Here is a 115343-nt window from a genome sequence, read left to right as displayed (position 1 = left end):
GCTGCTCCAGCCTTCCAGATCCCCATAATACCAACAATCATCTCAACTGAACGCTCAAAGCAAAGTCCAACTAATGATTCAGTCCCAATCCCACATTGCTGAAGATAGTGGGCCAATTGATTAGCTTTTTCATTAAGCTCTCGATATGTTAACTGCTGTTTTTCATCTACCACTGCTACCGCATCAGGTGTACGATTTACTTGCTCTTCAAACAGCTGATGAATCGTACTTTCCCGTAGATATGCTACAGCATTATTATTCCACTCTTCCAACTGTTTTTGCTGTAATCCTGATAATATAGGCAACTTAGCTAATGATTTATCAGGATTCTCCACGATTACATTCAACCAGTTCCCAAAATGTTCAGCCATGGATTCAATAGTTAAGCTGTCAAATAAATCAGTTCTATAAACAAAAGTAAGTAATAAACCCTCTTCCACTTCTGCAGCTGTTAAACTTAAATCAAACTTAGCGATTGGAGCATTACTTTCCATTACTTCTATATTTCTTCCATGTAGTTCTGGTAGCTTCTGTCCCGTATTTTGCAAAGTAAACATGGTTTGGAAAATCGGAGAATGGCTTGTATTTCGTTCAGGTTGGATAACCTCTACAATTTTCTCAAACGGAACATCTTGATACTCATATGCCTTCAATGCTTTTATCCGCACTTGAGACAACAACTCTTGAAATGCCGGTGCATTACTTAAATCAGCTCGATAAACCAATGTATTGACAAAGAAACCAATCAGTCCTTCAATTTCTCGATAATTTCGATTTGCAATTGGGCTGCCAACAATAATATCCGTTTGTCCCGTATAACGAGCAAGGAAACTTTGATACGATGCCAATAAGGTCATGAAAAGTGTGGCCCCTTCTTGACGACTTAGTTCGTTTAATTTATCCAGTAATGGGCGCGATAACAAAACATTATGAGTTAATCCATGGTGGGTTTGCACTGGCGGACGCGGACGATCCACTGGCAACATTAAGACTGGTAACTCACCAGATAATTCTTCCTTCCAATATGCAAGTTGTTGATATAGTACTTCATCTTTCAACCATTCTCTTTGCCACTGAGCAAAATCGGCATATTGAACTGGTAGTGGTTCCAGATCTGCTTGTTTTTCACCAATCGCATTCTCATAAAATGCCATCCATTCTTGAAGTAAGATTTCCATCGACCATCCATCTGAGATAATATGATGCATATTACACAGAAGAACCCATTCTTCTTCTGAAATTCTTATGAGTTTCCCACGGAACAATGGCCCTTGTTCTAAATCAAATGGAGATTCGACTTCAGTTTGAATCCATTGCTCCAACTTTCTTTCTCGCTCCTCTAATGAAAGCTTAGTTAAGTCCATTTGGAGAAGCGGACGGAAAACGTACGGTTGAATCTGCTGCACAGGATGGCCATCCTCTTCATAAAATACAGTCCGCAAAGATTCATGACGCTCTATCAACTGATTCCATCCCAACTCCAATCCCTCAGGTAACCAATTCCCTGTAAGGCGGCATGCCATTGGCATATTATAAAGTGCACTATTAGGTGCAAATTGATCAATAAACCATAAGCGCTGTTGGGCATAAGATAGTGGAATATTATTTCCGCGTTCCATCGGCACCAATGGTGGAATTTCTCGTTTTTCACTCCCCTTACGTAACTGATCTATTCGTTTCGATAATGCCTCGACCGTTGAATATTCGAACAGTTCACGTACCGGTAATTTGATTTGAAAGACTTCCTGTAAGCGTGAGACCACTTGTGTAGCAAGTAGAGAGTGACCACCAAGCTCAAAGAAAGAATCCTGAACACCAATTTCTTTTATTCCTAGCACTTGACTCCACACTGAAGCGATAAGTTCTTCCAGCGGAGTTCGTGGGTATACAGTATTTTCGGCGGATTGTTCACTAAGTATAGGCAATGCCTTCAAATCAAGTTTTCCATTCGGTGTAAGTGGTAAAAATTCCATCTCAATAAAGTTTGTTGGAACCATGTAATTTGGTAAATGTGTTTGTAGATGTTCTCGCCATTCATGTACACTTCCTTCACCAACTACATAAGCTACTAATCTCTTGTCACCTTGATTATCCTCTCGTACCAATACAACTGCTTCTTTCACAGAAGAATGTGCCTGCAAAACAGCTTCTATTTCTCCCAATTCAATCCGGAAACCACGAATTTTCACTTGGTCATCTATACGTCCATGGAACTGGAGATTACCATCAGAAAGATAACTTGCTTTGTCTCCTGTATAATAGAGACGTTCTCCTGACTTGAAAGGATGTGGAATAAATTTTTCCTTTGTAAGATCCGGACGATTAGCATATCCACGTGCAAGACTCTTCCCTCCAATATAGAGATCTCCAATTACACCAATTGGTACTAGCTGAAGATGAGAATCTAACACATAAACTTCTGTATTCGCAATCGGTCGACCAATCGATGGCGTACCTGTTGTCACTCCTACAGGTACATAACAATCTGTGGTAACAACGGTATTTTCCGATGGACCATACTGATTAATTACCGCAAAAGGAATATCGTTAGATGGGTACTGCGTTAATTGATCCCCACCAGTAATGATAAAACGAAGATCCGTTTTATCTGGCCAAGATAATTTCAAGAGCCTTTCCAGAATAGGCGTAGGTGCAAAGCTAGCTGTTATTCGTGAATCAATGAGCCAGTCCCTTAGTGCTTCTGGATTAATTCTCAGTTCCTCTGTTGACAAGTAGAGTGTTGCGCCAGCAGTTAGATACGGCCAAATCTCCTGGACAGCCGAATCAAAAGCAACCCCTGCAATCTGAGTCGCACGATCCTCTGCTGAAATATGATAAACTTCCTGATGCCAAGAAACCATATTCATTAATGAGCGATATTCAACCATGACACCCTTCGGTTTTCCTGTAGAACCAGAGGTATAGACAATATAGGCTAAGTTCTCTGGATTTATTTGACGTGTAGGTGCGATTACGCTTTCCACCGTTAATTCTTCTAACCTCACCATTTCGACGTGTGCGAAATGTCCTTCTTGTCCTTCCGCCGTCACTACAAATTGAATTCCTGCATCTTCAATCATGTATTCTAACCTTGATTTTGGATACAACGGATCTAAAACGACATAAGCTCCACCAGCTTTTAAAATGCCTAGTAAACTTGCCATCAGCTCAGCTGACCTCGGAAGATAAACTCCTACCACTGACTCTGGGGCTACTCCCTTTCGCTGTAAAACATTTGCCAACTGATTTGCTTGTGTATCCAGTTCACCATAAGTCCACTGTTTTGTTTGATCAACTACCGCAATCGCATCAGGACGCCTTGTTACTTGCTCCTCAAATCTGTCGCAAACAAGACCCTGATGAGACATTTCCATTACAGTGTCATTCCATGTTTCTAATAACAAAGTACGCTCGGGTTCTGATAGCATGCTCAGGTCATGCAACGGATTTTGTGGGCGATGAGAAACTTCATGTAACCATTTCTCAAAGTGTCCTGCCATCCGTTCAATAGTAGTAGCATTGAATAAATCCTTATTGTACTCAAAAGTAAAAAGTAAACCCTCTTCCGTCTCAGCTGCCATTACACTTAAATCAAACTTTGCAATTGGACTATGGCTTTCTATCATTTCAATACTTCTACTAGATAACACCGGAAACTCTTGTTTCATATTTTGCAAAATGAACATAGTCTGGAAGATTGGCGAATGACTTGTACTTCGCTCCGGTTGCACAACTTCTACAATTTTTTCAAATGGAATATCTTGATATTCATACGCCTTCAATGCCTTTTGACGAACCTGATACAGTACATCTTGAAATGTCGGTCTACCACTCAAATTAGCTCGATAAACCAGCGTGTTAACGAAGAAACCAATTAGTCCTTCAATTTCTCTATAATTCCGATTCGCAATTGGGCTTCCGACCAGAATATCTTCTTGTCCCGTATAACGAGATAGAAAACTTTGATATGCAGCTAAAAGCGTCATGAAGAGTGTAGCCCCTTCTTTTCGACTAAGTTCATTCAATTTATCATGTAGCGTGCTTGGCAGAACCAGAGTGTATATCGACCCGTGATGAGTTTGTATTGCGGGACGCGGGCGATCGATAGGAAGTTGGAGTACAGGAAGCTCCCCAGACAATTCTTCCCTCCAATATTGGAGTTGTTGATCCAGCACCTCCTCCTTTAGCCATCCTTTTTGCCACTGAGCAAAGTCGGCATATTGAACCGGTAATGGTTCAAGTTCCGCTACCTTTCCATCCGTTGCTTTCTCATAAAATGCCATCCATTCTTCAAGTAGGATTCCCATTGACCATCCATCTGAAATGATATGATGTAGAGTACAAAGGAGTATCCATTCTTCCTCTCCCACGTGCAAAATACTTGTCCTGATTAATGGACCCTCTGTTAAATCAAATGGCACTTCTGTTTCTTGTTGAATTAAACGTTTAACTTCTTCTTCTTGATCTTCAGAAGAAAGCATAGTTAAATCCGTTTTCGGAATTGATTGAAAAGCATACGGTTCAATTTGCTGTACGGGTTGACCGTTCACTTCGTGAAAGACCGTCCGCAGTGATTCATGACGTTCTATTAGTTGATTCCATCCCGTTTCCAATGCTTCAAGTAGCCAATTCCCTGTAAGGCGGCATACCATTGGCATATTGTAAAGGGCACTATTAGGTGTAAATTGATCAATAAACCATAAGCGTTGTTGGGCATAAGATAGTGGAATAGCTTCTCCTCGTTTCATTGGTATTAGCGGCGGAATCTCTCGTTTTTTATTTCCTTTACGTAACTGATCTAATCGCTTTGCCAGTGACTCCACCGTTGTATATTCAAATAGTTCACGTACTGGTAAGTCGATTTGAAAAATTCCCTGTAAACGTGACATTACTTGAGTAGCTAGTAGTGAATGACCACCGATTTCAAAAAAGGAATCCTGAACACTAATGTTTTTTATTCCTAACACTTGGCTCCAAACGGAAACGATAAGCTCCTCCACTGGTGTTCTTGATGAAGTAATATCTTCACTTATGAACTGTTCTTCTAATTCCAGTAAGGCTTTCCGATTCACCTTACCATTTGGAGTGAGTGGCATACCTTCAATTTTGAAAAAGTATGCCGGAACCATATAATGTGGCAGTTGCTTCTTGAGATATTCACGCCACTCCCCAGTATCCCCTTCACCCACTACATAAGCTACTAACTGCTTATCTCCTGGTCGATCTTCCTTCACCAACACGACTGCCTCTTTTACAGATGAGTAATCATATAAAGCTGCTTCAATTTCTCCCAATTCAATTCGGAATCCTCTAATTTTAACTTGGTTATCTATCCTTCCAATATATTCCAAGTTACGATCATTCATATATCTCACCAAGTCACCCGTTCGATATAATCGTTCTCCGTCCTTAAAGGGATGCGGAATAAAACGTTCAGTAGTTAAATCTGGTCGATTGAAGTAGCCACGTGCCAATCCTACTCCTCCAAGGTAAAGTTCCCCTGCCACACCAATCGGGACCACTTGTTGATATTGATCTAACACATACAACTCTGTATTATCAATCGGACGACCAATCGGAATAAGCATTGCTTCTTTTTCTAAATCACAATCATAATAAGTCACATCCACAGTCGCTTCAGTAGGACCATACAAGTTAATTAACTTTGTTTGCTGAACATTGTAAAAGATCCCCTTAAACCGGCGAACCTGCTCAGTGTTTAACGCTTCTCCACTAGTAAAAACTTGAATTAAAGACGAGACATCCCTTTTCGAATTATATAGTTCCATATAATCTAAGAAAGTAGATAACATCGACGGAACAAAATGCATGGTGGACACACGATATCGCTCAATATACTCCTCAATCACCGCAGGATCTTTCTCTCCTCCAGGTGGAAGTAAACAAACACGTGCTCCTACAAATGACCACCAAAATAATTCCCAGACAGAAACATCGAACGAAAACGGTGTCTTTTGTAGGATTGTATCCTCCTCGGCCAATGGATATTTTTTCTGCATCCACTGTAGGCGATTGATAACGGAATGATGTTCAATCATTACCCCCTTTGGATTTCCCGTCGAACCCGAAGTGTATATAATATAGGCTAAGTTATTTGCTGTTACTCCACTTACCGGGGCTAAATTACTCTCTTTAGAAATCATCGCTTGATCCCGGTCTAAACAAATTGCTTGGATATCTTTAGGTAACCAGTCCTGTAGTGTTTCTTTTGTTAACAGCACTTGAATTTGTGAATTCTCCAAAATATATCTCAGGCGGTTTTCGGGATAACTTGGGTCCAGTGGGACATAAGCCCCACCTGCCTTCAAAATCCCAAAGAGACCGATAATCATATCAGGAGAACGTTCAATACATATACCGACCAATGATTCAGGTCCGATACCTCGTTTTTGTAAAAAATGCGCCAATTGATTCGATTTTTCATTAAGTTCTTGATACGTTAGCTTTCCACCCTCATAAACTACCGCCACTGCATCAGGTGTCCGTGCAACTTGCTGCTCAAATAGCTCATGAATCATACAATCATGACCATAAACTACGTCCGTATCATTCCATTCTTCTAGGAGTTGTTTTTGCTCAGTATCCGATAACATTGACAGCTTTGTATATGATTCATCTGGATGATACGTGATTTCATTTAGCCAGTTCTCAAAATGTCCTGCCATACGTGCAATGGTACTACTATCAAATAAATCCGTGTTGTATTCAAATGAGACAAATAGACCTTCTTCCACTTCATAGGCAGTTAAGCTCAAATCAAATTTAGCAATAGACATATTACTTTCTACCATTTCAATACTTCTATCAGTCAAATCTAGTCGTTCTTGTTTTATATTCTGTAGCGTAAACATGGTCTGAAATATAGGGGAATGACTCATGCTTCGTTCAGGTTGCACAGCTTCTACCACTTTTTCAAATGGTATATCTTGATATTCGTAAGCTTTTAACGCCTTTTTCTTTGTTTTGTTCAAAATCTCTCGAAAAGTAGGGGTGCCACTCAAATCTGATCGATAAACCAACGTATTAACAAAGAAACCAATTAATCCTTCTACTCCCTTATGGTTCCGATTTGCAATCGGACTACCAACTAGAATATCTTTTTGTCCCGTATAACGAGCAAGAAAGCTCTGGTATGCGGCCATTAAAGTCATAAATAAAGTAGATCCTTCTTGTCGACTTATATCCTTCAATTGACTGAGCAATTTATAAGGAAAAATCACATGATACGCAGCCCCAGAGTAAGTCTGCTTAACCGGTCGAGGTCGATCCACTGGCAGTTGTAAGATAGGAAGCTCACCAGACAATTCTTCCTGCCAATACGTAAGCTGACGATTTAGCACATCACCTTGCAACCACTCCTTTTGCCACTTCGCAAAGTCTGCATATTGAATGGATAATGAACTTAATTTAGCAGGATTTCCGCCCGTTTCTTCTTCATAGAAAGCAAGGAATTCATTCATGAATATACCAATGGACCAAGCATCAGAAATAATATGATGCATCGTACACAGTAATAACCATTCATCCTTCTCTAATTGAACAAGCTGATTACGAATTAAAGGACCATTCATTAAATCAAATGGTTCTTGCGCTTCTCTCGCAATTAAACTATCTACCTCTTTTTCTTTTACTTCTAGAGGAAGTTGAGAGTAATCTCTTACAGGTAATGCTCTAGGAAGGAATTCGACAATTTGTTGCACAGGCTGTTCTCCTATTTCTTTAAAAACAGTTCGTAATGATTCATGACGTTCAATGAGTCGATTGAATCCCTTCTCTAATGCTTCAGGTATCCAATTTCCTTTTAGATGCCATACTGTTGGAATATTATATAAAGAACTGTTTGGGTTAAATCTGTCCATAAACCACAAACGTTTTTGTGCATAAGACAACGGGAGTGCTTCTTTATTCTCCTTTTTTTGCATTTGCTTCTGAAGCCATGCTCTCTTCTCAGGAGAAAGTGAACTCAGCTTTGCAAGTAAATCACTTTTCATTTTTTTACCCCTTCCTGAATCAAATTACTCTCGAATATCCCTTGTGCTTCTTCCTCTGATAGCTCTTCTAATTGCTTAAGCAGTTCTAGTAATTCTTCATCATTACTGACTTCTGCTTCTTTTTGAATATAGTCTTGAAGACTTACATTCTCCTTACTATCATTCTGAATTTCTTGATTTTTGTTATAGAGCAATTGATCAATCTGTTCTGCCAATTGCTGCACCGTATGAAACATAAATAAATCATGCAATGGTATCTCAATTCCAAAAGCCTCTTTAAGACTGGAAACAGCTTGCGTAGCAAGTAATGAGTGACCACCTATTTCAAAAAACGAATCCTGAATTCCGATGTTTTCCATACCTAAAACTTCATTCCATATTGAAACGATTGTTTTTTCCGTAGGCGTACGAGGAGCAATATAACCACTTGCTATCTCCTGTTTCTCTGGTGCTGGTAAGGCCTTCCTATCAATTTTTCCATTTGGAGTGAGTGGAAATGCATTCAATCCGACAAAATAGGCTGGAATCATATAATTTGGTAGCTGGTCCTTGAGATAATCACGCCACTTTTGAGCATCCCCATCTCCTACAACATAAGCAATCAAACGTAGATCACCAGGATAATCTTCCCTCACCGTCACAATAGCTTCGTTAACTAATGTATGCTTTTGTAATGTCGCTTCAATTTCTCCTAGTTCAATCCGGAACCCACGAATTTTTACCTGATGATCGATTCGGCCAAGATACTCCAAATTTCCATCCGGCAAATACCTTACTAGATCTCCAGTCCGGTATACTCGCTCCCCTTCTTTAAATGGATGTGGTATAAAACGATCTTCCGTTAAGTCAGGGCGGTTTAAGTATCCACGTGCTAATCCCGATCCACCAATGTACAGCTCACCAACTACACCAATTGGAACCATTTTTTGTTCAATACTTAGTACATATACTTCTGTATTGAAGATTGGTTTACCAATTGGAGGTACCCTATGGACGACACCTTTTTCTAATTCCATATAAGTGGAATAAGTAGTATCTTCGGACGGTCCATATAGGTTGTACACCTTCTCAACCGTACTTCTCTCATATAAATCTTGAACAAGTGAATATGACAATGGTTCTCCAGCCAAATTCACCACCTTTACCGAAGAAGGAAGTGTTTTTGCTCGAACCAGTTCCTTCGCTGCCGATGGCACAGTATTGACTAAAGTCACATCCTTGGTAGACAACTTGTCTAGATGTAGAGCATTTTCAGCGACAATCACCTTACCACCCATCGTTAGGGGAACAAACACTTCAAAAACAGATAGATCAAAGGATAGCGAAGTGGAGGCCAACACTCCCGCTAAATCCTTTCGGGAATATGTGTGATGCGCCCAACGAATCATTGTTACTGTACTCCTATGCTCAATCATTACTCCCTTTGGATTTCCAGTGGAACCTGAAGTATAGATAATATAGGCTAAGTTATCGCCCGTCACTTCACTCGTACACACCGTAGTTACTTCTTGTTCTATTTCTACTCGATCACGATCAATACAAATCACGTCAACGGATCTAGGTATAACCATTTTTTGTTGTAATTTTTCCTGTGTTACTAGTACCTTTATTTGAGCATCCTCTAAAATGTATTGCAGCCGACTTTCCGGATACGCTGGATCTATTGGGACATATGCTCCTCCTGCCTTCATAATTCCTAAGAGGCCTACAATCATCTCAGATGAACGTGTAACACAAATCCCAACCAATGATTCGCAACCTACACCATTTTTCTGTAAATAATGTGCCAGCTGATTCGAGCGTTCGTCCAACTCTCGATATGTTAGTTCTTCATCTTCGCATACCACTGCAATTGCTTCTGGTGTTTTTTCTACTTGTTCTTCAAACAATGTATGAATCGCGCATTCTTCTATATCTATAACAGCTGATTCATTCCATTCTTCTAGTAATTGCTTATATTCTACTTTCGATAACATATTCAATTCTGATAATAAACATTTTGGATGAGAGACAATTTGATTTAACCAATGCTCAAAATGACTTGCCAGACGTTCAATGGTTGTATCATCAAACAAATCAGTATTGTATTCAAAGGTTAGTGATAATCCTTCTTCCGTCTCAGTAACAAATAAACTCAAATCAAATTTCGCTACAGAAGCATGGCTTTCCATGAGTTCCATTTGCCTTTCAGATAGCTGAGGAAATTCTTGCTTCGTATTCTGTAAAGTAAACATGGTTTGAAATATTGGTGAATGACTTGTATTCCGTTCCGGCTTTACGGATTCTACCACTTTCTCAAATGGGATGTCCTGATACTCGTATGCTTTTAGTGCTTTTTTTCTTACCTGCGACAAAAGTTCTTGGAACGTCGGATTTTCACTGAAATCAGCTCGATAAACCAACGTATTTGCAAAGAAACCTATTAATCCCTCAATCTCTTTAACATTTCGATTAGCGATTGGGCTTCCAACCAAGATGTCATCCTGTCCTGTATAACGAGAAAGGAAGCTTTGATACGCTGCCATCAATGTCATAAATAAAGTGCATCCTTCTTGCAGACTTAAATCTTTGAGTTTTTCCTGTAGGGAATTCGCCACCATTAAGGACTGACTTGCACCACGATGGGTTTGAACCGCAGGTCGAGGACGATCCATCGGTAATTGTAAAACCGGTAACTCCCCAGCCAATTCTTCCTTCCAATATCGAAGGTGCTGATCCAAATTCTCTTCTTTTTGCCATTCCTTCTGCCACATAACAAAGTCTGCATATTGGATAGATAACTCCTTCAATTCCGCCGGTTTTCCGCTTAGTGCTCCTTCATAAAAAGCCATCCATTCTTCAAGTAAAATCCCCATTGACCATCCATCTGAAATAATATGATGCATCGTACAAATGAGAACCCATTCTTCCCTGTCCACTTTCAATATTCGTGTTCGAATCAGAGGACCTTGTCCAAAATGAAATGGTTCCTCCGCTTCGTTTTGAATGAGCCGTTTCATTTCTCTTTCCCTATCTTCAAAAGAGAGATCTGTTAGATTCGATTGAGGGATATGTCTGAATACATGAGATTGAACCTGTTGGAAAGGTTCACCCTCTTGTTCTAGAATTATCGTCCGTAATGATTCATGACGCTCCAACAACTGATTCCATCCGACCTCCAACGCTTCAATTGACCATTTACCTGTTAAGCGACACGCTGCATGAATATTGTACATAGCACTATTTGACATTAATTGATCAATAAACCATAGACGTTTCTGCGCATAGGAAAGCGGAATAGCTTCTTCTCGTTTCATAGGTACAAGGGGGGCAGCCTCTCGTTTTTTATCTTCTTTTCGTAACTGATCTACTCGTTTCGCCAATGCCTCCACTGTATCGTGCTTGAAAAGTTCACGTAATGGGATTTTGATTTGGAACAATTCTTGTAATCGAGAAACAATTTGAGTAGCGAGTAGTGAGTGCCCACCCCGTTCAAAGAAGGAATCCTGAATACCGATATTTTCAGTTCCTAACACTTGACTCCAAACCGAGGCAATAAGCTCCTCCGATGGCGTCCGAGGTAGAACATTTAAACCTCCAATAGTTTGCTCATCAGGTACTGGCAAGGCCTTTCGGTCAATTTTCCCATTCGGAGTAAGCGGGAAGTGTTCTAACTCTACAAGGTGCGCTGGAATCATATGATTCGGTAATTGGTTTTGTAAATACTCTCTCCACTCTTGGGTATTTCCATCGCTCATTACATATGCAACCAATCGTTGATCACCTGGACGATCTTCTCTAACTAATACGACAGCCTCTTTAATAAACGAACATTTTTCTAAAGTCGCTTCAATTTCTCCTAATTCAATCCTAAAACCACGCATTTTGACTTGATGGTCCATTCTACCTATAAATTCTAAATTTCCATCAGTTAGATATCTTACTGAATCTCCTGTTCGATATAGTCGTTCCCCGAATCGATATGGATGCGAAACGAATTTTTCAGCAGTAAGATTCGGACGATTTAAGTATCCACGTGCTAAACCAGCACCACCAATATATAACTCACCCTCAATTCCTATTGATTGCAAGCGTTGATTTTGGTCTAATACATATAATTGCGTGTTCTGTATCGGCTGCCCAATAGAAACAAATTCTTGATTTGGCTGAATATCAAATGCATTCACATAAATAGTGGCTTCAGTTGGTCCATAAAAGTTGGTTAATTTCACTTGTCCACTATGATTCCATTTCTGTTGAAATCGTCTAACCAACCCTGAACTTAGTTCTTCCCCACCAGAAAATACATGGCGTACGGACGAACAATTCATGTTCAATTCAATATGATTGAAGTGATCTAAGAAAACAGATAACATCGAAGGTACAAATTGAACTATAGTAACCTGATGTTTTTTAATCACTTCAGCTATAATAGAAGGATCTTTTTCTCCACCTGGAGGCAGGAAAGATACACTTGCACCAACGTGAATACCCCAAAACAACTCCCAAACAGAGACATCAAATGAGAATGGCGTTTTCTGCAAGACCACATCCTTTTCAGAAAGTGGATATTTATGTTGCATCCATTCTAGATAATTGATTACTGAATGATGCTCAATCATTACTCCCTTTGGATTCCCTGTAGATCCTGAAGTATACATAACATACGCTAAACTTCTTCCTGTTACACCACTTATACATGGGGTTGTTTCTTCTTTTTCAATTGCAGTATAATCTTTATTCATACAAATCGTTTCAACATTTTCAGATACAAACAAATTTTTAGAATTCTCTTCCGTCACTAGTACTTCGATTCCAGCATCCTCTAATATATATCGAAGCCGACTCTCTGGATAAGTAGGATCAAGTGGAACATACGCTGCTCCTGATTTTAGAATACCTAATAACGCTATCATCATTTGTAATGAACGTTCTATATATACCCCAACCAGAGACTCTGAGCCTACACCACGCTTTTGTAAATAATGAGCTAGCTGATTCGCACGCTCCTCCAACTCTTTATAGGTAATTTGTTCATTTTCGTAAATAGCCGCGATTGCTTCCGGCGTTTTTTTAACTTGCTCCTCAAACATCGTATGAATCATGCCTTCAGCCGAATAATTTACTTGAGTATGATTCCATTCCTCTAATAACTGTATCTGTTCTTCCGCTGTTAAATGAGTAATTTCAAAGAGTTTTGAATCTAGGCTCTTCGTCATCTGAATTAATATTTGCAATAAGTGATTCTGAATCCAATTTATTGTTTCTTCATTAAAATAGCTTCGATCATACATCAACTTTAAAGTAATTTTCTTACCAGGCATTACAATGAGTGTTAAAGGATAATTTGTTTGTTCCGCGCTTTTAACATCTAGTAATCTTAAATCATCATTTCTCTCACCTTGAATTGGATAATTTTCAAACACATACAAGGTATGAAATAAGGAGCTATTTCGCGGAACCTCACTCCACCCTTGAATATCTATCAATGAATTATACTCATATTGTCTTCGTTCCATTTCTTTCATCTGTATTTTATGAAGCCAATCTACTACAGATGTATTATCCGTTAATCGAATTCTAGTAGGTAATGTGTTAATAAATAGGCCTACCATATTCTCTGCTCCTATCAAATCAGTAGGACGTCCAGAGCTAGTCACGCCAAATACGATGTCACTTTCACCGCTATACCTACCCATCAAATAGGCCCATGCTCCTTGGACTAATGTATTCAATGTTAATCGACTATTTCGTACCCACTCTTGTAAATTCTCAGTGAATTCCTCAGATACCTGATAAACACACTCTCCATAGCCCTTCTCCTGCCCTTGATCCTTTCTTTCCATCGCTAATGGCGTAGGTGCATAGAACCCTTTTAATTCTTCTTTCCAAAATTCCTCTGCTTGACTTTGATCTTGTTTATTTATCCACTGGATATATTTTTTATAAGGAAGAGATTTAGGAAGATTCAACAATTCTCCCTTTATCATCTTGAGATAAACTTCCATCACTTCACTAAAGACCAATGAAACACTCCAACCATCTAGCAAAATATGATGATGTGTCCAAATAATTCTCGTCTCCCCTTCTGCTTCTTTAATCGCAGTGACTCTCATCAATGGTGCTTCATCCAATAAAAATCCTTTCCTACGATCTGCAGTCAAAAACTGGTGTAATTTCTTCTCCTTCTCCTCATGTGAATGGGTACTCCAATCCTCTTGATGAATAGTAAAAGGAAGACGTTCATAAACTGCTTGTAGAGGTTTTTCTACTTCCTCCCAAACAAATACTGAGCGCAGTACCTCATGTCGTTGAATAACATATTCCCAAGCTTTTTCAAAAGTATCAACATCCAATTGCCCCCCGAGCAAGAAACCTACTTGTACAATATAGGAAAAAGAATATTCATCATCTTGATCGTATAAAGTATGAAACAGTATTCCTTTTTGCAAAGGTGATAAACCATATATATCAATAACGTCTCCCATTTTTACACCCTCTTCTTTGTTAATTTAAGTAATACTTTGCTCAAGCTTTCTTCCGTAAGATTCTCTGCATCAGCAAAATCTGATACCGTAAAAGCAGACTCTGTTGTTGGTTTATTTATAAGTTGGCGAAGATGCCTCAACATACCATCTGCTATCACTTGAATTTTTAATTTAGAAAACTGTTCTCTACTATACATCCAAATAAAATGTAACTTTTCATCTTTCACCATTCCGATAACATCAATTAGATGAGATGGCTTGGAATCTGGAGCATGATCTAAAAATGTAAACCCTGCCTCTTGCATAAACAAAGATTCCTTTGAAAACACCTGATCAAATTGACCCAAATAGTTAAAGCTTATTGAAGGCTTTTGCTCATAAAACGGAAGTATTTCTTTATTCAAGTAACGTAAAATACCATAGTCTACTCCGTGATTCGGAATTCGACGCGATTGTTCTTTGACAGCCTTTAAGCCTTCAATTGGTGTTTTAGTTCCTTGAAAATTCAGATGAACAGGATAAATACTCGTGAACCAACCCACTGTCCGTGATAAATCGATACCTTCAATCATCTCTTCTCTCCCGTGTCCTTCTAGATGAATAGAAACCGTTTGCTGATTTGTAAAATCGACGATAGCTTGTCCTAATGCCGCCAATAGTACCTCATTAATCCTTGTCTTATGAGTGACTGGAACTTCGTGTAACAATGCTTGTGTTTCTTCTACTCCTAAAGTCCTCGTCACTTGATCAATCGATTCTTCTGTTGTTTCTTGTATTGGATAGTCCATTGGAATTGTCATCGTTTCTTTTTCTACTTGTTCATTCCAATAATCCTGTACTTCTTTTGAAATACCCGAATCACTGTATATCTGGAGTCGTTCAGACCATTCTTTAAAAGATGTACTTTTCGCAGGTAAGCGAATTCCTTGACCTTGTTTCATCTGGTTATATACCACCTGTAAATCTTCCAATAGAATTCTCCATGATACTCCATCTACTACTAAATGATGAATCACCCAGAATATTCGATCATTTCCAGTCAAGTTATCCTCAAAGTAAACTACTCTCATTAACGGACCAGTAACTAAATTGAAACTAGCTTGATTAATGTCCATCTCTTCTTGTATTATTTTATTCCACTCTTTTTCATTAACTTTATTCCGTTTTACAACATGGAGTACTGACAGCTCATCAGTCCCTTCATTTCTCTGCCTCCATGTTCCGTTTGGTAACTGCTCGTACCGGAAACGTAAAGCATCATGATGTTTGAGTAAATTTAATATTGCTCCCTCTAGTAACTTCACATCCAATCTTTCTTTTACTCTTAAAAGCATTGATTGATTCCAATGCTCTGGATGTGGATGTTCTTGCTCGAAGAACCAGTACTGAATTGGAGTAAGAGGCACATCTCCTGTCACAATCCCCTGCTCCGCTTGTACTCCCTGCGTTTCTATAGCCACTTCTGCCAGCTCGGCAATAGTTGGGCATTCAAACATTTGCTTCGGAGTAAGTTTTAACCCTAATTGACTTGCTTGAGATATGATTTGAATACTGAGAATCGAGTCGCCACCAATTTCAAAGAAATTATCATAGATTCCCACCTTTTTAATACCTAATACTTGCTTCCAAATGGTAGCCAGTATCTGTTCATTACTATTCCGAGGGCCAACACATTCACTATTAATCTGCTTTTCCTCTGGCATAGGTAATGCCTCACGATCAACTTTGCCGTTAGCTGTAAGTGGAATGGCTTCCATCGTCACATATCCCGAAGGTACCATATAGCTCGGTAGTTTCGCTTTAAGATACTCTCTCCACGCACCTACATTTCCATCTCCTACAACATAAGCTACTAATCGTTTATCACCCGGTTGATCTTCTCTTACAATTACAACTGCCTCTTTTATAGATGCATATGCATTTAAAGTAGACTCAATCTCCCCAATCTCAATTCGGAAACCACGTATTTTAACCTGATGATCAATTCTTCCACGATAATCCAGATTCCCATCTGGCAAATACCTCGCTAAGTCTCCTGTCCGGTATAATCTTGCTTTCGGATCACTACTAAATGGATGAGATATAAAGCGCTCTGCTGTTAATTCAGGTCTATTTAAATACCCACGTGCAAGCCCTGCCCCGCCAATATAAAGCTCACCATCTACACCTATAGGAACAGGTTGTTGATAAGCATCTAATATATACACTTCTAAATCTGGAATCCGTTTTCCGATATTACTTCTCGAAGCATGATGTACATCATCTAGAGTAATTGGATAATATGTAACATGAACTGTAGTTTCTGTAATTCCATACATGTTAATTAGCTGTGGTTCTTTATCCCCATATCTTTGAAACCACGGTAACAAGCTGATGGGTTCTAACGCTTCTCCGCCAAATATCACATAACGCAGCTGCAAGTTTTTATTCTTATCTTCGTGTTCACACACTCGTATTAATTGTCGAAATGCGGAAGGTGTCTGATTTAGAACTGTGACTTCTTCCTCCACCAATAATTGATAAAAATCTTTTGGCGATCGACTAATCCAGTACGGAACAACAACTAATTTTCCACCATATAATAATGCTCCCCAAATTTCCCATACTGAGAAATCAAATGCATAAGAATGAAAAAGCGTCCAAGTATCTTTTTCATTAAACTGATACCAACAATCCGTCGATTTAAATAACCGAATGACATTGTGATGCTCTATCATAACGCCCTTTGGATTCCCTGTTGATCCCGAAGTATAGATTACGTAAGCTAGATTTTGGGAATTCACATCAGAAACCGGCAAGGTCTTACTTTCTTTCCCAATCTCTTCTTGATCACGATTCAGGCAAATCGATTCAACATTTTCTGGTAACCATTTCAATTCTTTTAAACTTTCTTGCGTTACGAATATCTGAATGCTAGCATCCTCTAAAATATATTGAAGTCGCTGCTCAGGATATGTTGGATCAAGTGGAACATAAGCCCCACCAGCCTTCAAAATCCCTAAAATACCTACAATCATTTCGAGAGAACGTTCAACACACAGTCCAACTAAAGTATCAGGTCCTATTCCCTTTTTCTGCAGATAATGAGCTAACTGATTTGCACGTTCATTAAGTTGCCTATAAGTAACTTTTTCTTTTTCATACGTAACTGCAATAGCGTTTGGATAAATCATTGCTTGTCGTTCGAACAATTCATGAAGAGTTTCCCGAGGTGGGAAATCCAGCTTAGGATTGTTGAACTCAACTAAACTTTTTCTTTTATCTTCATCAGAAATAATTTCAATTTCAGCTACCTTCTGCTTTGGGTTTTCAAAAGTGTTTTCCATTATCGCTAACATAACGTTAAAAAAGCGTTTTATCTCTTCCTTAGAAAATAGCTCCTCACGATAATCAATATGTACATGCAAAGAGTCTATATCAATTAGATTTTCAATATGCACTGCAAAATCTTGTACTTCTTCACGGTTTGCAATCCATAGTGAGTCACCACTTTCATCACGATCCCTATAATCAATCGTAGTTCCGAAAAGTCTCACATTGCTGTTATTCTCTTTATTAATCTGCTTTAATAATAAATCAAATGGATATTTCTGATGTCTTAATGATTTACTTTGTTTTCTGGACACCCTACCAATAAATGAAAGCACTTCTTCTTCTGGATCAATATTCATTCTTAAAGGAACTGTACTCACCATCATTCCAATCAATTTTCGTTCCATTTTAGTCATACGGTTGCCGTAAGCCATTCCTAATGCAATATCAAGCGATGAAGTCCACCGATACATGGACAACGAGAAAGCAGCGACAAAAAGAGTATATAAACTAAATTTGTAATTTTCGGAAAATAATCCTATTTTTCTCTTCAAATGCTCCGATAATATAAACGTTTCGCGTGATGCTTTGGTACTAACTTGGTACGTATTATAGGTCTTCAATCCGGTCACAGATGGAAGTGTTTTAAATTCCTCTAACCAGAATTTTTGATCTTTTTGAAAGCGACTACTATTCAAGTATGTTTGTTCATTAGCCAGAAATTGAATATATGAATTTTTAATTTCGCCTTCCTCAGTCTCGTTATGCATTTCATAATAATATTTTGCAATCTGCTCAGTAAATATTTGAATTGATAAACCATCCATGATAATATGATGAACATTTCCAAAGACTGCACATTCATTATCGTTTAATTTTATTAAGGCGAAATAGTATAAATTCGAATTAAATAATGTAAACGTTTCTTTTGTTTTCTGCTCAATCCATTCCTCAAGTAAATCTGAATTCTCCACATTACTGAAATCGAAAAACTCAAATTCTTGTTCTTCATGTTTAATAAAATATTGTTTAGGTTCCTGATGCCCATTTTCTTTTAATCTAATGCACAGACCGTCATTTTCACTGATAACACGATTCACAACTTGGTTTAATTTTGAATAATTCATTTTTCGATGAAGTTTAAATAAAAATCTTAAATTACATATCCCTTTATCAGAATGAATAACTTCTGTATACCATATTCTTCGCTGCGGGTGACTTAATGGATAACTTTCCTCATTGGTCATAAAAAATCTTCCCTTCAAAAATTATTTGCTCTTATAGGTTCGTGTTTATGTTTAGCCCATAAATATTTCTGCAGTGAAACTCCAATTACTCCAATGACAACAAGCCCAATCCCGCCATAAACATAGAGTTGAGTTACTCCAAACAAATGCACTAATGGGCCACTCATAGCAGGAGAAATAATTAGAACTGCGTTTGTTAAACTGCTTTGAATACCAAATACTCTTCCTACTTGATCTTGATCAGATTCTATTTGTAAAATGACTTGATTAGATACAAGCATCAGCCCACTTCCAATACCAGCGATAAAACTAATCAGATAGGCCAAAACGAAGACCGTACCGGGCGTTATCAAACCAATCCCTCCAAAACCAATTCCCATTAAAACCATGCCTCCACATACTACCCAACCATATTGAAATTGTTTTAATTTCTGAGTTAGTAATGCACCAAGTATTCCGCCAAGACCAATAATAGAAATGATATATCCCATTTTACTTTTATCATGTGGGAATAAGCTCTTAAATAAAGTCGGGAATTGTGAGTCTACTAATTGTAATACTGCCATGGCTATTGTAACGAAAATCATAGTTGATAATATTATCCGATTAGATAACACATAGCCCCACCCTTGTACCCAAGCAGCCCAAGTGCTTTGCTTTTGCTTTTCAACAAGTTCTTTTGATATAGTTTCTTTGAATTTTATTGTGGGTATCAGAACTAAAGTAGCTAATAAACAACTTATAGCTCTTATAATTAGGCAGAACTCTGGCTGAAACCAGCTCAGCAACATGCCCCCTATAAGTGGGCCTACTATCTTGGTACCCTGCTCTACTATTCCGTTGATACTTACTGCTTTAGTAAGCAAATCTGGGGATACAATTTGTCTTGTTAGTGTTTGTTGTGCAGGATAATAGAAAACAATAAAAATGGAACGAATCATTAATGCCACTAAGAGCCAGTGGATATTTTGTACAAATAAAAGAGCAATTGTTATTAAACCAACCATCAAATTACAGAACATCATAATTGGAATTTTTCGAAAACGATCCGCAATAACACCTGCCCATGAGCCAAAAATAATTCCAGGAAGTGCATATGCAACAGGGATCAATCCAATCATAGTAGGATCTACTTCCCATTCAAACCCAACTATAGTCATAATCGCTAACATATCAATAAAAACACCAAGCATAAGCAATGAATAGGCAGAAAAAACTTGTAAATAAACCCTATTTCCTAATAGGCCTTGTGAATCGGTAGTTTTCATAAAATGTGCTCCTTAAATTTACTAAAACGGATGTTTTCGTGTACACAATACCTCTTTTTTGCATATAATTTATAACTCTACATATATCCATCCGAAATTTAATAGTATTCAAACTTCAATAACTATAAAATTCAATATCTTTGGTATAATTTATGCATTCAAATATATTTATTTTCAGTTTTTATACATTCACTTCTGACTCTAAATAATCTTTTTCACCTATAAACGTGGACAAATTAAATGATTTCTAGTTATATCGTCATTACAACCACAGTAAAAAAAGATAATATTTCATTAATTTATCTGAAAAACTTTCTTTGATTTTCATATTCTACAAGCTAAAACTCTACTCAATGAAAATAATCCATTAATAGCTATCTAACCCTAAAATTAACAATAGTTAAACCATCCAAATTACACCCTCTTTTCAGAATTGTCTTTTTTTTCTATTTAAAATACTATCACACAAATTTTCTAGCTACTATCTTCATAAAGTTGAAATAATCAAATTGGAAAATTCAGATAAAAACAAGGTAAATTTGCAATTATCTTACTCAATATTATTTTCACAAAAGCTATTGAGTTCTAACAAATGGTAAATTCCTCTTTTTCCACATGTATGTTAATCATAGAAATTGCTTCTTTTCCTTAAAAAACTCTCGTTACTGGTTTATTTTTCATAAATAGGTCATACCTATTTCTCCTTCCATGCCTCTTTAAATTTTTTATCATACGCAATGAAAATCTCCCCCTCCTCATTTATTGTTAATGTGTTAAAAACTGCTCTTTGATACTAAGTGTTTTTCTGTCACATACGGTAGTGTCAAAATGTCATGATTTTTATGACATAGCTATTAATCCAGCAGGATCCCACTCAAATTTTATTATTCTTTATAAATATGACAGAAGTTCACTATCGACTATGACTCGCCGCTTGCTACACTCTGTTCATACGCTAACGGGCCGCTAACTCGTTGTGCTTATAAAAATGTGGCTAAAAAACTTACAAAGATAATTCCAAATGATTATACAAACGCATATCGACCTTTTATATTTGATTCCCCGTTATTAAAATGGTTAGAAAGTAAACAAGTGAATGCGATACTATCTATTCTTAGTGTACTAGTAGGAGTTGTATTATTTATATTTACAATTAGTTTCTTATACTTCCATTCATTTACAGGTTTAGTTAGAAGAAGTTATTTGCGTCAAATAATTCATTCTATACATTAAAGTGGAAAATGAGAGAAATGCTAATGGTATTCCGTATATATACCTCTTACTTAAAGTCACTTTTTTAGTGAGCTAATTAAATTCTTTGTTTTACTAATGGAGTAGCACCACATCTTTATCAAGCTAAGGTTTTATGCTGCCCCCTAATCAATAATTTTTTACATTTTTACTCTGGGGATGTCAATTTTACTATTTTTGGGGTATTTATTTTTACTAGCTTGATGGACATGTGGGCAAAGCTCTCTTTTAAAAAAACTGTAGGAATCAAAAAGAACCGGGCTATTTATGCCCAGTTCTTTTTGATTTTGATTTCTCAATTTAATTATCTTATTTTACATCCTCTTTAGAGGTTGCTGGTACTGCATCTTTAGATGCATTAAAGTCTTGTGAGAAAGAAGTTGTTCCATCTGCACTCATTGAAATTGAATTACCTTCATTTGACTTTAGGTTATCCATTCTTGCATCTTCTTTTACATCACCTTTAGGAGTTGCTGGTACTGCGTTTTTTGAAATTTCACTTCCATCAATTTCTTTATACGTTATATTTCCATCTTTATCTGCAACAGTAACTTTTATTTTTTCATCCGTTTTTACATCTTCTGTACCTACTACACCACCCGCAAATAATCCTGTACTTAAAAGTGTTGCTGCTAATAATGTTTTTTTCATTACCTCCTTGTTTTGTTTGAGTATGCATTTAGCATAAAACAAGAATCTATAGTTGATATGGACTGTATCTGGAGATTATGTAGAGAAAAATAAGTGGTTTCTCGGTGCGTAGGCAAGGACATATTATTAAAATCTTTTTTAAGTTAAGACCATAATGGGGATTCCACCACATCGTTATCAACTTAAGAAATTAAATGTACCTCGAATCTCCCTATACGTCGCTCAAAAAGGCAGATGTAGTGTAACTGGGGAGAAACTTCTACCCTGTGGGACATCCATTGTTGTCACAAGCAATTATGGAATGAAACAAAGGACAATAGCTACAAAAACCTTACAATTGTTAAATCGAGTATTTACAGACTAATTCAGGCAACCAAAGTTGAAATCATTAACCAACTACTCTTTGAGCTACAACTTAACGAGGAACAGTTAAACAAACTCAACAAATTGCGAAAACTAGTTAAAAACGAGGAAATCTGTATGAAATCACAAACTGAAGTGGAAACAAATAACAAAAAACTAGTGTTGTTTACTTAGAACTTATCATTATTGGGTGAGAAGAAAACTACACTATAGATGAAGCACGGTATGCTATGAAAGTGGCACGTACTGTGCGGATCGGGGGAAAAGTTAGAAATAATCTCAAAGACTTACCTATCGACAATCATGCAGTTATGCAAGAGCAAAATTACTGGAAAGGTCAAAAACAGAAGTTTCGAAAAGAATATAAAAAGTTATTTATTTCATTAGAACCACATTTTTTTGAAAGACTGGAAGAGTTCGCATTGTATAACGAAAATCTAAATCAAACCGCATCGGAGTTAGTAATAGAGGGCTTAGACTATATCTATAAAGAGGGTATACCTGTAATGTAATCTCATGCTTTTCAGCATTTTGTAAAAATTGAAATATCACCATTTCAACAAAAACTCTTACAACAATTAGCGCTCAAACGAGGATGTTCAACAAGAAAAATGGCATATCCAGTATTAAAATTCATGTTACAGACAAAGTAAAAGAATCCAACGTTTAACGAAGGATTCTTTTACCTGGTGTTCGTTGACAAATAGCTTCACCAAAGGAATTGAGTCTAGCCACTCAATTCCTTTTTTATGTTATAAAAAAGTGTGTAATTTGTCAAAAAGCATTTGCTATAGAATAACAAATGCTTTTTGTTGAACTTGAATTGATCACTTTCAGAAAGTATTTATATTGTTTGCCTTTTTCTCTTGAAAAATTATACCCTCAATCACTAATTTTACCATAAAATATAGAAAATGTAGCGTTTTAATATAGAAAAACTTATTGGTTTTATATGGATTTTTTCTTTATAATAATGAAAGGTAGTTCCCGATTATAGATAGGCTCGCATGCTTTTCTTGTATGAGAGCCTATCTATATAAAAAGATTGGATATTTATGAGTTTTGCAACACCCTCAGTAGTAATATCGTAAAAAATTATTGTAAAATATTTTTAGAGTAGATTAATTTATGTAGCAACACTTAATGATCAATGGAGGTATTAAATGAGAGATTTTTTTGAGGATAAATACTTAGATATAGAGCTACAAAGAGAACTGGTAAGTTTAATAAGTGAAATTAGTGAATACAAAGGAAAAATATCCGCTTATCAAGACAGAAACCCTGATATATTCAATAATTTGGAGAAAACTATCCCCCTTCATTACATAAAAAACTTTAATACTGTTTTTATGGATGTAAACGTTCCGAATAAAAGGTTAAAAGAACTGATTTTGAACGAAATGTTACCCAAAACAATAGAAGAAGATGCCGTATATTGTTATTATCAAGCAATGTCTCTTGTGCAAAAAAAGTTCCATAATCTACCCGTTAACTCAGAGACAATACAAGAATTACATTTTCAATTAATCCATTATATTACTTCTGACTGTGCAATGTGGCGTAAAAAACAATTTATTGTCCCAGGTGTTCCTGAATATGGGATGCATTCCAGTAGCTATCGTCCAGTAGCTCGGGAACTTATCCCCCAATCTGTAAAACAATTATGTGAGCAATATAATACATTAGTGAAGAATAAGGATTTTCATTCACTTATATTAATAGCTCAATTTATATTGAATTTTTATTGTATTCTCCCTTTTGACCAGGGAAATCGAAGACTCGCATTCATATTGATACAATTACTATTAATGAAGACTGAACATACATTTATAAAGTATGTATGTTTAGATAAATATATAAAGAAACATGAATCAAAATACTATGATTCAATCTTTAAATCTTCAGTTAATTGGTACTGTCGTGGGCACAATATCAGTTTTTGGATAAAAATATTCTTAACAATTATATTAGAAGCATATCAGGATTTGCATCTAACAGTTCAGGATTCTATATGTAGGGATACTAAAATTGAGCGAATTAAAAATTATATAATTAGGCAAAAAAAACCTTTTACTAAAGAAAATATTCGTGACGTTTATCCAGATATTGCCGAAAGTACAATCAGTAAAGCATTAGCTTCCTTCCAGTCTCTTGGTCTTATAAAGCTAGCTTCACGAGGAAGAAATGCTCAATGGACACGGGTTTAATTCCTTTTTTTACGATTATCAAAAATTTATCGGCCAAAGAAAAATGTAATTCATTTATGACCATATAGGTCAAAGGAGGCTTAAATCCTGAGTAATAGATCACTTTCAGAAAAGAAAATGAGAAAAATCACAGATAGGATATTTGAAAGGTAATACAATTCAAGAAAGATAATTTTGTGATAGCCGTTGGCTATTACTTTTGTTTTTTTAGTTATCGAGGTGTATCTGAGGTCCTCAAAGAATCTGAAGATTTCATATTCATCCAAAAACGATTATACGTTGGGTCCATGAATATGGTAATTTGATCTATCAAATCTGGAAGAAGAAAAATAGAAAGGTTCAATCATTCTAGAAATTAGATGCGATTTATATAAAAGTGAAAGGAAAATGTTGTTATTTATATCGTAAAATCTTTAATAATGGATGTACATTGGATATTCAACTTCAAAAAACTAGAGATCATCAGACAGCCTATGCCTTTATGAAAAGATTGGTGAAGGCTTTTGGAGAGTCAACGGTTCTCAAAACAGACAAGGCCCCAGCACTACTTTGCGCATTTAACAAATTAAAAGTACAAGGTTTTTATAAACAACTCATTGTACAGTCAAACATTTGAACAATCTCGCCGAACAAGACTATAGACATGTAAAAAGACGTTGAAACCGTTCATACTCTATATACACGAAAACGAAGTTTGCAACAACCAAACTTCGTTTTTTTCGACGTATAATGAACTATATCAATTACTAACGATTGTTTGAACTACTCACCACTTAACGTCCTTACGGACTTTTTGAAGTGGGAGATTCCTGCGAACACCGATGTATCCACCGGTTATCTTAGCAGGCTCTACCCGTAGTCCCTACGGTGAGAACACAAGTATCTTGTACGTTGACGCCCCACACTCCCTACTTTAGCTTGGTTTTCGCAACATCGGCAAGCATGGGGCGATAGAACGTTGAAGATTTTACGGTTGGAACGTTTTTCTGCAACCAACCTCATATCTTCAGTTTTCGAAGAGCAATCTGTACAAGTAAATGATAGCAAACATGTTGGCTTATGCCAACCGACATTCATCTCCCACCTAAAATTGGTGTTTCACACCTTCACATTTTTGAGGAAGGAGTCTTCTGTCGGAAAACGATAAAAAAGAAGAATCCAATTTAGGTTCTTCTTCCATACAAAAGCAGACCATTTACTGAATATTGACTATTTTATCCCCCATCTTTCGTTTCCTGGATTGCTTCAATTACATTGTATGGTTCTGGTGCAAAAATTTTAATAGATGTGTAAGTAATCTCTAAAACTTCAACATACTGACACTATTACTCAAAAAAAGATATTTGATTGGTCTGGAAAAGAAACGCGCATTCAAATATATGCATTATCAGCTCATAATATTTTGTTAACGATACAATCCCAATTCCCACAATTTGGTAAAGATGATGAAGAAACGGTTTTATCCATTTCTAATGCAACAATTCCATTAGGATTATATACGCCTTATTCTCTATTATTTTTGTTGTTTATTTACAAATTGATAAAAATTTCTGCGTATTGTTTTTTTAGCTTCTTAAATTATTTTCATTCTCGATATCAATATTAGATAGTATCAAATTGGTATCATCTTTTGACAATTTTATTTTACTTTTAGACCTCACCATACCATTTCGGGAAAATTGTACGCTAAGGATTACAAACCTTTATCATTACAGTGTTTTTTTTAGATGAGTATATGTTCATAAAGATAAAATACTAAGTTTAATTGAACACTGATTTATATACATACTTTATGAACACGATTATAGCTAAAAAACGTTGATATTATTGAGTTTTATCGCCTGTCCATAAACATGGATTTTCTGGACAGATATCTCTTAATGTACAGAAAACGCTTAAAATGTGTCCAAGTGTACAATTTTCCCAATATGGCATGGGGTACAAGCTTAGATACGAGTAAAAATCGGTCAAAGGTTAAATTTTATTCCCCAACATAATTTAAGAGTATTTATTTTTACATTTTGGAAAGATAAGCACATTCAAAATCATTATAGAATTTATGACAATTAACGATGGATTTCTTAATTCATATATATCTTTTTATTATAAATATGACATTACCAAAAAAAAAATATATATTTCAAATGACATATATATAACAAAACATAAAAAAACTAGTCACTATTATCTTATAGTGGGTGATTAATCATAAAATTGCGTATTTTCTGACGTTTATATATTCTAATAGGGGGTATCTTTTTCCATCCCCCGATAAAGGAGAATAAGAAAGAATCTAGTCAATATCTATTGCTATTTCCTTTATAAAAATAGTAATTGTAACAGACTTAATCTAGAATCTCTCTTTAAAAAATAAGAAAAGGAGGAGTTCAAGTGAAAAAAACTTTAGTTACAGGATTAATGGTTACAGCAATATTAGCAAGTCCTTCCAACTATGTAAGTGTTTACGCGGAGAAGGTGCAGTCTAAATCAGAGTCAACATATGTACAAAATGTCAAAAATGCGAATACATTATCACATTCGATTAGAACGTTAGGTTCACAATCACCTTTAGCACAAGCATATGGATTAATTATTTTACAGCAACCAACCATTAAAGGGACTGGTATGAGCAGTTTAACGAATCACCAAGAATTTGTAAAAAATCATGTTCGCGAATGGTTAGATGAATATAATCCTAAGTTAGTTGATTTAAATCAAGATATGCAGCGTTTTAGTACAAGATTCAATGGTTATTATGGTACATTATATGATTTAGCGGGAACGGTAAATACAGATGCGGAAACAAAAGTGAGTTTTGTAAATGCTTTTAATAGACTACAACAGGACGTACAAACTATCCAAGATAGTATGAACCAAACCTTATTGCAGCTAAATCGTTTTAATGATTTATTGCTTCAAGATAACAAAGGGTTTTCTGAAAAAGCAAAAATAGCAATTCAATCCTTAGAGGGGTCAGATGGAACTGTTACACAGCTAAGAGCTGATATTAAAAGACTTCAAGAAGAGATACTGGTAGAACTCGCAAAAATTTTAAATAGACCAAATGAAATTCGTAACGGCGTTATAAATATTGGGAAGCAAGTCTTTACGATTGCGGGCGGAGCAGCTCAGACTCAAACTATAGATTTTATCTCTATTTCATCTCTTGGTGGTGGAATTTTAGATCTTTTCGACAGCCAAACAGCTGCTTCTGCTAGGATTATTGAGCAGAAACAAAAAGAATTACTACCACTAATTCAGCAGTTAGCAGAAACCCAAATTCAAGTGACTGAAATGACTTTTATTGAGGATCAAATGAATGGGTTTACTGAGATGATTAAGAGGCAAATTACTACTTTTGAATATTTGATGAATGATTGGAAAGCGCTAAATGATACAATGATCCAAATCCAACTCAATCTGAGTGCAGGGGCACACATGGATAGTCTTGGATTGCAAAATCAATTAATTCAGCTCAAAGAATTCAGTGATGAACTGTATTTGCAAACAAAAAAGTTTGAAAATTTCATTTCAAATGTAACAATAAATTAAGTTTAAGCAAAGAGTGAAATATGATTATACTGAAAGTTAAAGGAGAAGAAAAAAATGACAAAAAAGCCTTATAAAGTAATGGCTTTATCCGCATTAATAACGGTAATGGCAGCAGGTAGTATCATGCCAACATATGCTTCTGCAGCGGAAAGCACGGCAAAATCAACTCCTATTCACGCTAAAACAGGTACAACGGGCGATTACCCGGATTATTCATTAGGACCAGAGGGTCTTAAAGAGGCAATAACAAATACAGGGTCAAATGCTTTAGTAATGGACCTTTATGCTTTAACAATCATTAAACAAGCAAATGCTGATTTCAATGGGCTCAATTCAATTGATACATCTTTACGAACGAAAATAATTAATGATCAAAATATTGCCAGAATAAATGCAGGGCAATGGTTAGATAAACTTAAACCGCAAATGATTTCAACGAATCAAAATATTATTAATTATAATACTAAATTTCAAAATTACTATGATACGTTAATAACAGCTGTAAACAATAAGGACAAGGAAACATTATCAAATGGACTTACAAGGCTAAATAATGATGTTGTAGCAAATAAGGCGGAAGTGGACGAATTATTAGGAGAACTGCGAGAATTCCGAAAGAAAATGGCAACAGATACGCAAAACTTTAAACAAGATGCAACTCAAATAACGTCTATTTTAGCAAGTCAAGATGCTGGAATTCCGCTGTTGCAAAATCAACTCACAACGTATCATGCTACAATTGCTGAATATAATAAACTGCTTATTGCCTCAGCAGTTGCAACGGCTTTAGGCCCACTTGCTATTATAGGCGGAGCAGTTCTAATTGGTACTGGTTTAGGAGCTAAACTAGGAGTGGTGTTCATTGTAGGTGGTTTAGGAGCAACAGCAGGTGGTATAGCGGGAATTGTTATAGCAAAGCAAGAGATGGATAAGGCTCAGGAAGAGATTAAGAATATAACAGGACAAATAACCCAGGCTCAATTAGAAGTAGCTGGTTTAACCAATCTAAAAGAGCAAACTGAATCCTTAACAGAGACTATTGATATAGCAATTACTGCACTACAAAATCTTTCAACCAAATGGGATGTAGTTGGATCAAAATATAAATCTTTACTTAAAAATATTGCAGTTATGGACCCTAACGATCTATTTTTCATAAAAGAGGATCTCGATGTGGCTAAAGATAGTTGGAAAGAAGTTAGAGATACTGCTGCAAATCTTTATGAAACCGATATTAAATTAGTAGATACAAAATAATCAATTGATTTTATGTGATAAGGGTTTCCTGTTCAAACTTGAGCAGGGAACTTCCTCACTGCTCACTAAAAGATACGAATTCTTAAAAAGCGTAGGTGGGATAATATGAATAAGAAATTGTACAAGAAATTCCTATTATCAATGATGATTGCTGGAATGGTAACAAGTAATATAGTACCACTTCATACTTTCGCGGCAGAACAAAAAGTCCATACAACTATATCGCAAGAAACCATTCATAATTATTCACTTGGTCCTGAGGGCTTTCAAGATGTACTAGCACCAGCAATGTCTAATGTACTTGTTATGGATTCATATGCCAAAACAATACGCAATCAACAAGAGACAGACCTTAGTGGTATAAGTTCTCTTAATAGTTATTTACGAGCAAACATGTTGAAGCACCAGGACGATGCAAAAAAAAACGCGACCTATTGGTTAGATAATCTTAAACCACGTATTATGAATACGAATCAAAACATTGTAAATTATAATGATACATTTCAAACACACTATAGTATTTTACTAGATGCAATAGATCAAAAAGATACTGAAAAATTGAAAACTGAGCTCGAAAAATTGTATCAAAGTATATTGACTAATAAAAGTGAAGTTAACGAGCTATTGGAACAGCTGAAAACATTCCGAAATAAAATGACAGCAGATACGCAAAACTTTAAACAAGATACAAATCAATTAACGACTATTTTAGCTAGTACAACTGCAGGTATTCCGTATTTAGAACAGCGAATTAATGGGTATAATGAGTCTATCAAAAAAAGCAATGATCAAATTATTGCAGGTTCAGTACTTTGCGCGACGTTAATAACGTGTATCATTGGTGGACCGCTGATCGCAACAGCAAAAAGTAATATTGCATCTGCTGAGCGAGAAATAGAAATTTTAAAAGCACAAATTTCTGGGGCACAAGCAGAAATAGCTATTATAACTGATGCAAAAAATAAGACTACGAATATGGCGGAAACAATTGACACAGCTATTACTTCTATACAGAAAATGTCTAATAGTTGGGATACTGTAGCAGCAAAATATAATAATTTAGTAAAAAATATCACATTCATTACCCCAGAAGAATTTGCTTTTATAAAAGCAGATCTTAATACAGCAAAAGATAGCTGGCAAGATCTTAAGAATTATGCTGATAAATTATATGAATCGGTGAAAATTGCGGAGAAAGAAGAGCAGGATCTTATGGATCGACTTCGTCCGTCAAGTGTTCAATATTTCTACAAACCGATACACAATGCCTATACATTTGAAATAAAAACGGGAGCAAATGCACCAAATGCGTCCTATAAAGTTATGAATTTAACAAAACGGACTACTCATAATATGTGGAGCGGAGGACCAAATGCAAGCATGTGGATTGACCAGCTTCCATTAAACTTAAAAGACCAATATGCAGTAATAGCAACGGTCAATGGAATGGATTATGTCATATATAAAGAAGTAGGAGAAAACATTCCTGGAGCTAATTTGAATGGTACCTATCAACTATTTTCTGCGTTAAATAATAGTAGCGTTATAGATATGGATCGATCAACGAATAATGTTACCTTATGGAGCAATAACGGCGGTAATCATCAAAAATGGAAGTTAGTATATGATTCAAATAAAAAGGCCTATCAAATTAAAAGTGTAACAAATGGAAATTTAATACTAGCTTGGAATGACTATCAAGGTTCTAGCAATGTTTTTGCTACACCTAACCAATACTATGAAGAGCATTATTGGATAGTTGAAGATGCAGGAAATGGATATTTTTATTTAAAAAATAAGAAAAACTCTAGGTATTTAGATGTAACTGGTTCTGGTACTAGAGATGGAACAAATGTTATAGTATATCCATTTACAGCTAGTAATAATCAAAAATTTAAATTACAGAGACTAAATTAAATTATAAGATTCTGGTAGAAAAAAATTTCATCTTGAATTTCAATTGTTGTAAAATCGGGCATCTCTCCTGCTTCGGAAAGATGCCTCTTTTCTATTCTAACGAATGTTGGGGTACAGCCGCATGCCCATCAACTTAAGAATTTTTAAAAAAGGCGTTATTCTTTCTTAATAATATAAATGAGAAAGGGTGTCGTTTTTTAGGTTCTGTTGCAAAAATAGTGGGATATGAAAGAAGGGTAAAAGATTCCTAGCGGTATTGAACGTTATGCTGTTAAACCAAAAAGTTCATTGATAAGATATATCTGCCTTTGGACAGACTTCTCCCCTTGGAGAGTTTGTCCTTTTTTGACCATATTTGTGAAATTACCAATGTTTCAAGATCTGCTTTATATAGAATACTACAAGACAAAACATAATAAAAAATACCCGCCCAAATTGGAAATTTTCAGATGTGGCGGGTTATTCTTTGAATCGTTTCTGTACCCCAGTTTAACATTTTGTATGTTTTGTAAAACTATTTTTCTTTTGGAAGTACAATTCTTTTATACAATTGAACTGTAATCAAGTAGTAAATTAAGTAAATCACTACGAAAATGACAAGTGGCAACCAAATTCGGAAATACGGATCAATCAAAAGCGGACCGAACATGTTCATACCAACTAATATATGAGCAATACCCACAATTGCCGGTACTAAGAATATGAAGAATAACTCTTTATAAATCGATTGTGTTAATAACCCCCGGCGGACACCGATTTTACGAAGCATTTGATAACGTTTTCTGTCTTTCGATGCGCCAGATAGAATTTTAAACATTAGGCAACTTGCCATCATTGCTAAGAACGCAATTCCAACGAAGAAGCCCATAAACATGAATCCACTGGCCATACCATGACTCTGATTATACATTTGATACGTACTACCTAATTTTTCTGCTTTCACATTTTTATATTTCGCTACCTGTAGTTCATCAAGTTTTTTCCATTCTTTTAAATGCGCTCCAAAATCATCTGTTTTCCCAATAAACACAGTATTTTCTTTATCCTTCATACTATCGTATATGTTTGGGTCTATAATTTTTATTTCATGATCAGGATACATATAAGTTGGCTGGATTGTGAAGAAAGCTTCTTTCCATTGTTTTGTTTTCGTATCATCGTTATACAGTTTATACAGTTGTTTTGGCAATGTAAATGCATCCTTAGGAAATTCCTCTGAAACTTTCATCTTCTTCCTATTTTCACTATCTTGTGCTAAAGGACGATTTTTCTCTACATCTTCTTTTATATAATACACATACTGATCATCTACTTTGTAGCGATATTCAAACTTCTCTTGAAATAAGATGCCACTCAAAATTTTCTTTTCTTCCGCTGTTGGATTATGAACGACTGAATCGTAAACTTTTTCTTTATCAGTCGTCTTTAGAACGTTATTTTTAAATGCCATACCACACGCAATTCCACCAGCGCCAAGAGCCACTAGGATTGCTACCGTTGCAAGCACCCGTGTTAGGCTATTAATTCGGAAATTCAATTGTGCAAAAGTAAAAGCATTCAGCCCTTTTTCACGACGTTTTTTATTACTCTTTATCTTGTTAAGCATAACTGGGAGAAGTGATCCAAATAACATGTAAGTACCGACTGTTGCTGTGATTAATCCAATACCCATGAATTTAGGTACGGTTAATAGCTCTTTTTCCTGTAAATGTGCTATATGGATCAGTGATGCATACCCAATACCTAGCAAAATCAGACCAAGGAATGCAACTACACCTGTCATTTTTCCTTTTACAGCGATACGCTCTGTTTTTGCATCTGCATGTACAAGTTGTAATACAGAAATACGAGATAATTTCATACTATTCATGATTGCTGATACTATAAATAGTGCAAAGAAAAAGAGGCAAGTAACAGTCATAGATGGAATATAAAATGCTTTATAATCTTCACCAGAGAATTCCAACTGCTTCATTAATAACTGACCAATACCTTCTGCAAGCCCTACACCAACTGCGATTCCGATTGCAAGAGATGCGGCACCTATTACGATTGTTTCGATAAACATAAGTGAGGTAACTTTATGCTTTTTTGCCCCTAACATCATGTACATACCAAATTCTTTTTGGCGAAGAGATAATAAGAAAGAATTTGCATATAAAATATAGAAAAACGTTACAATCGCTAATAAAAAGGAACCGATTTGGAATGCAATTGCAACCGTATCAGCATGTGGATTGGATTCAAGGAACGCTTTATTTAGTGATAACGTTTGAAACATATAAAAAGTTGAAATAGAGACAATAAGACCAACAAGTAAAACAATGTAATCTTGCAACTTACTTTTTAGGCCTGACATAGAAAGCTTAAATAACATGATTGAACTTCCTTCCTTACGCTTTTTGTGTGCCTAAGTTTGCAAGCACGTCTAAAATTTCTTTATAGAATTCTTCACGGGTACCACCACGATGAATTTCTTTATATAACTCACCATCTTGAATGAATAAAATACGCTGACAGTAACTTGCGCTGTAAGGATCATGCGTAACCATCATAATTGATACACCTTGCACTTTGTTTAAGCTTGTCATGGCATCAAGTAAACTCGTTGCATTTTTAGAATCAAGAGCTCCTGTTGGCTCGTCCCCTAAAATAATTGCTGGTTCATGAACTAACGCGCGCGCTGCTGCTGAACGTTGCTTCTGTCCACCAGATACTTCAGATGGATACTTTTGAAGTATTGCTGAAATGCCTAACATATCAGCTACTTTTTCTACTTTCTGTCCAATATTTCGTGATGAAACACCTTGAAGGGAAAGTGGAAGAGCGATGTTTTCGTAAATAGATAAGTTCTCCAATAAGTTAAAGTCTTGGAAAATGAATCCTAACTTTTGTGAACGGAAATCAGAAAGTTCACCTTGTTTCATTTTCGTAATATCTGTTCCTGCAATTTCAACAACGCCGCCCGTTGCTTTATCTAACGTTGAAATTACATTTAATAATGTCGTTTTACCAGAACCAGATGGTCCCATAATTCCGACAAACTCACCCTCTTGAATTGAGAATGAAACACCTTTTAACGCGTGTGATTGGTTCTCACCTTTTTTACCGTACACTTTTTGGACGTTTTTCACGTCTACAACTGGTTTCGTCATATATATCCTCCTACGTTTGTTTTTTCATTTCTTTAAAATAAGTTGCTATTCATATTTGCTACTAACAAAATAGTCATGTTGCATCTACCTTTTCCATAAGGCTGTCACGATGTATCCAATTGAAAGCTGTAAAAAAAATTTTATTTTTAATTTCTCCACTCACCTCATTACTTTGAATACATACATGATAAACTATGAAAATTAGGAAACACCCTGTAAAATCCTTAAGAATTCTTAAGTTTTATAAAAAAAAGCTTATGGAACCTGTAATTCCATAAGCTAATCTATTTGATTGGATGTTCAACAATAAAGGATATCCAACCTTCTTTATATTCTGCATGTATATTACCATGATGAAGTTCAACAATTCTTTTTGAGATAGCAAGTCCCAGTCCATTTCCTTGATCATTTTTTCTTGCCTTATCACCCCTGAAAAATCTTTCGAAAAATTTATTAGGGTCGCTAACAGGCGGCTTCTCGACTTTATTTGATACTTTCAAAATTGCTTTGTTATCCATTAATTCAAGACATACGGATAATTCGGAAGGTTTCATGCTGTACTTTATCGCATTCATAAACAGATTTTCATATACACGTACCATTTTTTCTACATCCATGAAAATAGGTATTGTTTCTTCCGTTATTGATTTTTGAACACTTAAACTTTCCTTTTCAAATATAGGAATGTATTCTCCAACTATTTGCTCCAACAAACCTGATAAATCAACTTCATTAAGATTTAACTTAGCATCTATGCCTGATAAACGAGTATATTCAAACAGCTCATCAATTAAATATTTCAGTCTCTGTGACTTTGAATAAGTGGTTTCAAGGTATTCCTGTAATTGTGTTTTACTGTTGTATTGCCCTCTTTTTAATAAATCTATATAGCCAATAATAGATGTTAACGGTGTGCGTAAGTCATGAGATACATTGGTTATAAGTTCATTTTTTGTACGTTCTAATCGTCTTTCTTGTTCAAATGTATTTTCCAATTCCTTGGACATATAGTTGATATTTTGAGCAAGTTGGGTCAATTCGTCCTTCCCCTTAATCCCAATTGTCAAACCCAGTTTTCCATTTGCAATATCATTTACATTATCCGAAATGAGCTTCAAATATACTATTTTCTTTCGAACCAATATCAAAAAAATTATTATAAAGTTAAAGATTGCGAACGCGAATAAGAACAACAATGCCAAATTGAATTCAAACATACCAAATTCTTCGTGTTTTACAAAAAATGGATCTATGACGTATACCAAAATGAGGATTGTTAAACCAAATGAAATAAAAAAACTAACTGCAACAGCACCAAGAAGTTTTATAATGATCTTATTTCTGAAACTAACATTCTTCATATTTTATACCCAATTCCCCAAACAGTTTTAATATAAATGGGATGTTTAGAATCTTCTTCAATTTTGTCTCTTATTTTTGTAATATGCACCATGACGGTATTATCTGATTTATAAAAAAACTCTTTCCAAACTGATTCATATATTTTTGCTACACTCAAGACAATCCCTTTGTTACGGGCAAGTAGTTCGAGGATATCAAACTCTTTTGGAGTTAGCCTTGTTTCCTTTCCCCTTACCCATACTTGACGTGTATCTGTATTCACGGTTAAATCACCAATTTCTAGGATGCTTTTATTATGATCTATTGACGTATTGTATTTTTTAAACCTTCTTAATTGCGATTTTACCCTAGCGATTAATTCCAATGGGTTAAACGGTTTTGATAAATAATCGTCTGCACCAGAGGCTAGACCCTGAATTTTGTCTATATCCTCAGATTTTGCAGATAGCATGATGATAGGTATATTGCGGTCTTCCCTAATCTTCATACACGCTTCAATACCATCTATATTTGGCATCATAATATCTAAAATAATCAAATCAAACTCCTTTTCTGCTAACAGTTTTAAAGCTTCCATAGCATCTTCTGCCTTTTGAGTTTTCAGACCTTCATTTTCCAAATAAACAGAGATAAGATTTCTAATCTCTTTATCATCATCGACAATAAGAATTTTTGACTCCATATGATTCCTCCATATTTTGTCTCGTATTAAACAGCTAAAGACATAAGCAGGTGAGACATTTTTATCTTCTCTTTATTGTAAACTTGCAAACTGGAGAAAAGAAATAACATAATAGATATAAGTAATATCGTTCCCCTAATATATTGTTCAATATTTACTGCTGAACCATATATAATTAATAAGTTCCCTTTTTCTTTAAATTTTGCTTTTAGTAAAAAAATAAAATGCCTTATTATTTTCCACTAATAAAATAATTGTCTTGAGATTTCTGTTTTTAATTAATTTTTCTGTGAATACACCTGTACTCAGTCCATATTTGACAATGTAATTTACTTTCTTCAAATCAATTCCTTCAATTATTTTGTCTTCAAGAAACCTTGAACTTGGAATGGCTGCACCAATTGATTTTTAGTGCATTATATACAGAAATAAGAAAGCGAATTGTTTTCATACCTAATCATCCCACAGGTTTGAACTCATAATCATACTCTAGAGTCCAAACCTTAAGAAAAAGGGGCAAAAGTTCTTAAGAATTCTTAAGCTTTCTACAGCATTTTTTCATAAGAATATATGACGACTCTTGAAATGTTAGCGGTATCCCCAATAACACTTACTATTCGTCAATCCGAAGAACAAAAAGAACTTGTAGGAATTCCTACAAGTTCTTTTTTAGATAATGTAAAAAAGTTAAAACAAACTATCTCATAATTTGAATCGGAGTAAACACTATAACCACGGGTTAATTTTATTATATACCAAATATTAACATATGCACTTTTTATATTTGAAAATTATGTGAATTAAGGAAATAAGATATTGCAATTGGCTGTCAATTCCTAAAAACACCAATTGTTCATTTCGTACAAAACGCTTTAAATCAATATCTATCCCATAATAAGTTATAAAAAATATAGGTATAGGTAAATAGAGAAGAATGGCGCATTCTTACAGAAAGGAATATATTTAGATTTAGGATTAATTAACTATAAGAAAATAAATTTCATATTGTAACTAAATATCATTCTTAAATATATGTAAATGAAATTTTTTTATTTTTTTTACTTAGGATGAAAAAATCAGGTATGGAAAATTAAACAAACGCTTGTTTAATTATTTTAGTTATGAATCAATTTGTGAGATATGAGGATTTTGAGTTATGGGGTATTGTCCGCTTATTTAAATTCTCATTTATTATATAAATTTTATAATGTACCCTGTTTCAATAAATGGACTTCTCCTATTTTGGCATTGAGCACTACGATGTCCGTCTCCTTGTCCATGAAGATGCCATGTCGCACAATATGGGCACCAAACTGAAAGAATTCCTACGTTTGTCTATAAAAATCTATTTATTTATAATATTTTTTACGTCTCCAATACGTATATCACCATCATGATGATACTCAATAACATACCCCACATCTGGCGAGTATATCCAGGTATCAAAACTAACAGCTGTGACATCATCTATTACATTTAAAACTTGATGTAAATTTGTTTTTATTATTGGCACTCTAGTATTATCCCAAATAATATATACTGTCTGAGAATATGTTCCAAAACAGTTCTGTAGATATAATCTTATTTCATCCTCATTATATAAATCACCATAGTTTTGAATGTTAGACCAATCTACTCTCCCCCATGATGTAATAGGAAATGCATTCCCAAAACTTTTTACTATTATTTTTCCTTGATTAGTTTCTAAAATTTCAATTTCTGCGCCTAATGCTCCAATACATTCTTCCAACAATGTTGCCATTTTATCACCTACTTAATAAAAAACGTAGAAATTAATTATTTATATTTTTTTATTATAGATACTTATCTTTCAATTTTTATATCCTTACACCATATTTCTAAGTCCATAGGAGGCATAATTATTTTACAGGTATATAATTTTAAACCTTCTTTTTCTATTTCACCAATTTCAATATCATGAAGAAAATATGGTAACTGTTCATGTGTAAAAGTTTTTATTGATCTTTCTTTTACATAACCCATACTATGTTTAAAATCGATTTTATAGCAGCCACTAAATTGAAGGCTGACATCATCATCCCCATCTTTAAAAATTAAAATCACTTCATCACCAAAATAATCACATACTAATTTAGTAACCCAAGCATCCCAGTAAGATAGCTTATCAATTTCTTCTTGTATTCTCTGTACTTTCATTTTTCCACCTCAATTCTTACATTTTATATGGAATATGAGCATCTGGACTTTTAGCATCTACTATATTTCCGTTTAAATCTAATGGATTTTTATTCCCATCATATAAATGTACATGATCATATTTTGTTACTTTATCGGGTGGGTCTATTCGCATCCTAATTGTATCAGTAGCATCTCAAACATGAACAAATCCATTATTCTCAGTATATTTCCATCCATCTGGAAGTTTTTCTAAGATTTCTTTTTTGGTCATATTGGGTATATTTCGAGTACTTATTTTACCAAATGCATTAGTATACTTAGCAGCCGCTTCTAGTGCTTTACCTTTCTTCTCAAGGTCGCCAATTTTTCCTACGACTTTCCCAATTACTTTAGATGTACCACCTGATACAACTGCTAGTGTACCCCATCCGTAATCTTCTGGTCCATATTTTCTATCTGTTACCAGGTCTTTACCTTTAATTAATTGACCAATTTCTTTTTCTGTTCCAATCCCTGGTGTGATATCTAAAATGAACGATAAATCTCCGTCATTCTTACTATTGTATAAACGAGATGGATCTCCACCTAAATCACGTAATGCATTATTTAAATTAATATTCCCAATGTTAGCTGCTGCAGTAGGGATATTATACTTATGTCGGACAACTTTAGAAGCTGTATCCATAAACGCATTTCCAAAATCTAATCCAGTATTTACGTCATTATAAATACCCGGTACTCTTTCTTGAAATGCCTGTAAATCTTTTGCTATGACTGGAACATTTTTTCTTGTTACTTGTACAAGTTCCTCCATCCCAGGTTTCGCCGCATCTATAGAGTGTTTTAATCGAATCGTACTTGTTGCAATGTTTCCTAAATCCTCAAACGTACCATTATTATGTAATACTTGCTGAATATGCGTCATACTCTTTGTCAATTCAGTCATCGCATCTGTGATTTGTTTTAAATACACATTAAATTGATCTTGAAACTTTCCTACGTTTTGTATATCTTCTCTAATTACGTCATAAATTTGATTGTTAAACTCTACCATTTGAGTAAGAGATTTTTGCACTTCTTCCATGAATCGAACCATTTCATGAGATCTTCTTAAAATTTGTTCTGAAAAATGATTTGCTTGTTCTTCTCCGAATATACCAGCTCTTTCAGCATCAGCCTGAAACATTTCTATCAGCTGTCGCATCTCTTCTTTTGTTAAACGGTCCCAATCATTTTTTATTTTTTGTCCCAGAATTTTCATTTTTTGATCAAATTCTAGTACTTGTTTTTTTTGTTCTTCTAGGTCACGTTTCGCATCTTCAGCGTCTTTTGCAACATTATTCCACAATTCAATCGAATCAGTTGTACTATTTTCTAAATCTTGTAGAGTTTTTAATGTATTATTGAGTAAAGGCTCGTCACTTTTGATGTAGTTAAAAACACCTTCAAAAATCTTCAATTTACCGTCTAATAAAGATAACGGTGTCTTTGCTTCTTGGTCAAAAATAATGGCATCATGGATACGTACATACCCTTTTTCACCTTTATACTTTACTTCATACCAAGAACCAACTTTTCCTGTTACTTCTATTAATTCACCAGTATCCACACGCTTTGCTCGTAAAACTTTCTTTAAATCTGGTTCTGGATATACTTTTTTTACAAGAGATTCTAATGTAATCCAACCGCTTTTTGGTTCACTCTCATAACTAAAGTAGTACGGTTTTCCATCTACTTGTTGCATACCTCGGGATAAGATACCACTTTGATCAAAGTAATGCATTTTCCCATCAATATATTGGATACCCTTTTGTAACGCACCGGATTCATTCGCATAATATTTTGCGCCACCTTTATCAATCCAACCGGTTTGCATAAAACCATCAGGTCCAAAATAGTATTGTTTATTATCAATGGTCTGAAGACCTGTTACACGACTACCATTTTTTAAATAATACGTCCATTTCCCCTCTTCTTGTACCCATCCTTTTGCATTATCAAATAACAACATAGATTTTAATTGTTGGAAATCATAATACACATTATTTACGTTCTCTGTTAGCTCATGGAGTTCTTTCTCCTGATTTTTAATTACATTTGGAGGAAAGTATTTTTCAGGATCTTTTTTATACTCCGTTAGTATAAATCGCGTAAGGCTTGTTCCTTCTTTTACAACATCCCAAGAACGTGTGGGATTTTCTCCTATAACTACAGATTCAAAAATTCTTACATACCCTATTTCTCCTTGGTATTTTACTTGATACCAAATACCTTGTTTACCAATAACCTCTAGTACATCTCCGTCTTTTACTGGCTTCGACTCAAATAAAAATTTTGTTTCTGGTTTAGGATACATTCTTTTAATTTTAGAACGTAATGTAACCCAACCTTTTTCCATTTCTCCGTATTTATTAATTTCAAATTGTTTCCCTTGATGGGTAATAACACCAGTTGCATATTTCCCATCACGTATATAACTCCAAGCTGTTGCTGAAAAACTCCATCCTGTTAGTAATTTTCCAGGTTCTTTATAATGAAGCCATTCATTTCCGACTTGTTTTTTCCCTTCAAACAACCTACCATCTTTGAAGAATTCATATTCTATGCCATCTAATGTGATTGTTTCTGTTCTTTTACTGCCATCTTTTTCGTAATAATACCAATTCTCTTTCTCCTTCACCCAGCCAACCTTATTTAAAACTTCGGCTGCTTCTGTAAACGTTGGTGCATAGGTAGAAAATAATAAAAATAATGATACTATAAGTCCTATGACTTTCTTCATACTCGCATCTCCTTATTAATTCATTAAAAACTTTTTAATTATATATTAGATTTTATTACTATTAAAATAATAAAGAAGCATCTAATTTAAACTAGATGCGGAATGTATCAAGTACATTATCTTTTTCTTCCTTATTAATCCCGATATATCTTAGTGTAATTTGTGGTGTACTATGATTCAATATTTCTTGTAACATAGCAATATCTTTTGTTTGCTTGTAAAACCAATATCCAAATGTTTTACGCATGGTATGAGTACCTAAAGATTCTACCCCGGCAAAATCTCCGGCTTTTTGTAATTGTCGATAGGCTTGAATTTTACTAATGGGTTTATCCCCTTTTCTAGAAGGAAATAGCCAGGTACTTTTTAGATTTTCAGCATATGGAAGTACTTCCTCAAAAATGGATGTAATATTTATGATACGCTCCTTGTTTGTCTTTCCTTCTTTCACTTTAAATTCTTTCCGTTTTTTTCGCTTTAGTTTTAAAATTTCACTCGTTTCCATTTTAAGTAAATCACTTACGCGTAACCCCGTATTAATACCAATTAGAAATAAAATGTAATCACGATCTGAACAATGACGTTTAAGAGACCATTTCATGTCTTCGAGCTGTTCTTTGCTTCGAATTGGTTGTACATCAATTAAATGTTGCTTTTTATTCATCTGTTTTTCAATCCCTTTATTTTCAATGATTTGAATGTATACTTTTTTATCTAATTTTATAATATCAATAAAATTAGATAAAAGCCAATGTTTAAGGGGAACTGAAAGTAAACTTTTGGGTAAAAGTTTACTTTCGGTTTTTTCATCATTTATAGTTCGTTTTGTAATAAATTTCTCAATATAGATATATTTGTTATATATGGTTCTTATATAGAAAATCAACAAAAAATATAATATTATAAAAATTAAGATGGTTTCTTTTATTTGTTTTTCCCTTACGCTAAAGATAAGATCGTATTCCCCGATCTTATCTTTTTTATTTATAAATTCCAACTGGACTGAAGTTTGATTTTGTTTTTTTATTTGAATTTTTCTAAAAAAAGGAATATCCTTCATTATAAGAGATTCTAGGGAGGGCATAATAATGAATACAATCGGTAAAGAAATTCGTGAATTTAGAAAGACATATAACCTAACTCGAAAAGAGCTATGTAAAGGAATATGCCCAGTATCCCATTTAAGTTTTATAGAAAATAATAAAGTAGAAGCAAAACCCGAAGTAAAACAATTACTTTTAGAGCGAATAGAGGAATTTAAGTCTAATCCTGAAATTAAGAATGATACGGTTTCGAATGAAAATATAGGAAATTTCTTTTTTAATGAACGATTAAAACATGGAATAAAACAAGAAACTTTGTGTTATGGCATATGTACGGTATCTTATTTAAGTAAAATTGAAAATAAGAAACTTGTTCCAAGTTGGAATATCAAAAAATTGTTATATAAGAGATTAGAAGAAATCAAAAACAATACATTAACAGTAGATTTAGAAATACTTGAATTAGAAAAGTTATATGATACTATGATTTCATTTTTTGATAAGGAAAAAATGAATGATGCTAAAAAGATGTTAAATCGAGGGTTACGAACTACAAAAAATAAATACCCTAAACTATATTGTTTATTTTCCTATCAAAATCATTTATATTTTGACCAAACAAATTTTAAAAATTTTCTTGAAAAAAAAGCCATTCCTTTTTTCAAAAATGAAAAAGATACTAAACAATTATCCATATCTTATATTGACTTAGCAACCTGTTATCAAAAGGAAAATCAATTTGAAAAAGCTTGTTTATATTACCAAAAAGGCATCTCTTGTATAAGGATAGTTAAAAGTTTAAATATCATATCATCTCATAAAAATGTTCAGTTACAATTTTCATAAAATGACTATTTTTCATATAGCAATTGTGGTTATAGCTGTTTTATAAATCAGTTGTTGTTCTCCATGCATTTATATAAACAACAATTTCTTATAACAATACTATCAAAACAAAGAAATCCACTTGTTAAGGATTTCTTTGTTTTGTTTTTAATTACGGTACGTGAAATTATTATAAGCTGTATTAAAAAGCCCCCATATATTTTACACCTATGAGAGCTACCTAAGGGTATTTAGACTTTCGACCCCATTTTATACGCTTCATTTAAAGAACTTTGCAACAAAACACTATATTTCCTATTAATATAGTTAATCCAATCGAGCAAGCCGAAAAAAAATTTTGAAGTATGCATACTCATTTTCTAATTAGATTAATATAAAAGGAATAGAAACGTTATAATATTTTTTAGTTTGAAAGAGCGTAGAATTTTACTTTAAATGTACCGTTAGAAGTATATCCACTAGGAGGACCTGAGATATACAAATTCTTTCTATCATCTCCTGAAGGGATCGTTAGAATAGAACCATCTCTAACATTTGACCAAATTATAGGGTCTGTACCTGATTTATCTCTTGAGATTTTAAATGACAAAGAGGTAGCACCTGCTCCTTCTAAAACAACTCGTACTTTGGTACCTGCCGCGAGATGTTCAAGTGAAAAATTATTACTTGATCTACTGCTTTGACCAGGCTGTGCCTTATAGAGTGACTCCACTTCTCTTGTTAAAGTCCCTGTTACATTAGACAATTGGAATGTTTGATTATTACCACCATGGAAATTATATACTGTAACATTTGTTCCATTTGCAGTACCATAACCACTTACATCTAACACTTTGTTTTGATCCTTCTTATTCCTTACATAATAATATCCATTTCCTGCTTCTGTTGGTATCCAATATTGCTCTTCCTTATTTTGATTAGATGTAGCAACTACATTATTAGAACCATTAAGATCATTCCAAGCTAATACTAAATTTTGATTTGCTATATTTTTAATTTGGTATGCTGATTTATTTGAATCATATACTAGCTTCCATTTTTGATTATTAGCGTTGCCATTTTGCCACAATTGAACATTTCCATCTGCTTGATTTAAGTCAACGACACTACTATTATTTAAAATAGAAACTATTTGATAAGTACCACCATCTTCCAGTTCCGGTGCATAAGGGTCAAAGTTAATGGGTGGCTTTGCGTTAGCAAGAGCTTTTTCAAATCTTCCATCTTTGATCTCAAGTGTTGCATCTCCAAAGTTCGTAGTCATTAGTTTTTCACGAATATTTGGGCTTGGATAGCCATTCCAACCAACCATTGGTAGTTGGAGCCACTGGTGATAATAGTTTTCTGGCGGCTCGTCATTGCTATTAGCCAGGCGAAAAGCATGTGTCGAGCCGCCGTCCTTATGGTATACAATTTTCGGGTGGTTTCCATCGAATCTAACGTTTGAGCGAGGGTTAGTGTACCAATTACCATGTGCTGAATAAGTTACATATTGAACCTGACTATCTTTAACCCAAACTATTGTGTGTTCCCAGTCATGTCGATGTCCAAGCGCACCAGGGCCCGAAGTTGATTGATCTTTCTCAAAGTAACTCGCATACATAATGGCAGTCCAACCATTATTTGATTTGGCCCGAGAATAAGTGTTTGAATTTTCCAGTCGGTTAACATCTCTACAGACACTTTCCGGGGAACCGCCCAAACTTAGGCCAGGGTTAGTCGTGCCATCTGGAGAAATTGCTGCAGTCGCATAACACCCGTCTGTGTCGTAGTCATACACAGGAGCATAATCTAACTCTATCTTTGACGCATTTTGTGGAAGTGCCTTGATTACATCCCCATATGCTTTTGGGGTAGAAAGAAAACTCTTATCAAATTCTCCACCTAAGTTGAATGCAAATGTACTCAATACTATTAACGCAGTCATTACTATTTTTGATATTAATTTCATGTTCCCCCTCCTAGTTATATAAATAACATACATCGTAAAGGTCAACCTGTGTCTAAACGTAAAAATCCTCAACATAGCGTGGTGACCCCTAAATATATATCATAAAGTTTATTTTATCCCATTTGCATTTCTTTTTTATTGAGAAATACAATTCAAATCAGTGTTATATTCAGAAATAGATAAAGCACTATTTCGAAGGCCTTCTATTATTCTAATTTTTATTTAAGAGTTCTCTTTTGCTTATATATAATAAAAAAGAATCCTTATTATAAGGATTCTGCAACATCCCAAACAATGCAGTATCCATTAAGCGGATTATTTAGGCAAAAAATTAAATGTAGACTATTGTTTAAGTATTTTATTTTTTATTAAACATTACGGTACGTGAAATTTTGTATTTCCCTTATTAAAAAAGCCCCCCTAGATCTTACACCTATGAGAGCTACCTAAGGGTATTTAGACTTTTGACTTCATTCTATTGTAACAGGCTCTCAACAATTTGTAATTTGTCTTCCATTTTTCAGCCCTTCTTTCAATGATTATTAATAGGGTGCTTTTGCCCATCCTCCGAAAATGCGGATTTACACCGAAAAATATTTTGCTACATTTACAATTCTTATTTAAAGTAAAGTACTAATAAAGTTAATCCTATTGACATAAGGCTTTCTATCTTACCGTACAATTTTCTTTTTTTAATCGTGTCAGGCCTTGAAGAGATTGGTATGCCCGCTAGAAACAAGATACATGCAAAAATGGGTCAAAGGCCATATTTTATGTCTATCAGTTATTTTCAGTTGAAAATAACCCCCTCGCGATAAATAAAAAGGAAAGAGATTGATAAAGAGCCTCTTCCTTTTTGCATAAAAAAATGGCGTATACACTTGCCTTAAATGGTTCAGATGCATTTTTAGGATTCGCAATATACAATGATCTCGCGGATATTACACTTGTTCTATTACCGCTTAATACATCGTGAAAAACAATGTGATCTGTACCAGCAGATACATCTTTCATAACATTAAAACTAATAAAATCTGGATCTCCTCCACCCTCAATTTCCCACTTTAAATATTTTGTACCTGAAGGAAAGCTCTCCGTACTAAAGTTCCCACTTGAGCGGTTTTTTTTGTCCATCTAAAGGCTTGGGTTGAGATAATACAGTTGCTACTAATTGTTGTGCTTTTGTTTCCATATTACAGTCCCCTTTGCTTAATATATTTTAGTTAGATTACTACCGTAACCTAACTAAAATATTTAACTAATAGAAAAAATAGGTATTGAGAAAATGTAATTTCTTAGGCATCTGAAATTTGTTTATTCGTGAATTATGGCATAAACTTGTATTTTAATTTTAGATGGTGTAATTGTTACAATAATACATTTTTAAAAAACCATCGATTCATTAAATACGCTAAGTTGGGTTGCCATACATGTCCATCAATTTATATTGTCTCCATTCTTAAGTTTTGGGGAATGCCATCAGCCCCCTATGTCAGTGGATTCCATAATGCCAAAGCGAATATCCAATTTGGGTCACCATTTCCTTGATGATTTTGAATAGCTTCATACACTTTCCCTTGATGTTCTACTTTATCTCCCTTTGTATACGCCTTCTTTGGATCCCATTTCTCATAAGATGTATTTTGATCTTTTGTTTTTACCGGAAGAATGTTACTTTGAATTGATGTATTTCCAGCTGCATCTACGGCCTTCACTGCATATTTATATTCCTTATTAACTGTTAAGTTTTGATCAGTAAACGTCGTTCCTTTTACCGTTTGAATCAATTGTCCATCACGTAATACCTGATATTCTTTTACACCTACATTATCTGTAGAAGGATTCCATTTTAGCTCTATACTGTTAGAAGTAAGGTTGCTTGCATATAATCCTTGTGGCTGTGTGGGAGCTTCCGTATCTGGTTTCGGATTAACAATTTGATTTACTTTCTTCAATCCATCCTTTGTAACTTCATAAATTGCTTTTTTATCAAAGTTTTCACGTTTATTATTCTCTAAATTTATTAATGTTGCCCTCTCTCTGCCTTCTAGATGTGTAAGTTCAATAAAATCGCCGATCTTTACTGGAACTTTTTGTGTTTCAGCATTTTGCTGTTTATTCCCATAAACCTCTTTGTTATATACCACTTTACCTGATGTGTTTTGCACTTTAATACTTGCATATGTACTATCAAAGTAGTTATGTGGTACACCTGCTTTTAGATCAATTTGCATTTCTTCTGTTGATTTATTTAAATTTACTTTCGCAAATTCAAAATCGCCAATCCCTTTCAGTGACCATGCAAATTGGTCTCCTTCTAAGATACCATCTCTAATTGGTACATGGTCTTTTATTTGAGTAATAAGATCCATCATCGGTCGCGGTTCATTCGCAAAGACGGAAATGATACTGTTATTTAATTCTTTCCACTCAGCATCTGTTACATTTGGATTTTGTAACATAAGGGAAACGTAATCATTCCATACTAAAAAATTGATTGGTAAAATATTGGTGGATATTTTATAAATTGCAATTTTATTATCTGTTGAAGTCATCGCTTTCGCTAACCAGCGTAATCGCTCTGATTGATCTAGTTTTACTGGGTCACGTTCAGCATTTTCAAATAGTAGCATATACGGCACTTGATTTGTCGGGCTATTATCTGACCAAGGAATAACAGTTGCATCATGACGGCTCGACTGACCCCATCCAGATATATCATATCCTAAATTCCAAGAAGATGGCTTGTTATTCCATATAAGTGCACAATGTCCAGGTTGTCCAACAGGCATAGCTGCCACTCCAAATGCTTGGCTTACTTGCGTACCAAACTTCGAAATATTACCGCATACCCCGCCAAATCTATAAATGGAAGAAAGATTCCAACCTAAACCGTAGAATGCATCATTTCCAGCTTGAATACTAACTCCATCTTTGTTATGGGTTACATAATCAATCAAATATGCACTTTCCCCTACCTTATCTTGGTTTTTAAGTTCTGGATGTTCCGTATTAATCATATTTCTTGCCCAAGTTAAATCTTCTTCTGGTGACCAAGTATTCACTACTAATCTTAAATGCCAAACATCATATGTTCTAAAGCAAGGAAGTAACTCATTATTTTGATCTGCTGATTTATAATGTTGGTACCTTGTTAATGGATTAATAGGTTGATTGTTTGTCCAATATTTTATAGGTTCAGCATGAGCTAACGATGTAGCTACCGCTAATTTCAAATACAACCCTTCGTGAGAATCTGCATCCGCATTCCAGATTGTATTCCATATCTCAAGTGCATTTACAGGATTTTTTCCCGTTGGACTACCACCTTCAAGATAGGTATTCATCACGCTTGTATTTTTCATAGCCCAGCTAAGAAATTTCTGATGGTCAGCATCTTTTTTGGCAAATGCATCCATTGTTGCACCACCTGTTTGTGATATGAATTGCCACTGAGCCAAAGCTGCTGCAAATACTGGGTCTGCAAGCTTCTTTTTCAAGTTTTCTTCAGTCATACCCCCAACATTTCCATTTAAATATGCTGTGAGATTTTCCAAATGGGCTTCAAAATTACCATTTGCAATGGCTTGATCTGTCTGTTGATTCAATGTTTCTAAAGTGAATGTTTCTTGATTGAATGACATTGTTTCAGCTGAAACCTTTGTATGCGGAATCGTAGCAATACTTCCTAAAATAATAGGCATAGTTAATAATAAAGATGAAATCCTTTTCAAAATAATTTCTCCTTTTTTGTTTTTGACTTTTGACTGTTGCATGATTCTCATTTATATAAAATAATTCCCATGCCATCAACTTAAAAATTCAAAATAAGCGGGCTCCATAACGATAAAGCAAATATCCAATTTGGGTCACCATTTCCTTGATGATTTTGAACAGCTTCATACACTTTCCCTTGATGTTCTACTTTATCTCCCTTTGTATATGCCTTCTTCGGATCCCATTTTTTATAAGATACATTTTGATCTTTTGTTTTTACCGGAAGAATGTTACTTTGAATTGATGTATTTCCAGCTGCATCTACAGCCTTCACTGTATATTTATATTCCTTACTAGCTGTTAAGTTCTGATCAGTAAATGTTGTTCCTTGTACCGTTTGAATCCATTGTCCATCACGTAATACCTGATATTCTTTTATACCTACATTATCTGTAGGAGGATTCCATTTTAGCTCTACACTGTTAGAAGTAACGTTGCTTGCATATAGTCCTTGTGGCTGTGTGGGAGCTTCTGTATCTAGTTTCGGATTAACAATTTGATTTACTTTCTTCAATCCCTCTTTTGTAATCTCATACACCGCTTTATTCCCAAAACTTTCATGAATGTTTTTTTTTTCATATTTGTAATAGTGGCTCTATTCGCACCTTCAAAATGTGTGAACTCAATAAAATCGCCTACTTTTACCGGAATTTTTGCTTGCTCAGCATTATGTTGCTTATTTCCATAAATTTCTTTGCTATATACCACTTTACCTGATGTATTTTGCACTTTAATACTTGCATATGTACTATCAAAGTAGTTATGTGGTACACCTGCTTTTAAATCAATTTACATTTCTTCTGTTGATTTATTTAAATTTACTTTCGCAAATTCAAAATCTCCAATCCCTTTCAGCGACCATGCAAACTGGCTTCCTTCTAAAATATTCGAAGAATTCGGTGTATCTGGTTTAATCGGATTAGAATCTGTACTTTTCCAAATTTCAGCCATTAAATTTGGATACCCTAGTGCCGCTATTTTTTGGATTGTATCATTTTTTAACACGGATACTTTTTGTTGCTGCGCTTATTCTTCCGCAAAGATTTCTAATGAGGGCGTTATTCCAATAGTAAACATAGATAATGTGGCGGTTACCATCACTAAATTTTGTATTTTTCGTTTCTGTCACCTTTTCATAATATCCCTCCGCTATATTTCTAGATACTTAAAATATGAATATATAAGTAATAAATATTACTTACATATTCATATTATCTATTTACACATATTTACACAATTTAACATAAATATACTCATTTATATAAGAAAATGGATACATTTCAATTCAATTAAAAAGAAGAATAATCAAATGAATGTATGAGAAAAAACAGATTTTAATACATTTATTTAAAAAAAAACATAAAATATATAAAAATGTCGAAATATTAACACACTATGTTCTCATAAAAAAACTTCTAGACAGTTATAACTAATCACCTAAACTCAGATATAACAGTACTTTAAAAAGAACGTCATCCTAATTGGGATCACCATATCATTTTGATGAATTTGTACGCTAAGAAATTTATAAATGAAGAAATCATTTATGTAAAATTAAACAAATGTTTGTTTAATTATTTTAGTTATGGATCAATTTGTGAGATATGAGTATGGTTGTTTGAGTTGCGGGGTTCAATTGTCTGCTTAGTTAATTTCTCATTTATTATATAAATCTTATATAGCAAAGAAAAAAGCATCCGCTACGGATGCTTCCTCTAAAAATTTATAATATGTGATTTTAAATATTCTATTTTTTTTGGTCATGGATTGTCCCATCTTTTTCTAGAATATCCGCATCAACAAATAACGAAAATTTAGGTTGTACCGTGGGTACCATCTTACCGTTAATAAGATAATAGTAGGTTGATAGTGCTTGCATATGAAAATTTTTTCCTTTTTCATACCGATCACATACTTTTTTTAGAGTAATAGCATCAGTATGTCCAAGATGTAGAGATTTTTTGCAATTCCCATAAAATTTTTCGCACCAGAACTTTTAATTATACATCAATATTTAATTTTCTTTTATAGATAAAATAAATCCCTAATAACCCAAAAATAGATAAATATTTCCATATATACATAATATTACATTTTTAAAAAATCTCATTATACTACTAAAAAATACAAAAAATTATCTATATTTAGTCAAAACGTATCTAGTCTTCTATTTAAGATATAAGTTTTTTAGCCAAACTAGATTATTAGAATCGACACTTTTGTGTACATTTATATTACTTATGATTTACCGTTAATTCCCAACTTACAAAAATGGTATATATTTATTAATTTTAACTCGATTTTACGTAGTTTATGAGAAGAAATATATTATTTTTGAAGGTACAATTAATAGTTAATTTGGTGAATTATAACATATATTATCTTTAAATAATACCCAGTTGAAAAAACAATGGATCAATTGTGACATAATTGTTAGATTTAGGAATATCAGAATACATTCTATATATAAATAGAAAGGTGATCGTGTACGGATAAAATATAAGGGGGATTTATATTATATTTTCAAAAAACAAAAATTAGTAACAATGGTAACCACTTTAACACTAGGATGTGGATTAGCTTTTGGATTAACTCCTATTTCGGCAGATTCTATAAGTAACCCTACTCCTATTAACGAAGAACAAATACGAATACAGATACCTTTCACTGGATATGTTATTTCAGCAGATGATAATTATTTAGTTGTAGCTGACACTAACACAAAAGTGGAGGCACTCTCTTATCAAAATAATTGGTGGGAATTAGCCTCTCAAAATAAAATCTTACGTGTCCCTATTACTAGCAAAGATAACTACAGCGTAGGTGAAAAACTAAACATATTTTCCGTAGGATGGACTCACTCTATTCCACCAATTGCTGCTATGCCTGTTATCGAAAAAATAATTGAATAAATTATATATTTTTTATAAAAGAAGATAGCCATTATTTGTAATACTGAAACTAAGATAATTAAATAAACATCATTATTACTACACGACGACACATGTTGTTTAACAATGTAGTTTTAAGGCGTATCAACACTTTGCATGATACGCCTATTTTTCATGGTTTTTCCTTCGTTTTATCACTACATTTTGTAGATTTATCAAAACTTTTATCGCTACATTTGAGTTTTTTTCATCACTTTTAAATAGCCAGTTTAAGAGAGGCAATTGATTGCTTAGTTGAAATTCATGTTTGTATTTGTGTCAAAATAAAGCTCCTTCAATACTTCCTTTTTATAGATGCGTTTAATACACCTAATTTTAAAAAGATTTTATATACCATGCATTCATAGTGGAGTGTTCAGAACCTGGTAGGGGGGCATTTAAAAGTATAAATCCAAATTTTTCATATAATAGACATGCAGTTTTTAATTCATGCATTGTTTCTAAATAGCACTTTTCATAATGTTTAGAGGCAAATGACAAAGCTGTTTCCATTAGTTTCTTGGAAAACCCTAGACCTTGTGCTTTTGGACTTAAGTATAGCTTTTGTAATTCGCAAACTTTATCATATTCGTTAAACGGTGCTATACCAATTCCACCAACAACTTCTCCTTCCATTTCTACTACCCAATAGTTCGCATGTTTTAGATTATTATAATATTGATGTAGGTCATTAAGTTGAGGGTCAAAATAAGCTGTTCCAGGAAGCGCTAATCCAAGTGATTTTAATGAATCTTGTATAATTTCTTTTACTTTTGCATTGTCTTCTTTTTTCATTTTTCGAATAATCATATACGATCTCCTTCAATTAGGTTTTAATAAAGATTGCGACAGATTTTTGAAAATGGCATCCTTAAAACATTGACTAAGTCCACATTTTAAGGGTACAGTTATATTAATATTAAACGTGGACTTAGTCAACTAAAGGAGGATCTATGGATAAAAAAATTACTTATGACATCAGACAATTCAACCGTTTTTATACAAAGGTACTTGGTCTATTTAATAACCAGATTCTAGATACAGATTATTCATTAACCGAAACACGAATACTATTTGAAATAAGCGAAAGAACAGAGTGTATTGCGAATAATCTTGTGCAAGAACTTAATATTGATAGAAGCTATATGAGCAGAATTTTACGTAGATTTGAGAAGGAAGGATTAATAGAGAAAAGAAGCTCAATAAAAGACAGCAGAAAAAACTTTCTCTTTTTGACAAAAAAAGGAGAGGAACTACTAGATATAATTCATATTCAGTCAGATGAACAAATAAATCAATTGTTTAACGGACTAAGTGATAGTGAGATTAATGAAATTCGTATTTCCATGATGATAATAAAAGAAAAATTGGATAAAAATATTAAACAAAAATAGATGTGTCAATCCTTAGAACATTAGCTATAACTTGTTTTTTTGAATAGGTATAAATATATAAAATATCTAATGTGCCTATAGAATTCATCATACATCATTATCAATAGTTAACTCTTTTTTAATAATAAAAAAGATGTCCAAAAAAAATTATATTTTTTAGACATCTTTTTAATCTATTTTATTAATAATCCCGTAGAAGTAACTTGATATGTTCTTTTCTTACCCATAAATTCCTGTTTACTATTCTCAAGATTAATTAGTAAAGCTCTTGTCTTTTCCTTTTGTGCTTCTCCTTCTATATGGGTAAATTCTATATAGTCTCCTATTTTTACTGGAACAGTTTGAATTTCAGCGGCTTGTTGTCTATTTCCTACAATTTCTTTATTGTACAAAATATTGCCCGATGAGTTTTGAACTTTAATGCTTGCATACGTACTAGTAAAATAGGAGTGTGGTATACCGGCTTCTAATTTGATCTGCATTTTTTCTGTTGCTTTGTTATACTCTACTTTTGCGATTTCTCGATCATTATATCCCTTTAAAGACCATGCAAATTGATTTCCATCTAAAACTGTTGCTTCTGGCATTTTTTCTACTTTCTTCAGACCTTCTTTTGTAACTTCGTATATGGCTTTTTTTCCAAAGCTCTCTTGCTTACTATTATCGACATTTGTGAAAGTAGCTCTATGCACACCTTCTAAATGTGTTAACTCGATATAATCTCCTACTTTGACTGGTACCTTTTGTGATTCAGCATTTTGCTGTTTGTTTCCATAAATGTCTTTATTGTATACTACTTTCCCCGATGCATTTTGTACTTTAATACTCGCGTATGTTTCATTAAAATAATGATGCGGTATGCCTGCTTTTAAGTCGATTTGCATTTCTTCTTTGGACTTATTGAAATTGATTTTAGCAAACTCGAAATCACTGATTCCTTTTAGCGACCATGCAAATTGATTTCCATCCAAAATTGTTGCTTCTGGCATTTTTTCTACTTTCTTCAAACCTTCTTTTGTAATTTCGTATATGGCTTTTTTTCCAAAGCTCTCTTGTTTACTATTATCAACATTTGTGAGAGTAGCTCTATGCACACCTTCTAGATGTGTTAACTCGATATAATCTCCTACTTTGACTGGAACCTTTTGCGATTCAGCATTTTGTTGTTTGTTTCCATAAATGTCTTTGTTGTATACTACTTTCCCTGATGCATTTTGTACTTTAATACTCGCGTATGTTTCATTAAAATAATGATGTGGTATGCCTGCCTTTAAATCAACTTGCACTTCTTCTGTCGACTTATTGAGATTGATTTTAGCAAACTCGAAATCGCTAATTCCTTTTAGTGACCATACAAACTGCTTTCCTTCTAAAATATTAGAAGAGTTCGGTATATCTGGATTAAAACCTAAGTTATCTAATATAGATTTTAGATCAGGTAAAACACCTATTCTATCATTCCATGGATCTTGAGATTTTGTTCCTGTATTTGGATTACTTAAGATATTTCTTAATTCGGCTGGTGTATAAGGAGAACCTCGGTGTTCTTTAGCAATACCTTGAATCGAAGTTGCTGCCCCAGCAATAATTGGTGAAGCACTTGATGTTCCACTAAATGTTGATGTATATAAATTTGTATTATTTTGACTTGGATTTGCAGATGTTGTATCAACATTTTCTCCCCATCCATATACATCTAATCGGCTTCCATAATTTGAAAACCATAAACGTTTATGTGGAACAGTTGATGATCCCGCCCCAACCATAATAGCACCTGAATCCTTAAAGTCTGGACTATTTCGATTTAAGATTTTTTTTCCATTACGATCTTTAAAATTATCTAAGTCGTTTGAACCATTTGCGCCAGCTTCTATAATAATAATCCCTTTATCTGTACCAACACGAATCGCATCAAAAATATCTGGATGTACTTCTACAGGTAAATATTTCTCCCCATACCCATCATACGAAGCTTGTGCCTCTAATAAAAGAATATCCCCTGCTTGTAAATTATGTACAGCACTTAAAATGGCATCCGCTGTATTATAAATTCCATTATCCCTGATTTGGGATATTACTTTTACATTTGCTCTTGGTGCAATTCCAATATTTCCAATTTGATTATCTTCGGATGAAACAATTCCTAATACAGAAGTACCATGAGCTCTATGCTGACTTATATTTTGTCCAGACATAAGCTTTATATTTTTATTGACTAAATCCTCATGGTTCAATAACCATCCATATTCCATATCCACAAAAGTAGTACCCTTTCCGTCACCACCTTTAATGCTCCAAGCATGCGAGGCATTAATTCCCTTTGGTGCTGCTTCAAGATATCCTTGATTTTTAAATCTAGGATCATCGTACGGATTAACAGATAAATCTGGTAACTGTTGTATTTCAGGGGGTGTCAAAATTTGTTTTTCTTGTATATAAGCTTCCTCTACAAGAGGTGATGTTTCAAATTTTTTCAGTAATAATTCTATTTCTATGTTATTAGGAGCTTGTACAATATAATAATTTAATAGATTGTTAGCTGATTGATTAGCAAATGATTTAGAGTGTAATGATAACTTTTCAATCTCTATCGGATTTACAGATGAGAACAGGCGATTTAAAGTAAGTTCCGTATTTTCGGAAAATAACTTCTTTAAATTGTTATCATAATTCCCATTTTTTATTCGTTTCTCAATACCATCTTCATAAGGTAAGTCAATTTCATTTTTAAACTTTACAATTAATTGTTCTTCCTGTGAATCTCTTTTATTAGAATCTGTTTCTTTGTATGTGACATTATAAGATTCCGCGTAAACTTTATTATGAATTCTATCATTTTGTAGTATTAGATCTGTTCCTACAAATGTTGTCATTGCAATTGATGAAATTAGAAACCCTTTGAATATGTTCATACTATACCCGCCAATCTATTTTCTCTTGAGCATTTTTTAATGCGTATAATAGTTAAGATTTATATATATTATATAAATCAATAATTTAAGTTTTGTAGTGAAATCTATGACTTTATTAATAATCCCATAGAGGTAACCTGATATATTCTTTTCTTTCCTATATATTCCTGTTTACTATTCTCAAGATTAGTAAGTGTGGCGCGTGTCTTTTCCTTTTGTGCTTCTCCCTCTATATGAGTAAACTCAATATAATCCCCTACTTTGACTGGAACGGTTTGGCTTTCAGCAGCTTGTTGTCTATTTCCTTCAATTGCTTTATTGTACAAAATATTGCCCGATGAGTTTTGAACTTTAATGCTTGCATACGTATCAGTAAAATAGGAATGGGGTACTCCCGCTTCTAATTTAATCTGCATTTTTTCTGTTGCTTTGTTATACTCTACTTTTGCGATTTCTCGATCATTATATCCCTTTAAAGACCATGCAAATTGATTTCCATCTAAAACTGTTGTTTCTGGCATTTTCTCTACTTTCTTCAGGCCTTCTTTTGTAACTTGATACCTTGCTGTCTTTCCAATGGTTTCATTTTTTTTATTTTCAAGGTTAGTTAAAGTTGCTCGCGTTTTCTCCTTTGTTGCTTCTCCTTCTATATGGGTAAATTCAATGTAATCCCCTACCTTGACGGGCACAGTTTGGCTTTCAGCATTTTGTTGTTTATTTCCCACGATTTCTTTATTGTACAGAACATTTCCAGAAGAATTCTGGACCTTAATACTCGCATACGTACTAGCAAAGTAGGAATGTGGTACACCTGCTTCTAGTTTTATCTTCATCTCTTCTGCCGTTTTATCGTAATCTACTTTTGCAATTTCTCTATCACTATATCCTTTTAATGACCATGCAAATTGATTTCCATCTAAGATTGTTGCTTCTGGCATTTTTTCTACTTTCTTCAGACCTTCTTTTGTAACTTCGTATATGGCTTTTTTTCCAAAGCTCTCTTGCTTACTATTATCGACATTTGTGAAAGTAGCTCTATGCACACCTTCTAAATGTGTTAACTCGATATAATCTCCTACTTTGACTGGTACCTTTTGTGATTCAGCATTTTGCTGTTTGTTTCCATAAATCTCTTTGTTATAGATCACTTTACCTGATGTATTTTGCACTTTAATACTTGCATATGTACTATTAAAGTAGTCATGTGGTACACCTGCTTTTAGATCAATTTGCATTTCTTCTGTTGATTTATTTAAATTTACTTTCGCAAATTCAAAGTCTCCAATCCCTTTCAGCGACCATGCAAATTCGTTACCTTCAAAAATGTTTGGAGATTCATTTTTGATTTGTACCTTTTTCTCAACAGTTTGATCAAATAAATCCGTTAATACAATTTTTGCATAAGCATTTGTTGATAATGATATAGATTGACTGATTCCATTTTGATAAGATTTAATATCATCAATTACGTTAATAGGTTGGCCCGTCATATTTTCATTGTTATAAATTTCAATTTTCCCCTTAAATTGCGGTGTACTATTTTCTTTTAGTTTCCAAGATACATTTAATTTTTCATTTTCATAATATATAGATTGGATATCAAAATCTAGTTTTCCTATTTCAGGTTGAGTAGGTTGATTTAGCGTGAATATTTTTCCTGATCCAATGGTAGACTGCGTATTACCTCCTGCTTTGACCCATACATATTCTGAAGTGGCCCCTCCATCATATTGATAAGTATTATCATGTGTCCCTGAAATATTTTGATTATTCCATGAATTCCATTGTTTATCTACTAACTTTCGGCTATAACCATTTTTCAGGCGCGCTTCTCGAACATTCTGTCCACTATCAGCCCAGTCTTCTTGAAACATTCCTAATCCATGATTAAATGCAACATTAGCAACAGGAAAATCCATAATTGCAATTTGATGCCATTTATTATTTGTTACATCTTTCAGCCATTGTCCAAATTTAGTATGACCATTTTCTTGCCATGAACGCATTGTCATTCTGTACCAATTGTAGTCTTTCCAACCATAAGTTGTTTGAACCTTCATTCCTGTTCCTTCTCCTCCAAAGGGTCCAGCTTGCGAATTCGGAGATAAGTATTCGGCCTTTATTGCTTCTTTAGAGGAAATTGGATCCCATAAAGCAAAATGTAAAGTACGTTTTCCATTTTCATCAAACCCACTTTGTTGTTGAAAACCAGCATATCCTCCAGCTTCACCACCTGCATTCCAGTTGTGTACAGCCCAGTACGTATAAGGCGGAGTCTGAACTGGTGACCAGTCTATACTAATAATATCTGAGGCAGGTATATTTTTGGGACTGACATAAACTGCTGGAGCAGCTGAATGTGTTGCAGCTTTAGTGTGCGAAATAGACGTTCCAAACATAGAAAACATGCTACATGCTGCGGTAATTATAATAACTTTATTAAATCTTTTCTTTTCTTTCTGAATAATCACTAATCTTCTTCCTTTTCTAATTTTAATTTTTGAATAATAACTTAATAGAGAAATCTATCAAAATTCAAGCAACATCCAGTAATTCTTTAAAATACTGCCCCAATTTATGTTTTTCTATCTTCACATCTGATTCTTACATATTACTTGATTGTAAGTGGTTTCCATAACGATACTGCAAATATCCAATTCGGGTCACCATTTCCTTGATGATTTTGAACAGCTTCATACACTTTCCCTTGATGTTCTACTTTGTCTCCCTTTGTATACGCCTTCTTTGGATCCCATTTCTCATAAGATGCATCTTGATCTTTTGTTTTTACCGGAAGAATGTTACTTTGAATTGATGTATTTCCAACTGCATCTACGGCCTTCACTGCATATTTATATTCCTTATTAACTGTTAAGTTTTGATCAGTAAACGTCGTTCCTTGTACCGTCTGAATTAGTTGTCCATCACGTAATACCTGATATTCTTTTACACCTACATTATCTGTAGAAGGATTCCATTTTAGCTCTACACTGTTAGAAGTTACATTGCTTGCGGATAATCCTTGTGGCTGTGTGGGAGCTTCTGTATCTGGTTTCGGATTAACAATTTGGTTTACTTTCTTCAGGCCATCCTTTGTAACTTCGTATATGGTTTTTTTCCCAAAGCTCTCTTGTTTACTATTATCGACATTCATAAAAGTAGCTCTATGCACACCTTCTAAATGTGTTAACTCGATATAATCTCCTATTTTGACTGGTACCGTTTGTGATTCAGCATTTTGCTGTTTGTTTCCATAAATATCTTTCTTATATACTACTTTTCCTGATGCATTTTGTACTTTAATACTCGCGTATGTTTCATTAAAATAATGATGCGGTATGCCTGCTTTTAAGTCGATTTGCATTTCTTCTGTCGACTTATTGAAATTGATTTTAGCAAACTCAAAATCGCTAATTCCTTTTAGTGACCATGCAAACTGTTTTCCTTCTAAAATATTATTTCCATTAGGCATATCTGGTTTAATTGGATTAGAATCCGTACCCTTCCAAATTTCTGTTGTTAAAATTGGATATCCTAATGCAGCCACTTTTTGGATGGTATCGTTATTTGGACGTAATCCCCACTTCTCAAAGAAAGGAATCAAATTTTGTTTGGCTACTTTTGATGCTGAAATCATAAATAATTGTTTTTTATTTTCATCAGTTTGTGGAATTTCATTTGAAGGCATGTCTCTATACAATTGATGCAATTTAGGATAGAAATCCTCTCCATATGCTAACTGTAGTTGCCAAAGCATAACAAGCTTAACAAAAACATCACTAATTTCATCATAATTTTTATTCGTTTGTTCTAGATATTGAAACGCTTTTGGATAAATTCCACTTTTCTCTAAATTGGATGGTTGATTAAATGCTTTTTCTACAGAAAGGCTGTATATATTATTTTGTACTTCTGTCATATTATAAAACTTCCAGGGCGATTGTTGTCTCAAATGTCCTGCCTCGTGCCATGGACCCCAGCCATCTTTTACAAATTTATCAATATCTAACACGTATTGAATTGCATCTCCTACATATGCAGTTCGATAAGAAGTTGCATACATATAATAATCAGGAGAATGATTTTCCTCTACGTAATGAACATAATGTTTATCTACTTGTTCTTCGGATAATCCAGCTACTTTGTCTTGAATTCGAGTAGCTTCATCCATCTTTTTTAAGAGTTGTACAGGATCTGTATTAGAACCCAACAAATATTTCTTAACACGTGCAGGGCTGGCTGTAATTAATACACGTTCTCCTTTTAACTCCACTGCATGTGCATTAGGATATTGGTCCAGCATGTTTATTAGATCTTGTTTCGTATGCTTTCCTAATTCAAAGAAAGGCGTAGTCGATCCACCTGTTGTGACTGTTGTTCGAATGGTGCCACCTTGTTGTTTATTATAAAAATAAATCATCCCCCCATTTGGAGATTGAATTGTGTTTATACCAGGTTTTAATGTAAATAATTTTATTTTAGAATCTTCTCTCCAAGAAGCATCATACGAATACGTTCCAATATATACCTGAATATCTTGATTACCTTCTACATTAATCGTTATTTGTTCATTTGGTTTTGCATATAAACCAGTGGGTTCATATGGGCTAAATGCCATACTTTTTCTTTCCTGTTGTTTTAGTACCTCGACATCACCTTTCCCTGGGACTGTATACGCTCTATTTTCTGATTTAACTGAATTCTTACCTTGCAGTGATGCTGATAATTTTTTTGGTTGCTGCATTTCCTCTGCAAAGACATCTGGTGAAGAAGCCATTCCAGAAGCAAGTATAGTTAATGTTGCAGTAGCTACAAGTATTCTTTTGGTTTTATGCTTTGATTTATTCCCCATAGTATCTCCCTCTCATTTCCTTGATAAATTTAAAAGTTTTCATTTCTTTAGCATGTGTTTACGTGCAAAAACAGTTCATGAACTTGTATTTATTACTTTTTACATAGCCCTCCCTTTACTCTGTTTATAATTATATTTAGATGTTATTTTATGACACATATAAATACAACTTTATAAAATATCTATCAAAAACGTGTATTTATGTTTTAATCTAGTATTCCTAACTGTCTTACAAATCAAATAAATTACACAAAGGTAGTCATTTCGTGTGAATAATACATTAAATCTAATTAATTACAGAGTAATAATTCACAAAAAATTAATATTATGTAAAATTCAAGAAAGTAAATAGCTATAGGCGGATTTGTCATATATACATTGACACCGCTAAGTCATTTACTACCATCAGAATACTTCATTCTTTTTTCTCTTATAGCTTAAGTTTTTAAGTTATTGGGAGATAAAAGCGTCATCTTTTCCTAGGATTCCACAGAAAAGGTATCGTAGTTTTTATCATTTTAGCCAAGAAGACTCCTTCCTCAAGGAACGTGAAATGAGTAGGTGGGAGATGAATTGGCTTCGGACAAGGGATGGCAGGAAGTCATCTTAATTGTTCGACATACTTACATTGTTACTTCAATATCATTCGAATGTACGTTTGTTGTATAATAGGTACATATCAAAATGGGTGTGAAAGGAATGATGATCAATAAAGCATATAAATTTCGTATCTATCCAAATAAAGCACAAGCAACCTTAATCATTCATTAGTTAGCTACTGAAAATACTTTGTTTCAATTGTATGATTAGGGTGTATGATAATAAGTTTAAAAATTATAGAAAAAACCCCGATTTGATTATGTTTCAAAATAAAAGTAAGCCTATGACTCAAAATTACATGTATCTTGGCAGTACCCCTATATTTACCTTTAACAGTACAATTTTTTCATTTGTAAGTTTCTTCAAAATTCCCCCACCACTTAACAAGCCTAATTATTATTTGTTTTTCTTTATAACCTGATTCCATGATATACTCATAATGAGTCGGGGAATCACTCTCCCCTCTATGTACTTATATTTTATCTATTCATTTTGGCGTTTAGACCTTTAAAGCTAAGCGTCCTTTTTCTTTTTTACCCTATAATTCAGTATATCGTACTAAATTATTTGCTAATCTTCTCAAAACAAACAATACAGTATCTATTTAGCGGCTTAATTCAACATAAGATTATATGTAGACTATTAATTAGGTATTTAGTTTTTTATTAAACATTATGATACGTGAAATTTTATATTTCCCCTATAAAAAAAAAGCCCCTTGAAAGGAGCATTTATTTTACAAGATACTGTTCTATTTCTTTTAGTAATAATTCTGCACCTTCTGGACTTAATGTTATCTTACCATTTGCTAATGCTATGTTATGATTTAACACTTCTCCTGTTAATGCACAAACACCACCAGGCTGATACTTCTGTAAAACAATGTCTTCCCCTTCTACAAAAATCTCTAATGGTGATTTTTCTTTAATACCAAGCGTATTTCTAAGTTCCTTTGGAATTACTACACGCCCTAATTCATCTACTTTTCTAGTTACTCCGGTTGCTTTCATCTAGTCTCTTTCCCCATTTCATTATCAATTTGTACCTAAGTTATTATTAACTATTGTAACAGGCTTTCGCCATAAAGAGATATTACCACATTACTATAAACCTAACAGAACAGGTTACCCCAAAAAAGCCAAAAATGAAATTTTGTGCTATAAAAATTTTTTCTATTTAGAGTGTACCTTAAAATATTAGCTTAATGGGCATGTGGTGCTATCCCAGTAGGCGATTCAAGCAAAGCATTATTACAAAAATGTACAGTATTTTTACGGTGCAAACAATTCTTAATGCGGGTTTTATGTTAGTACGTTGGCTGTACCCTATATCACCTATAAAAAAAGAATTTTTTGACAATTAATCCTATCATTGTTATTATTAATATAATTTTTAACTTTATTAAATAAAAGGTGGGATTCTATGCTAAAAAAAGAAAACAGTGTATTCTATATCTCCATCTTGCTTACAACCTTATTTATTATATGGGGTATAATTCCAGCAAGTTGGATACAAAGCTATGATTTACAAAGTGTTACCTCTTCTTTAAACGCATTTATTCTCAATAAGTTTGGATGGTTTTACTCTCTACTTATGACCACAATGATTATTTTAGCTGGTTATTTAGCATCTTCAAAGTATGGCTCCATTCGTCTTGGTAAAGATGATGAAAAACCGCAATATAGTTACCTCTCTTGGCTTTCCATGTTATTTGGAGCAGGAATGGGCATCGGACTTCTCTTTTATGGAATTACTGAACCCATTTCACACTTTGGAGCACCGCTTACCGGTGAACCTGGATCTGAGGAAAGCGCAAAACTTGCTATGCAATATTCATTTTTCCACTGGGGTCTTTTCCCTTGGTCACTTTATGCAATGGTCGCTCTAACAATTGCATATTTTACATTCCGAAAACAAAAAGGTAGCACAATTGGCGCTACAGTTACTCCATTATTTAATCGATCGAAACATTCTCCTATTGGAAAAACAGTAGATATTTTGGCTGTTTTAGCAACTGTATTTGGAATCGTACCATCCGTAGGCATCGGTGCACAACAAATCGCTGGAGGATTAAGCTATTTATTCCCTTCTATTAATAACACAATTGGTACACAACTCGTACTTATTGCCATTTTCACTGTACTCTATTTAACAAGTGCACAAACTGGCTTAGATCGTGGGATTAAATATTTGAGTAACTTAAACTTCTCACTCGCTGGAATATTACTCGTTTCCTTTTTAATTTTAGGGCCAACTGTCTTTATCATGAAGTATTTTACTTCCACACTGGGCTCTTATATTGGAGCATTACCAAGCATGGGATTAAATTTAGGTGCTTTTAGCAAAGAATCTTCTTCTTGGATTGAAAATTGGACTATTTTTTACTGGGGTTGGTGGATTTCTTGGTCTCCATTCGTCGGTACATTCATTGCCCGTGTTTCTCGCGGGCGTACAATTCGTGAATTTATTATCGGCGTCGTATTAATCCCAACATTCATTTGTACATTTTGGTTCGCTGTTTTTGGTGGTACAGCTATTCATATGGAAATGTTCCAATCACTTGGAATTGCTGATGAAATTGCGAAAAATGGTACCGAAATTGGTTTATTCGCTGTCATTTCGCATTTACCATTCTCAACATTTTTGACCATTATTGGACTAACTTTAGTCGCAACATTCTTCGTTACCTCTGCTGACTCCGCAACATTTGTTGTTGCTATGCAAACAAGCAATGGTAACTTATCACCGAAAAACAGTTTGAAGCTTATTTGGGGTTTAACAATTGCAGCTATTGCAGCCATTCTCTTGCAAGCAGGTGGGTTAAATGCACTGCAAATTGCAGCGATCATAGCAGCTTTACCATTCTCTATTGTAGTCGTTCTTATGGTCACGTCGCTCTTTAAAGAATTACGACAAGAGAATATCATTACTCAAACGAAACAATCACCGCAAAAAATTAAAAAAGTTATATAATAGAAAAGCACCTCTTCTTTGCTAGAGAGGTGCTTTTCTATTATTTAACCTTACTGTATGGGGTACCGCCACACATCTATCAACTTAAGAATTTGATAGTTCCTCAAAACGAAGAAATTTTTTATTTCGGAGACTCTTTAAAATATTAGCTTGATAAACATGTGGTGATACCCTTTTATGAACTAACATTAACAATGTGCCCACTTTCACCTTTCATTTAGTTCTAATTCTTTTGATTTCATTTAACTATTCTTTATCTTTTTCTGAAGCTTTTTCTATTTTATACATTTTAAAACTATCCCTTATCTCAAAAAAGCTTACCAAGAGAAGAAATTACCTTCCCTTGATAAAGCTTTAACTTTGTCTAACCTTCTTTTACAAACCCTTTATATTCCACTCTAAAAATTACAGGCATTGTATTTCACGAACAATATATTGTTATGACTACTGTTATTCTTCTCTAATTACATCAATAACATTATCCTTTTGAATTTTCCGAAGTGGTATTAGTACCGCTACATAACTAATCAACAGTGCAGTTATAAATGTGGTAAAGATAGATTGATAAGGAATAATCAATTCAAAAGACACCATATTCGAAAGCGCTATATAAAGAATATATGAAAGCATACAGCCGAAAAAGATTCCTTGTATACTTCCAAAGAGACCGTACAGGAGCCCTTCATAAGTAATCATCTTTTTTAAATCCTTTTGCGACATACCAATCGATTTTAAAGCAGCTAGTTCTTTTCTTCTCATAATGATGCTGACTGTAATGGTATTTAAAATATTCACACAACCAATCAGTGTAATAACAGCTATAAATCCGTACCCTAATATTTTTATATAAAGTACATTGTCTGTATGAAAATTACTTTGAACAATATTATTTTGTACATCTATAGATGCATCTCCACCCAGTTTCTTTTGTATATCTAAAATTGTAGCATCAGCCTGAGATTGATTCTCTAAATCAATTTCAAAACCTGATAATTTTTGTGGAGATGGTGTAATATATTCAGCTATTTGTTCACTAGTAATAAAAGTTATGGTATCCATCACTCTGCTCATATTAAAAATATCCAATTCTACAATTGCAGCTATTTTTAAAGTTTCCAGTTTTTCTTCATTGTAGGAGATTTCCTCTGTAGATTTTCTTTCCTGCTGACTTGTTATTTGGATTTCATCCCCTACCTGAAAAGTGCTTAGAGAACCTATATATTTTTTACTTGTATTCATATCATTCGTTGCAGCTTGTTTTACTAAAATAACCTCTTTTTCACGATTTAATTTTGAAATATCAATTCTTCCACTAGTTACATTTTCAGCTAGTTTCTTTAAACTATTCTCATCGTATGCTTTTATTTGTGTTTTCATAATTTCTACAGTTTGATTATTATATTTTACTTTTTGATACAGCGATTCATTTCCTTGTAATTCTTTAATTTGTTTATTTTTTGGTACTTTCGTATAAAAATCATTTGCCTGATATTGCTTGTACAGCTTCTCTACATTATTGACTTTATAAATATTTCGACTCATACGATCTATGCTAGGCTTGTCTAAATTTGAATTAAGCGTAACTGATATGTCCGATTTTAGAGCTTGAATTTCCGGTTGTTTACGCTGAATGACAGTATCTATGAGAAACGTAAACGTAATATACAGTACACTACTTATAATAATAGACAAGATTGTAACTGTATATCTATTGGGATTCCTTTGGATATTTTTTAATGCCATACTTAAGGGAAAAGATAGTGGTTTCTTTAACTTTGTTCTCTTTTTTTTCTTTATTTTTTCTTTTTTTATAGCTAATCGGCTACTTACGGCCAGTAACGGTGAAATTCTACCTGCAAAAAAAGCAGGAAAATAGCTTGAAATATAGACAGTTATCAATGTAATTAGAGAACTTACACATATAATTAACCAATCTAATTTAATTGTATATCCCATAGAGTTTTTAAGTACGTTTATCAGTACTTGATTAAGTAAAAAGACTACTAATATACTGCACATAATCCCAAAAAAGATAGCAATAATTGAAAGAAATGTTGCTTCCCTTATCACAATTTTTCTGATTTGTTTTTTTGTAGCTCCTATACTCCTCAATAGCCCAAACTGTTTCATTCGCTCTACTATACTAATTTGAAATGCATTGTAAATAATAACAATCGTAGAAATCACAACAATCCCAATACTAATAGCGGCTGCCATCATTATCTCAACACTAGGCTTTAAGGCTCTCTTTAATCCGTCATTCACTCTTATATTTTCTTTATTCGTTAATAATTTAAATTGATTTTCAACTTCATCAAAGTTTGCGTACTTATGCAATTCAATCAATACGCTACCTTCTCCAACTTTAAACTTATTTTTATATGTCAATAATTGACCTGTTTTATTTTCCTGAGTATTATTAGACTTATTTAGCAAACCAACAAGTTTATATTTTTTATCATGAATAGTAAACATACCGCCTAATTTAAGATTGGGCCCGAAGTAAGGTAGCATCCATTTTTCCAAAACAGCCTCGTTTTCATTTGAAGGTAGCTTACCTTGTACTGGCATACTAGAATTTAACAGCTTTAATGCTTGTTGGTCTGCATACATATAAGAGACAGCTATTTCATCAACATTGAGCGTCTCTCCTGGAGTTATGATGCCATAAGAAGATATATTCGGATTACTTTTTATCATATTGAAAAGCTTTTGATTATAATTTTCAACTGAAATATTTGCGGAACCCATAGAACCTTTTTTGGCATTTTCAATTCCCGAAGTGTATCCGCTATCAAAAAACAATCCAATCGTTGTTATTAGCGCCAATGCTAAAATGATGCCTGTTAATGTTAGCAGAGTACGTTTTATATTACTTCTGAGATATTTTTGACTTAACTGTTTGTAACTACGAATCAATACTCCTCCCCTCCACATTTTGCTTGATTTTGCACTAATTGTTTATCTGAAATAATCATGCCATCTGCAATGGTTATAATTCGATCAGAGTTTGATGCGATAGCAGGGTCATGGGTAATTAAAATCACCGTCTGATTATATTTTTTAGCTGTTACTTTTAATAAATTCAGAACTTCTTTTGTATTTTTTGTATCTAGATTTCCGGTTGGTTCATCTGCTAAGATGATATCGGGTTTATTTATAAGAGATCTACCAATAGATACCCTTTGTTGTTGACCACCCGATAATTCAGAAGGCAAATGATCTCCTCTTTCATTTAACCCTAGAGTTCGTATAATTTCATCCAGGTAATGATCATCTACCTGTTCCTCGTCCAGTAGAGCTGGCAAAGCAATATTTTCTTGTACATTCAAGACAGGTATCAAATTAAAAAACTGAAATATAAAGCCAACTTTTCTTCGGCGAAAAACAGAAAGTTCATTATCTTTATAATTATAGATATTTTCACCACCTATAAACACATTTCCTGAACTCGGACGATCCAACCCTCCTAAAATATGTAATAATGTACTTTTACCAGAACCTGACGCTCCAACTATGGTTACGAATTCTCCCCTATGAATGGAAAGATTAATTCCTATTAACGCCTGTACTCGCGTTTCTCCCTCTCCATATGTTTTTTCTACATTTTCTAATCTAACAACCTCCATACAACTCATCCTTTTCACAGATTAATTTTGAATCTCTACAAAATAGATTTTATCCCTATCGTATTCACTATTCTCGTCTTTCACTTCATACACTTTTGAAATGTTTTCGATCACCTTATTTACCTTGTTTTTATTTTTATAATCAAAATTTTCTTTTGCAAACTGAATTAACGAAAGGTTTACTTCTTTTTCTTTTAATTGTTTATATGTGTCCTCATTAACAATTACTATCGGTGATGAAAAATAGCCAATCCAATTATTTTGTTCAATATGTTGAACAGGTATCATTTGTCCATTTAAATTTAAATTTCCATCCTTAACTTCCTCATCTTCCGCTTTTTTTCTATAAAATAAATTTTTTTCACTCGCTAATTCTTTTATTTCTTTTACCGGGGTTGAAGTTATTGAACTATCTTCTTTAGATAAGGGTGTTCTTACAATTCCTTTTTTCAAGAATTTTTCTGCTGTAGATTTTGTAATAACCGCGTATTGTTTCTTTCTAACAGATGATTTATCAAGTTCTTTGTCCATCTCTTCTTCAGTCATATTTTCTCCTTTTTCTTTCCATTCTTTCTTAATATCTTCTTTCTGTTCGGTAGTGAGTTCTTGTTTTATTATTTCTTTGACCAATTTATAACTATAATCTGCTGTTCGTACGTTTTGATCTTTATACAGATTTTTAACAGCAGATATATTTTCTTTCGTTCCAGATACCATGATACCGTTTACCGGTTGTGAGGGACCATTTATATAACGATTTACAGCAAACCCTATACCTATAAAAATTGCTGTTACTGCTAGAAATCCTATTACCTTTTTCATTTTCTTCCTCCTCATATACTATGTTTAATCTGGGATTAGAACAGTGGTTTTCTTCTTTAAATAAAACAGTGACTAAAATGCTACAAGTCTTAATAAAGAATGATTACCTCCAGTATAGACGTCTTTAATTGCTAATTGAATAACTCTTGTCTTACTATATATACTTTAATCTTACAGTTTAGTAAGATTACTAAATCTAACTTTTTATATACTCGTAACTCTGCTCAAGATATATTTTAAAATTGTACACTTAAATGGCTTTTATACACTTATTTAAGTACACACATACTTTTCAAATTCTCGAAAATCCGCTCCCATTCAGCTCTTATTCTCAATGAGCTGTTTTTTTAATTCATTTACATAATTAATGCGAATCCAATTTTCATTTAACATTTTGTATAAGTTAAGTTAAGTTAACTTAAATAAAACATTACTGATTTTATAAAAACGGACAATTTCAACAAGATTCTATTACAAGGTTTTTCAAAATATAAGCAAGAACATGTATGAATTACGTGAATATTCTGCTTTAAATAATTGTTGTATCTCATTATGTGTTGAAAAGCTGAAAGGCGATTTGGGTATTATGCTTATACTCAGAAAAGCCTCTAAAAGTCCATTTCCATACTAAACTATTTTAAATTAGCCAATCAACGTGTAAAATAACTGTCATAATCTAAAATACTGCCATAATCAAAGACAAATGAGGAGAGATACTGTGGATAGAGTATTATTCGTTGAAGACGATAACGATCTAGGAATGGCTATTGAGTTTACTCTAAAAGGAGAAGGACTTGAGGTTATAAGAGTTTCTACTGTACAAGATGCAAAAGACCAATACGAAAATAATAAATTTGACTTAGCCATATTAGATGTTGGACTCCCAGATGGAAATGGGTATGATTTATGTACCTATCTTAAAAGAAAAGGTGATATACCTATTATTTTTCTCACAGCACTAGATGAGGAGGCAAATGTAGTAATGGGCCTTGAAATTGGTGGAGATGATTATATAACAAAACCCTTCAGGGTAAAAGAGCTATTATCTAGAGTAAAGGTACAATTAAGAAAAAAAATTAAAACAGCTTCTAATACTATATTGAGGTCTGGAAATATACAGCTTGAAGTTGAGGCGGCCAGAGCTTTTAAGCATGAGAAAAGTATAAATTTAACACATTTAGAATACAAACTTTTATTAACGCTAATGCTAAATCCTCATAAAGTGTTACAAAGAAATGAGATATTGAAAAAAATAGTAGATGAAAGTGAAGTGTTTTTCGATGAAAATACTCTTTCTGTTTATGTAAAAAGATTAAGAAGTAAAATTGAGGATACTCCACAAAATCCTAACTGTATAATTACAAAAAGAGGTGTCGGATATTTCTGGAATAAAGACGTCAGTAAGGAGTAATTTAATGATAAATAGAGAAATAAAAATTAATATACTTACATTAGCATTAATCTCTTTTTTATTTATTATATATCAAGTTATCACAGTTCATATTCTATATGACCATTTAAAAAATGATTATATTACTATTTGGAGTGAAATTACCGGAAAACTAATTACACAAAACCCAGAAAATGAATACGAAATAATACAAGCACTTACAAATGATACAGCGAATAAAAAAGATTATTCCAGTGATGGAGAAATGCTATTAAATCAATATGGTCTATCTGCTGAATTGGATTCAAGACTTTTTCCTTATTTAAATAAACATATATCCCAAAACAATATATACATGTTCCTTGGAGCAATAGGGTTCAGTTTCATCCTAATTTTTCTAAATTACTTACAATATAAATCTTTTTTCTTAAAAATTAGAAATGTAACAGCTGCAGCGAATAAAATTATTGAAGGTGATTACACCCTTGATATAAAGGAAAATAGGGAAGGAGATCTAGCAAAACTCGCTAATTCTTTTCATAAACTGAAAAATATTATTAGAAAAAGTATGCATAATTTATTGGAAGAGAAACAATTTTTAATTCAAACTTTACAAGATATTTCTCATCAACTAAAAACACCACTCTCAACACTAACAGTGAACAACGATATCTTATTACAAGGTAAATTAAATGAACAGCAATATCATTTTTTACACAATAATGAAGTTCAAATTTCAAGAATCAGCTTTTTAATACATAATTTATTAAAAGTTTCAAAAATAGATGCTAGGGCAATACTATTTGAAAAAGAAAATTCTGATATTATTGATACAATTTATGAGGTCATTGCTAGTTTGAACAGTAAATTAAATAAAAAAAATATGAACATACATTTAAAAACCAATGAAAAAATATCACTTTTCCATGACAGTATTTGGATGCAAGAAGCTTTATTAAATATTTTAAAGAATTCCATTGAACATTCAAATGATAATAGTTCTATTTATATTGAAGTCACAAACTCTCCTATTCATACTGAAATTATAATTCAAGATTTTGGTGAAGGTATTGCATCAGAAGATTTGCCATATATATTCGATAGATTTTATAAAGCAAAAAATTCTAAAAAAGAAGGATCTATTGGAATTGGCTTAGCACTAGCAAAATCAATTATCGAAGCTCATCACGGATTTATTAAAGTAGAAAGCCAAAAACATTCATTTACAAAATTTACAATTACTTTTATGAAGTATTAATAGTCATTAAATTTTTTAATATCCACACTTTTAAGTATAATTTTCAAAAATTAATTAGCGTTGAAAAAAGAAGAATGACTGTGGAGAGATAAGTTTTTCGTTTTTAGGGTATTATAGGAACTTATCTTGATGGTCATGGGGTCTTGTCACATATCCATCAACTTAAGGATGTGTGACAAGACCCCTAACACTATAAAATTAATTACTATTTTCACGTCTTTCTATAAATGTGATTTGTAGCATACATCTGCCACAATTTAAACCATAACTTTACCCGGAACGTTAAATATAAATAACTATAAATAGACATTGAAAAATAAGAAATTCTCCACTGTGCAGATCATATTCTAATTGTATTTTGGTTCCAGCTGTTTGGGCACACCCTCCTGAGCCTAGATATACATTCTCTAAAGCATTTGGCACTTGAAATACGGTGGCATCTAGGATACGGACTCGTTGAAAATAAGAGAAAAGGTGGTTAGAAATTTGTGTTTGTTCACATATCTTTTGTTCTAACAGTAAAAAAAATATGTTTTAAAAACAAAACTGCTTTAGCATTTAAACGTATATTTAAGCCCTCAGGGCTAAGTAAAGTGCCTGTCGCTGCATGAAGCCTACTACATAATCGAACCAAGGAATCACTGCCACCCGTTGACTAATCCAAATGCAAATAGCAGCTAAGTCTGATCCAGAAAACTTACGTTTTCGCTTTATAAACCCTATTTCTCTTGCAAGTTCTTCTAAGAATACAGGTTTAACATATCGTTGTAATTCTTCTGCAAATGGTAGTAATTCATCTTGAATCGAGAGATTCATAAGAAAACATCATCCTTACTAATTTAGCTTGTTTAGAAAAGATAACGTTTTTTGATATTTGAGGGTATTAAAATCTCCTGAGTTGCTGGTTATATATGGTGACCCCATAGCCAAAGAAATAAGAAGATATTTAGAAGTGCATCAAATTTTGAGGAAGTGCTTGTGAACCGTATCATAAATAAATGAGGTTTTATATGTTCGATTTTTAAATAATACCCAAGAAGGAGTGGGTTGCAGTTATAGTAATACTCTATTTTTTGTATTTCTATAATAGATAATTTTTAAAAAAACAGAATTATCTTGACAGTTATTGAATGGATTGATAAGGTTATAAAAAAATATTTCTTATCCAGAGAGGTGGAGGGACTGGCCTTATGAAACCTCAGCAACAGGTCTGCTTAAGTAGACACTGTGCTAATTCCAGCGGGTGATAATCCTGATAGATGAGAGCTTCCGTTTTTATTTGTCAGTAGCGCCCTCTTTTTTAGAGTGCGTTTTTGTTTTTTCTGGATAGTAACTAAAGGAGAGTAGAAATGGAGAACAAAAATGGGCAAGAATTTCAAAGGAAAATGCAAGCACGTCATTTAGTCATGCTATCACTTGGTGGGGTGATTGGAACGGGCTTATTCTTAAGCTCGGGTTACACTATTCAACAAGCTGGCCCGTTTGGAACAATTCTATCCTATCTGATTGGTGCGCTAGTGGTTTATCTAGTTATGCTATGTTTAGGAGAGCTATCCGTACATATGCCTGAAACGGGCGCATTTCATAGTTATGCAGTTAAATACATTGGACCAGGTACAGGGTATACAGTAGCCTGGTTGTATTGGCTAACTTGGACTGTTGCTTTAGGTTCTGAATTTACAGCCGCAGGATTACTTATGAAGCGATGGTTTCCATCGGTTAATGTTTGGGTATGGAGTGCTCTTTTTGCCATTTTGATCTTTGTATTAAATGTCCTGACTGTTAAATTTTTCGCCGAATCCGAATTTTGGTTTTCATCGATAAAGGTTATAGCTATTGTGATTTTTATTGTTTTAGGAGTAGCGGCAATGCTAGGTTTTCTTCCGATGACTCATTCAAAAGCAGCACCATTCTTTTCTAATTTTACAAGTGGAGGTTTATTTCCTCATGGTGCTACCGCCATTATAATGACCATGCTTGCGGTTAATTTTGCTTTTTCGGGAACAGAATTAATAGGCATTGCAGCTGGAGAAACAGCGAATCCGGAAAAAATGATACCGAAGGCCATTCGAATTACTCTGTGGAGATTGATCATCTTTTTTGTAGGAACGATTGTTGTTTTATCTGCGTTATTGCCTATTTCCGATGCAGGGGTATTAGAGAGCCCTTTTGTTGCAGTTCTAGAACGAATTGGGGTGCCATATTCAGCTGACATAATGAATTTCGTTATCTTAACAGCCATTTTATCTGCAGCAAACTCAGGCCTTTATGCCTCTTCTAGAATGCTTTGGTCGCTTGCTAATAAGAATACGATATCCCCGATTTTTGGAAAAATGACAAAGCAAGGTGTTCCAATCAACGCCGTCATTTTCAGCATGGTGGGTGGAGCTTTGGCTTTGCTCTCAAGTATTGTGGCACCAGATACTGTCTATATCGTACTTGTTTCCATTTCTGGTCTAGCAGTAGTTGTAGTTTGGATGAGTATTAGTGCTTCCCAGTTCCTATTTCGCAGACAATTTTTGAAAGAAGGAAATTCTGAAAAGGACTTGATTTATCGCACACCACTATATCCATTAGTACCAATTGCTTCTTTTATCCTTTGTCTGGCATCGTGTATTGGAATTGCATTCGATCCAACACAGAGAATTGCCTTATATTGCGGCATACCGTTTATTTTGTTTTGCTATGGAAGTTATTATCTAACAAAAAATCTAAAAAAGAGGGACGTAAATTATGTCGAACAAAATCAACCCAATTGATGCTATTTTATCCCAACATTCCATTATGCTTCTTGACGGAGCATTAGCTACAGAATTGGAGGCGCATGGATGTAATTTGGACGATCCCCTTTGGTCGGCACGTGTGTTACTAGAAAATCCGGAACTAATTTATCAGGTTCATTCGGACTATTTTCGTGCTGGAGCGGACTGTGCCATAACAGCAAGCTATCAAGCTACTATTAGTGGTTTTTCCGCGCGTGGAATACAAGAACAGGAAGCTTTGGATTTAATTAAGAAAACGGTGTTACTTGCAAGAAGGGCAAGAGATGATTTTTGGAAGGAAAATACGCAAACGAATAGGCCTAAACCATTGGTTGTTGCATCAGTTGGGCCGTACGGGGCTTACCTTGCAGATGGTTCAGAGTATGTAGGCAACTATGGTGTGACAGATAAAACATTAGCAGACTTTCACCGTTCGAGAATGTCAGCGTTAATCGAAGCAGGTGCAGATCTATTGGCATTTGAAACAATCCCTTCCCTGCAAGAAGCAAGAGTATTAGATAGATTATTGCGTGAGTTTCCAGAAACATATGCGTGGCTTTCCTTTTCGGTAAAAAATGAGAAAGAGATTAGTGAAGGTATGAAACTCGTGGAGTGTGCACGAGCTTTTGAGAAAAGTGAACAAATTGTAGCGATAGGCATCAATTGTGCGCCAGTAACCGTTGTGACTGGTGCAATCCAAGCGTTGAGGGAAAACACCAAAAAACCGATTATTATTTATCCAAACTCTGGTGAAACTTATAATCCAGAAACAAAAACATGGCATGGTCATGAACAATGTAACGCGTTGGATATTCAATCTGAAAAATGGTACCAAGCAGGTGCACGTTTAATAGGTGGATGCTGCAAAACGACCCCTTATCACATTGAGGAGATATCGAACAAGTGGCGTTCTTCCGAGTTTTTCTATTCGAACGAAGCAAAACAGTAATGTAATGGATGATAATCTATCTTTGTGTGTATTTTCATGATTTGGCTTGTTCAGGAATCTACAGTTACGTCTAGTGGCACAAAATGTCTTTTCAGAGACACAAATATGGATGGTAGCCTCGGGAATCCAGTGGACTTTTGGGTACCTTAGGTATGGAAAGGAATCAGGGAAAATAAAAACCGCTAGTTTAATAGATATGGTAGACAACATGCTAAATCTTTTAATGAAGATATAATTGATCCAATTGAAGGTGAAGGGGACCATTTATTCGTAATTAAAGTTAACGAAGAGGTTAATTTAGTTATTCAAAAAATAGTTCAATAACTATATGAAAATTTGTTGTAGTAGTAAATGTGGTCATATTGTTGTAAAATGTGTGATATTATATTCAATCGTATAAATATAGGATTTCATTACTATTGCCTTGACTTTTAATAAAACGAAAGGGTTTATTTGGTATGCGTATTATTAAAAGTATGCTTCTATTTTAGGAATGCTTTACTCCATAAAATGAAAGTACACTTTGTTTCCATTCTTAAGTTGATGGGTATGGGGTGTCGCCACATTGCTATTTCCTCCAACTCGCAACATGTTTGCGGTATCCTTGCTCAAATCATAATAAATATCATATATCTAGCAGCTTAACTCTTTTAATATAATACTTAAAAATGGATATGCTTAATTGCATATCCACTATCAAGATAGTATACACTTCCCTTATACATACTTTCTTCCTATTTATATACTTACCTTCGCTTCTCCAACATCCTGTTTTTTAATTAAATCTAAGTAAAAATGTGTGACAGTTGTGTTGTAATAAGGAGAAATGAAAATAAATGATAGATTAAATGTAAACATTCCGATAAATGCGGCTAATAAAAACCAACCAATAAATGATAACCAAAGAACAAATAACTTTAGCTTTTGTCCTTTCATTATTCTTTTACTTTCTCTCAATGCTTCACTTGCTGTATAATCAGGATTCTCTACTAATATGTAATACGACATGGAATAAGAAAAATATTTAATAATACCTGGAACAATTAATAAGAGACTCCATAAAAAAAGAAAAATAGCTTGCAACAGGCCCAATTTTATTGATCTAAACAAATTTCTTATATAATTAAATTATTCTCTTTATTTATTTTATGTATCTGTTCCTTTTGAACCCTACTATTATAGGGTTCCTTTTTTTATAATCATATATTTATTAATTAATTTATCAATTTCCTGACTTAAATGGAGGACTTTCGTATGATTAAAACCATGTTTATTTACCAGTTCTACTAATTGTAACTTTTTATTTTCTATTAGGTCATTTAACTTCGCCACTAACATAAACTTTTTTCTTTCACACTCCTCCTAAGCAAAATAAAAAGAGCTGCTCCCAGCGCTTGTATAATAAAAATCTTTATTATTTCGATGTAAAATTTTCCATATTTTATTATAAATGAATATACATAAAACCAACAACAATAAATTTAGTGTATTTAGAAATAAAAAAGCAGCAATAATTCATTACTGCTACAACTTCTTTATAAATCCATTATTTATAAAAACATATTCTTTTGGTTCATCAGCTTCACCATATCAAGCTTCCAGCTTTTTAATATGTTCTGCTACTTCTTTTAATATCAAATTCATAAATAATAAAATAGGGTTCACATTATATTCTGTATCTCTTTGACACTCCCACAGCTAAAGCCGCAAGTCCTAAACCTTACGGTGTAACGGATGGGATTCTTGAATGACTAAGCATTCGCAGTCCATTTCTGTTTTGAACAGCCTTCAAGATGAGGGTGTGCCATCACCCCTCCTAAGACAGACCATATAGGTTCTTAGGCTGATTGACTATTACCGCCAACCACAGTTGCGTAGCGAATATTCATCGCCCCAACGATATCACGATGTTTCTCAAATCCACATTGGCACTTGTATTTTCTGTCTTGCGCCTTGTTCTTTTCAGAACATTTCGGACATGTTTGACTTGTATAAGAAGGGTTCACATATTCGATCTTTATGCCAACTAATGTCGCTTTGTACTCGATGAATTGTGCTAAACGATGGAATGACCAAGTGTGTAGATTTTTTCCGTTTTTACGGCTTGTTCGTGCCGTCTGTCTAATGTTCGTTAGTTGCTCTAATCGAATGACAGAAATATTATTATCCGTTGCAAAATCAACGATTACACGACTTACTTTGTGGTCTTGGTCTTGCATCCATAGGATCAGCAAGTGTTGAAGATGTGGAAACTCTTCTCTCAAACGTTTTGATGTCACTCCTTTAATTTTTGCCATTGTATCAGCAGGACTAAGTGTTGGTGTATTTAAGAACAATTGAACATGGTCTTTGTCGAATTCCATCGCAACTATAGAAACATCCAATTCTCCGCATATTTCTTGAACCAACATTTTGGATACTTAGAGTGCCACCAACTTTGCGGTTTTTAGTAGCACTCCTTATCCAACCTCACTTTCATCCCATGCCGCTTTCTCGTTCAGGAAGGGCTGCAATTCTTTAGATTAGCTATAAATGACCATTCATTACCTTTCAAATTTGTATAGTAGTCATTCTCTTCTTCCCAGCTTCCTGTATTTATTAATTCCACCAATTCTTATATTCATCCTTTATAATTACTTTACCTCGAAAGGCTGTATACATTTCAAAAGACAAATTTATCACCTTCTTAAATTCATTATGAATTTAATTAACATATATACTTAACTACACAATAGATGGTTTTAGAAATCGTACTACGTTTCCCTTTTCACTAAATTCACTCACATTGTTACAATTTTTGGCGGTAAGATCTACTATATAACTCTCTGAAATTTTAAAAGTTCTCTCCTCATTAAACATTGTCAAAGGAACTGATACTCCAACATTATTATCTAGATGACTTAATACCATTACAGGTATAGTTTCTCCTTTTAATAAATCAACATATGAGGTCTTAACTTTATAATAATGGCCTTCTAAAAAATGCATTTTTCCGTTTATTAAATCCACTGCAACTCCATTATTACAGTACGCTAAGCTTTGATTTGAAAAATGGATGTCATCCGATACTTTAATAAATTTCATCGTTTTATTATCAAATATATAGTAACCCTCTCTTACTACAAAGAGATTATGCGGATTGATAAACTCTAGCAAATAATGTGTGATTTCAATGCTAGTATCCCCCTCAATCATTTCTCTGTATTCTACATAAAGTTTCTCTAATTTTTTAAATGTACTTAGTTTGATCCCCTGATTTGGTCTTGATGCAAGTGTTAAGTCATCTAATACCCATTTAGCCACGTATGTTGACGTTGGAATCATTTACAATATACCCCCTTCAAAATTCTATATATGAACATATTAACTATTTAAATTTAATAAATTGGCCTCTACTTAAAGTATAGGCAGAATCTATTTAATAACTAAGATAATTCTTTAACTTTTTCATATTTACTTCTTATAAATTATATTTATCAAACTCTAAAACGAATTCTTTATAATCAATTTACATTTTCAGAAATTTGAGATATTATTTATTATATACACCTTTTTTATTTTTTAAATCAATCTCAATACACATAAGCCCTTCGGGTTACTTGAAAGAAGAATGTAATGCTAAATGCATTGGTTCTTACTATCCAGTGTCCTTGAAGGGCTTTTTGTATTGTCTAGAAAGGAGAGAATGAATGAGTTTTAAGGTTTCCTTTTTTCTATGCAAAATAAAAAAGCAGCGGTTACGCTACTTAAAGTTTTTCTTATCACCAAATAAAATGATATATATATTCTCCCGTTATACTTTCATTAATTCCAGCAATCCTAGCGAATCTCATTAAGTCCATTCCCTGAAGAAAATACATTTGGAGCGTAACTGGTACCTGTGACCACATGAATTGATAAAACTCATTCACCCTCTGATTCGTTGAAACAATTAAATCATTTACAGGTCCATGATTCCATGCAGAGGTTTGAACTGAAGTAAACGGAAGGTCTTTCCCATTAACTGCTATTCTTGCCACACTTTGAGTTATGTCCACAATAATCCCCTCCGTCATTACAAAAATCCGACCTATTTCTATACTCATATTCTCGATTATAATTAAGTGGTTACGGCAAACACCTATTTTCTTTTCTACTCAAAATAATTTATTTTATAAAATAAAAAAGCAGCGGATTCGCTACTTTAAATTTTTTTCTCTTGCCTTCTTCATTTTCAAAGCGCCTTCATGAGAATACTCCAATTGATCTATTAATTTAATCAATTCATTAATAGGTTAATCTATCAATTCTATCAAATCCATTAATTCAACTATTACATATTATCGTTTCATTCATATACTATAGTAGATTGCTAGAAAGGAGGCGTAACCATGGATAGTTGCGTTGTGTTTGTAAATGGACAACCTTTTTTAGTTCTTTCAGTAGCTGGTATTGAAATTGCTAGATTGGAGATTTCTCTTCAAGTAGCATTAGCTCTAAGAGTGCTTGGAATACCAATCTGCGATTAATTACCTTATCAAAAGAAAAAGAGGGCACTAGCTCTCTTTTTTTATTTCCCCCTTATCTTTCCTTAACAACAAAAAAGACACCGCCCAAATCACGGCAGCGCCTACGATAATCGCTATTGATTTAATCAAACTTATTTATCCTCACATTATTGATTTCTTTGCTTCCATACACCATTCTTTTTACGATAAGTATTCTTGCCATCCATGAAGTCAGCTATCTTACCAGGAATGCTGTATTTCTTATTCTTTTTCTTAGCCTTCTTCTTCAGCTTTTTCTCTTCTTGAATAGCTTGCAAATCCGCCTTCGATTATTTCAACAAATCCTTTTCACGCCGCATCGAATTTGTACCCCTTGGATTAAAATGTGAACCAACTAATTAGATTCTACCTATTTATATAGATATCCTTTAATCCAAATATCCGTTTTATTCACATTTTCGTTTAACCTTTACCAATTTGTGGTTATCCTTCTAAATAGACCAACAATATATTAAAATTCCTTATATACCCTTAGGAGGTCTATCATGTTCAACTTTCGTACAATACTACTCATCTTAGGATTCTTTTTGTTTTTATATGGATTCATTGCTCTAGCGTTATTCTTTACAGTGTAATGGAAATTAAACAAATGTGCCCATCTTGTTCAATAAAGAAGAGCATCCACGTCAGTAGATGCTAAAATATGCGAAGGGAAATTCCCCAATGAGCATTGAATAGGATATAAGCCGTTCGCTTATCCTACACTACACTATATGATTTCTATATTAAAATGGTTCATCATAAAAAAGACACCTTATACAAGTCTTTTATGAACACAGGGGTAAAACTAAAACGCAACAAATACCTAGGGTTGTATCATATCATTTCTATGTCTCCCTAATATTTAATGTGTAATTTCTATATACCAAAGAAAAAAGCCGTGGTGGAAGCTTAATGTATACTAATACTAATATTGAATAACTTCATTGATAAACTTTCTAGAACAATAAATATACTAGCTGAAACTGATCTATATCCTATATTGTTTCCTGTAACATTAATAGTAATCTCCGCCAAATGGGTTGGTACATCACCTTTTTCAAAAATTTTTTCTTCAACCTTTTCAACTATTGCTACATTATCCACTTCTTTAAAAGTTTTCAGCAATTTTGTTTCTAATAAAGTAAAATCAAAATTTTCATCTTTAACCACATCAAATTTAATCTTCATTTTTCTTTCCCCATTTTTAACTAGTTAATATGTTAATATTTTAATATCGATATAATTATATATATTTTTATTAAATAATTCAAAAAATATGTTTTATAAATTCGACCATATTTAACCTAACTTAATAGAGAGAAATAAAAACAAAAGAAGAAGTACCTCTTCTCGTTTATACTCCGTAGAGCTGACTCAATACTTAGGCTAATTAATATCATTTTCGCCTTAGCTGGCCAATATTGTTTGATAACGTGATTATCTCCAAGACGTATATGTTTCTTCCGGCGCCTTGTTTAAACCAATACACTAAGGGGACGGAAGGGCAATGTTTCCGCTGTATTGGCTCAAATAAAGAGTGGAACTCTTTGCCTTCGTTTTGGTCATTAATAAGAATTGTGAGTAATTACTAATGTACGAGATCACGTATACTGTTTTAGATTTTTAGAATGCAAGTGTCACTCAATCATAAGCAACCACCCCCACTCCATTTTCAAGAACCGACATATTAGAGAGTAATAGACTTATATTTATTATCAGCGTTCCGAGCTAATTGATAAATACAAATTAGAAACAGTATGACGAATGCGAGTTATATCACACCCGCCACACTGGAATATGTCATGATTAATCATTTAAGGGAATCTTACCACCCTTACGGCGAGATTCTTTCCCCCCATACCCGCCCTGCCGCGGTATACGTTAAGGAGTACTAACCCTCTTCGATATGCGGTTTTCAAAGAGCTTGTACATATAATTTATAATTTTTGTCATTTTATTTAGTCCCCCCAAAAGTTAGCATTTTGACCGCGTTTTGTTCGCTATTTTTAGATGATTCCAAGTGCTGTAGCAATCAATTTAACCGCACTTTGCTTCTTCTCATAGAAATAGGTCTTCTTGAGTAGTAGATCATTATAAACATCTGAATCTTTTACTCTCTCGTTTGTCAGGAACTTACGCTCAACGATTTTACGCTCATCCTCATCTAATAAATTATTAAGTGCCTTCTCTACCTGCTGCACCTTCCATTTACTCGTATTCCTTGAATCACGTAACTCAGGGAATAAACTGATTCCTTCCTGCTCCACATCATTACTGAATCGCATCTTAAGTGCTCTGTATTCTTTTAAAATGCTTACTACTTCCTTTTGCACTTTCTTATCATCAATAGCCGGTAATAAAGTTAATTGTCTCTCCATGAAGGAATCCCCCTATTTCGAATTTTGGTTTTTATATTCACATCAGGTACGTGAAATTTTACTATCTCTTTGTTGAATAAGGGAAACATGCATAGCGAGTAGCCCCCACCATCCACTCTGCATGGTTCCGTTATTCATTAAGCCTTTAATAATTTACGTTTCTTGTTGGCCATCTTCTCTTTCGCTGCTTCAATGTTATTTGCTACCTTTTTATGATCCTTATCAAATTGAATCATTCCATCAAACATAACTGGAGCTACTGCTTCATCTACATATTGTAAGTAATCCACTGGCGCTCGTTCTGTCTGTTCTACTAAGTACCCATAAATATCAAAGTCTGCTCTTGGTATCGACTTCTTACCTTTTGGCTGTTGTGACATCCTCACGTAAGATTGAATCACTAATAGAGGTACTACGAACACTGACTTGTCCTTGCTAAATTCAATAAGGAAGAAACAAATTGCTCCCATCTGCTCCGCTTTCTCCAGGTAATCTAATTGGTGCTGCGCAATGTTCTTTAAATCAAATCTTCCAGGATTCTCTGTAGATTTCGCTTCAAATGCTATAGCTCGTCCTTTATACACGCCGTCATAGTCTACTATACTTTTAGATTCATAGAATCCATTTAATACTCGTCCACCTGCACTTTTTAACACCTTCACAGGAGTCGGGCGCTTGTTTATAAGCGCCACTCCTTCTCTTTGATACATTTCATTCGATAGATTAATAAGCTTTTCAAAAGCCATTCCGCGATTACCTTGTCCCATTGTTATTCCTCACTTTCTATATAATACTTATCAATTATTTTGTAGTATTCCAAAGAGTTTTCCTTCACTCCATTAAAAACGCTATCATCTATTTCGATTTCTTCCTCAATAACGCTCTTTACATAACCTGTACTAACTGAAAACATAAATTTAGCCATTTGTAATCTCCCTTTCAATTACAATAGCGTTTTTATTTAATTATCGGTCTCACTTCTTCATGTGCTTATAGTCGACATGAAATGTTGCATATTTCGACATCTTTCTACACAAATAGTCAAATATGGTGTATTATATAGCGGAAGAGTAAGGTAAGAGTTACTCTTTGTCATTTTAGGAAAGGTCCTGTTGGAGACAACGGGGCCTTTTCTCGTAAAAGGATTATTTTGTTTAAATTCTCATAACACACTTTTTAAATCCCTCAACATTGGAAATAGCTATATAATAAAAAAGATTAAATGTTAGGAGTATTATAAATGTCTGATTTAATTAAACTTTGTATTGTAATAGCCGTTGCCTTATTTTTAATGTTTTCCATAATATCAGAGTTTAGGAAACCTCAAAAAGATATGTTTTGGTTCTCAATTGACGTAATGTTTCTCCTTGCAGCTTTTTTACTAATAAAAGACTATATCGTCAAACATTTAACCTAATCGCCTGAATAAAACTCAATATTCCGTCAATAATATAGATAGGCGATAGCCAGAACTCATTTAATGAAGTCCCTAGCCTTTCTCCTTTCCCCCTTGGAGAACCAGCCGAGCAGTTAGTTTTTGCTAGCTGCTCTTTTATTTATGAAAAAAAGATAAAACTCTTTATAGTGATTCTTCTTTATTTCTCAATATAAAGAGCCTTGGATTTTCGTTAACAATCTTGTAGTATATAAACAAAGAGTAAGGTAAGAGTTACTCTTTGCCATTTTAGGAAAGGTCCTGTTGGAGACAACGGGGCCTTTTTTCATATAGAGATAGTTTTGTTTAATTTTTCACCATTAACCACAAAAACATCTTATAATTGTTATATATTAAATTAATCAATGTATTAGGAGTAGATCAAATGCCAGTTACACTAGAACTTATTCTTTTCATTCTTCTAGCAATTTGTGCTGTTGGATATCTAGTAAAAGAATTTCAAAAAACGAGGAAAAGAACAATTGGAATTTCCCTAGAATTCTTGGTTCTTTTCTGGTCAATATGGAGAATATCGACTATCATAATCTGATTTATAAACCATGAAATCCTTCGAATATAAATCAATATTATGTCCATAATGTTAATAGGCTGTATGCCAAAATCCATTTAATTTTCTCTGTATCTCCTTGTATTGAGCAGTTAGCTTTTGCTAGCTGCTCTTTTATTTGCACATAACATTAAACATCGAATAAATTATGTTTGAAAGTGCTCTGTTTTATTAAAAGGCGATTCGACGACGATCGTCTTTTTTATTTCTACAAAATGAAATTTTTATTAAATTGCTTATACTTTATTTCTCAACCACAACGTATGGAATTATAATGAAATGAATGGTAATATATAGGCATCTCAATTACGTTAGAGCTTGTTTCCTTGCAAGCTCTTTTTTTATTTAAATAGCGTTTTTTTCAAAATGATGCCCTTTCTAATTTGGACACATTTACCAGTATTTTTACCAAAAAATTCATGATATGGTTATTTAGTCGAGTACGTCATTACTTGACGATTACCCTTAGAAGCCCCGCAGACAATCGGGGTTTCTTTTATTTAAATAACGATTTTGTTCACTTTTATAGCTTACTATTTCTCATAGTTGTGTTTTTCTTCTAGGACTTTTATAAAGTTAAAGTGTCCATCGAGATAACAATCATTGATTTAACCCCCAAAATATATTTCATTAACTTCGCTTAAAGTAAAATTTTCATTTTTTCATTCAACCGAGTTCATAACATATTCTTTTCCTCCAATAAAATAATGATTAAGTGTCCCATGCGCATTTTATCCATTGGAAATAATACCTTTCACGTACTTACGTATTAGAAACTTCATTTCTGCATCTTCTGCAATAGCAATTTTGTTCACTTTTTCGATACATTTATGAAACATTCGTATGTTATCTTCAGTATGTTCTATTCTTTTTGAAGAACCATGTGAGAATACCAAAACAAGAAGCCCTAGAGCCCTAACTCTAGGGCTTTTTGTTTTTAAATAAGGATTTTGTGTGACTCCAGTTCTTACTTAAGACCGACTAGACACTAACATTTTTATGTAGTACAATTCCTATCAGAAAAATGTTAGGAGATTTATTTATGACCTTTGAAGATAATCGTCAATTAGGAATTCAACAAGGATGTATTGTAATTACAGATCAATCGCAATATCTTGTTGTTAAAAAGAATGAAAATTATTCTTTATTAAACATCGCAACTGCGGAGTGTATAAACTTTGAAGTTTCACTTGAACATCTTGAAGAAATGGTCCAAGTAGATTTAAAAGAAAAGATTCAAGATATCATTCCACCAGAGAATATTAAAATCGTAGCTCAAAACAGAATATAAAATGTATTTTCTAAGAGCACTTTCGTTAGTGCTCTTTTTTCATGAATAGTTTCAAATAACTATTTTATTAAATTTCATTGTTCTATTTTTCTTATAAACCTTACAAATTTGTAATATTACTGTCACCAAAATGGATAGTTAATTGGTTAATCTTGGCTTAACATACAGAATGACTAAACAAAACATCAATGAAAGGTGCCACTTGATGGAAAGAAAATTATTTCGCTACGGAATAATGAGTATAGCTTTTCTCACTATCCCAATGATATTTATACTTTTGGTATCGTCTCAATCCATTCCCAAAGAATACGGTAAAGAATGGCCAGAAGTTAAAAGAACAGCTGAACTAGTAACTATCGTTTACTTTAAAAAAGAAAAAAATCTTGAAATTGTAATTGATAAAATTAGTCCATCAGAAGAATATAGAACGCATGAAATCTTCCTATACGGACATGTCACTGATAACGAACTACAAAAAGTTTATGCTGTTGTAAATTTTAGTAAGTACTATTCGGTTGAAGTCATTTCTGAATACGAATTGAAATCCAAGAGCAGTTAGCTTTCGCTAGCTGCTCTTGGTTTGTAAAAATGCACTCAATTAACAAGAAACACATATAATATTCTGTGTTCCTTTCTATATAAAATAAGTTAGTCTTTACAAGCGGATGATCTCGTCACGAGAGCACTTTATTAAGTGCTCTTTTCGTATTTCAAATACATACAAAATGAAATTTCTATTAAAATGTGTTTACACAATTTTTTTACATATCTTTTGGGTTTTAAACTCATTTAATTTAATACCTAAGAATTATTAGGATAAGCACCATATTATAATAAAACAAAAAAGATTTTATCCATTATTAAACAGAGGTGTTTCTAATTAGTACAACTTTAATTTCACATTTTTACAATGAAGAGTATTTACTACCATGGTGGTTAATACATCACACGAAACTATTTGATCATGGTATTCTTATTAATCGAGGTTCTACTGATCGTTCAGTAGAACTATGTAGAATACTTGCACCTCATTGGGAAATCCGAGATTCAAAAGTATTAGAGTTTGATGCCTTATTAGTTGATCAAGAAGTAATGGAAATAGAAAAAGAAACTAAGGGGTGGAAAATGGTTTTAAATACCACTGAATTTCTTTGCTGTTTTGATACGGAAGCCTTTTTCTCTTCTCTTGCTACTTTAGGGAAAAACATGTATTCCATTAGAACTATTCTGATGGTGGATGAACCTACTCACAGTTATACCAATCCGAGATACAGTATTCCCCTTGTCAAACAGCGTTTTCATGGAATGATGCACCCACATACTCCTCCTGCACCTTATTACGGAGGTAGATTGATCCACAATTATTTGCATGGTAACTATACAGCCGGAAGGCATTGGTCAAATCATCCATTTATGGTTTACATGTATCCTGCTTTCATTTTAAAATTCTTTTACAGCCCATGGAATACAGCCATGAAAAATCGAAAATTACAAATTGGGCCTACTCTTTCTAAACATAGCATCCAGCATGGTTTAGGTACTCATCACCTAGTAACACTAGAAGAATTAGAAAGAAATTATATATCCTTTGCAACCTCAACTATCGATCTTCGATTACTCCCAGAATATCAAGCTATATTTCCAGATTTATGTTTTCCTAACTAGTAATCCATCAAAAACATTTTGAAACTTTCCATACGTTCTTTACTTTTAAGTAAGAGCCATTCATTATTAAAATAGCGTTTTTGTTAAAAACTTTTCACCTTTTAATTGGATAAGCATTTATTATTTATAAGGAAGCTTTTCACTTATAGGAATCTCCTTACAAAGAGCACCTTGAAAAGGTGCTCTCTTTTCACCCTTCATGAGAAAATACATATATTAATATCGGCTGCACAAGTATTCAGCTTACAAATTAGGCCTTGTGAGCTATCACCTTTTTAAGGAGCACATTTAAACATGTGCTCTTTTTAGTCAATTTTAATTACATGATTACGCAAAAGAAACATAAAGTATATGACAGTTCAATACTTATAAAACCTATCTTTCTAAGGGCCTACTCATCTGTACGCCCTTTTTTTTGTTTTCAATTATCTATTCTACTTCCCTTCTCTTGTTCATATGCCAAGTTCTTTATTCATACACTAAACAAAATTGACATAACTGAACGGAGGCTAACTATGTCTTTTGTAAATATTATTAAGTACAGGCGCGTTCCCCACTCCAATCCTAACTTCCCTTTAATTTTATTTTGGAGCCAGAAAAGTGGTTGTACTTCTCTTGCACATTGGTTTTTTTATCAAATTAATTTATTTAAGCAAGCGATAAAATACAATTCTTTCATCCATAATTACGAAAATGAAATATACAAAAACTCCTCAGACTACTTTATTGAATTAGCTGCAGCTTTATATTCAAAAGAAAAAGATACCTATAAGATAGTAAGAAACCCGTATACAAGAGCTGTAAGTTCATTCTTCTCATTAATCGCTCCTCCATATATAGAAAACTCAGCATGGGAGCCCATTCGGGGTTTTTATTATGGCAACAGCATTTGTAGTAAACCTATTTCATTTAAAATCTTTCTCTATTACTTAAAATCACAAATGACAGATTTAGAACAAGTAGATCCACATTTTACACCGCAGTATGTGCCCGGTGAGGAAGCATTTGTTACAAATTATATCTACCTTGAAAATTTCTCTACCGAAATTGTACGTCTAGAACAAACATATCAATTAAAAACTTCTCCTTTACACATACTAACCAAATCATGGCATCATCAGAAGGGCAGGGCGATTTTTAAAGGTGCTTTTGCAGATGCTGATATTACCGATCCTTTATTCCCACGCCTCCCAACATACGATAGTTTTTATGATCAAGAAACTATCCAATTAGTACAAGATATTTTTAATAAAGATTTCAGTACGTACAAATACCCCTTAAATTCCCTTTTGTGCACTGAGGTAGTAATACCCAATAAAAAAGCCCACCTATTTCCGTAGGTGGGCTTTATCTTTATTACACAATATCAAAGTATACTCTCTTTTTCTCATAAACTTTATGTAATTATACATATTTGTAAAAATTACACTAAATAAATATTACATGTAGTAAAATATAAACCGTGGACACGTTCTATAAAGCAGATTCTTTTGAAAGACGTAACATATTGATCTCAAATCTCTTGAATTTTGTGAACTAACAATCTGGTGTATATAGACGATTCTGTTTTATAGGATGTGTTTACACGTATAACAAGGGGATAATACGGATAGGTTTATACTAAATGAACGTGGTTCAAGTCGGAAGAAGGCACCTTTGGGTGTCTTTTTTATGCTTGTATTTCTTAATGAACAATATAACTTAACATGGTAAAATAATATATCCATAAAGAGGTAATTTAATATAATATTATTTATATGAAATGTTAAAATATAGATAGGGGAAGTGAATATGGACAAGAAGCTAACGTATTGGCTAGGATCTATTATAGGGATAATAGTACTTGCAGCTGGTATGACTTATGGCATGTTACAGTTTGCTGAAGTACCAATGGATAGTGAGAAGCATGCTTTTGCAGAGTCTGATTATAAAGAAGCACCACCATCGAATGAAGCAGAAATTGAAGGTTCAAATGCACAACTTCACATCACTAAAAGTTCTACTGAAGAAGAAGTTATTTCAGCAATGCATAGCATGACTCATCAAAAAGTAAAAGTAAATGACGGACGGGGAGCAACTCCTATGTCTAAAAAAAATGCAGAAAAAGTAAGAAGCATTCTAAACCAAAATGATTTTAAGAACAAAGAAGAGCTATTAGCAATCACTGAAAGATGGGTAAATAGAGATTTTAGTAAAATCGTAGAAGAACATAACTATTTCTGGGAACTTCAAGACGGCAAGATAGGTGAAGCTACAGAAATGGATCCAATAGAAGAGCAAACATTCTCTTTAAATAATTTCGGTGATGAAGTAACAGCCGCATTACATAAATCAGGAGATTTTCAGTACGTTGGGGAATAATAAACATCTATAAATTATAGTTAGAAGCTTTCCTTTTAATATTTACCTTTTCTAAATTTCTTCAATACATAGATGTGATTCTCAAGTCGGAGGAAGGCACCTTTGGGTGTCTTTTCTTTATGGGCAAAAACAATCCACTTGTTTTAAGATGGATTATTGCTACTACAAGAGTAATTATAACTAATCTTTAGGAACCCTTTTCTCTATTTGTGGAAAAATCATCGATGTAACCCCAATACATATCCCAGCTATAGGAGCTGCTATAATTAAGCATATACATACCATATTTAACACTAAAAATCCCCCCATTGCTCAATAGGTCTACTTGTAAGTAAAAGAAAATATAAACATTGAATAGTTCATGTAAGTTGTTAACTACATGTATCTGTTTTTTCTATATAATACATATGTATTATACAAACTTAATCTGTACTCTACATGGAGATACTCTAGAATTAGCTTAAAAACTTTGGCGTCACCTTAGGGTGTCTTTTCTTTATTTCTCAATATAAGAACTCTAAGAATATGCTATTATTTTAATACAAATTCCCTTTTATGCAATGAGATAGTATTGCCCCAAAAAAACCACCTATTTCCGTAGGTGGGCCTTATCTTTATTACACAATATCAAAGTATACTCTCTTTTTCTCATAAACTTTATGTAATTATACATATTTGTAAAAATTACACTAAATAAATATTACATGTAGTAAGATATAAATTGTGGATATATTCTATAAAGCAGATTCTTTTGAAAGGCGTAACATATTGATCTCAAATCTCTTGATATTTTGTGAACTAACAATCTGGTGTATATAGACGATTCTGTTTTATAGGATGTGTTTACACGTATAACAAAGGGGCAATACGTGTATATTTATATAAAATTAAAGTGGTTCATGTCGGAGGAAGGCACCTTAGGGTGTCTTTTCTTTATGTATTAAAAAAACCACCATCCAATGATGAGGTTCTTATGTATATTATTCAGTATCTTGTTTTCTCTAATACTTTCTTCTTGATTGAACATCTATAGATTCATAAAAAAACAACCAAAAATTATCACAGAAATTACAAGTCCCATAGCAGCACCTACCAACATTTTCCCCTCAGGACCATTAATAAGCTCTTTTAAAACTTCTTTTGCTATTCGCTGACCTCTACCACTTAAAGATATCGAAAGAATAAAGAATATTACCACTAATACAAATGAAGAAATTATTAACTCCATGACTTATGTACCTCCCTAATATATGTGAACCATTAATTAACCAATAATTTCCTTATACATTATATCAACTAGGTTACATGGAAATATAACAAATTATTTTTATAATTTAATTTATTAATCGGTACGACATTAATACAGGATAGTCCAAGACGGAGGAAGGCGCCTTTGGGTGTCTTTTTTTTATTTTCAAAAGGACCTGCTCAATTAATGCCTAAAAACATACAGTAAATTGAATCCGTTAAAATACATGAGTGAACCCTTGTTTTAACCTCCGATTTAAAGGAGGAACCATTATGGGATTTGGTGGTAATTGCGGCGGCGACTGTGGCTTTGCTGGAGGATTTGCTTTATTAGTTGTATTGTTTATATTATTAATCATCGTTGGAGCTGCTTGCTTCTGCTAAAAAAACTATCGGAAAAGACGCTCTTATATGGGTGTCTTTTCCTTATGGAAAAATCCCTACACAAAGTGCAGGGATTTTCATGCTACGAATATATAAAACTGATTATTTAATATATAACGACGTCCGCCACGTATCTCTTGGATAATTTATTGAAGTCTTTTGATATTCAAAAGTCCCTTCTTGATGCTTTGATGCGTCCCATTTATATTCCCAACCTACAATAGGATTACCACCAATTATTTGTGAGCCAATACTTTTTACATCAAATCCATTCATTTTGGCAAAAGGAAACTGGCCATATCCTATTTCTTTTGTGTAAACATATAAGTAACTTCCTCCATGATCTTTAGTTGTACTAAAACTATTAGGAGTAATGTATTCAACTCCACCCAATTGTGATTCCACTTTTACTACACTTAAAGAAGTTAGAGGTGCTGCTGGTCCTGCTGATGCCTCCGATGCCATTCCTAACCCAACTACCGCTGCCACCGCTAATGATGATATCCCTAATGTAACTTTTTTAAACATATAAACATCCCCTTGTTTTATAATAAGTACAAGTTTGATATTAACAGAAATTTATAAGAATATTCCTTATATTGAAAACGTTAACAAATTCTACTTTTTTCGATATGCAATTTAGCATATCGATTGACATACAAAATAATCCATCCACTACTTTCCTTATAAAAACTTTTTTCAAATTTAATACTATTAACTCACTAAATTCTCATTAAAAGACTGGTCGTCTATACAATAGTTTGGTAACATATAAGTATCTTTTAAGAAGGAAAAGCTAATATAGATCGACTAAATAATGTAAAGAAAATGTTTTATTGCATAAAAAAAGGCTCCATTGCTGGAGCGCTCAAAAAATAATATAAGTAAATGAATTAAAACAAATAACAGACAATTAAACTATATAGATAAAACATAAATAAATCTATATATATGTAATATTACATATAAAAACCCTATTTATTGAAGCTATAATAAGCTTACTCGATGATTGTTATATTTTGTTATGGTTTTTAAGTAATAAAATACCTTCTTAACACCAATTGTACAAGGAAAAGAAGACATCGATTAAGATGTCTTCTTTTTTATATGATAACAACACAATAAAACAGAATCAAAGACATTTATAATATTCTTTCAAAATGAAGGTATACGCATTGCCTTTTACCCCTTTGGACAACCTGCTATAGATATTAATAATGAAAATTCATCAGCAATCTCACTTATTTAACCTTTCGTTTTATAAAGAGAAGATGTTTTTATATTTATAAGATAAAAAGAGGTTGATGAATTAATTCTCCACCAGCCTCTTTTTATCTTGCTATTCAATTAGAAGCTAACCGTCGCTGCTTCCTCTCCTGAACTAATCATTCGCTGTTCAATCTTTCCTAGCAGTTCCTTTATCTTATCTGAATAAAGTTTAACTGCTTTCGTAGATTGAGCATTCTTAAGCTCTTCTGTCCATTCTGCTAAATCTTCCTTTTCTTGATCATCTAGATAATCAAAAACTTCCTTTCGAGACATCGGGCTCACCTCAACTCAACTCACTTTATTTGGCCGTTACATAACCAAATCTCCTCATCTCTCTATTTCTATTTATACCAGATTACTCCTCTATTATTCCTTATTCTTTTTTTCGAGTTCGTTCAATTTCTTTGAAATCGACTGAATCTCGTCGGTTTTTACTTGTTCCGTTGCCAAGCGATTGTGCAGCAGGAAAGCTTGCCCTGAAATCCCAGCAAGAATACTCACTTTAAGAATATCCATCATTGTTTCAGGGTTAAACATTGCAACACCAACGAGTGAAGCAATACTTCCTACAAACATCTCTCCCAAGAAACCCGGGTGAAATGCAAGCTTGCTCTTACGAGGCAACAAAAACTTTTTGTTTGTGATGTAATGACTAGCCAATCCTGAGACCATACCAGCCACAACTGAAACAATTACTGTAACCAACATAATATACACCCCTTTTCGAAAAAACTTTTGACATTGCAGCAGCAGTTCCTATTTAATAATTAGTTGCTATGACATAGCATCACCCCTTTCAGGCAAAAACAAATAACCTTCCAGGAAAATGAATTGTTTACACAATGAAATAAAGTAACATAAAGTTCCTTTTTGTGTAATTTCATTAACCCGAAAGGTTATAAGTAATTAGTGATATAAAAAAGAAAAAGAAAAAAATGCAACTAAATTATATCACATTGAAATTTTTTTATCTTTAAATTCAGAAAATTTTTTATTATTTAACTTTCTCAAGTTAACAAATCAAATTCTTTGATATCTTTACACTTTCTAATAATTCTAAAGCCTGATTGTTATTTAATTTTTTCAATCTCCCATCGATTATGCTATAGATTACACAACAATTTTGATAAATATAGAATTCCAGTATTTCAAATACTACCTGTTTTTCTTCAACGTTTTCATAATTGCATAAATTTATTATTCTCGTTCCTGTCTCTCGTACTAACCACAATACCTTTCGCTTAAATAAGAAATAATAATATTTATCAAAGAAATAAAAGTCTTCTTGATATCCTATTAACTTATTTCGTATTATATTTTCCATCTTTATCAACTCTGGATAAATTCCCAAATCTATTTCTGACGGTGCAATACAGGTATTCCCTCTTAAATTTTTTCAAGAATTTGCAATGTCTTCAGTACTTCTTTAAAACTGTTGTTTTTTGTTTCTTTTCTCTCTTTCCATTCTTTATTTTCGCGATTATAAATAGACATATTCATCAATATACACTCCTCTTTTTATCGTTTTTATTAAAATATAGATCTATTACGAATGTTACTAGTTACCATCTTATTGTAACTATCTTCAATTACATGTTGTTCTTTTTGATACTGATCCCATTCAGCGGCTGTGATTTACGAGATAACATCACCTATATGAATATAAACCGTATCACCTACTCTGACACCTTCGAGTTCTGTATCAATTCTTAAATCGATATTTTCAATTCTAATTAATCTTTTGTTAATTAGTTTCCCTTTAGTTATTTTCCATCGATAAGCATTTAAGGTAACAGGATGTATTGTTTCTGAAAGTCTCAATAAATGATTCGAATTATCACTCCTTTTTTAAGCAAAATAAAAAAGCAACCTAAAAGGAGAAGACATAACACATTAAAAATGCGTACTCTTCAACCCGATAGGTTGCTTTAATTACAGAAAGGAAAAAGAAAAAAGATTATATACTTATTATACCATATCTATAACCAATAATATCCAATTCTTAAACTAGAAATAATACAAAAGTCTAAATTATATTGTATATTGTTGGTTTATGGTGTGTTTTTTATTAAATTGTATTTCCAAACAAGAAATGATTTCTTTAATTTTTATAGTCCTGCTTTCACTTTAGATGTTACAATTACAATATTATTTAAACATAATATTATTAAAGTGTTATATTAAGGTTTGTATCACATACATACATTTTAAAATCTGAGTTTACTACACTTTAATTTTAGAAGCCCTAAAAAGAGTGTAGTGGTTTAATATATAACGATTAAAAACAAAAATTAGAAAGTAAGGTGTTTACAACATGTTAAGGTTAAGGCTTAGGCTCGTATATTTTTTACTTCCACTTATGCTATTTGTTGGAGGTTGCGGAAACATGGAAGATGAGACAAATTATGAAAAGGGGTTTTTAAAAGGAACTGGAGCTATGAGGAAGGCATCCAATAAAATGACTGAAATACAAGAGAGAGACCATTCGCTATCTTCGTCACAAGAAGAGTATAAAGAAGCGGTTATGGAATTTAGAAACGTAACTAAAGAATTTAAAGACTTGGTTCCTGACAAAAAGTATGAAACTCAACACAAGAACCTAATAAAAGCAATGGAAGAATATGAATTGTCTACATCAAAACTATTAACAGGAATGTCTGATACAGAAGGTACCGAGTGGAAAGTTGGTATTAATCAGTTCAATAAAGCGACAAATATGTATGTTATTGCAGCTGGGAATATTGTGGATATACAATACGGAAATAAAGAAGGTACCACAGAAAAAAGTATTGGACAAATACCTCAAGATGAAGATACAGAAGTAGAAACTGAAACTACCCAAACGCAGCCGTCTAATCATGATGTAGACTTAGCTACTAAAGATACTCAAACACAGCCGATAGAACAAAAAGCCGAACCGGAATTATCCACTGAGGACACGGAATCAGCGGTAGAACAATCACCACAGCAACTTAAAGTTGATAAAGTAAAAGAAATAATTGAGTATTATTCTATTGGAGAAAATGACAAATTAAATAACCTAACTGTTGAAAATGGGGAAATAAAAGCAAATATTGTATTAGCATCTAACAATCTATTTCCAGCTAAGGATATGGCAGTTAATAGTTACAGTCAATTAGCAGATGAATTACTAAAACATGAAGGTTGGCAAACACTAACTGTTACATATGCTAACATAGGAAGTATTAGTATGACTCGTAACGAAAAGGAAACAAATGAGGTTGGTGATTACTTCCCAGTACTTAAAATTGAGGAAAGATTGAAATGATAAAATTAGTACCGTAGAAGACCTTTCATATTATTAACCTAGTTAGCAACATCTATAAGCTCAATTAGAAACACTAACTCTAAGTAGTATATGGGTACACAAATGTAGAAGTGAATGAACCAGGTGGTCCATTCACTTCTACATTTGAGTTATCTCTCTCGAAATTAAATTCCTTCTAAAAATCCTTTTGATCTTGAGGTATTTCTTCTTCACAATCTGTGCAACATGTTAATATTTAATAACCGCCTACAATTTTAGTATCATGAAAATCTGATTCTCTTCCGCAAAATGTACATTTATTCATTTTTCATTCCCCTTTTATTAAGATTCAAAATCCAATTACATATTTCAAACAATTATTCTTTACCACTCTTATTTTTTAGATTAAACAGCTGCCTTTGTTCCTCAGTTACAGGAAATGCCCTACTATATCCTTTTTTCGCATGAAATACTATATAATGATTTACAATTAAATATTGATTGATAATAAAATTTAACATATTATTAACTGCCAAAGCAGAATATTGATTTGTAATACGTCTTTGCGGCTGTGATTCTACTACTCGATCACAAGAAATATCGCTAGGTGCAATTGTATCCTCATCTGTTAAAACATCTGGATACAATTTAGCAACAGGTGCTAAAATTGTTTCACCTTTCACTCTTAACCCTGTTACTGTTTGCCCTGTATAACCGCTCTCTTCTTGTTGTTTAATTATTTCCTCACTTGGATTTCCTTTTATTAAATCCACTGCATCATTACCTGTGTCTATATAAATAATATTTTCTTGTTCATTGAAAAATTGATGGAATTGTTGTCTTGAAAATAGCGATAGGTAAAACTTTGAAATTATCTCCATCTTTTCCCCTGCTCTTTAGATTTTGTTTCTGCTGTTTTCTGTTCTAGCTTTTGTTCTGGTTTCTCCTCTGGCTTTTCTTTCTCAAGAACTACCACATTTACTGTTGCAGTTGAGCTGTTTCCTGCCTTATCGGTTGCCGTTACTTGAACTGATATTGCACCTGGCTTACTTGTATCATATGCTCCTACTGTTACTACTGGATTTGAATCTTTATTATCTTTTACACTCACTAAACTTCCAGGACTCAATTTATCTCCCACATGTACGGTTACACCTTGTTTCGCTGTTATTACTGGTGCTTCCGTATCCTTCTCTTCTTCCTTTTCTACTACTTTTACTGTTACCGTTGCAGTTGAGCTGTTACCCGCATTATCTGTTGCCGTTACTTGAACTGATAAAGTACCTGGTCTACTTGTATCATATGCTCCCACTGTTACTACTGGATTTGAATCTCTATTGTCTTTTACACTCACTAAACTTTCTGGACTTAATTTATCTCCTACATGTACGGTTACATCTTGTTTTACTGTAATTACTGGTGCCTCTGTATCTTTCTCCTCTTCTTTTTCTACTACTTTAACGGTTACTGTTGTACTTGAGCTATTTCCTGATGCATCTGTTGCCGTTACTGTTACTTGAATTTCCCCTACCTTACTTGTATCGTACCCTCCCACTGTTACTACTGGGTTTGGATCTTTATTATCTTTTACTTCTACTAAATCTCCTGCGTTTAATCTATCTCCTACATGTACAGTTACATCTTGTTTTGCTGTAATTACTGGTGCTTCTGTATCTTTTTCCTCTTCTTTTTCTACTACTTTAACAGTTACTGTTGTACTTGAGCTATTTCCTGATGCATCTGTTGCCGTTACTGTTACTTGAATTTCCCCTGCCTTACTTGTATCGTACGTTCCTACTGTTACTACTGGGTTTGGATCTTTATTATCTCTTACATCTACCAAATCTCCTGCATTTAAGCTATCTCCTACATGTACAGTTACATCTTGTTTCGCTGTAATTACTGGTGCTTCTGTATCCTTTTCCTCTTCTTTTTCTACTACTTTAACGGTTACTGTTGTACTTGAGCTATTTCCTGATGCATCTGTTGCCGTTACTGTTACTTGAATTTCCCCTACCTTACTTGTATCGTACCCTCTCACTGTTACTACTGGGTTTGGATCTTTATTATCTTTTACTTCTACTAAATCACCTGCGTTTAAACTATCTCCTATATGTACAGTTACGCCTTGCTTTGCTGTAATTACTGGTGCCACTGTATCCTTTTCTGGTTTTGTTGTACCACCATCATTACCATCTCCGCCCGTTGGTGGTTTTGCGCCACCTCCACCATCGTTACCATCTCCGCCTGTTGGTGGTTTTATACCGCCTCCATTATTACCTTCACCACCTGTTGGCGTTTTCACTTCCCCGCCACTTGTGTCACCAGAAGTTGGTGGCTTTTTATCATTATTAATTGGAGGTATTGAGTTATCTGCAATAGCCACACCATCATTAATATTTAGATCGCCACCAAATACAAAGTTCTTACAATCCTTATTATCCGAGACAGAGGGATTGTTTGTTGCTGATGCTATTGAAGTATTTAAATCAGAAAAACGATTATTTGATTTATCACCGTCAATAACTGATGCTAAGTTTCGATCTGAGTTTATAGCTGCGGTTGCAATTGAATCTGTTAAGTCATCAAATTTCTTTTTGGTTTTGTTATTTTCAATGATACCGGCTAAATTTTGATCAGAGCTACGTTTTGCATTATCAATGATTTCATCAAAATCATTAGTATTTAGATTTTCATTCGGTTCTTTCTTACTATCATCTTTTTTCTTTTCTTTTTCACTATCTTTTTTCTTTTTAGATACTGATGCTGTTTTAGTGCTCTTTTTTTCAGAAGAAAACAGTGAGCAGCCTGTAACTAACCCAACACTTAAGGTAGTTACAGTAGTCGTAAGTAACACTTTCTTTAAAATTTTCGAATAATCTAAAGGCACAATCAATTCCTCCCTATTACCTAATCTGCACTTATAGTTGCTACAGAAGTAGCAGAACTATTAGGTGTAGAATTATTAATTTTTTCGAGTAAATCTTTATTTCCAACCTTTTGAGCAAACTTTTTAGCTTCCTCAGATTTATTTAATTTCAAATAACTATTAACAATAATTCCTTCTCTTCTCCCATCTAGTGGCACTTGATCTCTTAATTTGATAACTTCTTCATGTTTGTTATCTAATGCTGCAATTTCGAAATTAATTAGTGGATTTTTTGTTTTTAATTCTTTTACTTTTTTCAAATTATCTACAGCTATATAATATGAAACTACTGATTCTGCAAAATCTTGTTCTAAGTCAATTGCCTTTTGTCCTTTACCACTTAATAGATACGTAAATAAAACTGCCTTTTTATCTTCTTTTCCTAACTTTTTATAATCGACTTTATCAAATTCCAAGGCAGCATCTTGATATTTTTGAACTGCAGATAACCTTAATCCATTTATTAAATTTGCATTAACTTCTAAACTATTTATATTATTTGCAGATGCAGCCTGTGAATTTTTCATATTGCTAAATGCAAAACCTGCTACTACTAATAAAACAATTAATGCGACTCCTATAATAGCGTACTTATATTTTTTCATATTATTTAAGATTCCTTTTTTATTGATTACTACTTTCTCTTCTTGTTCAAATTTAGTTTCATTTGGTAGATTTCTTTCCTTATTTAAATTAATTTCATCCCTTTCTGGTTCCCTTTTAGCCACAACTATTTTTTGTCTCTTTTGAGCTTCTTCTATTTTCTTTTCTTCCTCTAACCTTCTTTTTCTTACTTCTTCAAGTTTTTTCTCTTCTTCTTTCCGTCGTTCTTTTACCTGTTCCCTTGCTTCTTCCTCTGCTTTTCTACGTGCTTCCGCTTCTTCACGTTTCCTCGCTTCTTCCTCTGCCTTTCTACGTGCTTCCCCTTCTTTACGTTCTCTTGCTTCTTCTTCCGCCTTTCTACGCGCTTCCCCTTCTTTACGTTTCCTCGCTTCTTCCTCTGCTTTTCTACGTGCTTCCGCTTCTTCACGTTTCCTCGCTTCTTCCTCTGCTTTTCTACGCGCTTCCCCTTCTTTACGTTCTCTTGCTTCTTCCTCCGCTTCTCTACGTGCTTCTTCCGCCTTTCTACGCGCTTCCGCTTCTTTACGTTTCCTTGCTTCTTCACGTTCTCTTGCTTCTTCCTCTGCTTCTCTACGTGCTTCTGGTTGTTCTATATTAAAATCGCTTTCAGAAGTGCTTGACTGTTTTTGAATTGTTGTAATCCAATCAAGAGCCGGATTACTATTTGAAGCTTCATTTTTAGGTGTATTTAAAACTACACTTTTTTCTCTATTTTCACTTTGTTTCAACGTTTGATCTGAATGCTCTTGTTGGAATTTCTCACTTACTTGATTCTCATGGGTATCCCCATATTGTTCTTCTTCCTCAGCTAACAATCGTTCTCGTCGTTCTTTTTCTTGTCTAATCCTTTCCTTAATTACGTTTCTTTTTCTATTATTTTGCATATAACAACAATGGCCTCCTTTCTATCAGTACCTCATTAATGAGAGTAATTAAATTATTTATCCTTCATAATTAATCATGAGATATTTCTACAGAAAAACTAAGGAAAATTAGAGATAATATTATTTTTTTAAGCATGATAAATAAAAAAAGGATAAATAGGTAGCACCCATTTATCCTTTTTTTTATTTATCATCTATTGAGTTTATCGTTTTCCAACAGAAAACTCCTTCCTTAAAATGTGAAAGTATGAAACACCAATTTTAGGCGGGAGATGAATGTCGCTTGGCATAAGCCAACATGTTTACTACCATATACTTGTACAGATTGCTCTTTGAAAACTGAAGATATAAGGTTGGTTGCGAAAAAATGTTGCAACCAACCTTATATCTTCAACGTTCTTGCACCCCACGTTTGCCGAAGTAGCGAAAACCAAGCTAAAGTAGGAAGCGTGGTGAGTCAACGTACAAGATACTTATGTTTTCACCGTAGGACTACGGGCAGAGCATGCTAAGATAACCGGTGGATACATCGGTGTTCGCATGAACCTCCCACTTCAAACAGTCCGTAAGGACGTTAAGTGGTGAGTAGTTCGAAGTACATGTTATACCCTTTATACATCAATTTGTTTCCAACTTTTAGATAGAAAAAGATACAATACGCTCTTTATACTGTATATTACGATAAATACAAATATATATTTTTACGCCATATTAAGTTCATCCATTACTTTCAACTTTTCATGTAGTAGATTAAAAATTTCATCTTTATAGTCACATTTCTTCAATTTTTTAATTGCTTCATCCTTTATTTGTGACACTCTTTCCGTTGTTATCATAAGTGCTTTTGCAATTTCTTTATGCAAATACACTTTACCATCTAGAAGACCAAAACATAGATTTAGTACCATCTTTTGCTTTGGGTTTAATACTTCATTAAATATTAACCATATCTCGTAATTTAAGTCCTCAATTACCATTTCATTTGTTGACGGAATTGCTGAACTATCATCATAGAATGGATTTAGTATACCTATATCTTCATTTATTGTATCTACATCCAAAGTCATAGTAGTAGCTCGCTTATAATATACGTTGTGCTTAATGACTGTTTCGCTAGTTACATTTAACTCTTTTGCTACTTCTTCCACTGAAGGGGTTCTGTTGTACATTTGTAGATATTTATCTTCTAACTCGACATATCTTAAATTAAATTGATTCACATAATTAGGGATTTTAAAAGGTCCAGACTTTTTTTTATATATAATTCCTAACATACTTTTTTGTATCCACCAAAAAGCGTACGTGGAAAAGCAATAACCTAAAGCCGGATTAAAGTCTTCCATTGCCCGTAACATTCCTTCATTACCCTCTTGAATCAGATCATCAAACTCTATATCAGGGTGCTTGTTTTTGTACTTTCTTGCAATAGATAATACTAGTCCTACATTCACATGAAACAAATAATCACGTAGATCCTTTTCACCATGTTTGTACCGCTGAAATAATTTTAAACTTTCTTGTTTTGATAGTACCTTAAAATTCCCAATTTCCTTAATTTCAAAAGTGTTCTCTTCTAGATTTTCCATTGGCTTAATACTTCTTGCAGTAGAACCTTGTGTTATAGTTTTATTTAATGACTCATCGCGATTCAAGCTGCTATATGATTCGTTCATACCTATTCCTCCCTTCTCATTTTTAACGAATTGTTTCTAAAAACATTTTTGTCTCCTTTTGTACGTTACTAATCAACTTACAGTTCCTTGCGCATGTATTGGCAACTTCTTTATGTGCTTTCGTTTTTCTCAATTCTATATAAATATCGCATCCTTTGCAGATGCTACTAATACCTTCCATTATTTCTAATTGTCTTCTTCTTTCATATAAAAACTGCTCTTTTGTTTTCTTCTCGCTTACTCGTCTCCCCATTTGTTTCACCTCGTATACATGAATAGTATTATTTAGTAATTAAAAACTACTATCGGTATTACATAGATACGAAACTTCGCCTTCAAAACTCTTCCAAATTTCTCCTGTATGTATATGATATAGGATTATAACAAAATGTAAAATAAATTATTCTAAAAATTTAAAAAATTACTGGGATATTAAAATATCCATCATTTCCTTATGATTAAACTAATTATATTTATATAAATCTTGATAATCATCGAGGTTTATATATACAATTTAAACCCTGATGACTATCAAAAACACGTATAAAACAATGGATGTATTGTATTCTTCTATACAATACATCCTTCGATTTTATAAAACCCACTCATTCTAGTTATGGTATAGAAAAGTACTTAATCATTTCTACCCCTTATTAATATATCTCTTAATTTATTTCAATTAAAATAGCGTTTATCTCACTTTCTCTATTGCTGGAATATAATCGTTTAACAGTAAATCATCTAGACCCTTTCCAAGATTAATATCCCAACTTGCATAATTAATACTTATCCCTTCTTGATAAAGCGCTTGCGCACATTCTAATAACGACCGCTGAACATCTGAATTTGTAATCATATCCATATCTAAAGCGAACGTCGCCTGTTTAACTCCCATTCTTTTTAATGGTTCAATTAATATTCTCCATACTTTAACCCCAGGTATTGATACAACTGTGGTACCATACATTACTTTTTCCTCATTTGTTAGAAGCTCCTCTAAGTTTTCAGCAGAAATATCAGACTTTAGACTCCCTTCTGAAATCCATACATTATCCTTTTTTATTAGTTCTCCACGTTCCAAACTTTTCAACTCTCGACTAGGTACTGCTACATGTATTGGCAATGGGTTCCCAGCTCCTGTTCCATGGAATTTCCCACCTGAGCTGATCCAAATATATTTACTTTCTAACTTTAATTGTACTTCACCTAATTTTTCACCTTCATAATTAATTTCATACCATTCTTTAGCATCGATTTTACCTTTAAATATAGACTCTATCTTCCCATTGATTTTATAGGTCACCTCTATAACATTGGGTTGCTCAATAACTTCTGCATTAAAGCTTGGTTTATGATTTTTTACAACTGTCATATATTCAGGATTATCAATTCTACATTGAAAACCGCATATCTGATTATATATATTTCTCTGTGGTATTAATAAAGAATCTCTCCTTCCTGCAAACGTAAAATATCTTCCATCCTTTGTTTCTTTTGCATAAAATCCTGGAATTCCAACAATATAGCTTTTTTTCCCCCCTACTTTTTTTATTAGCTCTTTCGTAGTATCCCAAGGTTTAATAGGAAAACTTTTGTAATTTCTAACATTTATTACTTCTCTTGTAATCCTACGTTTTGATCCCATTAACATTTTAATATGTTCATCTCGCACGTCTAAAAATTCTAGGAATAAAGTGTAAATAATATCAAGGTTGTAATCATTTTTCTTCCTATGTTCCTTAATCATCTGATTTTGAGAAAAGTCATATCCCCTTTTTTGATCTTCAGCTATTATATGTAAATAGCCTGCTTCCCCGAATACTGTTTCAGATGAAATTCGTCCACATATTATTTTAGTTTCAGAATCATTAACCATGCACCATCCTTGCTTGCCACATATAGGGCACGTTGTTCTATAATATTCAAACCACCTCTCATTACTCCCCTTATTCATGCTTCTCACTGGCCTTAATATTCTACTTGCTGCTAACTTTTCAATTGACATCACATATCTCCTTTTCCCTTGATCAAATAAAAAAGCCCTTTGGAATACGGAGGTTAAATGCCACACAAATGTGTAATTTAATCCGTAACCCGAAGGGCTTTATGTAATCATTAGAAAATAAAAAAATTAATAAGTTATAATAAGAATATACTAAAAATTCTTTATTTAATCTAGAGGTTAATTATAATATTCTTTATTTAATCAAATAATCTTATAATATTATTAAACTCCACACTATAATTATACATGGGCATCTTACTGCTTAACCCCTTTTGGACCTTTTGAAGCGAGAACTTCTTCGGAATTAGATACTATTTTAGCAATCTATATTTACTAAGCTATAAGGATCCTCCTTATTAACCGTCCACTAATGTTTTTCTGCTAACTTTTTTTGGTACAGTATACTCTCTACTAACCAATTAATTGCGCTATTAAGCGCATCATTGTTGACCATAATTCATTTATTGTAAATAATCATCATAAGATTATATTTTGTTCAAAATTAATTAATCCTACTCAAAGACACTTTAGAATAAGGACTTTGAACTACCCCCACTTTCACTTCGTTTAGAAGTGAGGGATTCCTAAGTAAAGAGCTCTATCGAAATCTAATTGATTAGGCTAACCCCGCAGTCCTTGCGGTTAGAAGTCTTATTGCTTCATTCTTTATATTGATACTTGCGTTAATATCCCTATCATGGTGCGTACGACAAGAAGGACAGTCCCATTTACGTAGGTTTAGATTTTTAACGTCTTTATTTTGATATCCACAACAAGAACATAATTGGCTGGAAGCAAATATTTTCGATACGACAATGACTTGTTTGCCATACCATTTTGCTTTATATTCCAACATGGTTCGAAACTGTGACCAAGATACTTCACTAATTGCTTTTGCTAACTTATGATTCTTTAACATATTCGATACTTGCAAATCCTCTATACCGATAACATCGTGGCTTTTGATGATTTCAGTTGAGATTTTGTCTAAGTAATCTTTTCTAGCATTTGATATGTATTCATGAATTCTAGCTACTTTTACTCGTTGTTTATTCCAGCGAGAAGATCCTTTCATTCTTCTAGAAAGAACACGCTGTGCTTTCGCCAACTTATCTTCTAATGATCGGAAAAACTTCGGATTTTCATAGGGTGTTCCATCTGACAAAATGGCGAAATCTTTTAGTCCTACATCTATCCCAATGTAAGAATGTGTTTTCGGAAGTTCTTGTACTTTTGTTTCAACTAATAGTGACACAAAATATCTACCAGAAGGGTTTCGTCTAACAGTCGCATTTACAATACGTCCCTCTACTTCACGACTTTTGGCAAATCGAACAAGGCCTAGTTTGGGCAACTTTATTTTGTTCCCTACAACGGCAATATTTTCATTTGTTTGTTTTGTGGTATAAGATTGTATGTTATTCTTCTTGGATTTGAAACGCGGGGCACTATTTTGTTTTTTAAAAAATCGTGTATATGCATCCGCAAGGTTGCGAACAGACGACTGAATCGCAATACTATCCACTTCTTTGAGCCAAACAAACTCTTTCTTCATGGCAGGAAGTTTGGCAGAGCATGTACCATATGTTAAACCTTTTCTAGTCTCTTTGTATGCGCGATCCCATAGGTATAGGAAATGATTGAATACAAAGCGAGAACAACCTATCGTTTTGTTAATTAGAATTGCTTGTGCTTGATTTGGATAGATACGAAACTTATAGGCTTTATTAATTATCATTTGATTCACCTCCATTTCGGTATATGACCATTATATACCAAACGTATATTCGATAGGTAGTGGAGTAAAACTTTCAGTAAGTCGAACAATTAAGATGGCTTCCTGCCATCTCTTGTTCGAAGCCAATTCATCTCCCACCTACTCACTGGGCTGTGACCCTTCACGCTCCTTGAGGAAGGAGTCTTCTTGGCTAAAATGATAAAACAGTAATATAATTATTAATCTCATGTTGATACCAACAGAAAATCAACACATCTCATCTGCATTTGACATTGACATATCAGCTGAGATTAACATGTCAAAAGAAGCGCACTAACTTCATCACTAATATCCACCGGTTAATATTAACATAACATTAACAAGCAGCTACTTATCAAAAACGTTTGTACCTATCTAAACTTTAAGATCTATATTAGTTGAACATTAGTCCATTCCAACTGATTGTAGTACGGTAATAAGTTAATTAATAAACTACCTTTGGAAATGTCTCAATGCTAGTACGACCTAAAAAAGAAACACCATGAAACTATCAATCTCATGTTGATACCGATGAAAAGATAACTGGTTTTCAATCTCTTATTTGTTATTAACATGTTAACTGAGATTAACATGTTAATTGATTATTTTCTTTTGTTATCAATATCATTTTGAATAAGATTGACATAACATTGACAATAAGGTTTCAAAAAAGAAGAATCGTTTATAGATTTCAAGATTTCAAAATCTATATCAGTTGAATTTTTTCTTCTGCGGCATTTTTCTTGAAGTGAATCTAGTGACGATCTATCCTAGAAAATGTCTCGACACCATTAAAACATAGTTGAAAATTTAATCGGGATAATAAATGATGACAGCATTTTACCCTTTATTTATCATTGACATATAGTCTAAAAACAACACATAGAAAGGAATACTGTTTATATTGTTAATCTCATATCAACAATTTGCGTTTAACATTAATATGACATTAACAATTGAGTAGTTAAAATACGCATAAATACAGATCTTAGGTCTTCGAGATTTGTATTAGTTATAAATTTATCTACCACAACAGATTTCTATCGAAAAACCAAAAACACTTTAAAAGAACTATAATTGTGGTTAGAAGTTAACAAGAAATCCATACAATTGATGGTTTCTTATTAGTGACATCAAAAAAATAACAGTTTTTTTTCATTTATCATTGATATGTAACTTGAGGTTAACATGTTAAGTACTCATTTTCTTTTGTTGTCGATATTATTATAATTGATGTTGATAAGACATTAACAATAAGGTGTCAAAAAGCGAAAGCGTTTATGGATTTCGAGATTTCAAAATCTATATCGGTGAAAATTTTCTTCTGTGGAGGTTTACTCGAAGCAAATTTAGTGATGATCTATCCTAAAAGATGTTTTCACACTATCAAAACATAGTTAAAATTTAATCGCAATGACATATAGTCTAAAAGCAAAACGTAAAGAGACATGCTATTTAATTATTAATGTTATATCAAAAATTGGCATTTCTACTATTTAATATGACATTGACAATTAAATAGTAGAAATGCACATAGAAGCAGCTTTCGGTATTTTAAAATCCACATTAGTTAAAAATTTTATCTACTACAACAGATTTCTATTGAAAAACAAAAAGGAAAACACCCTAAAAGAACTATAATTGTGGATAGACATTAACAAGAGATTCCTACAATTGATCGTTTCTTATTAATAACACACGGAAATTAACAGTTTTCTCTTTATTTATCATTGATATATAACCTGAGATTAACATGTTAATAGGGCTAGTTATTAATTAATGGTAGTTTCATATCAACTATCGTCAATTAATATTGACATAACATTAACAATTGTTGATTCTAAAGTTGAGAATATACATACAGATAGAGTTTTAGATTCCACATCTATTAAAGAACTTTTTTCTATAGTAAAATTCACTGCATAAACTGCGAAAGATATCATTCTTGAAAACATTTTAATAGTAATAAAAAATAATGAATCGCTTTTTATTACTTTTGATTTAAAAATAGCAATTGTATAAATCAATTTTGATTATATAGAGATCACTTGTAATGGGTGATACCCCTTAAAAAAGTAGGTTTATATTAAACCACATAAACGTACTTCAATAACCTATAATAGCCTTTACGTACATTCTAAAGACCTACTGAAACCAATTAGCTATACAGTTCTTGGTTTTCTACTATCGGGTATCATAAATTATAATAAATATAGGCCTTTATTTACTATTAGTATGGGCTTTTCTCATTAGATTTATACATACTTTTTAGCTTTTAAGTCTTTAAGTTTAATGTTATATCCTCATAATTTATTTACAAATCACTAATATTTTCTTATCATTAGTATATTGTAGACTAATTTGTTAATTTCATAACAACAATAATCATTAATAACTAACGGATTATTAATAGGACATTAACAATAGTTAATTCAAAAGCCTGTTTTATCAACTTCATGTTAACAAGTGATACTTTATATATCAATGACACATTTCATGTGAATGTCAATCGATAAAGGTATTGGGGTTTATATCGTCGAAAGACACTTAACATGTTAATCTCACTTTATATGTTAATTACATTTTGCTATAGCCATTATATTTCAAGGAGGTATAACGATGATTGAACAAGATAACAAAAATACAAATGAACATATGGAGTCCAACAATACAAACTCTAGTCATGAAGATACTTTTGAAAAAGCTTGGCGAATAACAGAGTTTTCAAAACTAGTAGGCCGACATCATAACACTGTATACAATTGGTTCAATATCCTAGAGGAAAAGGAGTTACACGGAACATTAAGAACCAATAATACAAATGAAAAGCTATATAATACACTGGATTTAGACATAGCTTTATTTATCAAGCTAAAGAGGGATGAAAAGTGGTCGCTAGATGCAATTATTGAGCTTTTACCACATCAATTTGAACTAAGACCAGTTTCTCCAGAAAATCAAACCAGTGAAGTCTCAACCCAATTAAACATGCAGGAAGCTGCAGCGACTATTGAAAAAATAGTAGAACAAAAGATTCAAATGCATTTACAAAACATTGAATTAGAGTATCAAGGAAAGTTTGAAGAGGCTATACGTACAGTGCTACCTGAACCAGAAGACCCTGAAAAGTTAAAAGAGCGCCAAAGACAAGAAAGACTAGATAATATAATTATTCAACATAGAGCGCGTACAGAGTTAAGAAAACAAGCTGAAAACGAGTGGAATACACAGCCGGAAGAAACTCGTATAAAAAAAGTTGGTTGGTTTAAAAAAGAGGAAGATCTTGCGAGAAAACAACTTTTCATAGAAAACTATATTGATGAGAACATGATTGAATACATGAAAAATGTAATGAAAACAGAAAAATAAGCCTGGAAAATTCCAGGCTTATTTTTTATTTTGTTCCGAACATCTTATCGGGATCCATAAATGCAGCTAATTCTTCATCATTTTGCGTTTGTGGTTCTTCATCTTTAACTGGTTCTAATTCAAAGTAATCACCAAAGTTAATATTGAAGTCATCGTCCGAGTCTTGCGCTTCAATAGTATTAATTTGTGACTTTGTATATTGAATTTGACTCTGTTTTTCCTTAAATTCGTTATATTCTTCAACTAATCCTTTAGATAAACGTGATGGTAGTGCATCTGTCTTATAGAAAGTATACACGCTGCCCATAAAGTCATTTTTACTCACTAAATAACCATTAAAAACAGTTCCATTGATTGGTAGTTTATTTGTCACTTCTACTTTTGCATCATCCATAAATGAATCATCAATGTTCTTCTGTTCATCTAAAATTGCTAACATACCAAAATGATGTACCTTCGATGCCTCTAAATCTCCATTTTCATTTGTCTTCATCAGGTCAATAGGGTGATGGAATGAGCTTCCTTTCAATGATTCTGAGAACATATCTACAATTTCTTCACTGTTTTCAATTTGATTCATATTACGTGAAACCTTATTAATTACTAAACAGCCTGTTCTTTCTAGTAAAATTCGTTTAAAGTCCTGAGAATCTAGAATTACTGATGTTCCTGAACCATTTGCAGCTGTATTTAACTCATGAATAATATCTCCAATGCGTTGGTTTGCATAGTCTCGTGAGTTTCCAATGCCTTTTTTCTCATTTTCGTTTAATCCCTTAAACTCATCATAGAAGTGTTGGTTATCTGCAAATACAACAAATGCAACGCCTTTCGCTGGATCATTAGCTAACTTCCAAATTTCTTGTGAAAATTTATTCACCTGTCTTAGTACATCAGGCCCATCAGCTCTAACTGGAAGTGTAACTACAATACCCATTTTAATGAAATCTTTACGCTCAATAGCATTATTGAAAGCAATTCTTGCATACTTTTGTTGATTTTTTATTAATTCTTCTCTAGGAATTTTCATTGCCATACTTTTAAGTTCTTCAGCAATTACAGGTTTATTATGAAAAGCGGAGAATTCTTCAATTGCTTGAATAATTGTAGATGTACCTGTACCACCGCCTAAACCTGCAAAAAATAGTACTAATTCATCAGTTGGTCTAACACGTTCCGTTATAAATTCTTTTAATTTATCTTTAGCTTCTTCATTAGATTCTAAAACCTTTACAGCACGCTCAGGATTCTTACCTAAACCACCTAATTTTAGTGAAACTTGGTTACTTTTCGGCACATTTTTCAGTTCAGCTAAATCCCCATCATTACTATTCAATGCTAGGCAATTATAAACTGCTGTACCGTCTGTATGCTTATACTCAGCAAACTTATCTACCATTCTAGTTCCAGCTTGACCAAAACCAACCATAGTCATTTTCACAGCTACTTCGTTTTTCAGAAATTTTTTTGCCATTATTTTATCTCTCCCTTATTCTCATTACTTTTTTTACGTTTTCCTAATTCAACTAATACTTGTTGTCCCCTAATAGTTGAAATTAAAAACTTATACGGATGCATAATTTTTTCTGTTATTAATGACATTGAAGCTAAAGTAGCAACACTACCTTCTGCCGATCTTCTTGAAATGTTAGTTCTTTCAAGTTCTAATGAATAGGATTTACCCTTAGGTTTCTTTACTCTCCTATCAATAACAACACTTTCTACTATTTCATTTATTGAGATTCCTCTCATATACTTTGTCTCTTGGTATTGTTTGTTTACTTGAGATCCTATGTAATGAAATACATTGTAGAGTATTTCGTCTTCTTCAATAATGTCTGCAAACATTTCCACAACTTCTTCAGTGAATTTGTTTTGTTTATATTTTTCACTTAATACCTCGTTCAAGTTGTCCCCCCCTTAAAACGTTGGTTAATTATTCCTAAAAACATATTACATCATTGTAAGACGTATATCAAGTCATTATATATAAGTCTTATATTAAGTTGTTATATACAAGACTTATATAACATTTACAAAATGTAAAATCGAAACAACGTCCCATATATCAACGTCAAATATATAAGACGTACATGAAAGTCGTTCATATAAGCAGTAAATAAAACATGTTAATATCAGGTTTCATATAACTAACAATAACTATTAAACAATAAATATGAGTGCAGTATTTATGTATATTTTTATCTAGAATTATAATTCCAATATATAATACTCCTAAAATAACGTACTATTATCATAATCCTTCGATTTATACGTCTTATATATATGAACTACATGCAAGACGTATGGACAAATACTTATTATTAAAGGTTTATATGCTTTTATATTAATTTCATTTCAATAGAATATTACCATGAATTATTACACGTTTTATTTATAAGTCTTATATGAAAGACTTATAAATAAAACGTGTATATAACCCTATAAAAAAAGAGTAATACTTCTTAAGTATTACTCTTTTAACTATATAGTTTTATATAAAACACTTAGTTTATTAAACAAATTTTTATGATCCTGCTTCTTTTTTAATAACTCATTTTTCTGTTGTTTGTCTACAGAAAGGAAAGGGGATGTCAATGTCATGTTATATTTCGTTATTTCTTTTATTAATTCCGTAGTTATTTCTGAGATTTGCAGAAATAACGCATAAAATTGTGATTCATTTTCATTCATTTCTTTTTCTCTGAAATTAAGTTCTACAAACTTGTCAGTATAACTTGTCAATTTCATATCAATATAATCACTATAACTCACATGTAAAGCCATAAAGCGATTAAACTCAGATAAACTAATTAATTTCTTTGTTAAACATAGATGTACTAAATAAATCTTGTATACAGCTTTAAATGAAATAATATATTTAGTTCCTTTTTTTATTAATTGGATGTATTCACCGTATCTGTTAATTAAATACCTTAATTTATTAGGTTTTAGTCTCAATATTCTACTAACTTGTGAGGTATTGTAGATTTTATAAGGATCTAGAGCAGCAAACTGTAATGGAATTATCTCATACTCGTTATTTAATGTGTTGATTACTTTAGTATAAAGAAAGTCTGTTTCAAATTCACTTTGTATTATCTTTGTTATTAACCCATATTCTGTGTTCCAATTCCGCATTTTTTCACCCCTTAAATCAGATTTTAACATGCAAAATATGAAATATACACAATTTTCATTTACTTTATTATGTTTATTTACTTATTTCTTTTATGATGTAAATTTCCCTTCTGATAAACAAATACCTCTACAGAAATAAATGCAAGTCTATTTAATACATAGTTTCATCTATGCAAAAGTATATTCACTGTACATTTTATCTATTTTTGATACTCTAAACATATATGACGGAATACATATGACGAACCCATTTTTTATCATTAGAGTTCGTCATATGTCCTCTTATTACTGTCGAAATACATATGACGAACTCTGATAGCAAATTCTCACTTGATAACATTGTATTTTATTACTCACACCTGACGAAATAATACGTATTTTTAAACCAAGAGTTCATAGGGATAACGGGTTACTTTTTTGCAAATTTCAGTTAAAATATACACTAATCATTTTTATGTACTGAACTACTTAATTTATCCAACATAAATACTTTCATTTCATGACAATTACACCCGATTTTATGCAGATTTACGTATATTATTTCCATATCAAGGGAGTGTTTAAAATTGAAAAAATCATTTGATCATGCCGTTAAATATATCGTCGGAGAGAATGATCGTGGAGTTTATTTTAATCGTTCTGACATTTTTACAGTCTTATTTTTATATGAACAACGAACAGTATCTCAAATTCAATTACGAAAATTTTATGAATTGATAAGTGGAGAGCCTATAAGTCGAACTACATTTTCATCCAAGTTAACAAAGTGGGCAAAAATGAAATTAATAAAAAAAGAAAATATAAGTGTGAGAAAAAAGCGCGGTTTTACATTGGATTTCGTTTCTATAGCTTCAAAGGGAGCGGAAATATTACATCGTTTAAAATTAATTACTGATTGCAATACCTCGTTTGTTACCAAAAGGCAATATGAACACAATATAGCTATTACACAATTTGTGCTAAATCTACTTGAGGCAGAATCCCAAAATGAACATACCGGTGCAATTGTAGGTGGTAATGGCGATTATCTTTTTCCATTAAACTCAATTGTGAAGCAAAACTTACATTTATCCAACCTAATGTATTCCGATTCAAATGATGTTTACTTCTTATACGAAGATGAAGAGTTTCGCGAAATGTTTCAGCCAGAACTTCAACTCGTTTCCTTCCAACAAGATTTACCTCAACTCGTTTATTCATTTCGTCCATCTAAAGAGTTTTATCCAGACTCAAAGGGCAACCCATTAATCATTCCTGATTGGGTTCTTACATGTAACGATTTTATTATCAATATTGAAGTTGATACAGGAACAGAAAACATTCCATTTCTAGAAAACAAACTAAAAAAATATCTTGATATCGCTGCTTCTAATCCGTCTAAACGGTTTTACGTGTTATTTTCAGTAATCGATGATTCCTATCACACAATTTCTACTTACAAAAAAAGAACTACACGTGTAACAAATTTAAAAAAGGCTTTCAGCAATATACCACGTTTAAGGGTAGTGAATAACCTACATGTTTACGTATGCAATATGGGTGGATCAGAACTTGTAATAAACAATATTCTTCAAGAAATTCGCGAAATTAATAGTTTAAGCAAAAGTCATCTGTTCAAAAAAATCACTGAACGTTTGAACATAAATTCTTCTTTCCCTTATTCGGTAGAGTGGATATCTAATAAAAACGAAATGCAAACGAAAGGGATTCAGCATTCTAAACTACTTGAGCTAACAGAAGACATTTTGGTATTACGAAAAAAAGCACCTAATGAAGAAAAAAAATCTTTAGATTACTTAGAAATATTGTGTATATTAACAATACTTAAGGTAGGGGAGGTTAACACACACTTAAAATTACAGCAATTATCAGGATTGTTGGCCATGCAAAATCAACACCGAACACTAAACCCAATTAAAATTTTGGGATATATGAAGCGGATGAATTAGAGCATGGGCAGCAAGCCATTTTTACTGATCTGTATCACAATTCCATAGCGCCAGAGAATATATTATTGGCTACTTCTGCTGAATTGCTTAATTTCACCGCTGCTTTTTATTCGTTAAAAGAGAGGGTGAAACAAGAATTTGGAGAATGCAGTTCAAAAGAATGCTGAACTCAATAATGCACCAGGTAATGGGGAGGATCCAAAAACCGGAAAGAGCATAAAAAATTCATATACAGTTACAATCGACATTACAAAAAGCTGGAAATATCGTTTAGCAGCCCGCTCATCTTACTATGTTGTGACATTACTACTTCTGCTAGCTTGGTATTTTGCTTTTAGAGGAATTTATAAATACGCTTCTTTCTGGTCAATACAAATGGGGGCTCCATTACCTACTTTGAGTATCTTCGGTAATCCGTTTGAAACTAATTATTACATTGAAACCTTTTTTAGCTTTTGGATTTTAATTTATACTTGGCAACTATCAACCAAGGTTAAGACCTATCAGGAGATAAAGCGTAGATGGTTTATTTTTTCGATGATGTTAATTGGTATAGTTGCCCAGTACTTATGGGCGTTTAGTGTTCCATTAGCTAAGATATTTATTCCATTCTTACATTCGAAAGCTGGAGAAGTTTCACTAAATGACAAAGGATTAGAGGATACTATACTTTCAAATTTTAGTAATATCATGCACCTTGTATTTGCTATACCTGTAATTATTATTACTCTCGTACTCTTATGGCTCTTTAAGATTTTTTATGAACATAAAAAAGAGCTTTTAGATGAATTCGGAAAATGGGAATACGTATTTAAAATACCTGGTTGGATGCTTTCCTTTTTGAATGATAATCGTCAACGAAAACTTGCTACTTCATTACACAAATT

The 115343-nt window shown here is 33.2% G+C and carries 67 protein-coding genes, 16 pseudogenes and 1 riboswitch (2 of these 84 only partly in view); of the genes and pseudogenes, 30 read left to right on the top strand and 53 right to left on the bottom strand.

Annotated features, from left to right (window positions below; genetic code table 11):
* The 4 genes in view from MKX31_RS27735 to MKX31_RS27720 are tightly spaced (at most 14 nt apart) and all read right to left on the bottom strand, a layout consistent with a single transcriptional unit that may run on beyond the window.
* Positions 1–8012, bottom strand: the 5' portion of a protein-coding gene (locus MKX31_RS27735; protein ID WP_340981783.1) for a non-ribosomal peptide synthetase. Its footprint begins 6871 nt before the window's first position; the window shows 8012 of its 14883 coding nt (coding positions 1–8012); it begins with the start codon at positions 8010–8012; its stop codon lies off the left edge, out of view.
* A complete protein-coding gene (locus MKX31_RS27730; RefSeq protein ID WP_222655516.1) occupies positions 8009–14479 on the bottom strand; it encodes a non-ribosomal peptide synthetase in 6471 nt (2156 codons plus the stop codon). The genes MKX31_RS27735 and MKX31_RS27730 overlap by 4 nt, the downstream gene beginning before the upstream one ends.
* A gap of 2 nt (positions 14480–14481) precedes the next feature.
* On the bottom strand, positions 14482–19038 hold the full coding sequence (locus tag MKX31_RS27725; protein WP_098103164.1) for a non-ribosomal peptide synthetase: 4557 nt from the start codon (positions 19036–19038) through the stop codon (positions 14482–14484).
* A gap of 14 nt (positions 19039–19052) precedes the next feature.
* Positions 19053–20306 carry an MFS transporter gene (locus MKX31_RS27720; protein WP_088047353.1) on the bottom strand — a complete coding sequence of 418 codons (1254 nt, stop codon included), beginning with the start codon at positions 20304–20306 and terminating at the stop codon, positions 19053–19055.
* 987 nt (positions 20307–21293) lie between these two features.
* On the opposite strand from MKX31_RS27720, the pseudogene MKX31_RS27715 reads away from it, so the two are divergent.
* A pseudogene (locus MKX31_RS27715) lies at positions 21294–21500 on the top strand (ABC transporter permease); the annotation flags it as partial.
* A gap of 369 nt (positions 21501–21869) precedes the next feature.
* Here the strand turns inward: MKX31_RS27715 and MKX31_RS29355 are convergent.
* Positions 21870–22067 (bottom strand): annotated as a pseudogene (locus MKX31_RS29355) (hypothetical protein); the annotation flags it as partial.
* 334 nt (positions 22068–22401) lie between these two features.
* Here MKX31_RS29355 and MKX31_RS27705 point away from each other — a divergent pair.
* From MKX31_RS27705 to MKX31_RS27670, 8 genes and pseudogenes are all read left to right on the top strand, one after another.
* A pseudogene (locus MKX31_RS27705) lies at positions 22402–22745 on the top strand (group II intron reverse transcriptase/maturase); the annotation flags it as partial.
* Between the two features lie 137 nt (positions 22746–22882).
* A pseudogene (locus tag MKX31_RS27700) lies at positions 22883–23224 on the top strand (hypothetical protein).
* 510 nt (positions 23225–23734) lie between these two features.
* The gene (locus tag MKX31_RS27695; protein ID WP_064474294.1) at positions 23735–24778 is read left to right on the top strand and encodes a Fic family protein; all 1044 of its coding nucleotides are present in this window, start codon (positions 23735–23737) and stop codon (positions 24776–24778) included.
* Between the two features lie 133 nt (positions 24779–24911).
* Positions 24912–25539 (top strand): annotated as a pseudogene (locus MKX31_RS27690) (IS6 family transposase).
* A gap of 1630 nt (positions 25540–27169) precedes the next feature.
* Positions 27170–28330, top strand: a complete 1161-nt coding sequence (gene nheA / locus MKX31_RS27685) for a non-hemolytic enterotoxin subunit A (protein WP_222655514.1) — start codon at positions 27170–27172, stop codon at positions 28328–28330.
* 54 nt (positions 28331–28384) lie between these two features.
* Complete coding sequence (gene nheB / locus MKX31_RS27680; RefSeq protein WP_050845448.1) at positions 28385–29587, top strand: non-hemolytic enterotoxin subunit B; 1203 nt, start codon at positions 28385–28387, stop codon at positions 29585–29587.
* Positions 29588–29692: 105 nt separating this feature from the next.
* Positions 29693–30769, top strand: a pseudogene (gene nheC / locus MKX31_RS27675) (non-hemolytic enterotoxin subunit C); the annotation flags it as partial.
* A 30-nt stretch (positions 30770–30799) separates the two neighbouring features.
* Positions 30800–31504 carry an RICIN domain-containing protein gene (locus MKX31_RS27670; protein WP_308010603.1) on the top strand — a complete coding sequence of 235 codons (705 nt, stop codon included), beginning with the start codon at positions 30800–30802 and terminating at the stop codon, positions 31502–31504.
* A 263-nt stretch (positions 31505–31767) separates the two neighbouring features.
* Here the strand turns inward: MKX31_RS27670 and MKX31_RS27665 are convergent.
* The 9 genes and pseudogenes from MKX31_RS27665 to MKX31_RS27625 all read right to left on the bottom strand — a co-directional run.
* Positions 31768–31857, bottom strand: a pseudogene (locus MKX31_RS27665) (IS6 family transposase); the annotation flags it as partial.
* 161 nt (positions 31858–32018) lie between these two features.
* Positions 32019–33881, bottom strand: a complete 1863-nt coding sequence (locus MKX31_RS27660) for an FtsX-like permease family protein (protein ID WP_088047350.1) — start codon at positions 33879–33881, stop codon at positions 32019–32021.
* A gap of 16 nt (positions 33882–33897) precedes the next feature.
* Positions 33898–34659 (bottom strand): ABC transporter ATP-binding protein, encoded by a 762-nt coding sequence (locus MKX31_RS27655; RefSeq protein ID WP_098103163.1) that lies wholly within the window; start codon positions 34657–34659, stop codon positions 33898–33900.
* Between the two features lie 284 nt (positions 34660–34943).
* Positions 34944–36020, bottom strand: coding sequence for a HAMP domain-containing sensor histidine kinase (locus MKX31_RS27650; protein WP_222655512.1), 1077 nt, complete (start codon positions 36018–36020; stop codon positions 34944–34946).
* On the bottom strand, positions 36017–36703 hold the full coding sequence (locus tag MKX31_RS27645; protein ID WP_222655511.1) for a response regulator transcription factor: 687 nt from the start codon (positions 36701–36703) through the stop codon (positions 36017–36019). Before MKX31_RS27645 ends, MKX31_RS27650 begins: the two co-directional genes overlap by 4 nt.
* A 1345-nt stretch (positions 36704–38048) precedes the next feature.
* Positions 38049–38465, bottom strand: coding sequence for a CDI toxin immunity protein (locus MKX31_RS27640; protein WP_340981782.1), 417 nt, complete (start codon positions 38463–38465; stop codon positions 38049–38051).
* 62 nt (positions 38466–38527) lie between these two features.
* Positions 38528–38881, bottom strand: coding sequence for a hypothetical protein (locus MKX31_RS27635; protein ID WP_098001728.1), 354 nt, complete (start codon positions 38879–38881; stop codon positions 38528–38530).
* Between the two features lie 175 nt (positions 38882–39056).
* Positions 39057–41645 (bottom strand): pre-toxin TG domain-containing protein, encoded by a 2589-nt coding sequence (locus MKX31_RS27630; RefSeq protein ID WP_340981781.1) that lies wholly within the window; start codon positions 41643–41645, stop codon positions 39057–39059.
* A 91-nt stretch (positions 41646–41736) separates the two neighbouring features.
* Positions 41737–42309 carry a tyrosine-type recombinase/integrase gene (locus MKX31_RS27625; RefSeq protein WP_340981803.1) on the bottom strand — a complete coding sequence of 191 codons (573 nt, stop codon included), beginning with the start codon at positions 42307–42309 and terminating at the stop codon, positions 41737–41739.
* Between the two features lie 424 nt (positions 42310–42733).
* On the opposite strand from MKX31_RS27625, the gene MKX31_RS27620 reads away from it, so the two are divergent.
* Positions 42734–43534 carry a helix-turn-helix domain-containing protein gene (locus MKX31_RS27620; protein WP_088047599.1) on the top strand — a complete coding sequence of 267 codons (801 nt, stop codon included), beginning with the start codon at positions 42734–42736 and terminating at the stop codon, positions 43532–43534.
* Between the two features lie 403 nt (positions 43535–43937).
* Here the strand turns inward: MKX31_RS27620 and MKX31_RS27615 are convergent, their stop codons facing one another.
* The 5 genes and pseudogenes from MKX31_RS27615 to MKX31_RS27595 form a co-directional block, all read right to left on the bottom strand.
* On the bottom strand, positions 43938–45485 hold the full coding sequence (locus MKX31_RS27615; RefSeq protein WP_340981780.1) for an NPP1 family protein: 1548 nt from the start codon (positions 45483–45485) through the stop codon (positions 43938–43940).
* 864 nt (positions 45486–46349) lie between these two features.
* Positions 46350–46677 (bottom strand): annotated as a pseudogene (locus MKX31_RS27610) (DeoR family transcriptional regulator); the annotation flags it as partial.
* A 295-nt stretch (positions 46678–46972) separates the two neighbouring features.
* Positions 46973–49219 carry a putative mucin/carbohydrate-binding domain-containing protein gene (locus MKX31_RS27605; protein ID WP_340981779.1) on the bottom strand — a complete coding sequence of 749 codons (2247 nt, stop codon included), beginning with the start codon at positions 49217–49219 and terminating at the stop codon, positions 46973–46975.
* Positions 49220–49299: 80 nt separating this feature from the next.
* Positions 49300–50258, bottom strand: a pseudogene (locus tag MKX31_RS27600) (putative mucin/carbohydrate-binding domain-containing protein); the annotation flags it as partial.
* A gap of 801 nt (positions 50259–51059) precedes the next feature.
* Positions 51060–51164 (bottom strand): annotated as a pseudogene (locus MKX31_RS27595) (IS6 family transposase); the annotation flags it as partial.
* A 644-nt stretch (positions 51165–51808) separates the two neighbouring features.
* On the opposite strand from MKX31_RS27595, the gene MKX31_RS27590 reads away from it, so the two are divergent.
* Positions 51809–52174: a DUF3221 domain-containing protein gene (locus MKX31_RS27590; RefSeq protein WP_064474303.1), complete on the top strand. Its 366-nt coding sequence runs from the start codon at positions 51809–51811 to the stop codon at positions 52172–52174.
* Between the two features lie 354 nt (positions 52175–52528).
* On the opposite strand, the gene MKX31_RS27585 is transcribed toward MKX31_RS27590, so the two are convergent.
* Positions 52529–53002, bottom strand: coding sequence for a GNAT family N-acetyltransferase (locus MKX31_RS27585; RefSeq protein ID WP_088047596.1), 474 nt, complete (start codon positions 53000–53002; stop codon positions 52529–52531).
* Between the two features lie 143 nt (positions 53003–53145).
* Between MKX31_RS27585 and MKX31_RS27580 the strand changes: the two genes are divergently transcribed.
* Complete coding sequence (locus MKX31_RS27580) at positions 53146–53586, top strand: MarR family winged helix-turn-helix transcriptional regulator (RefSeq protein WP_064474305.1); 441 nt, start codon at positions 53146–53148, stop codon at positions 53584–53586.
* 173 nt (positions 53587–53759) lie between these two features.
* Here the strand turns inward: MKX31_RS27580 and MKX31_RS27575 are convergent, their stop codons facing one another.
* The 3 genes from MKX31_RS27575 to MKX31_RS27565 form a co-directional block, all read right to left on the bottom strand.
* On the bottom strand, positions 53760–56498 hold the full coding sequence (locus tag MKX31_RS27575) for a putative mucin/carbohydrate-binding domain-containing protein (RefSeq protein WP_222655505.1): 2739 nt from the start codon (positions 56496–56498) through the stop codon (positions 53760–53762).
* A 104-nt stretch (positions 56499–56602) separates the two neighbouring features.
* The gene (locus tag MKX31_RS27570) at positions 56603–58969 is read right to left on the bottom strand and encodes a putative mucin/carbohydrate-binding domain-containing protein (protein WP_340981778.1); all 2367 of its coding nucleotides are present in this window, start codon (positions 58967–58969) and stop codon (positions 56603–56605) included.
* Between the two features lie 140 nt (positions 58970–59109).
* Entirely contained in the window at positions 59110–61350 is a 2241-nt protein-coding gene (locus MKX31_RS27565) for a M60 family metallopeptidase (protein WP_340981777.1), read from the bottom strand.
* A gap of 699 nt (positions 61351–62049) precedes the next feature.
* On the opposite strand from MKX31_RS27565, the pseudogene MKX31_RS27560 reads away from it, so the two are divergent.
* A pseudogene (locus MKX31_RS27560) lies at positions 62050–62112 on the top strand (helix-turn-helix domain-containing protein); the annotation flags it as partial.
* A gap of 569 nt (positions 62113–62681) precedes the next feature.
* Here the strand turns inward: MKX31_RS27560 and MKX31_RS27555 are convergent.
* Positions 62682–62960 carry an AbrB/MazE/SpoVT family DNA-binding domain-containing protein gene (locus MKX31_RS27555; RefSeq protein WP_064474240.1) on the bottom strand — a complete coding sequence of 93 codons (279 nt, stop codon included), beginning with the start codon at positions 62958–62960 and terminating at the stop codon, positions 62682–62684.
* 412 nt (positions 62961–63372) lie between these two features.
* Here MKX31_RS27555 and opuD point away from each other — a divergent pair, with 412 nt between their 5' ends.
* Positions 63373–64923: a glycine betaine transporter OpuD gene (gene opuD / locus MKX31_RS27550; RefSeq protein ID WP_340981776.1), complete on the top strand. Its 1551-nt coding sequence runs from the start codon at positions 63373–63375 to the stop codon at positions 64921–64923.
* Between the two features lie 450 nt (positions 64924–65373).
* Here opuD and MKX31_RS27545 read toward each other — a convergent pair whose 3' ends face one another.
* The 3 genes from MKX31_RS27545 to MKX31_RS27535 are packed head-to-tail and all read right to left on the bottom strand — an operon-like array spanning position 65374 to position 69374.
* A complete protein-coding gene (locus MKX31_RS27545) occupies positions 65374–67842 on the bottom strand; it encodes an ABC transporter permease (RefSeq protein ID WP_340981775.1) in 2469 nt (822 codons plus the stop codon).
* On the bottom strand, positions 67839–68552 hold the full coding sequence (locus MKX31_RS27540; protein WP_340981774.1) for an ABC transporter ATP-binding protein: 714 nt from the start codon (positions 68550–68552) through the stop codon (positions 67839–67841). Before MKX31_RS27540 ends, MKX31_RS27545 begins: the two co-directional genes overlap by 4 nt.
* A 21-nt stretch (positions 68553–68573) precedes the next feature.
* On the bottom strand, positions 68574–69374 hold the full coding sequence (locus tag MKX31_RS27535) for a lipoprotein BA_5634 family protein (protein WP_098102964.1): 801 nt from the start codon (positions 69372–69374) through the stop codon (positions 68574–68576).
* Positions 69375–70092: 718 nt separating this feature from the next.
* Between MKX31_RS27535 and MKX31_RS27530 the strand changes: the two genes are divergently transcribed.
* Positions 70093–70785 (top strand): response regulator transcription factor, encoded by a 693-nt coding sequence (locus MKX31_RS27530; RefSeq protein ID WP_088047590.1) that lies wholly within the window; start codon positions 70093–70095, stop codon positions 70783–70785.
* Positions 70786–70789: 4 nt separating this feature from the next.
* The gene (locus MKX31_RS27525; RefSeq protein ID WP_340981773.1) at positions 70790–72022 is read left to right on the top strand and encodes a HAMP domain-containing sensor histidine kinase; all 1233 of its coding nucleotides are present in this window, start codon (positions 70790–70792) and stop codon (positions 72020–72022) included.
* A 309-nt stretch (positions 72023–72331) separates the two neighbouring features.
* On the opposite strand, the pseudogene MKX31_RS27520 reads toward MKX31_RS27525, so the two are convergent.
* Positions 72332–72838 (bottom strand): annotated as a pseudogene (locus MKX31_RS27520) (IS4 family transposase); the annotation flags it as partial.
* Between the two features lie 342 nt (positions 72839–73180).
* A riboswitch (SAM riboswitch) is annotated at positions 73181–73288 on the top strand.
* A gap of 83 nt (positions 73289–73371) precedes the next feature.
* On the opposite strand from MKX31_RS27520, the gene mmuP reads away from it, so the two are divergent.
* On the top strand, positions 73372–74781 hold the full coding sequence (mmuP, locus tag MKX31_RS27515; protein WP_088047588.1) for an S-methylmethionine permease: 1410 nt from the start codon (positions 73372–73374) through the stop codon (positions 74779–74781).
* Positions 74756–75733: a homocysteine S-methyltransferase gene (gene mmuM, locus MKX31_RS27510; RefSeq protein WP_340981772.1), complete on the top strand. Its 978-nt coding sequence runs from the start codon at positions 74756–74758 to the stop codon at positions 75731–75733. The genes mmuP and mmuM overlap by 26 nt, the downstream gene beginning before the upstream one ends.
* Positions 75734–76471: 738 nt before the next feature.
* Here the strand turns inward: mmuM and MKX31_RS27505 are convergent.
* The 6 genes and pseudogenes from MKX31_RS27505 to MKX31_RS27480 all read right to left on the bottom strand — a co-directional run.
* A pseudogene (locus MKX31_RS27505) lies at positions 76472–76846 on the bottom strand (DUF975 family protein); the annotation flags it as partial.
* A 63-nt stretch (positions 76847–76909) separates the two neighbouring features.
* Positions 76910–77071 carry an aspartyl-phosphate phosphatase Spo0E family protein gene (locus MKX31_RS27500; RefSeq protein ID WP_340981771.1) on the bottom strand — a complete coding sequence of 54 codons (162 nt, stop codon included), beginning with the start codon at positions 77069–77071 and terminating at the stop codon, positions 76910–76912.
* A gap of 500 nt (positions 77072–77571) precedes the next feature.
* Positions 77572–77955 (bottom strand): annotated as a pseudogene (locus MKX31_RS27495) (RNA-guided endonuclease TnpB family protein); the annotation flags it as partial.
* Positions 77953–78147, bottom strand: a pseudogene (locus MKX31_RS27490) (transposase); the annotation flags it as partial. The pseudogenes MKX31_RS27495 and MKX31_RS27490, both read right to left, overlap by 3 nt.
* A 310-nt stretch (positions 78148–78457) precedes the next feature.
* On the bottom strand, positions 78458–79057 hold the full coding sequence (locus tag MKX31_RS27485) for a hypothetical protein (protein WP_340981770.1): 600 nt from the start codon (positions 79055–79057) through the stop codon (positions 78458–78460).
* A 437-nt stretch (positions 79058–79494) separates the two neighbouring features.
* Complete coding sequence (locus MKX31_RS27480) at positions 79495–79818, bottom strand: hypothetical protein (protein ID WP_142315071.1); 324 nt, start codon at positions 79816–79818, stop codon at positions 79495–79497.
* 285 nt (positions 79819–80103) lie between these two features.
* Here MKX31_RS27480 and MKX31_RS27475 point away from each other — a divergent pair, with 285 nt between their 5' ends.
* Positions 80104–80241, top strand: a complete 138-nt coding sequence (locus MKX31_RS27475; protein WP_000376554.1) for a DUF3956 domain-containing protein — start codon at positions 80104–80106, stop codon at positions 80239–80241.
* 146 nt (positions 80242–80387) lie between these two features.
* Here MKX31_RS27475 and MKX31_RS27470 read toward each other — a convergent pair whose 3' ends face one another.
* The 5 genes from MKX31_RS27470 to MKX31_RS27450 all read right to left on the bottom strand — a co-directional run bounded on the left by MKX31_RS27470 (position 80388) and on the right by MKX31_RS27450 (position 83565).
* Positions 80388–80537 (bottom strand): hypothetical protein, encoded by a 150-nt coding sequence (locus MKX31_RS27470; RefSeq protein ID WP_261784534.1) that lies wholly within the window; start codon positions 80535–80537, stop codon positions 80388–80390.
* A 634-nt stretch (positions 80538–81171) separates the two neighbouring features.
* Positions 81172–81450, bottom strand: a complete 279-nt coding sequence (locus MKX31_RS27465; RefSeq protein WP_098102970.1) for a hypothetical protein — start codon at positions 81448–81450, stop codon at positions 81172–81174.
* Between the two features lie 818 nt (positions 81451–82268).
* A complete protein-coding gene (locus tag MKX31_RS27460) occupies positions 82269–82640 on the bottom strand; it encodes an ArpU family phage packaging/lysis transcriptional regulator (protein WP_222655497.1) in 372 nt (123 codons plus the stop codon).
* Positions 82641–82777: 137 nt separating this feature from the next.
* The gene (locus tag MKX31_RS27455) at positions 82778–83407 is read right to left on the bottom strand and encodes a Holliday junction resolvase RecU (protein WP_222655496.1); all 630 of its coding nucleotides are present in this window, start codon (positions 83405–83407) and stop codon (positions 82778–82780) included.
* A gap of 2 nt (positions 83408–83409) precedes the next feature.
* Entirely contained in the window at positions 83410–83565 is a 156-nt protein-coding gene (locus tag MKX31_RS27450) for a DUF7167 family protein (protein WP_179866092.1), read from the bottom strand.
* Between the two features lie 315 nt (positions 83566–83880).
* On the opposite strand from MKX31_RS27450, the gene MKX31_RS27445 reads away from it, so the two are divergent.
* From MKX31_RS27445 to MKX31_RS27420, 6 genes are all read left to right on the top strand, one after another.
* Positions 83881–84057 (top strand): hypothetical protein, encoded by a 177-nt coding sequence (locus MKX31_RS27445; protein ID WP_179866093.1) that lies wholly within the window; start codon positions 83881–83883, stop codon positions 84055–84057.
* 1628 nt (positions 84058–85685) lie between these two features.
* Entirely contained in the window at positions 85686–85934 is a 249-nt protein-coding gene (locus tag MKX31_RS27440; protein ID WP_097872615.1) for a hypothetical protein, read from the top strand.
* A 205-nt stretch (positions 85935–86139) separates the two neighbouring features.
* Positions 86140–86493, top strand: coding sequence for a phosphoglycolate phosphatase (locus tag MKX31_RS27435; protein WP_340981769.1), 354 nt, complete (start codon positions 86140–86142; stop codon positions 86491–86493).
* Between the two features lie 320 nt (positions 86494–86813).
* The gene (locus MKX31_RS27430; protein WP_222655543.1) at positions 86814–87599 is read left to right on the top strand and encodes a glycosyltransferase family 2 protein; all 786 of its coding nucleotides are present in this window, start codon (positions 86814–86816) and stop codon (positions 87597–87599) included.
* A gap of 515 nt (positions 87600–88114) precedes the next feature.
* Entirely contained in the window at positions 88115–88939 is an 825-nt protein-coding gene (locus tag MKX31_RS27425; protein WP_340981768.1) for a sulfotransferase family 2 domain-containing protein, read from the top strand.
* A 451-nt stretch (positions 88940–89390) separates the two neighbouring features.
* Positions 89391–89960 carry a PRK06770 family protein gene (locus tag MKX31_RS27420; RefSeq protein WP_222655494.1) on the top strand — a complete coding sequence of 190 codons (570 nt, stop codon included), beginning with the start codon at positions 89391–89393 and terminating at the stop codon, positions 89958–89960.
* A gap of 1027 nt (positions 89961–90987) precedes the next feature.
* Here MKX31_RS27420 and MKX31_RS27415 read toward each other — a convergent pair.
* Complete coding sequence (locus MKX31_RS27415; protein ID WP_222655493.1) at positions 90988–91188, bottom strand: hypothetical protein; 201 nt, start codon at positions 91186–91188, stop codon at positions 90988–90990.
* A gap of 293 nt (positions 91189–91481) precedes the next feature.
* Here MKX31_RS27415 and MKX31_RS27410 point away from each other — a divergent pair, with 293 nt between their 5' ends.
* A complete protein-coding gene (locus tag MKX31_RS27410; RefSeq protein WP_222655492.1) occupies positions 91482–91592 on the top strand; it encodes a YjcZ family sporulation protein in 111 nt (36 codons plus the stop codon).
* Positions 91593–91694: 102 nt separating this feature from the next.
* Here MKX31_RS27410 and MKX31_RS27405 read toward each other — a convergent pair whose 3' ends face one another.
* From MKX31_RS27405 to MKX31_RS27395, 3 genes are all read right to left on the bottom strand, one after another.
* Entirely contained in the window at positions 91695–92120 is a 426-nt protein-coding gene (locus tag MKX31_RS27405; protein ID WP_088047624.1) for a DUF4879 domain-containing protein, read from the bottom strand.
* 819 nt (positions 92121–92939) lie between these two features.
* On the bottom strand, positions 92940–93134 hold the full coding sequence (locus MKX31_RS27400; RefSeq protein ID WP_000087398.1) for a hypothetical protein: 195 nt from the start codon (positions 93132–93134) through the stop codon (positions 92940–92942).
* A gap of 93 nt (positions 93135–93227) precedes the next feature.
* Entirely contained in the window at positions 93228–93569 is a 342-nt protein-coding gene (locus MKX31_RS27395; protein ID WP_000961794.1) for a DUF4257 domain-containing protein, read from the bottom strand.
* Between the two features lie 1651 nt (positions 93570–95220).
* Here MKX31_RS27395 and MKX31_RS27390 point away from each other — a divergent pair.
* The gene (locus MKX31_RS27390; protein WP_340981802.1) at positions 95221–96150 is read left to right on the top strand and encodes a hypothetical protein; all 930 of its coding nucleotides are present in this window, start codon (positions 95221–95223) and stop codon (positions 96148–96150) included.
* Positions 96151–96506: 356 nt separating this feature from the next.
* On the opposite strand, the gene MKX31_RS27385 is transcribed toward MKX31_RS27390, so the two are convergent.
* From MKX31_RS27385 to tnpB, 7 genes are all read right to left on the bottom strand, one after another.
* The gene (locus MKX31_RS27385; protein WP_222655491.1) at positions 96507–97010 is read right to left on the bottom strand and encodes a thiamine biosynthesis protein ThiF; all 504 of its coding nucleotides are present in this window, start codon (positions 97008–97010) and stop codon (positions 96507–96509) included.
* On the bottom strand, positions 97001–99019 hold the full coding sequence (locus MKX31_RS27380; RefSeq protein WP_340981767.1) for an adhesin: 2019 nt from the start codon (positions 99017–99019) through the stop codon (positions 97001–97003). The genes MKX31_RS27385 and MKX31_RS27380 overlap by 10 nt, the downstream gene beginning before the upstream one ends.
* A gap of 20 nt (positions 99020–99039) precedes the next feature.
* On the bottom strand, positions 99040–100563 hold the full coding sequence (locus MKX31_RS27375) for a hypothetical protein (RefSeq protein ID WP_340981766.1): 1524 nt from the start codon (positions 100561–100563) through the stop codon (positions 99040–99042).
* Between the two features lie 701 nt (positions 100564–101264).
* The gene (locus MKX31_RS27370; protein WP_340981765.1) at positions 101265–102236 is read right to left on the bottom strand and encodes a sigma-70 family RNA polymerase sigma factor; all 972 of its coding nucleotides are present in this window, start codon (positions 102234–102236) and stop codon (positions 101265–101267) included.
* 22 nt (positions 102237–102258) lie between these two features.
* Positions 102259–102489, bottom strand: coding sequence for a hypothetical protein (locus MKX31_RS27365; RefSeq protein WP_000533697.1), 231 nt, complete (start codon positions 102487–102489; stop codon positions 102259–102261).
* A 438-nt stretch (positions 102490–102927) separates the two neighbouring features.
* Positions 102928–104241, bottom strand: coding sequence for a DNA primase (locus MKX31_RS27360; RefSeq protein ID WP_340981764.1), 1314 nt, complete (start codon positions 104239–104241; stop codon positions 102928–102930).
* Positions 104242–104857: 616 nt separating this feature from the next.
* Positions 104858–105979, bottom strand: a complete 1122-nt coding sequence (gene tnpB / locus MKX31_RS27355; protein WP_340981763.1) for an IS200/IS605 family element RNA-guided endonuclease TnpB — start codon at positions 105977–105979, stop codon at positions 104858–104860.
* A gap of 2637 nt (positions 105980–108616) precedes the next feature.
* Here tnpB and MKX31_RS27350 point away from each other — a divergent pair.
* Complete coding sequence (locus MKX31_RS27350; RefSeq protein ID WP_340981762.1) at positions 108617–109366, top strand: MerR family transcriptional regulator; 750 nt, start codon at positions 108617–108619, stop codon at positions 109364–109366.
* A gap of 25 nt (positions 109367–109391) precedes the next feature.
* Here MKX31_RS27350 and MKX31_RS27345 read toward each other — a convergent pair whose 3' ends face one another.
* From MKX31_RS27345 to MKX31_RS27335, 3 genes are all read right to left on the bottom strand, one after another.
* Entirely contained in the window at positions 109392–110840 is a 1449-nt protein-coding gene (locus MKX31_RS27345; protein ID WP_222655484.1) for a cell division protein FtsZ, read from the bottom strand.
* Positions 110840–111274, bottom strand: a complete 435-nt coding sequence (locus tag MKX31_RS27340) for a hypothetical protein (protein ID WP_001006720.1) — start codon at positions 111272–111274, stop codon at positions 110840–110842. The genes MKX31_RS27345 and MKX31_RS27340 overlap by 1 nt, the downstream gene beginning before the upstream one ends.
* A gap of 576 nt (positions 111275–111850) precedes the next feature.
* Positions 111851–112537: a hypothetical protein gene (locus MKX31_RS27335; RefSeq protein WP_098101870.1), complete on the bottom strand. Its 687-nt coding sequence runs from the start codon at positions 112535–112537 to the stop codon at positions 111851–111853.
* Positions 112538–113073: 536 nt separating this feature from the next.
* Between MKX31_RS27335 and MKX31_RS27330 the strand changes: the two are divergent.
* Positions 113074–114623: pseudogene (locus tag MKX31_RS27330) on the top strand (replication-relaxation family protein).
* Positions 114595–115343: the beginning of a type IV secretory system conjugative DNA transfer family protein gene (locus tag MKX31_RS27325; RefSeq protein WP_340981761.1), read on the top strand. The gene runs 2326 nt beyond the window's last position; only the first 749 of its 3075 coding nucleotides appear in the window; its start codon is at positions 114595–114597; the stop codon falls past the right edge of the window. The pseudogene MKX31_RS27330 and the gene MKX31_RS27325 overlap by 29 nt, the downstream one beginning before the upstream one ends.

It is taken from the genome of Bacillus sp. FSL M8-0063, assembly GCF_038005545.1.
Taxonomy (GTDB): Bacteria; Bacillota; Bacilli; order Bacillales; family Bacillaceae_G; genus Bacillus_A; species Bacillus_A wiedmannii.
Note: the sequence above shows the minus strand (reverse complement) of the source record. Positions and strands in the feature narration are given on the sequence as shown.

Bases quoted from the DNA above. Each gene is read 5' to 3' on its own strand.
- MKX31_RS27400 (WP_000087398.1), bottom strand. From the start codon at position 93,134: ATGTCTCGAAAGGAAGTTTTTGATTATCTAGATGATCAAGAAAAGGAA.
- MKX31_RS27620 (WP_088047599.1), top strand. From the start codon at position 42,734: ATGAATACAATCGGTAAAGAAATTCGTGAATTTAGAAAGACATATAAC.
- MKX31_RS27555 (WP_064474240.1), bottom strand. From the start codon at position 62,960: ATGAAAGCAACCGGAGTAACTAGAAAAGTAGATGAATTAGGGCGTGTA.
- MKX31_RS27535 (WP_098102964.1), bottom strand. From the start codon at position 69,374: ATGAAAAAGGTAATAGGATTTCTAGCAGTAACAGCAATTTTTATAGGT.
- MKX31_RS27630 (WP_340981781.1), bottom strand. From the start codon at position 41,645: ATGAAGAAAGTCATAGGACTTATAGTATCATTATTTTTATTATTTTCT.
- mmuP (WP_088047588.1), top strand. From the start codon at position 73,372: ATGGAGAACAAAAATGGGCAAGAATTTCAAAGGAAAATGCAAGCACGT.
- MKX31_RS27565 (WP_340981777.1), bottom strand. From the start codon at position 61,350: ATGGGGAATAAATCAAAGCATAAAACCAAAAGAATACTTGTAGCTACT.
- MKX31_RS27660 (WP_088047350.1), bottom strand. From the start codon at position 33,881: ATGTTATTTAAGCTTTCTATGTCAGGCCTAAAAAGTAAGTTGCAAGAT.
- MKX31_RS27360 (WP_340981764.1), bottom strand. From the start codon at position 104,241: ATGTCAATTGAAAAGTTAGCAGCAAGTAGAATATTAAGGCCAGTGAGA.
- MKX31_RS27500 (WP_340981771.1), bottom strand. From the start codon at position 77,071: ATGTTAGTGGCGAAGTTAAATGACCTAATAGAAAATAAAAAGTTACAA.
- MKX31_RS27335 (WP_098101870.1), bottom strand. From the start codon at position 112,537: ATGTTAAAATCTGATTTAAGGGGTGAAAAAATGCGGAATTGGAACACA.
- tnpB (WP_340981763.1), bottom strand. From the start codon at position 105,979: ATGATAATTAATAAAGCCTATAAGTTTCGTATCTATCCAAATCAAGCA.
- MKX31_RS27670 (WP_308010603.1), top strand. From the start codon at position 30,800: ATGGATCGACTTCGTCCGTCAAGTGTTCAATATTTCTACAAACCGATA.
- MKX31_RS27350 (WP_340981762.1), top strand. From the start codon at position 108,617: ATGATTGAACAAGATAACAAAAATACAAATGAACATATGGAGTCCAAC.
- MKX31_RS27655 (WP_098103163.1), bottom strand. From the start codon at position 34,659: ATGACGAAACCAGTTGTAGACGTGAAAAACGTCCAAAAAGTGTACGGT.
- MKX31_RS27385 (WP_222655491.1), bottom strand. From the start codon at position 97,010: ATGGAGATAATTTCAAAGTTTTACCTATCGCTATTTTCAAGACAACAA.
- opuD (WP_340981776.1), top strand. From the start codon at position 63,373: ATGCTAAAAAAAGAAAACAGTGTATTCTATATCTCCATCTTGCTTACA.
- MKX31_RS27525 (WP_340981773.1), top strand. From the start codon at position 70,790: ATGATAAATAGAGAAATAAAAATTAATATACTTACATTAGCATTAATC.
- MKX31_RS27365 (WP_000533697.1), bottom strand. From the start codon at position 102,489: ATGGGGAGACGAGTAAGCGAGAAGAAAACAAAAGAGCAGTTTTTATAT.
- MKX31_RS27465 (WP_098102970.1), bottom strand. From the start codon at position 81,450: ATGAAGATTAAATTTGATGTGGTTAAAGATGAAAATTTTGATTTTACT.
- MKX31_RS27370 (WP_340981765.1), bottom strand. From the start codon at position 102,236: ATGAACGAATCATATAGCAGCTTGAATCGCGATGAGTCATTAAATAAA.
- MKX31_RS27425 (WP_340981768.1), top strand. From the start codon at position 88,115: ATGTCTTTTGTAAATATTATTAAGTACAGGCGCGTTCCCCACTCCAAT.
- MKX31_RS27405 (WP_088047624.1), bottom strand. From the start codon at position 92,120: ATGTTTAAAAAAGTTACATTAGGGATATCATCATTAGCGGTGGCAGCG.
- MKX31_RS27375 (WP_340981766.1), bottom strand. From the start codon at position 100,563: ATGCAAAATAATAGAAAAAGAAACGTAATTAAGGAAAGGATTAGACAA.
- MKX31_RS27590 (WP_064474303.1), top strand. From the start codon at position 51,809: ATGGTAACCACTTTAACACTAGGATGTGGATTAGCTTTTGGATTAACT.
- MKX31_RS27650 (WP_222655512.1), bottom strand. From the start codon at position 36,020: ATGAAGAATGTTAGTTTCAGAAATAAGATCATTATAAAACTTCTTGGT.
- MKX31_RS27720 (WP_088047353.1), bottom strand. From the start codon at position 20,306: ATGAAAACTACCGATTCACAAGGCCTATTAGGAAATAGGGTTTATTTA.
- MKX31_RS27485 (WP_340981770.1), bottom strand. From the start codon at position 79,057: ATGATTCCAACGTCAACATACGTGGCTAAATGGGTATTAGATGACTTA.
- MKX31_RS27410 (WP_222655492.1), top strand. From the start codon at position 91,482: ATGGGATTTGGTGGTAATTGCGGCGGCGACTGTGGCTTTGCTGGAGGA.
- MKX31_RS27625 (WP_340981803.1), bottom strand. From the start codon at position 42,309: ATGAATAAAAAGCAACATTTAATTGATGTACAACCAATTCGAAGCAAA.
- MKX31_RS27645 (WP_222655511.1), bottom strand. From the start codon at position 36,703: ATGGAGTCAAAAATTCTTATTGTCGATGATGATAAAGAGATTAGAAAT.
- MKX31_RS27730 (WP_222655516.1), bottom strand. From the start codon at position 14,479: ATGGGAGACGTTATTGATATATATGGTTTATCACCTTTGCAAAAAGGA.
- MKX31_RS27435 (WP_340981769.1), top strand. From the start codon at position 86,140: ATGGAAAGAAAATTATTTCGCTACGGAATAATGAGTATAGCTTTTCTC.
- MKX31_RS27480 (WP_142315071.1), bottom strand. From the start codon at position 79,818: ATGAGTATAGAAATAGGTCGGATTTTTGTAATGACGGAGGGGATTATT.
- MKX31_RS27395 (WP_000961794.1), bottom strand. From the start codon at position 93,569: ATGTTGGTTACAGTAATTGTTTCAGTTGTGGCTGGTATGGTCTCAGGA.
- MKX31_RS27640 (WP_340981782.1), bottom strand. From the start codon at position 38,465: ATGGCAACATTGTTGGAAGAATGTATTGGAGCATTAGGCGCAGAAATT.
- MKX31_RS27440 (WP_097872615.1), top strand. From the start codon at position 85,686: ATGACCTTTGAAGATAATCGTCAATTAGGAATTCAACAAGGATGTATT.
- MKX31_RS27585 (WP_088047596.1), bottom strand. From the start codon at position 53,002: ATGATTATTCGAAAAATGAAAAAAGAAGACAATGCAAAAGTAAAAGAA.
- MKX31_RS27575 (WP_222655505.1), bottom strand. From the start codon at position 56,498: ATGAACATATTCAAAGGGTTTCTAATTTCATCAATTGCAATGACAACA.
- MKX31_RS27725 (WP_098103164.1), bottom strand. From the start codon at position 19,038: ATGACCAATGAGGAAAGTTATCCATTAAGTCACCCGCAGCGAAGAATA.
- MKX31_RS27475 (WP_000376554.1), top strand. From the start codon at position 80,104: ATGGATAGTTGCGTTGTGTTTGTAAATGGACAACCTTTTTTAGTTCTT.
- mmuM (WP_340981772.1), top strand. From the start codon at position 74,756: ATGTCGAACAAAATCAACCCAATTGATGCTATTTTATCCCAACATTCC.
- MKX31_RS27695 (WP_064474294.1), top strand. From the start codon at position 23,735: ATGAGAGATTTTTTTGAGGATAAATACTTAGATATAGAGCTACAAAGA.
- MKX31_RS27345 (WP_222655484.1), bottom strand. From the start codon at position 110,840: ATGGCAAAAAAATTTCTGAAAAACGAAGTAGCTGTGAAAATGACTATG.
- MKX31_RS27445 (WP_179866093.1), top strand. From the start codon at position 83,881: ATGTCTGATTTAATTAAACTTTGTATTGTAATAGCCGTTGCCTTATTT.
- MKX31_RS27540 (WP_340981774.1), bottom strand. From the start codon at position 68,552: ATGGAGGTTGTTAGATTAGAAAATGTAGAAAAAACATATGGAGAGGGA.
- MKX31_RS27390 (WP_340981802.1), top strand. From the start codon at position 95,221: ATGCTATTTGTTGGAGGTTGCGGAAACATGGAAGATGAGACAAATTAT.
- nheB (WP_050845448.1), top strand. From the start codon at position 28,385: ATGACAAAAAAGCCTTATAAAGTAATGGCTTTATCCGCATTAATAACG.
- MKX31_RS27420 (WP_222655494.1), top strand. From the start codon at position 89,391: ATGGACAAGAAGCTAACGTATTGGCTAGGATCTATTATAGGGATAATA.
- MKX31_RS27415 (WP_222655493.1), bottom strand. From the start codon at position 91,188: ATGGAGTTAATAATTTCTTCATTTGTATTAGTGGTAATATTCTTTATT.
- MKX31_RS27615 (WP_340981780.1), bottom strand. From the start codon at position 45,485: ATGAAATTAATATCAAAAATAGTAATGACTGCGTTAATAGTATTGAGT.
- MKX31_RS27580 (WP_064474305.1), top strand. From the start codon at position 53,146: ATGGATAAAAAAATTACTTATGACATCAGACAATTCAACCGTTTTTAT.
- MKX31_RS27460 (WP_222655497.1), bottom strand. From the start codon at position 82,640: ATGGAGAGACAATTAACTTTATTACCGGCTATTGATGATAAGAAAGTG.
- MKX31_RS27635 (WP_098001728.1), bottom strand. From the start codon at position 38,881: ATGAAAGTACAGAGAATACAAGAAGAAATTGATAAGCTATCTTACTGG.
- MKX31_RS27455 (WP_222655496.1), bottom strand. From the start codon at position 83,407: ATGGGACAAGGTAATCGCGGAATGGCTTTTGAAAAGCTTATTAATCTA.
- MKX31_RS27450 (WP_179866092.1), bottom strand. From the start codon at position 83,565: ATGGCTAAATTTATGTTTTCAGTTAGTACAGGTTATGTAAAGAGCGTT.